Annotated in this window: 104 protein-coding genes, 2 pseudogenes and 2 riboswitches (1 of these 108 only partly in view); of the genes and pseudogenes, 43 read left to right on the forward strand and 63 right to left on the reverse strand. The window is 75.0% G+C overall.

Translation table 11 applies throughout. The annotated features are described in order from the left end of the window. The 3 genes from ACI79D_RS09165 to ACI79D_RS09175 form a co-directional block, all read right to left on the reverse strand. On the reverse strand, positions 1 to 850 hold the 5' portion of the coding sequence (locus ACI79D_RS09165; protein ID WP_456918058.1) for an MFS transporter. Its footprint begins 632 nt before the window's first position; the window shows 850 of its 1482 coding nt (coding positions 1-850); its start codon is at positions 848 to 850; its stop codon lies off the left edge, out of view. A 109-nt stretch (positions 851 to 959) separates the two neighbouring features. After that, positions 960 to 2393 carry an ATP-binding protein gene (locus ACI79D_RS09170; protein ID WP_456918059.1) on the reverse strand — a complete coding sequence of 478 codons (1434 nt, stop codon included), beginning with the start codon at positions 2391 to 2393 and terminating at the stop codon, positions 960 to 962. After that, complete coding sequence (locus tag ACI79D_RS09175; protein ID WP_456918060.1) at positions 2390 to 4048, reverse strand: FAD-dependent oxidoreductase; 1659 nt, start codon at positions 4046 to 4048, stop codon at positions 2390 to 2392. The genes ACI79D_RS09170 and ACI79D_RS09175 overlap by 4 nt, the downstream gene beginning before the upstream one ends. Before the next feature lie 198 nt (positions 4049 to 4246). Here ACI79D_RS09175 and ACI79D_RS09180 point away from each other — a divergent pair, with 198 nt between their 5' ends. Together ACI79D_RS09180 and ACI79D_RS09185 are read left to right on the forward strand one after the other, a co-directional pair. Next, positions 4247 to 4588 (forward strand): UBP-type zinc finger domain-containing protein, encoded by a 342-nt coding sequence (locus ACI79D_RS09180; protein ID WP_456918061.1) that lies wholly within the window; start codon positions 4247 to 4249, stop codon positions 4586 to 4588. A gap of 136 nt (positions 4589 to 4724) precedes the next feature. Further along, the gene (locus tag ACI79D_RS09185; RefSeq protein WP_456918062.1) at positions 4725 to 5507 is read left to right on the forward strand and encodes a hypothetical protein; all 783 of its coding nucleotides are present in this window, start codon (positions 4725 to 4727) and stop codon (positions 5505 to 5507) included. Between the two features lie 11 nt (positions 5508 to 5518). Here ACI79D_RS09185 and ACI79D_RS09190 read toward each other — a convergent pair whose 3' ends face one another. The 3 genes from ACI79D_RS09190 to ACI79D_RS09200 all read right to left on the reverse strand — a co-directional run bounded on the left by ACI79D_RS09190 (position 5519) and on the right by ACI79D_RS09200 (position 9344). After that, a complete protein-coding gene (locus ACI79D_RS09190) occupies positions 5519 to 6967 on the reverse strand; it encodes a carboxylesterase family protein (protein ID WP_456918063.1) in 1449 nt (482 codons plus the stop codon). 66 nt (positions 6968 to 7033) lie between these two features. Continuing rightward, a complete protein-coding gene (locus ACI79D_RS09195; protein ID WP_456918064.1) occupies positions 7034 to 8386 on the reverse strand; it encodes an MFS transporter in 1353 nt (450 codons plus the stop codon). A gap of 283 nt (positions 8387 to 8669) precedes the next feature. Beyond that, positions 8670 to 9344 carry a TetR/AcrR family transcriptional regulator gene (locus tag ACI79D_RS09200; RefSeq protein ID WP_456918065.1) on the reverse strand — a complete coding sequence of 225 codons (675 nt, stop codon included), beginning with the start codon at positions 9342 to 9344 and terminating at the stop codon, positions 8670 to 8672. 199 nt (positions 9345 to 9543) lie between these two features. Between ACI79D_RS09200 and ACI79D_RS09205 the strand changes: the two genes are divergently transcribed. Next, positions 9544 to 10428 carry a shikimate dehydrogenase gene (locus ACI79D_RS09205; RefSeq protein WP_456918066.1) on the forward strand — a complete coding sequence of 295 codons (885 nt, stop codon included), beginning with the start codon at positions 9544 to 9546 and terminating at the stop codon, positions 10426 to 10428. Further along, entirely contained in the window at positions 10412 to 12277 is a 1866-nt protein-coding gene (locus ACI79D_RS09210) for a bifunctional sugar phosphate isomerase/epimerase/4-hydroxyphenylpyruvate dioxygenase family protein (protein WP_456918067.1), read from the forward strand. Before ACI79D_RS09205 ends, ACI79D_RS09210 begins: the two co-directional genes overlap by 17 nt. 16 nt (positions 12278 to 12293) lie before the next feature. Here the strand turns inward: ACI79D_RS09210 and ngg are convergent, their stop codons facing one another. Further along, complete coding sequence (gene ngg, locus ACI79D_RS09215) at positions 12294 to 14045, reverse strand: N-acetylglutaminylglutamine synthetase (protein WP_456918068.1); 1752 nt, start codon at positions 14043 to 14045, stop codon at positions 12294 to 12296. A gap of 379 nt (positions 14046 to 14424) precedes the next feature. Between ngg and ctaD the strand changes: the two genes are divergently transcribed. Both ctaD and ACI79D_RS09225 read left to right on the forward strand, forming a co-directional pair. Beyond that, a complete protein-coding gene (gene ctaD, locus ACI79D_RS09220) occupies positions 14425 to 16185 on the forward strand; it encodes an aa3-type cytochrome oxidase subunit I (RefSeq protein ID WP_456918069.1) in 1761 nt (586 codons plus the stop codon). A 60-nt stretch (positions 16186 to 16245) separates the two neighbouring features. Next, positions 16246 to 16668, forward strand: coding sequence for a DUF3040 domain-containing protein (locus ACI79D_RS09225; RefSeq protein ID WP_456918070.1), 423 nt, complete (start codon positions 16246 to 16248; stop codon positions 16666 to 16668). On the opposite strand, the gene ACI79D_RS09230 is transcribed toward ACI79D_RS09225, so the two are convergent. After that, complete coding sequence (locus tag ACI79D_RS09230) at positions 16596 to 17303, reverse strand: dienelactone hydrolase family protein (RefSeq protein ID WP_456918071.1); 708 nt, start codon at positions 17301 to 17303, stop codon at positions 16596 to 16598. The genes ACI79D_RS09225 and ACI79D_RS09230 overlap by 73 nt on opposite strands. 73 nt (positions 17304 to 17376) lie before the next feature. On the opposite strand from ACI79D_RS09230, the gene ACI79D_RS09235 reads away from it, so the two are divergent. Continuing rightward, positions 17377 to 17553, forward strand: a complete 177-nt coding sequence (locus tag ACI79D_RS09235; RefSeq protein ID WP_456918072.1) for a hypothetical protein — start codon at positions 17377 to 17379, stop codon at positions 17551 to 17553. A gap of 83 nt (positions 17554 to 17636) precedes the next feature. Then, entirely contained in the window at positions 17637 to 19058 is a 1422-nt protein-coding gene (locus ACI79D_RS09240) for a selenium-binding family protein (RefSeq protein ID WP_456918073.1), read from the forward strand. 37 nt (positions 19059 to 19095) lie between these two features. Here the strand turns inward: ACI79D_RS09240 and ACI79D_RS09245 are convergent, their stop codons facing one another. The 4 genes from ACI79D_RS09245 to ACI79D_RS09260 all read right to left on the reverse strand — a co-directional run bounded on the left by ACI79D_RS09245 (position 19096) and on the right by ACI79D_RS09260 (position 23355). After that, positions 19096 to 21147: a DUF222 domain-containing protein gene (locus ACI79D_RS09245; protein ID WP_456918074.1), complete on the reverse strand. Its 2052-nt coding sequence runs from the start codon at positions 21145 to 21147 to the stop codon at positions 19096 to 19098. A gap of 102 nt (positions 21148 to 21249) precedes the next feature. Further along, positions 21250 to 22278, reverse strand: coding sequence for an ATP-dependent 6-phosphofructokinase (locus ACI79D_RS09250; protein ID WP_456918075.1), 1029 nt, complete (start codon positions 22276 to 22278; stop codon positions 21250 to 21252). A gap of 249 nt (positions 22279 to 22527) precedes the next feature. Then, positions 22528 to 22743, reverse strand: coding sequence for a hypothetical protein (locus ACI79D_RS09255; RefSeq protein ID WP_456918076.1), 216 nt, complete (start codon positions 22741 to 22743; stop codon positions 22528 to 22530). 87 nt (positions 22744 to 22830) lie between these two features. Next, positions 22831 to 23355, reverse strand: a complete 525-nt coding sequence (locus ACI79D_RS09260; RefSeq protein ID WP_456918077.1) for a gamma carbonic anhydrase family protein — start codon at positions 23353 to 23355, stop codon at positions 22831 to 22833. Between the two features lie 123 nt (positions 23356 to 23478). Here ACI79D_RS09260 and ACI79D_RS09265 point away from each other — a divergent pair, with 123 nt between their 5' ends. After that, complete coding sequence (locus ACI79D_RS09265; RefSeq protein ID WP_456918078.1) at positions 23479 to 23727, forward strand: hypothetical protein; 249 nt, start codon at positions 23479 to 23481, stop codon at positions 23725 to 23727. Between the two features lie 23 nt (positions 23728 to 23750). On the opposite strand, the gene ACI79D_RS09270 is transcribed toward ACI79D_RS09265, so the two are convergent. Together ACI79D_RS09270 and ACI79D_RS09275 are read right to left on the reverse strand one after the other, a co-directional pair. Continuing rightward, a complete protein-coding gene (locus ACI79D_RS09270; RefSeq protein ID WP_456918079.1) occupies positions 23751 to 24095 on the reverse strand; it encodes an STAS domain-containing protein in 345 nt (114 codons plus the stop codon). Positions 24096 to 24214: 119 nt separating this feature from the next. Further along, entirely contained in the window at positions 24215 to 24745 is a 531-nt protein-coding gene (locus ACI79D_RS09275; RefSeq protein WP_456918080.1) for an Lrp/AsnC family transcriptional regulator, read from the reverse strand. Positions 24746 to 24879: 134 nt separating this feature from the next. On the opposite strand from ACI79D_RS09275, the gene hppD reads away from it, so the two are divergent. Beyond that, positions 24880 to 26085, forward strand: a complete 1206-nt coding sequence (gene hppD / locus ACI79D_RS09280) for a 4-hydroxyphenylpyruvate dioxygenase (RefSeq protein ID WP_456918081.1) — start codon at positions 24880 to 24882, stop codon at positions 26083 to 26085. 72 nt (positions 26086 to 26157) lie between these two features. Here hppD and ACI79D_RS09285 read toward each other — a convergent pair whose 3' ends face one another. The 4 genes from ACI79D_RS09285 to ACI79D_RS09300 form a co-directional block, all read right to left on the reverse strand. Continuing rightward, complete coding sequence (locus tag ACI79D_RS09285) at positions 26158 to 27804, reverse strand: thiamine pyrophosphate-binding protein (protein ID WP_456918082.1); 1647 nt, start codon at positions 27802 to 27804, stop codon at positions 26158 to 26160. Beyond that, positions 27801 to 28577, reverse strand: a complete 777-nt coding sequence (locus tag ACI79D_RS09290; RefSeq protein WP_456918083.1) for a cyclase family protein — start codon at positions 28575 to 28577, stop codon at positions 27801 to 27803. Before ACI79D_RS09290 ends, ACI79D_RS09285 begins: the two co-directional genes overlap by 4 nt. Before the next feature lie 59 nt (positions 28578 to 28636). Then, positions 28637 to 30319, reverse strand: coding sequence for a PP2C family protein-serine/threonine phosphatase (locus ACI79D_RS09295; RefSeq protein WP_456918084.1), 1683 nt, complete (start codon positions 30317 to 30319; stop codon positions 28637 to 28639). 106 nt (positions 30320 to 30425) lie between these two features. After that, positions 30426 to 30731: a DUF1905 domain-containing protein gene (locus ACI79D_RS09300; protein ID WP_456918085.1), complete on the reverse strand. Its 306-nt coding sequence runs from the start codon at positions 30729 to 30731 to the stop codon at positions 30426 to 30428. 140 nt (positions 30732 to 30871) lie between these two features. Here ACI79D_RS09300 and ACI79D_RS09305 point away from each other — a divergent pair, with 140 nt between their 5' ends. Next, a complete protein-coding gene (locus ACI79D_RS09305) occupies positions 30872 to 32509 on the forward strand; it encodes a Na+/H+ antiporter (protein WP_456918086.1) in 1638 nt (545 codons plus the stop codon). Between the two features lie 37 nt (positions 32510 to 32546). Here the strand turns inward: ACI79D_RS09305 and ACI79D_RS09310 are convergent, their stop codons facing one another. From ACI79D_RS09310 to ACI79D_RS09335, 6 genes are all read right to left on the reverse strand, one after another. After that, entirely contained in the window at positions 32547 to 33104 is a 558-nt protein-coding gene (locus ACI79D_RS09310) for a dihydrofolate reductase family protein (RefSeq protein ID WP_456918087.1), read from the reverse strand. 142 nt (positions 33105 to 33246) lie between these two features. Then, positions 33247 to 34101, reverse strand: a complete 855-nt coding sequence (locus ACI79D_RS09315; RefSeq protein WP_456918088.1) for an SDR family oxidoreductase — start codon at positions 34099 to 34101, stop codon at positions 33247 to 33249. Between the two features lie 124 nt (positions 34102 to 34225). Beyond that, a complete protein-coding gene (gene chrA / locus ACI79D_RS09320; RefSeq protein ID WP_456918089.1) occupies positions 34226 to 35599 on the reverse strand; it encodes a chromate efflux transporter in 1374 nt (457 codons plus the stop codon). Between the two features lie 21 nt (positions 35600 to 35620). Continuing rightward, positions 35621 to 36052 (reverse strand): chromate resistance protein ChrB domain-containing protein, encoded by a 432-nt coding sequence (locus ACI79D_RS09325; RefSeq protein WP_456918090.1) that lies wholly within the window; start codon positions 36050 to 36052, stop codon positions 35621 to 35623. After that, a complete protein-coding gene (locus ACI79D_RS09330) occupies positions 36049 to 36525 on the reverse strand; it encodes a Chromate resistance protein ChrB (protein ID WP_456918091.1) in 477 nt (158 codons plus the stop codon). The genes ACI79D_RS09325 and ACI79D_RS09330 overlap by 4 nt, the downstream gene beginning before the upstream one ends. 53 nt (positions 36526 to 36578) lie before the next feature. Continuing rightward, positions 36579 to 38498: an FAD/NAD(P)-binding protein gene (locus tag ACI79D_RS09335; RefSeq protein WP_456918092.1), complete on the reverse strand. Its 1920-nt coding sequence runs from the start codon at positions 38496 to 38498 to the stop codon at positions 36579 to 36581. A gap of 208 nt (positions 38499 to 38706) precedes the next feature. Further along, positions 38707 to 38818, forward strand: a riboswitch (SAM riboswitch). A gap of 341 nt (positions 38819 to 39159) precedes the next feature. On the opposite strand from ACI79D_RS09335, the gene ACI79D_RS09340 reads away from it, so the two are divergent. The 5 genes from ACI79D_RS09340 to ACI79D_RS09360 all read left to right on the forward strand — a co-directional run bounded on the left by ACI79D_RS09340 (position 39160) and on the right by ACI79D_RS09360 (position 43592). Then, on the forward strand, positions 39160 to 39693 hold the full coding sequence (locus tag ACI79D_RS09340) for a GNAT family N-acetyltransferase (protein WP_456918093.1): 534 nt from the start codon (positions 39160 to 39162) through the stop codon (positions 39691 to 39693). Beyond that, positions 39690 to 40667, forward strand: a complete 978-nt coding sequence (locus ACI79D_RS09345) for an amino acid ABC transporter permease (RefSeq protein ID WP_456918094.1) — start codon at positions 39690 to 39692, stop codon at positions 40665 to 40667. Before ACI79D_RS09340 ends, ACI79D_RS09345 begins: the two co-directional genes overlap by 4 nt. Then, positions 40664 to 41461, forward strand: a complete 798-nt coding sequence (locus ACI79D_RS09350) for an amino acid ABC transporter ATP-binding protein (RefSeq protein WP_456918095.1) — start codon at positions 40664 to 40666, stop codon at positions 41459 to 41461. Before ACI79D_RS09345 ends, ACI79D_RS09350 begins: the two co-directional genes overlap by 4 nt. A gap of 144 nt (positions 41462 to 41605) precedes the next feature. Next, on the forward strand, positions 41606 to 42583 hold the full coding sequence (locus ACI79D_RS09355; RefSeq protein ID WP_456918096.1) for an ABC transporter substrate-binding protein: 978 nt from the start codon (positions 41606 to 41608) through the stop codon (positions 42581 to 42583). 19 nt (positions 42584 to 42602) lie between these two features. Further along, positions 42603 to 43592, forward strand: coding sequence for an ABC transporter substrate-binding protein (locus tag ACI79D_RS09360; RefSeq protein WP_456918097.1), 990 nt, complete (start codon positions 42603 to 42605; stop codon positions 43590 to 43592). 27 nt (positions 43593 to 43619) lie between these two features. Here ACI79D_RS09360 and ACI79D_RS09365 read toward each other — a convergent pair whose 3' ends face one another. The 5 genes from ACI79D_RS09365 to ACI79D_RS09385 all read right to left on the reverse strand — a co-directional run bounded on the left by ACI79D_RS09365 (position 43620) and on the right by ACI79D_RS09385 (position 48618). After that, positions 43620 to 44537 (reverse strand): alpha/beta fold hydrolase, encoded by a 918-nt coding sequence (locus ACI79D_RS09365; protein WP_456918098.1) that lies wholly within the window; start codon positions 44535 to 44537, stop codon positions 43620 to 43622. 123 nt (positions 44538 to 44660) lie between these two features. After that, positions 44661 to 46010 carry an NtaA/DmoA family FMN-dependent monooxygenase gene (locus tag ACI79D_RS09370; RefSeq protein WP_456918099.1) on the reverse strand — a complete coding sequence of 450 codons (1350 nt, stop codon included), beginning with the start codon at positions 46008 to 46010 and terminating at the stop codon, positions 44661 to 44663. 11 nt (positions 46011 to 46021) lie between these two features. Then, positions 46022 to 47215: an LLM class flavin-dependent oxidoreductase gene (locus ACI79D_RS09375; protein ID WP_456918100.1), complete on the reverse strand. Its 1194-nt coding sequence runs from the start codon at positions 47213 to 47215 to the stop codon at positions 46022 to 46024. After that, entirely contained in the window at positions 47212 to 47625 is a 414-nt protein-coding gene (locus ACI79D_RS09380; RefSeq protein ID WP_456918101.1) for a hypothetical protein, read from the reverse strand. Before ACI79D_RS09380 ends, ACI79D_RS09375 begins: the two co-directional genes overlap by 4 nt. A gap of 18 nt (positions 47626 to 47643) precedes the next feature. Next, positions 47644 to 48618: a sulfotransferase gene (locus ACI79D_RS09385; RefSeq protein ID WP_456918102.1), complete on the reverse strand. Its 975-nt coding sequence runs from the start codon at positions 48616 to 48618 to the stop codon at positions 47644 to 47646. Between the two features lie 68 nt (positions 48619 to 48686). Between ACI79D_RS09385 and ACI79D_RS09390 the strand changes: the two genes are divergently transcribed. Beyond that, positions 48687 to 49598, forward strand: coding sequence for a hypothetical protein (locus ACI79D_RS09390; RefSeq protein WP_456918103.1), 912 nt, complete (start codon positions 48687 to 48689; stop codon positions 49596 to 49598). 5 nt (positions 49599 to 49603) lie between these two features. Here the strand turns inward: ACI79D_RS09390 and ACI79D_RS09395 are convergent, their stop codons facing one another. Then, complete coding sequence (locus tag ACI79D_RS09395) at positions 49604 to 50986, reverse strand: aminotransferase class V-fold PLP-dependent enzyme (RefSeq protein WP_456918104.1); 1383 nt, start codon at positions 50984 to 50986, stop codon at positions 49604 to 49606. 31 nt (positions 50987 to 51017) lie between these two features. Beyond that, positions 51018 to 51131: riboswitch (SAM riboswitch) on the reverse strand. Between the two features lie 229 nt (positions 51132 to 51360). Here ACI79D_RS09395 and ACI79D_RS09400 point away from each other — a divergent pair. From ACI79D_RS09400 to ACI79D_RS09415, 4 genes are read left to right on the forward strand one after another with little or no spacing between them, the layout of a single operon-like run. Then, complete coding sequence (locus tag ACI79D_RS09400) at positions 51361 to 52482, forward strand: LLM class flavin-dependent oxidoreductase (RefSeq protein WP_456918105.1); 1122 nt, start codon at positions 51361 to 51363, stop codon at positions 52480 to 52482. Further along, complete coding sequence (locus ACI79D_RS09405) at positions 52479 to 52979, forward strand: NADPH-dependent FMN reductase (protein ID WP_456918106.1); 501 nt, start codon at positions 52479 to 52481, stop codon at positions 52977 to 52979. The genes ACI79D_RS09400 and ACI79D_RS09405 overlap by 4 nt, the downstream gene beginning before the upstream one ends. A gap of 1 nt (position 52980) precedes the next feature. Further along, positions 52981 to 53064: a putative leader peptide gene (locus ACI79D_RS09410; protein ID WP_456918162.1), complete on the forward strand. Its 84-nt coding sequence runs from the start codon at positions 52981 to 52983 to the stop codon at positions 53062 to 53064. A 40-nt stretch (positions 53065 to 53104) separates the two neighbouring features. Further along, entirely contained in the window at positions 53105 to 53632 is a 528-nt protein-coding gene (locus ACI79D_RS09415; RefSeq protein ID WP_456918107.1) for a cysteine dioxygenase, read from the forward strand. 121 nt (positions 53633 to 53753) lie between these two features. Here ACI79D_RS09415 and ACI79D_RS09420 read toward each other — a convergent pair whose 3' ends face one another. The 11 genes and pseudogenes from ACI79D_RS09420 to mdlC form a co-directional block, all read right to left on the reverse strand. After that, complete coding sequence (locus tag ACI79D_RS09420) at positions 53754 to 54611, reverse strand: class III extradiol dioxygenase subunit beta (protein WP_456918108.1); 858 nt, start codon at positions 54609 to 54611, stop codon at positions 53754 to 53756. Beyond that, positions 54604 to 54969, reverse strand: a complete 366-nt coding sequence (ligA, locus tag ACI79D_RS09425) for a protocatechuate 4,5-dioxygenase subunit alpha (RefSeq protein ID WP_456918109.1) — start codon at positions 54967 to 54969, stop codon at positions 54604 to 54606. The genes ACI79D_RS09420 and ligA overlap by 8 nt, the downstream gene beginning before the upstream one ends. After that, the gene (locus ACI79D_RS09430; RefSeq protein ID WP_456918110.1) at positions 54959 to 55153 is read right to left on the reverse strand and encodes a hypothetical protein; all 195 of its coding nucleotides are present in this window, start codon (positions 55151 to 55153) and stop codon (positions 54959 to 54961) included. The genes ligA and ACI79D_RS09430 overlap by 11 nt, the downstream gene beginning before the upstream one ends. Continuing rightward, positions 55150 to 55428 carry a muconolactone Delta-isomerase family protein gene (locus ACI79D_RS09435; RefSeq protein ID WP_456918111.1) on the reverse strand — a complete coding sequence of 93 codons (279 nt, stop codon included), beginning with the start codon at positions 55426 to 55428 and terminating at the stop codon, positions 55150 to 55152. The genes ACI79D_RS09430 and ACI79D_RS09435 overlap by 4 nt, the downstream gene beginning before the upstream one ends. A 41-nt stretch (positions 55429 to 55469) precedes the next feature. Beyond that, positions 55470 to 56174, reverse strand: coding sequence for an alpha/beta hydrolase (locus tag ACI79D_RS09440; RefSeq protein WP_456918112.1), 705 nt, complete (start codon positions 56172 to 56174; stop codon positions 55470 to 55472). 11 nt (positions 56175 to 56185) lie between these two features. Beyond that, the gene (locus ACI79D_RS09445; protein ID WP_456918113.1) at positions 56186 to 57277 is read right to left on the reverse strand and encodes a Rieske 2Fe-2S domain-containing protein; all 1092 of its coding nucleotides are present in this window, start codon (positions 57275 to 57277) and stop codon (positions 56186 to 56188) included. Between the two features lie 50 nt (positions 57278 to 57327). Further along, a pseudogene (locus tag ACI79D_RS09450) lies at positions 57328 to 58320 on the reverse strand (PDR/VanB family oxidoreductase); the annotation flags it as partial. Positions 58321 to 58486: 166 nt separating this feature from the next. Then, positions 58487 to 59179 (reverse strand): response regulator, encoded by a 693-nt coding sequence (locus tag ACI79D_RS09455; protein ID WP_456918114.1) that lies wholly within the window; start codon positions 59177 to 59179, stop codon positions 58487 to 58489. Continuing rightward, positions 59176 to 60723 carry a histidine kinase gene (locus tag ACI79D_RS09460; RefSeq protein ID WP_456918115.1) on the reverse strand — a complete coding sequence of 516 codons (1548 nt, stop codon included), beginning with the start codon at positions 60721 to 60723 and terminating at the stop codon, positions 59176 to 59178. Before ACI79D_RS09460 ends, ACI79D_RS09455 begins: the two co-directional genes overlap by 4 nt. Positions 60724 to 61081: 358 nt before the next feature. Then, positions 61082 to 62416, reverse strand: coding sequence for an MFS transporter (locus ACI79D_RS09465; RefSeq protein WP_456918116.1), 1335 nt, complete (start codon positions 62414 to 62416; stop codon positions 61082 to 61084). A gap of 250 nt (positions 62417 to 62666) precedes the next feature. Further along, complete coding sequence (gene mdlC, locus ACI79D_RS09470; protein WP_456918117.1) at positions 62667 to 64268, reverse strand: benzoylformate decarboxylase; 1602 nt, start codon at positions 64266 to 64268, stop codon at positions 62667 to 62669. A gap of 213 nt (positions 64269 to 64481) precedes the next feature. Between mdlC and ACI79D_RS09475 the strand changes: the two genes are divergently transcribed. From ACI79D_RS09475 to ACI79D_RS09485, 3 genes are all read left to right on the forward strand, one after another. Continuing rightward, positions 64482 to 65945 carry an aldehyde dehydrogenase family protein gene (locus ACI79D_RS09475; RefSeq protein ID WP_456918118.1) on the forward strand — a complete coding sequence of 488 codons (1464 nt, stop codon included), beginning with the start codon at positions 64482 to 64484 and terminating at the stop codon, positions 65943 to 65945. 117 nt (positions 65946 to 66062) lie between these two features. Further along, positions 66063 to 67289: a formaldehyde dehydrogenase, glutathione-independent gene (gene fdhA / locus ACI79D_RS09480; protein ID WP_456918119.1), complete on the forward strand. Its 1227-nt coding sequence runs from the start codon at positions 66063 to 66065 to the stop codon at positions 67287 to 67289. Positions 67290 to 67330: 41 nt separating this feature from the next. Next, positions 67331 to 68803 (forward strand): MFS transporter, encoded by a 1473-nt coding sequence (locus tag ACI79D_RS09485; protein ID WP_456918120.1) that lies wholly within the window; start codon positions 67331 to 67333, stop codon positions 68801 to 68803. Here ACI79D_RS09485 and ilvD (ACI79D_RS09490) read toward each other — a convergent pair. The 3 genes from ilvD (ACI79D_RS09490) to ACI79D_RS09500 are packed head-to-tail and all read right to left on the reverse strand — an operon-like array spanning position 68752 to position 72899. Next, entirely contained in the window at positions 68752 to 70422 is a 1671-nt protein-coding gene (gene ilvD / locus ACI79D_RS09490) for a dihydroxy-acid dehydratase (RefSeq protein WP_456918121.1), read from the reverse strand. The two genes, ACI79D_RS09485 and ilvD (ACI79D_RS09490), sit on opposite strands and share 52 nt — an antisense overlap. Continuing rightward, positions 70423 to 71763 (reverse strand): FAD-dependent oxidoreductase, encoded by a 1341-nt coding sequence (locus ACI79D_RS09495; RefSeq protein WP_456918122.1) that lies wholly within the window; start codon positions 71761 to 71763, stop codon positions 70423 to 70425. It lies immediately after the preceding gene. Next, positions 71760 to 72899, reverse strand: a complete 1140-nt coding sequence (locus ACI79D_RS09500; RefSeq protein ID WP_456918123.1) for a hypothetical protein — start codon at positions 72897 to 72899, stop codon at positions 71760 to 71762. The genes ACI79D_RS09495 and ACI79D_RS09500 overlap by 4 nt, the downstream gene beginning before the upstream one ends. Before the next feature lie 267 nt (positions 72900 to 73166). Here ACI79D_RS09500 and ilvD (ACI79D_RS09505) point away from each other — a divergent pair, with 267 nt between their 5' ends. Genes ilvD (ACI79D_RS09505) through ACI79D_RS09525 form a run of 5 tightly spaced genes read left to right on the forward strand, consistent with a single transcriptional unit; the run spans position 73167 to position 78911 of the window. Continuing rightward, positions 73167 to 74915, forward strand: a complete 1749-nt coding sequence (gene ilvD, locus ACI79D_RS09505; protein WP_456918124.1) for a dihydroxy-acid dehydratase — start codon at positions 73167 to 73169, stop codon at positions 74913 to 74915. Beyond that, complete coding sequence (locus ACI79D_RS09510) at positions 74912 to 76252, forward strand: FAD-dependent oxidoreductase (protein WP_456918125.1); 1341 nt, start codon at positions 74912 to 74914, stop codon at positions 76250 to 76252. Before ilvD (ACI79D_RS09505) ends, ACI79D_RS09510 begins: the two co-directional genes overlap by 4 nt. Next, positions 76249 to 77529, forward strand: a complete 1281-nt coding sequence (locus ACI79D_RS09515; protein ID WP_456918126.1) for an aconitase X — start codon at positions 76249 to 76251, stop codon at positions 77527 to 77529. Before ACI79D_RS09510 ends, ACI79D_RS09515 begins: the two co-directional genes overlap by 4 nt. Beyond that, positions 77526 to 77966 (forward strand): aconitase X swivel domain-containing protein, encoded by a 441-nt coding sequence (locus ACI79D_RS09520; protein ID WP_456918127.1) that lies wholly within the window; start codon positions 77526 to 77528, stop codon positions 77964 to 77966. Before ACI79D_RS09515 ends, ACI79D_RS09520 begins: the two co-directional genes overlap by 4 nt. Positions 77967 to 78011: 45 nt before the next feature. Further along, complete coding sequence (locus ACI79D_RS09525) at positions 78012 to 78911, forward strand: IclR family transcriptional regulator domain-containing protein (RefSeq protein WP_456918128.1); 900 nt, start codon at positions 78012 to 78014, stop codon at positions 78909 to 78911. Here ACI79D_RS09525 and ACI79D_RS09530 read toward each other — a convergent pair. The 4 genes and pseudogenes from ACI79D_RS09530 to ACI79D_RS09545 all read right to left on the reverse strand — a co-directional run bounded on the left by ACI79D_RS09530 (position 78908) and on the right by ACI79D_RS09545 (position 81177). After that, positions 78908 to 79303: an AMP-binding enzyme gene (locus ACI79D_RS09530; protein ID WP_456918129.1), complete on the reverse strand. Its 396-nt coding sequence runs from the start codon at positions 79301 to 79303 to the stop codon at positions 78908 to 78910. The genes ACI79D_RS09525 and ACI79D_RS09530 overlap by 4 nt on opposite strands. 24 nt (positions 79304 to 79327) lie before the next feature. Then, entirely contained in the window at positions 79328 to 79525 is a 198-nt protein-coding gene (locus tag ACI79D_RS09535; RefSeq protein WP_456918130.1) for a hypothetical protein, read from the reverse strand. 34 nt (positions 79526 to 79559) lie between these two features. Continuing rightward, on the reverse strand, positions 79560 to 80612 hold the full coding sequence (locus ACI79D_RS09540) for a hypothetical protein (RefSeq protein WP_456918131.1): 1053 nt from the start codon (positions 80610 to 80612) through the stop codon (positions 79560 to 79562). Positions 80613 to 80640: 28 nt separating this feature from the next. Next, positions 80641 to 81177: pseudogene (locus tag ACI79D_RS09545) on the reverse strand (UGSC family (seleno)protein). A gap of 188 nt (positions 81178 to 81365) precedes the next feature. On the opposite strand from ACI79D_RS09545, the gene ACI79D_RS09550 reads away from it, so the two are divergent. Both ACI79D_RS09550 and ACI79D_RS09555 read left to right on the forward strand, forming a co-directional pair. After that, positions 81366 to 82250, forward strand: a complete 885-nt coding sequence (locus ACI79D_RS09550) for an alpha/beta fold hydrolase (protein WP_456918132.1) — start codon at positions 81366 to 81368, stop codon at positions 82248 to 82250. Positions 82251 to 82277: 27 nt separating this feature from the next. Further along, positions 82278 to 83801, forward strand: coding sequence for an acetyl-CoA hydrolase/transferase family protein (locus ACI79D_RS09555; RefSeq protein WP_456918133.1), 1524 nt, complete (start codon positions 82278 to 82280; stop codon positions 83799 to 83801). Positions 83802 to 83837: 36 nt separating this feature from the next. Here ACI79D_RS09555 and ACI79D_RS09560 read toward each other — a convergent pair whose 3' ends face one another. The 6 genes from ACI79D_RS09560 to ACI79D_RS09585 form a co-directional block, all read right to left on the reverse strand. Then, positions 83838 to 84119 (reverse strand): hypothetical protein, encoded by a 282-nt coding sequence (locus ACI79D_RS09560; protein ID WP_456918134.1) that lies wholly within the window; start codon positions 84117 to 84119, stop codon positions 83838 to 83840. A gap of 74 nt (positions 84120 to 84193) precedes the next feature. After that, positions 84194 to 84793: a YceI family protein gene (locus ACI79D_RS09565; RefSeq protein ID WP_456918135.1), complete on the reverse strand. Its 600-nt coding sequence runs from the start codon at positions 84791 to 84793 to the stop codon at positions 84194 to 84196. An 82-nt stretch (positions 84794 to 84875) separates the two neighbouring features. Beyond that, complete coding sequence (locus tag ACI79D_RS09570; RefSeq protein WP_456918136.1) at positions 84876 to 85595, reverse strand: hypothetical protein; 720 nt, start codon at positions 85593 to 85595, stop codon at positions 84876 to 84878. Between the two features lie 242 nt (positions 85596 to 85837). Next, positions 85838 to 86284 carry a hypothetical protein gene (locus tag ACI79D_RS09575; RefSeq protein ID WP_456918137.1) on the reverse strand — a complete coding sequence of 149 codons (447 nt, stop codon included), beginning with the start codon at positions 86282 to 86284 and terminating at the stop codon, positions 85838 to 85840. Positions 86285 to 86302: 18 nt separating this feature from the next. Further along, entirely contained in the window at positions 86303 to 87163 is an 861-nt protein-coding gene (locus ACI79D_RS09580) for an amidohydrolase family protein (protein WP_456918138.1), read from the reverse strand. A 1-nt stretch (position 87164) separates the two neighbouring features. After that, on the reverse strand, positions 87165 to 88013 hold the full coding sequence (locus tag ACI79D_RS09585) for a PaaX family transcriptional regulator (RefSeq protein WP_456918139.1): 849 nt from the start codon (positions 88011 to 88013) through the stop codon (positions 87165 to 87167). Between the two features lie 112 nt (positions 88014 to 88125). On the opposite strand from ACI79D_RS09585, the gene boxC reads away from it, so the two are divergent. The 6 genes from boxC (at position 88126) to ACI79D_RS09615 (ending at position 95838) form a co-directional block, all read left to right on the forward strand. Beyond that, entirely contained in the window at positions 88126 to 89847 is a 1722-nt protein-coding gene (gene boxC, locus ACI79D_RS09590) for a 2,3-epoxybenzoyl-CoA dihydrolase (RefSeq protein WP_456918140.1), read from the forward strand. 2 nt (positions 89848 to 89849) lie between these two features. Then, positions 89850 to 91331 (forward strand): benzoyl-CoA 2,3-epoxidase subunit BoxB, encoded by a 1482-nt coding sequence (gene boxB / locus ACI79D_RS09595; RefSeq protein ID WP_456918141.1) that lies wholly within the window; start codon positions 89850 to 89852, stop codon positions 91329 to 91331. Between the two features lie 96 nt (positions 91332 to 91427). Continuing rightward, positions 91428 to 93119 carry a benzoate-CoA ligase family protein gene (locus ACI79D_RS09600; RefSeq protein ID WP_456918142.1) on the forward strand — a complete coding sequence of 564 codons (1692 nt, stop codon included), beginning with the start codon at positions 91428 to 91430 and terminating at the stop codon, positions 93117 to 93119. A gap of 3 nt (positions 93120 to 93122) precedes the next feature. Next, entirely contained in the window at positions 93123 to 94046 is a 924-nt protein-coding gene (locus tag ACI79D_RS09605) for an LLM class flavin-dependent oxidoreductase (RefSeq protein WP_456918143.1), read from the forward strand. A gap of 47 nt (positions 94047 to 94093) precedes the next feature. After that, complete coding sequence (locus tag ACI79D_RS09610) at positions 94094 to 94525, forward strand: hypothetical protein (RefSeq protein WP_456918144.1); 432 nt, start codon at positions 94094 to 94096, stop codon at positions 94523 to 94525. Positions 94526 to 94539: 14 nt separating this feature from the next. Continuing rightward, a complete protein-coding gene (locus ACI79D_RS09615) occupies positions 94540 to 95838 on the forward strand; it encodes an ANTAR domain-containing protein (RefSeq protein ID WP_456918145.1) in 1299 nt (432 codons plus the stop codon). 10 nt (positions 95839 to 95848) lie between these two features. Here ACI79D_RS09615 and ACI79D_RS09620 read toward each other — a convergent pair whose 3' ends face one another. Beyond that, positions 95849 to 97849, reverse strand: a complete 2001-nt coding sequence (locus tag ACI79D_RS09620; protein WP_456918146.1) for a CheR family methyltransferase — start codon at positions 97847 to 97849, stop codon at positions 95849 to 95851. A gap of 4 nt (positions 97850 to 97853) precedes the next feature. After that, positions 97854 to 98885, reverse strand: coding sequence for a chemotaxis protein CheB (locus ACI79D_RS09625; RefSeq protein WP_456918147.1), 1032 nt, complete (start codon positions 98883 to 98885; stop codon positions 97854 to 97856). A gap of 229 nt (positions 98886 to 99114) precedes the next feature. Between ACI79D_RS09625 and ACI79D_RS09630 the strand changes: the two genes are divergently transcribed. Beyond that, entirely contained in the window at positions 99115 to 99942 is an 828-nt protein-coding gene (locus ACI79D_RS09630; protein WP_456918148.1) for an IclR family transcriptional regulator domain-containing protein, read from the forward strand. A gap of 9 nt (positions 99943 to 99951) precedes the next feature. Here the strand turns inward: ACI79D_RS09630 and ACI79D_RS09635 are convergent, their stop codons facing one another. The 6 genes from ACI79D_RS09635 to ACI79D_RS09660 form a co-directional block, all read right to left on the reverse strand. Next, positions 99952 to 101199, reverse strand: coding sequence for a bifunctional 3,4-dihydroxy-2-butanone-4-phosphate synthase/GTP cyclohydrolase II (locus ACI79D_RS09635; RefSeq protein ID WP_456918149.1), 1248 nt, complete (start codon positions 101197 to 101199; stop codon positions 99952 to 99954). Beyond that, a complete protein-coding gene (locus tag ACI79D_RS09640) occupies positions 101196 to 101741 on the reverse strand; it encodes a flavin reductase family protein (RefSeq protein ID WP_456918150.1) in 546 nt (181 codons plus the stop codon). Before ACI79D_RS09640 ends, ACI79D_RS09635 begins: the two co-directional genes overlap by 4 nt. Further along, positions 101741 to 102313: a VOC family protein gene (locus ACI79D_RS09645; RefSeq protein WP_456918151.1), complete on the reverse strand. Its 573-nt coding sequence runs from the start codon at positions 102311 to 102313 to the stop codon at positions 101741 to 101743. Before ACI79D_RS09645 ends, ACI79D_RS09640 begins: the two co-directional genes overlap by 1 nt. Before the next feature lie 55 nt (positions 102314 to 102368). Continuing rightward, complete coding sequence (locus ACI79D_RS09650) at positions 102369 to 103376, reverse strand: ABC transporter permease (protein WP_456918152.1); 1008 nt, start codon at positions 103374 to 103376, stop codon at positions 102369 to 102371. Next, positions 103373 to 104998, reverse strand: coding sequence for a sugar ABC transporter ATP-binding protein (locus tag ACI79D_RS09655; protein ID WP_456918153.1), 1626 nt, complete (start codon positions 104996 to 104998; stop codon positions 103373 to 103375). The genes ACI79D_RS09650 and ACI79D_RS09655 overlap by 4 nt, the downstream gene beginning before the upstream one ends. Before the next feature lie 82 nt (positions 104999 to 105080). Then, positions 105081 to 106265: a sugar ABC transporter substrate-binding protein gene (locus ACI79D_RS09660; RefSeq protein ID WP_456918154.1), complete on the reverse strand. Its 1185-nt coding sequence runs from the start codon at positions 106263 to 106265 to the stop codon at positions 105081 to 105083. Positions 106266 to 106595: 330 nt separating this feature from the next. On the opposite strand from ACI79D_RS09660, the gene ACI79D_RS09665 reads away from it, so the two are divergent. From ACI79D_RS09665 to ACI79D_RS09675, 3 genes are read left to right on the forward strand one after another with little or no spacing between them, the layout of a single operon-like run. Then, the gene (locus tag ACI79D_RS09665) at positions 106596 to 107399 is read left to right on the forward strand and encodes an alpha/beta fold hydrolase (protein ID WP_456918155.1); all 804 of its coding nucleotides are present in this window, start codon (positions 106596 to 106598) and stop codon (positions 107397 to 107399) included. Beyond that, positions 107396 to 108454: a zinc-binding dehydrogenase gene (locus ACI79D_RS09670; RefSeq protein ID WP_456918156.1), complete on the forward strand. Its 1059-nt coding sequence runs from the start codon at positions 107396 to 107398 to the stop codon at positions 108452 to 108454. The genes ACI79D_RS09665 and ACI79D_RS09670 overlap by 4 nt, the downstream gene beginning before the upstream one ends. Beyond that, entirely contained in the window at positions 108451 to 109272 is an 822-nt protein-coding gene (locus tag ACI79D_RS09675) for an SDR family NAD(P)-dependent oxidoreductase (protein ID WP_456918157.1), read from the forward strand. Before ACI79D_RS09670 ends, ACI79D_RS09675 begins: the two co-directional genes overlap by 4 nt. 139 nt (positions 109273 to 109411) lie before the next feature. On the opposite strand, the gene ACI79D_RS09680 is transcribed toward ACI79D_RS09675, so the two are convergent. Beyond that, on the reverse strand, positions 109412 to 110590 hold the full coding sequence (locus ACI79D_RS09680) for an acyl-CoA dehydrogenase family protein (protein ID WP_456918158.1): 1179 nt from the start codon (positions 110588 to 110590) through the stop codon (positions 109412 to 109414). A 266-nt stretch (positions 110591 to 110856) separates the two neighbouring features. Between ACI79D_RS09680 and larA the strand changes: the two genes are divergently transcribed. Continuing rightward, positions 110857 to 112146, forward strand: coding sequence for a nickel-dependent lactate racemase (gene larA, locus ACI79D_RS09685; protein ID WP_456918159.1), 1290 nt, complete (start codon positions 110857 to 110859; stop codon positions 112144 to 112146). Positions 112147 to 112153: 7 nt separating this feature from the next. Continuing rightward, positions 112154 to 113293, forward strand: a complete 1140-nt coding sequence (locus ACI79D_RS09690) for a glycerate kinase (protein WP_456918160.1) — start codon at positions 112154 to 112156, stop codon at positions 113291 to 113293. Positions 113294 to 113378 lie beyond the last annotated feature (85 nt).

A 113378-nucleotide genomic window follows, 5' to 3' on the forward strand; every position in this document is an offset into this window, starting at 1 on the left:
GCGTGACCAGCCGCGGGTCGAACACCGGCTCCCCGTCGTGGGCGACCACCCGCCGCTCCCAGGCGACGAAGCCGGCCAGCACCGCCGCGCCGAGCGGGAACAGCCACCACAGCCGGCCCAGCCCGCCCGACTCCGCCTGCACCAGCGGCAGCAGCAGCGCCAGCGCCCCGACGCCGAGCAGCGCGACCCCGCCGGCGTCGATGCCCCCGCGCCGCCCGTTCCCGCCACGGGGCAGCAGCCGCCAGGCGAGCACGAACGCGACCACGCCGATCGGCACGTTCACGTAGAAGATCCACCGCCAGCCACCCGGGCCGGAGGCCAGCGCCAGGATCAGTCCGCCGACGACCGGACCGACCGCCGTCGAGATGCCCACCGTGGCGCCGAACAGGCCGAACGCGCGCCCGCGCTCGACGCCGCGGAACAGCTGCTGGATCAGCCCGGAGTTCTGCGGGGCCAGGCATCCGGCGGCCAAACCCTGGGCGAGGCGGGCGGCGACCAGGAGCTCGACCGTGGGCGCCGCCCCCGCCGCGGCGCTGCACAGCACGAACAGCGACAGGCCGACGAGGAACAGCCGCCGCCGGCCCAGCGCGTCCCCGAGCCGCCCGGCCGGGACCAGTGCCAGCGCGAAGGTCAGCGCGTACCCCGAGACGACCCACTGCACGGTCGCCGGCGACGCGGCGAGGTCGCGCTGCAGCGACGGCAGGGCGACCGACACGATGCTGACGTCGAGCAGGCTCATGAAGCCCACCACGAGGGTCACCCACAGGGCCAGCCAGCGTCGAGGGTCCGGCGTCGGGTCGTCGGCGTCGGCTGCGGGGGCCGGGGAGTGGACGTCGGGCTGGTGGGTCACGCAGGCGCCTCCGGGCAACGGCGGAGGCGGGCCGGTCGCTCGCCCTCCGCCGTCCATGCTGCGCCTCGCCCGCCCCCATCCGCCGTGGGGCGACGGCAGCGGCCCGGCCTCAGCCGCGCGGGGCCTCCGCGAGCGGCAGCAGCACCTGGAAGCGGGTGTCCCCGGGCCGGGACTGCACCCGCAGGTCGCCGCCGTGCCGGGTGACCACGATGCGGTAGGAGACGTCCAGGCCCAGGCCGGTGCCCTGGCCCACCGGCTTGGTCGTGAAGAACGGCTCGAACACCCGGCGGCGCAGGTCCTCGGGGATTCCCGGGCCGGTGTCGGCGACCTCGACCAGGGCGCAGTCGCCGTCCCGACCGGTGCGGAGGGTGAGCGTGCCCTCCCCCGCCATCGCGTCGAGGGCGTTGACGACCAGGTTGGTCCACACCTGGTTGAGCTCGCCGGCGTAGGCGGGCACCTGCGGCAGCGACCGGTCGTAGTCCTTCACGACGGTCACCCCGGGCGGGATCTTGGCGCTGAGCATCACCAGCGTGGCGTCCAGGCCCGCGTGCAGGTCGGTGGGCTGGTGCGGCGCGCGGTCCAGCTGGGAGTACTGCCGCGCCGCGTCCACCAGGGCGGAGATGCGGCCGGTGCTGTCGGTGATCTCGCCGATCAGCGTCTCGGTCTCCACCGTGTAGGCCAGCCAGCGCACCGCCGACTCCAGCGCGGCGGGCTCGACGGCGGCGGCCACCCGGTCGAGGTCCGCGGGCCCCAGCCCGGCCGGCACGAAGACGCCGGCCAGCTCCCAGGCCCCGCCGATCCCGTGCTCGTCGAACCAGTCGCCGAGCTCGTCCTCCCGGTCGGCGCGCTCCAGGGCGCCGAGCTCGGCGGCGCTGCCGACCCGCGCGACCAGCTCCTCCTGCAGGTCGGTCAGCGCGCGCAGCACCGCGGCGTCGAGCTTGCCGGTGGACAGCAGCGCCAGCTTGTGCCGCATGCCGGCGAAGCGCTCCCGCAGCGAGGCGGCCGCCCGCGACGCCGCCGCGGCCGGGTTGTTCAGCTCGTGGGTGAGGCCGGCGCTGAGCTTGCCGAGGGCGAGCAGCCGCTCGCGCTGGCTGACCAGCTCGGCGATGTTGCGCTGGCCGAAGAACAGCCCCTCCAGCAGGTGCACCGCCATCGGGTACCAGCGCCGGAAGACCGCCTCGAACTCGGCGGCCGGCAGCGCGAGGAACCGGCAGTCGGTCACCGCCCGGACCGTCCCCGGGTAGGTCTGCGCGATCCGCTCCCCGATGTAGAACTGCACCGCGCCGGAGTACACGCCGCGCTGCGACGTCCGGATGGTCTCGACCTCGCTGCCGCCGACGAACCGGACCATGGTCATCTCGCCGTCCAGCAGGACGTAGAAGCACGTCGCCGGCTCCCCCTCGACCGACACCTCGGAGCCGGCCGGGCACTCCACCACGTCGCCGTGCTCGGCCACCCAGGCCAACTGCTCGTCGTCGAGGTCGGCGAAGAGGAACAGCTCGCGCAGCTCCGCCGGGCCCAACCGGCTCGCCGCGGTGGTCACTGGTCCCCCAGGTACCGGTGCACCAGGGTCACGGCCAGCGCGCCCTCCCCCACCGCCGAGGCGACCCGCTTGACCGAGTCGGCCCGCACGTCGCCGGCGACGAACACCCCCGGGAGGCTGGACTCCAGCAGGTACGGGTCGCGGTCGAGCGACCAGCCCGGCGGCCGGTGGCCGTCCTCCAGCAGCGCCGGCCCGGTCGGGATGAACCCGCGGTCGTCCCGGTGGACGACGCCGTCGAGCCAGCCGGTGCGCGGCGCGCCGCCGATGAACACGAACAGGTGGCTGGCCGGCAGCGTCTCGGTCCCGCCGCCGCGGGCGTCCCGGACGGTGATCGCCTCCAGGTGCCCGTCGCCGTGCGCGGCGGCGACGGTCGTGCAGGTCCGCACCGAGATCCCCGGGATCCCCGCCACCTGCTCGATGAGGTAGGCCGACATCGACGCCTCCAGCGACGGCCCGCGCACCAGCAGGCACACCGACTTCGCGTACCGGGAGAAGAACACCGCGGCCTGGCCGGCGGAGTTCGCGCCGCCGACGACGAACACGTCCCGGTCGGCGCACTCGGCGGCCTCGGTCATCGCCGACCCGTAGTAGACGCCCCGGCCGGTGAGGTCGTCGACGCCGGCCACGCCGAGGCTGCGGTAGGAGACGCCGGTGGCCAGGACGACGGCGTGCGCGGCCACGGCGCGGCCGTCGTCGAGCCGCAGCACCCGCTTGGGGCCGTGCGCCTCCAGCGAGACCACGTCGCGGGCCAGCAGCAGCTCGGCGCCGAACTTCACCGCCTGCCGGCGCGCCCGGTCGGCCAGCTGACCGCCGGAGACGCCGTCGGGGAAGCCCAGGTAGTTCTCGATCCGGCTGCTCTGCCCGGCCTGCCCGCCGGTCGCCTCCCGCTCGACCAGGACCGTGCGCAGCCCCTCGGAGGCGCCGTACACCGCCGCGCCGAGACCGGCCGGCCCGCCGCCGACGACGATCAGGTCGTAGAAGTCCTCGCGCGGCTCGGTGTCCAGGCCGGCGACGCCGGCCAGCTCGGCCTCGCTGGGATGCCGCAGCACCCGCGCGTCGGGGGTCACCACCACCGGGACGTCGTCCGCCCCGGCCCCGGCGGCGGACAGGATCCGCTGCCCCTCGGGCTCGTCGGCGCTGTACCAGCGGTAGGGCACCGCGTTGCGGGCCAGGAAGTCCCGCGCCCGGAAGGACGGCGCCGACCAGCGATGGCCGACCAGCTTGACGCCCTCGAAGCCGGCGTCGGGAGCGGCCCGCCAGGCGTCGATCATGCCGTCGACCACCGGGTAGAGCTTCTCCTCGGGCGGGTCCCACGGCTTGAGCAGGTAGGCGTCGACGTCGACGAGGTTGATCGCGGAGATCGCGGCGTCGGTGTCGGCGTAGGCGGTGAGCAGGGCCCGGCGGGCGCGGGGGAACAGGTCCATGGCCCGCTCGAGGAACTCGATGCCGTTCATGCCGGGCATCCGGTAGTCGGCCAGCAGCACCGCCACCGGGTCGCCGCGCAGCTTCAGCTCGCGCAGCGCCTCCAGGGCCTCGTCGCCCGAGCCCGCACGGAGCACCCGGTACTCCTCGCCGTACCGGCGTCTCAGGTCGCGGGCGACGGCGCGGGAGACCCCCGGGTCGTCGTCCACGCTGAGCAGGACCGGTCTGGCCATGACGCCCTCCTGTCCGTCGCTCCCCGGCGCACACGGGGGTCGAGTGGGGAGCGGGTGCGGTTCGGCGCCGGCGAGACGACGTCGGTCGCCGGAGCTGCCGCGGGCCACGCTAGTCCGCACCCGCGCCCTCGGGACACCCGTTTCGGGCGCGGGGCGTCCTACGGTGGACGCCCGCCGCCGGACGAGGAGGACGCCGCCATGACCGCAGGGATCGACCCGTCGGTGCCGCCCAGCGGCACCGGCTGCGTGGAGTGCGACGCCACCGGCGGCTGGTGGTTCCACCTGCGCCGGTGCGCGCAGTGCGGTCACGTCGGCTGCTGCGACTCCTCGCCGTCCCGCCACGCCCGGGAGCACGCGGCCACCACCGGGCACCCGGTCGTGCGCAGCTTCGAGCCCGGCGAGGGCTGGTTCTGGGACTTCCCCTCCGAGCGGCAGGTGACCGGCCCGGAGCTGGCCCCGCCCCTCGCCCACCCCGCCGACCAGCCCGCGCCCGGGCCGCGCGGCCGGGTGCCCGCGGACTGGCGGTCCCGCCTGCACTAGGAGCCACCCGGCGGGTCGCCCGCGACGCGCCGGGGTTCCGCTCGTTCCCGTTCCGCGCACGGCCGTCCCGCGCGCCCCCCGGTCCTACCCTCGAGGTGTCGGGCGTCTCCCCGCGCCCACGTCGTCGGAGGCACCGGTGACCGAGCCCCAGCAGCTGTCCTCCCGCTCCGCCGCGCCCACACCGCGCAGCCGGGACCCGCTCCCCCCGCCCACCGTCACGCACGACGGGACGACCCGGCCACTGTCGGTGCCCGAGGACGCCGGCGTCCCGGGCGCGGCCGACACCGAGCCGACCGTCCTCGGCTTCCCCGTCGAGCCGCCGGAGGACGCCGACCCCGAGACCCCCGGCGCCGGGACCGCCGGCACCGGGACCGCCGACGCCGGGACGGCGGCCGGCGAGTCGTCCGGAGCCGCGGTCGCCGAACACCCCGCGGGGGCCACCGTCGCCGAGCACCGGGTGGTCGTGCTGCGCCGCGCCGACCGGGTCGCCGGGGCCGCGCTGGTGCTGGCCGGTGTCGCCGCGGGCCTGAGCATCTGGCTGCCCTGGGGGCAGGACGTGGGGACCGCCGGCCTGGTGCGGGTCGTCGAGGGCGTGCGCACGCTCGGCTCCGGCCTGGCCGAACTGGCCGGCAGCGACGCGTGGCCGGCGCTGGTGGTGGCGGTGGGCGGCGGCGTCCTGTTCCTGCTGGGCCTGGTCCTGTTCCGCCGCGCGCGCACCCACCGGCTGGTGGGCGTGCTGGCCCTGCTCGTCGCGGAGGCCGTGACCGTCGCCGTCCTCGTGGCGCTGGCCGGCGCCGGGTGGGACCCCGCCCGGCTGGGCGCGGGCGCCTGGTGCGCCCTCGCCGTCGTGGTGCTGGGCCTGTTCGGCGCGCTCAAGGCGACGCTGACCGCGCCGAGCGTGACGGTCTCCCCCGGCTGACCCGCCGGCCCTCAGCCGCCGACGGCCTCCCAGGCGCGGCGGCGCTCGCCGTCGGGGTCGGCGACCACCCGCGGGACCGCGTCGAACAGCGCCGCGCAGCGGGCAGCCGGCTCGTACGGCGGCCACTGCTCGAGGACGCCGGCAGCCGGCGTCCCGCCGCGCACGACCGACAGCACCGAGTCGTGCAGCGCCGCGGTGACCGCGCGGTCGGCCGGGCTCATGTCCCCGGCCGGGCGGGCCAGCAGCGGCCGCTCGACGAACCGCGGCGGGTGCGCCCACAGACAGGCGTTGTCCGCGCCGTGCGTGGGGCCGAGCCGGTCGAACAGCGGCAGGGACGGCGCGGCGTCGAAGCGGCTCAGCCAGGCGCGGCCGCCGGCCGCCGCCTGGGCCTGCGCCAGCCGCACCGCCGGACGCACCCACATCTCGTCGGTGAGCAGCGCCTGCAGCGGGTCCTCCCCCGGCCGCGCCGTCCGCCGGTACACGTCCAGCAGGGTGTCGAACGAGGGGTCGCCGACGTGCGAGCGCGCCACCGCGGCGGCGTCGTCCGAGCCGCCCTGGAGCATCACGGTCATCTCGTCGCGGCAGGAGGCCAGCCACAGCGGGGCCCCCCGCAGGTCGCCGCGGGCGACGACGTCCAGCGGGCTCTCCGGCAGGACGACGCCGTCGCGGACGGGGCCGAAGAACACACCGCCGAGGTACTCCCGCCGGCTGCCCGCGACCGCCTCCCGGGCCGCCGACAGCACCGCCTCGACCGGCAGGTCGCGCAGCCGCGCGCGGTCGGTGCGGGCCACCCCGAGCCGCTCCAGCACCCGGCCGGCGACGGCAGCGCTCTCGGCCGGCTCCTGGGGGAACCCGCCGATGGAGAAGGCGATCGCGGCGCGGGCGCGGCGCCCGGCCGGCGTGGCGAGCAGCGCGCACACCAGGCTCGCCCCGGCCGACTGCCCCACGAGCGTGAGCCGCTCGGGGTCCCCGCCGAAGGCCGCCACCTCCCGCTGCACCCAGTCCAGGGCGGCGAGCAGGTCGGTCATCGCCGGGCTGGGCTCGGGGTCGTCGGCGGTGCCCAGCTGCAGGAAGCCGAGCGGGCCGAGCCGGTAGGAGACCGCGACGACGACCGCCGGCCCGGCCGCGGCCAGCACCGACCCGTCGTAGTCGGCGGCGGCGCCGGTCTGGAAGGCGCCGCCGTGCACCCAGAACAGCACCGGCAGCGGGCCGTCGGCGCCGTCGGGTGCGTACACGTCGAGGGTCAGGCACTCCTCGACGCCGACGAGCGTCCCGTCGGGCAGGTACTGGACGCCGACCGGGCCGGGCGCCGTGGCGTCCCGGGGCGCGGGCCACGGCAGGACCGGGGCGGCCGGGCCGAATCGCTCAGCGCGGGCGTACGGGACGCCCCGCCAGCTGCGGACGCCGTCGGCCGACCGCCCGGCGACGGGCCCGGTCGTGGTCTCGACGGGGACGGACATGCAGACCTCCGGGGAACGAGGCTGCGGGCCCCGGCCGGAAGCCGGGGCCCGCAGCGGGGTCCTTCGTCAGGCGCCGACGAGGGCGCGCTCGCGCGGGGTGGCGTCCTTGGAGCCGAGCTGCTCCAGCGGCACGTGCGCGCTCTCCCGGGCGGTGAGGGCGCACAGGCCGGCGACGACGGCGGCAGCGGCGGTCAGCAGGGCCACCGGCACCCAGCCGTTCGGGCCGTCACCGACGATCGCGGCCGCGATGAGCGGCGAGAAGCCGCCGAGGGCGAAGCCGATCTGCGTGCCGATCGCCGTGCCGGAGTACCGGACGCGGGTGTCGAACATCTCGCCGTAGAAGGAGGGCCAGATGCCGTTGGCCGCCGAGTAGGTGACGCCGGAGATGAGGATGCCGAACACGAAGACCAGGGCGACGTTCCCGTTCTGCACCGCCCACAGGAAGGGAAAGATCGCCACGGCCGAGCCCAGGGCGCCGAAGACGAACACCGGACGGCGGCCGATCCGGTCCGACAGCCGGGCCCACAGCACCAGCGTGCCCAGCGCGATGGCGTTGGCCACGACGATCATCCACAGCAGGGTCGACCGCTCCATGCCGATGGCGTCGCTGGTGCCCTGCGCCAGCGCCCAGGTGCCCACGATCGTGCTGACCACCGAGACCAGCGCGCACAGCACGACCCGCAGCACCGAGGCCCAGTGGTCGCGGAACAGGACGGCGACGGGCAGCTTGGCGACCTCGTGCTCCTCGCTGGCCCGCTCGAACTCGGGCGTCTCGGGCAGCGACCGGCGCACCCAGTAGCCGACGGCGACGACGGCCGCGGACAGGAAGAACGGGATCCGCCAGCCCCAGCTGAGGAACTGGTCCTCGGGCAGCAGCGCGAAGGGGATGAAGACCAGGTTGGCCAGGATCAGGCCGGCCTGCGTGCCGACGAGGGTGAAGCTGGTGAAGAACCCGCGCTTGCCCTCAGGCGAGTGCTCCAGCGTCATCGAGTTGGCGCCGGCCTGCTCACCGGCGGCCGACAGCCCCTGCAGGATCCGCATCAGGACCAGCAGGATCGGGGCGGCCACGCCGATCGCGCCGTACGAGGGCAGCGCGCCGATGAGGAAGGTCGAGGCGCCCATCAGCAGCAGGGTCAGCACGAGCATCTTCTTGCGGCCGACCTTGTCGCCGAAGTGGCCGATGACGACGGCGCCCAGCGGCCGGGCGACGTAGGCGACGCCGAAGGTGGCCAGCGACAGCAGGATCCCGGTGCTCGGGTTGCTCTCGGGGAAGAACACCTGCGGGAAGACCAGCCCGGCGGCCGCCCCGTAGATGAAGAAGTCGTAGTACTCGAGCATGCTGCCGACGAAGCTGGCGACGGCGGCCTTGCGGGGCGTGTGCTCGTGCGTGGTCCCACCGGGTGGTGTGGTCGTGCTCATGTCGGTCTCCTGAGGAGGCGCGGCGGCAGCGATCTCGTCGTGCCGGGGGGCGTCCGGGACGTACCCGGGATGGTCGGCGGTGCGGCGGTGCGGCGGTGCGGTGCTGCGGGCGGCGGCCGGGATCCCCGGCTCCCCGTGCCGCCCTGGGCCCTGGGTGCGGGGCCGGTGCGGTGCTCCCAGCGGCTTATGTACCAACTGGTTACGTACCAGATGGTGAGGTGACCGCCGTCACCGTGTCAAGCCGCCGGGGCCAGTTCGTCCGGCGGGGACGGGGAGGCGCAGGTCAGCGGCCGGTCAGCCAGTCCACGACGAGGTCGCCGAGCACCCGGCGCTGGTGGTCGCGGCGGGCCGGGTCGAGCATGTCGCGGCCGAAGATGGCGCCGAAGGTGTGCCGGTTGGCGGTGCGGAAGACGCAGTAGGCACTGATCACCTGGTGCACGTCGAGCGCGTCGACGTCGTCCCGGAACAGCCCGGCGTCCCAGCCCCGCTCGAGGATCCGGCCGAGGACGTCGAGGGCGGGGTTGGCCAGCGTGGAGAGCACCTCGGAGCGGGCGATGTGCTCGGCCCGGTGGATGTTCTCGATGCTCACCAGCCGGATGAAGTCCGGGTGCGCCTCGTGGTGGTCGAAGGTCAGGCCGGCGAGCTCCCGGATGGCCTCGACCGGGTCGAGGTGCTCCACGTCGAGCTGCTGCTCCACGCCGCGGATGCGGCTGTAGGCCTGCTCGAGGACGGCGACGTAGAGCTGCTCCTTGCCGCCGAAGTAGTAGTAGATCATCCGCTTGGTGGTGCTCAGCTTGTCGGCGATCTCGTTGATGCGGGCGCCGGCGTAGCCGCGGTCGGCGAACTCGGCCGTGGCGACGGCGAGGATCTCCGCCCGGGTCCGGTCGGCGTCCCGCGTGCGCTCGGGTGCGCTCCCCGGGCCGGGGAGGGGCTCGTCCTCCGAGTACTGCGCAGCCACTTCGGACCCCTCCCGCTCCGACGACCCGTCCCGTTCCCGGGAAGCGTAGAAGGACCCCCCTGCCCCCCACCGCTCGCAGGCTCGCGGCGGGACCCTGCAGGGGGGCCGTGGTGTGGATCACGGCGGGGGCTGGCGGGCGGCCGCCGGATGTGGTCCCCTGTAACAACTCACCAGTTGGTACATAGGCAGGAGACGGTCCATGACCTCCGGCGCGCGAAGCTTCCTGGTCGGTCTGGTCGGCAGCGGCATCGGCCCCTCGCTGACCCCTCCGCTGCACGAGCGGGAGGCCGACGAGCTCGGCATCCGCTACCTCTACCGGCGGCTGGACCTCGACGTCCTGCAGCGGCCGGCCACCGCCATCGGCGAGATCCTGGCCGCCGCCCGGCTGGCCGGCTACGACGGCCTCAACGTGACCCACCCCTGCAAGCAGCTGGTGCTGCCGCACCTCGACGAGCTCTCCCCCGACGCCGAGGCGCTGGGCGCGGTCAACACCGTCGTCCTCCGCGACGGCCGGGCGGTCGGGCACAACACCGACTGGTCCGGCTTCGCCCGCGCCTTCGACCGCGGGCTGCCCGAAGCCGCGCTGGACCGCGTGGTCCTGCTGGGCGCCGGCGGGGCGGGGGCGGCGGTCGCGCACGCCCTGCTCACCCTGGGCACCCGCCGGCTGACCGTGGTCGACGTCGACCCGCAGCGGGCCGTGGAGCTGGCCGGCGCCCTGCGCGAGCGGTTCGGCGACGCCCGCGCCACCGGCGGCAGCCTCGCCGGCCTCGAGGGAGCGCTGCGCGACGCGGACGGGCTGGTGCACGCCACCCCGACCGGCATGGCTGCCCACCCGGGCCTGCCGGTGGACGCCGGCCTGCTGCGCCACGAGCTGTGGGTGGCCGACATCGTCTACCGCCCGCTGGAGACCCAGCTGGTGCGCACCGCCCGGGACCTCGGCTGCCGGGTGCTCGACGGCGGCGGCATGGCCGTCTTCCAGGCCGTCGACGCGTTCCGGCTGTTCACCGGCGTCGAGCCCGACGCCGAGCGGATGCTCGCCCACTTCACCTCGCTGGTCTCCGGGCCCGATGTCCGCATCCCCTGAGCGCCCGCGGCGGGCCATCGCGACCGTCTGCCTCTCCGGCACGCTGGAGGACAAGCTCTCGGCGGCCGCGGCCGCGGGGTTCGACGGCGTCGAGGTCTTCGAGCCCGACCTGGTCGCCTCGCCGTGGTCGCCCGCGGAGCTGGCCGCGCGCTGCGCCGACCTGGGCCTGTCGATCGACCTGTACCAGCCCTTCCGGGACCTGGACTCCACCGACCCCGACCGCTTCGCCCGCAACCTGCGGCGGCTGGACCGCAAGCTCGACGTCATGACCGCGCTCGGCGTGGACACCGTGCTGGTCTGCTCCTCGGTCGCCCCGGACGCCGTCGCCGACCCCGACGTGCTCGCCGGGCAGCTGGCCGCCGCCGCTGCGCGCGCCGGCGAGCGCGGCGCGCGCATCGCCTACGAGGCCCTGGCCTGGGGCAGGCACGTGTCGACGTGGGAGGCGTCGTGGGACGCCGTCCGCCGGGCCGACTCCCCCGCCCTCGGGCTGTGCCTGGACAGCTTCCACGTCCTCTCCCGCGGCGGGGACCCGGCCGGCTTCCTCGACGTGCCCGGCGAGAAGCTGTTCTTCCTCCAGCTCGCCGACGCACCGCAGCTGCGGATGGACGTCCTGCAGTGGAGCCGCCACCACCGGCTCTTCCCCGGTCAGGGCGCGTTCGACCTGCCGGAGTTCCTCGGCTGCGTGCTCGCTGCCGGCTACACCGGGCCGCTGTCACTGGAGGTCTTCAACGACGTCTACCGGCAGGCCGACCCGGGCCGGACTGCGGTCGACGCCATGCGCTCGCTGCAGTGGCTGGAGGAGGCGCTCGCGCTGCGCTCCCCCGATGCCGGGCTGCCCTCCCCGCCGCCGGCGCCGGCGCTGTCGGGCTGGTCGTTCACCGAGCTCGCCGTCGACGGCGTCTCCGGGCCGCAGGTGGCGGCGGTGCTCGGCACGCTCGGGTTCACCCACACCGGGCAGCACCGCTCCAAGCCGGTCCAGCTGTGGGAGCAGGGGCAGGCGCGGGTGCTGCTCAACGCCTCCGTCGTCCGCCCGTCGGCCACCGGCGTCGCCTCCGTCGCGGCGCTCGGCCTGGAGAGCGCCGACCCCGGCCGCTCCGCGGCGCGGGCCGAGGCGATGAGCGCGCCGGTGCTGCCCCGCACGCGGGGGGCGGCGGAGGCCGAGCTGTCCGCGGTCGCCGCGCCCGACGGCACGCAGGTGTTCTTCACCCGCACCGGACCCGACGGCTGGCCGGCCGACTTCCTGCCCACCGGCGCGACCGCCGGCCCCGGCGCCGGCCTGACCCGCGTCGACCACGTCGGGCTCACCCAGCCCTTCGACGCGTTCGACGAGGCCGGGCTGTTCTACCGGGCGGTGCTCGGGCTGGAGCCGCAGGAGGTGACCGAGTTGGCCGCGCCCTTCGGCCTGGTGCGCACCCGGGCGGTCACCGGGCCGGACCGGGCGGTGCGGCTGGCGCTGTCGGTCTCGGCGCTGCGGCGCGGCGGGTGGGCGCCCGGCGTCCCGGAGCCGCAGTACGTCGCCTTCGCCACCGACGACATCGTCGCCACCGCGCGGGCGCTGCGGGCGGCCGGCGCGCCGCTGCTGCCGGTGCCGGCCAACTACGCCGACGACCTCGAGGCGCGGCTCGACCTGCCCGGCGACCTGCTGGAGCCGGTCCGCGAGCACGGCCTGTTCTACGAGGAGGACGCGCACGGCGGGTACCTGCACCTGGCCACCCAGGTCCTCGGCGACCGGGTGTTCGTCGAGGTGGTGCAGCGGCTGGGCGGCTACGACGGCTACGGCAGCGCCGACGCGCCGGTCCGGATGGCGGCGCACCGCCGGCTGCGGCAGGCCGCCGTCCTCCCTCGGTAGCGGGCGCGGCACCCCACTACCGGCGGCGGGTCTCCGGGAACAGCAGGTCGACGAAGCGCTGCCCGGTCGGCTGCGGCTCGTGGTTGGCCAGCCCGGGGCGCTCGTTGGCCTCGATGAACACGTGCTCGGGCCCGTCGAGGTCCGGCACCATGAAGTCCAGGCCCGTGACCGGGATGCCGATGGCCCGGCTGGCCCGGACGGCGGCCTGCGCGATCTCCGGGTGCAGCCGCGCGGTCACGTCCTCGATCGTCCCGCCGGTGTGCAGGTTCGCCGTCCGGCGCACGCGGATCCGCTCCCCCGCGGGCGGGACGTCGTCCATCGCGTACCCGGCGGCGGCCACCACCTCGGCGGTGACCTCGTCGAGCGGGATCCGCGACTCGCCCCCGGTGGCCCGCTCCCGCCGGCGACTGGTCTCGCGGACGAGCGTGGTGACGTCGTGCCGCCCGTCCCCCACGACCTCGGCCGGACGGCGGACGGCGGCGGCCACCACCTCGTGGTCGATGACGACCACCCGCAGGTCCTCCCCCGGCACGCACTCCTCGACGAGCACGTCGGGGCAGTGCCGCAGGGCCAGGTCGACCGCCCGCTGCAGCCCCGCCCGGTCGGTGACCCCGACGGTGATGCCCTTGCCCTGCTCGCCGCGCGCCGGTTTGACGACCACGTCGCCGACCTCGCCGAGCAGCGCGAGCGCGGTGGTCAGGTCCCCTCCGGTCACCTCGGCGCCGCGGGGCACCCGGACGCCGGCGCCCTGCAGGATCCGGCGGGTCACCCGCTTGTCGTCGCAGCGGCTCATCGCCACCGCCGTCGTCAGCTCCGACAGGGACTCGCGGGTCAGCAGGCTGCGCCCCCCGAGGGACAGCCGAATCTCGCCGAAGGCGGCGTCGGTGACCTCCACGCGGATGCCGCGGCGCAGTGCCTCGTCGGCCACGATGCGGGCGTAGGGGTTGAGGTCGTCGAGGCCGGGCGGACCGGCCACGAACAGCGGCGCGTTGATCGAGTTCTTCCGCTTGACGGCGACCGCCGACACCTGCCGGAACCCGAGCTTGCGGTAGAGCGCGATGGCCCCGTCGTTGTCGTGCAGGACCGACAGGTCCAGGTAGGCCCGGCCGCGGGCGAGGTGGCGCTCGGCGAGCACCCGCACCAGCGCCTCACCCGTCCCCGGTGGCGCGTTGCGCGGGTCCACCGCCAGGCACCACAGGCTGCTGCCGCCCTCCGGGTCGCCGAAGGCCAGGACGTGGTCCACCCCCGTCACCGTCCCGATCACCTGCCCGGTCCGGCGGTCCTCGGCGACCAGGTGGGTGATCGTGCGGCCGTGCAGGTTCCGCCACGTCGTCGCCCGGTCGCCGGTGACCATGCCGGCGGTGCGGTGGATCCGCTCCATCTCGGTGACGTCGCCGGGGCAGGTCACCGTGCGGACGAACACCGCGTCGATGAGGTCACGGCGGGGGCGGTAGCGGTGCAGGTCCAGCCGGAGCGTGTAGCTCGGGTCCACGAACAGCTCGTCCGGGGCCAGCCCGACGAGCACCTGCGGGTCCCGCGGGTAGAGGCAGATGTCCCGGCGACCGGGGCTCTCGTGCCGCAGCACGTCGACGATGCCGTGCAGGTCGGCGAACGTCTGGCCGAACACCAGCCGCCCCCAGCCCAGGTCGAGGGCGACGCCCGGGTGCATGCCGCGCAGCTGGTGTTCCGACGGCGGTCGCCAGGGGTGGCCGGTGAGTGGCGCCTGGGCCACGCCGGACGGACGGCGGCGCACCTCGGAGCGCGTCACCACGGGACACGCCCGGGGGCCGGGAGGGGCAGGTCGGGGACCCGCGTGCTGACGCGCATGGGGAGCCATCCCTGGGGAGACGGGTCCGCACCCTCGGGACGCGGACCGCCGGATGCGCCGCGCGGCGTTCCCGCGCGAGCAGTCCTCCGGGTCCACGGCGAGTTTCTGCACCGGGCCGGGCCGAGGTGGCCTGCCCCGGCCGGCCTCCTCCGAAACGCGCCCGTAACAGAAGGGGCCCCGCCCGGGTGTCGCCGACGCCGGGGTGGGGCCATGATGGGGGCGCCCGCAGCCCGCTGGGCTCATCGCCGCGGCCGGCGGCCTCCTGCAGGGACGCATCCATGAGCTCTCGCCCTCGCACCTCCCCTCCGGGATCGACCCCGTGACCGCCATCGCGCCGCGGCCGATCGTCAGCCGCCCGAGCGCCATGCCGCAGGCGGCCAGGGGCTCCCGGCTGTCGAACCTGCTGCGCACCACCGACCACAAGACGATCGGCCTGATGTACCTGGTCACCGCGTTCGTGTGGTTCTTCATCGGCGGGCTGATGGCCATGCTCATGCGCGCAGAGCTGGGCCGGCCGGGGCTGCAGTTCCTCTCGCCCGAGCAGTACAACCAGCTGCTCACCATGCACGGCACGGTGATGCTGCTGTTCTTCGCGACGCCGCTGTTCTTCGCCTTCGGCAACCTGATCATGCCGCTGCAGATCGGCGCGCCCGACGTCGCGTTCCCGCGGCTGAACGCCTTCTCCTACTGGCTGTTCCTCTTCGGCAGCACGATCGCCGTCGCAGGCTTCGGCACCCCGGGTGGGGCCGCCGACTTCGGGTGGTACGCGTACACGCCGCTGTCCGACGTCGCCCACTCGCCCGGCGCCGGGGCGAACCTGTGGATCGCCGGCCTGGCCGTCTCCGGCCTGGGCACCATCCTCGGTGGCGTCAACTTCATGACGACGATCGTGTGCCTGCGGGCACCGGGCATGACGCTGTTCAGGATGCCGATCTTCACCTGGAACACGCTGGTGACGAGCATCCTCGTGATCTTCGCCTTCCCCATCCTCACCGCGGCCCTGTTCGCCCTGCTGGCCGACCGGCAGCTCGGCGCGCTGGTGTACTCGGAGGAGAACGGGGGGCCGATGCTGTGGCAGCACCTGTTCTGGTTCTTCGGGCACCCCGAGGTCTACATCATCGCGCTGCCGTTCTTCGGCATCGTCACCGAGATCATCCCGGTGTTCTCCCGCAAGCCGCTGTTCGGCTACAAGGGCATGGTCTTCGCGACGCTGGCCATCGGTGGCCTGTCACTGACGGTGTGGGCGCACCACATGTACGCCACCGGCGCGGTGCTGCTGCCCTTCTTCGCCTTCCTGACCTACCTGATCGCCGTGCCGACCGGCATCAAGTTCTTCAACTGGATCGGCACCATGTGGCGCGGCCAACTGACCTTCGAGACGCCGATGCTGTGGTCGATCGGCTTCCTGGTCACCTTCCTGCTCGGTGGGCTGACCGGCGTGCTGCTGGCCTCCCCGCCGCTGGACTGGCACCTCAACGACAGCTACTTCGTCGTCGCCCACTTCCACTACGTCGTGTTCGGCACCGTGGTCTTCGCCGCCAACGCCGGCGTCGCCTTCTGGTTCCCCAAGATGTGCGGCCGGATGCTCGACGAGCGCCTCGGGAAGCTGCAGTTCTGGATGACCTTCATCGGCTTCCACGGCACCTTCCTCGTCCAGCACTGGCTGGGCAACGAGGGCATGCCGCGCCGGTACGTCAACTACCTGCCCACCGACGGGTTCACCACGCTGAACACGGTCTCCACGATCTTCTCGTTCGTCCTCGGCGCCTCGGTCATCCCGTTCGTCTACAACGTGGTGAAGTCGTGGCGGCACGGGCCGCTGGCGTTGCGCGACGACCCCTGGGGCCACGGCAACTCCCTGGAGTGGGCGACCTCCTCGCCCCCGCCGCGACACAACTTCACCGAGATCCCGAGGATCCGCTCCGAACGGCCGGCGTTCGAGGCGCACTACCCGCACCTGGTCGACCGCCTGGAGCGGGAGAAGCACGTCGGCGGCCGGCACGAGCCCTACGCCGGTGTCAGCGACGTCGGCCTCACCGCCGGCGAGCGCCAGGGTTCCCGCGACCCCGACCCGACCTGAGCCGGCGCCGTGGCCTCGGCACGGAGGGCGGGGCGTCCCGCATCCGGACCGGCTCCCCCCGTGTCCGGGGCGGGGTTCCGCGCGTGCGGGGCTGGGTTCCCCTCGTCCGGGGCGGACCGCCCCCGGACGGAGCGGGAGGCCCTGGCCGACATCAACGACGCGCTGGAGCGCGACGCCCCGGACCTCGCCCGGTCCTTCGGCACCCTCGCCACGCCGCGCCCCGGACGGTGGCTCGCCGGGCTGGCGGTCTGCGCCGTGGTGGCGGGTGCGGCGTTCGCGGTCCTCGGCGTCCGGGCCGTCGGGGTGGTGGCGCTGCTCCTCGTGCTCGGCGGCCCGGTCGTCGTGTGCCTGGGGCTCCCCGACGGCGGGGAGCCGACAGCCGGGCCGCGCGGCGGAACCGACCGGGGCCGTCAGCCCCGCAGGTGGGTGTCGAGGAAGCGCAGCATGCGGGCCCAGGCGTCCTCGGCCGACGGATGGTGGTAGCCGAAACCCGCGATCCGCTCGAGGACGGCGAACGGGCCCACGTTGTGCCGGTTGAGGAACGAGTGCCCGGCGTCGGGGTACTCGTGGACGTCGTGCGGGACGCCGTGCCGGGTGAGGACCCCCTCGAGTCGCTCGGCCGCCCCGCGCAGCGCCCGGTCACGCCGGCCGAAGCTGGCCACGACCGGGCAGGCACCGCCGAGCACCTCCTCGGCGTCCTTCGGCAGCAGCCCGTAGTTGGGTGCTGAGACGTCGAAGCCGCGGGTGGCGGCCAGCAGCGCGAACCCGCCGCCCATGCAGAAGCCGACGATCCCCACCCGGTCGGTGCAGTCGGGCCGGTCGGCCAGCCACCGGCGGGTCGTCTCCAGGTCGCCGAAGGCCGGGCCGTCCTGCCGGAGCAGGTCGCCGAACGTGCGCTTGAGACAGCGCAGCCCGCCGGCGGTGAACAGGTCCGGGGCGACGGCGAGGTACCCGGCGGCGGCGAGCCGGTCGGTGTGCGCCCGGACGTCGTCGGTGAGCCCGAACGCCTCGTGCACGACCACGACCCCGGGCCACGGAGCGTCCCCGACCGGCGGCACGGCCAGGTGGGCGCGCAGGTGCGGGGCGCTGACCGCGCCGGGGATCGTCGTCTCGGGCACCCTGGATCTCCCTCCGCCGGGGAACGGACGCTACCGACCCGACCGGGTCCCGGCAGGTCGCAGAGGAGGACCCGTGCGCACGGTCCGATCCCGTCCGTGGACGCGCGCGGCGACCCTGGCCACCCGGGCGCTCCGGCTCGTCCCGGTGCTGGTCGGGGCGCGGCAGCGCGAGTACCGGCGGCTGCTGGCCCAGGCCCGCCACCGGCCAGGATGGTGGAACCGCAGGCTGCAACCGCGCGCCGGGTGCTGAGCCGCGGGCGCGCGCGGGGGGCTTCCCTCGGCTGGCCGACGGCGGGAAGGTCGGGTTCCCGCGCCGCCACCGGAGGACCGACCATGAGCTCAGCGACGGGCACCACCGACCCCACCTTCTACCGCAGCGCGGCCGAGGCCATCGCCGCGCCGACCGAACAGCTCGCGTACGTGGTCGCCTTCGACCGGGCCGGCCAGAAGCCGGACGCACTCACCGTCGTCGACACCGACGCGGACTCCCCCACCTACGGGCAGATCGTCGGCTGGGCCGACCTGCCCACCGTGGGCGACGAGCTGCACCACTTCGGCTGGAACGCCTGCTCCAGCGCGCTCAAGCACGAGGGCCACGACATGGGCCACGACGGGCTGCAGCGGCGCTACCTGCTGCTGCCGGGGCTGCGCAGCTCGAACATCCACGTCTTCGACACCCGGCCCGACCCGCGCCGGCCCACGCTGCACAAGACGATCGAGGCCAAGGAGCTGGCGGATAAGGCCGGCTACTCCCGGCCGCACACGCTGCACTGCGGGCCGGACGGCGTCTTCCTCACCTGCCTGGGCGGCGCGAGCGACGGCGACGGGCCGGGGGGCATCGCCCTGCTGGACCACTCGACCTTCGACGTCCTGCGGGCGTGGGAGACCGATCGCGGGCCGCAGTACCTGGCCTACGACGCCTGGTGGCACCTCAACCAGAACACGCTGGTCTCCAGCGAGTGGGGCACGCCGAACATGGTCGAGGACGGGCTGGTGCCCGAGCTGCTGCTGGGCGGCAAGTACGGGCACCAGCTGCACTTCTGGGACCTCGCCGAGGGCCGGCACGTGCAGACGGTCGACCTCGGCGCCGAGCAGCAGATGGTGCTGGAGCTGCGGCCCTCGCACGACCCCGAGGCGACCTGGGGGTTCGTCGGCGTCGTCGTGTCGACGGCGGACCTGTCGGCGTCGGTGTGGCGCTGGTTCCGCGACGGCGACGAGTGGAAGGCCGAGAAGGTCATCACCATCCCGGCCGAGCCGGCCGACCCCGAGGACCTGCCGCCGGCGCTCAAGCCGTTCTCCGCGGTGCCGCCGCTGGTCACCGACATCGACCTGTCGGTCGACGACCGGATGCTGTACGTCTCGTGCTGGGGCACCGGGGAGCTCAAGCAGTACGACGTCTCCGACCCGGCCGCGCCCCGCGAGGTCGGCTCCATCCACCTCGGGGGCGTCGTCCGCAAGACGCCGCACCCGGCCGCACCGGAGAAGGCGCTGGCCGGTGGCCCGCAGATGGTGGAGATCAGCCGCGACGGCCGGCGGATCTACCTCACCAACTCCCTCTACGGCGCCTGGGACGACCAGTTCTTCCCGGCCGGCGTCGGGTCGTGGATGGCGAAGATCGACGCCGACCCGCAGTCGGGTGGGATGACCCTCGACGAGCGGTTCTTCCCGCACGGCGAGGACTGGCGGGGTCTGCGGCCGCACCAGGTGAGGCTGCAGGGGGGCGACGCCTCCTCCGACTCCTACTGCTACCGCTGACCCACCGGACGGCCACCGCCCTGCTGCTGCCGCCGGTTCAGTAGGGCGGTGGTGTGGTGACCGCGGTCAGGCCGGTGGGGGTGGTGACGGTGAGCGTGCCGTCGGGGGCGAGGGTGTGTCGCCAGCCGGGGGCCTGGTGTTTGCCGCGGTGGTCGGGGGTGCAGTAGCCGGCGAGGTTGGCCGCGGACGTCGGTCCGTCCGGATGGGGCCGGTTGTGGTCGAGTTCGCCGCCGGCCGGCACCCGGCGGCGACAGCCGGGAAAGCGGCAGCGGCGGTCGCGGGCGCGGACGAAGCGGTCGAGCGCGGCGTCGGGCCGGTAGCCGGCGGCGGGACCGGGCGCACCGAGGCCGGGCCGGGCGGTGAGGTCGTGGTCGCAGCGGTCGGGCCGGCGGCGGCAGGCGGGGCGGCCGCAGTGCGCGGCGCGGCGCAGCCCGGGCAGGTCGGTGAGCGCGGTCAGGGCGCCGGTGAGCGCGTCGGTCAGAGCCAGGCGGGGCCGGTCGGCCAGCCCGCCGCCGGCGGTGGCGGCCAGCAGCGCGGCCAGCTCCTCACGCTGGGCGTCGCTCGCGGCGGCGAGTGCGGCCAGGCTGTCGGGCGCGGCGGTGAGCCGGCCGGCCGGGCTGGTGTGCCAGACGGCCTCGTCGGCGGCGTCGGCCGCTTCGGCGGTGCGCAGCAGCCGCCGGGCGTGGCCCAGCGCGAGCGTGGCGGCGTGCACGGCCGCGGCGGCGTCATCGACCGCCCGGTCCGCGCCCGCCCACCAGCCGCTGGGCGGTGGCGGCTGGTCGCGGTCGGCCGGCGGATCGGGATCGGCCAGCGCCTCTGCGTCGAGACCGGAGTCGGCGCTGTCGAGGTCACCCGGATCGGCGCCGGGCCGGCCCTCGGGTGGGGCGGAGTCGGCGCTGTCGAGGTCGCCCGGGCCGGTGACGGGCCGGCCCGCGGGCCGGGCCTCGGGCAGGTCGGTGGACCAGGCATCCGGTGGGCGTTCGGGTTCGCCGTCGAGCTCGCCGGCGAGCACCCGGCGTTCCATCTCCGCCCACCAGCGCGCCAGCTCGGCCTGCTCGACCTCCTCCCACGGCCGGTCGTCGGCAGCGGACGCGGCGGGCTCCGGGGTGGCCGCCGTCGGCGGTTGCCCGTCGACGGCCGCGAGATCGTGGCCGGTGAGGCCGCGCAGCAGGTGGCGGACCATCTCGGCCGGCACCACGTGCCCGTCGACCTCGCCGGGCGCGTCCCCGCCGAGCAGCGTGGCCACGGAGGCCACCACGGTCAGCAGCACCTGCACCGGCGGCAGATCGCCCTCGCCGGGGCGCAGCACCAGATCCAGCAGGCAGTCGACCATCTTCTGCCCGCGGGTGCGCTCATCCCCGGGTTCGGCGCCCAGGGCGTCGGCGCAGGCCCCCAGCGCCCGGTGCAGCGCCTGCGCCTCGGGCATGGTGCACACCACGGTCAGCGCGGCCATGCCCACGGTCCGCTCCGGGCTCAGGCTGATGCCCCGCTGCCGCAGCGCGCGGGCGAGGTCCTGGGCGGCGTCGCGGGCGTTGTGCCGGGCGACCACGCGGCGCACCCGATCCCCCAGCTGCGCGGGGGTGGTGACCCGGTGCCGGGTGTGCACCCAGGCAATCAGCTCGTCCAGGATGCGGGCGCGCAGCGCCGCGTCGCTGATCGGCGCGACGTGCTCGAGCAGGCACCACAGGTGCCCGACGTGCAGCACACCCGCCTCCAGTGCGGCCAGCGCCTCCGGCAGCCGGTGCACCAGGGTCAACGAGCGCTCCAGCTCGGCCTCGGCCTTCGGGGCGCTGAGGTTCAACGCGATCGCCAGCTCCGGCGCCGCCCACTCACTGACCGCCCGCAGCACCTCGGACCGCGCCGCCCACCGCTCGGCGCTCATCGCCCCTGGCTCGCCCTGCGCCCGGTCGACCGAGGAGGGCCGGGTCGCGGCGAACGCCGCCACCGCCCGCGCCCGCAGCGCGGTCTGCCGGGCGATCTCCCGATCCGCGGCCTGCACCGCACCCAGCGGCCCCGACGCCCAGCCCACCGCCGGCGGCGCAGCGGAGAGCGGCGGGTGTTCCGCCTCCGCTGTCGTCTCCACCGTCACGCATTCGATCATATGTTCGAATGGACAGTCGGCGCAAGGGCTGTGGACGGCGAAAGGCCAGGTCAAACTGCTGACCACGTCCGGACGCCCGAGCCCCCGTGCTCAGCCGGTGAAGGCGCCGGTCTCGGCCAGCCGCGCCGGGGTCACCGTCTTGAGGCGCGCCACGGCGTCGGCCAGCGGGACCAGCTCGATCTCGGTGCCGCGCAGCGCCACCATCTGACCGTGCCGGCCCTCGTGCGCGGCGATCGTCGCGTGCAGGCCGAAGCGCGTGGCCAGCACCCGGTCGAACGACGTCGGGGTGCCCCCGCGCTGCACGTGGCCGAGCACGGTCGTGCGCACCTCCTTGCCGGTGCGCCGCTCGAGCTCGTCGCCGAGCTGCTGGGCCACGCCGGTGAACCGCCTGTGGCCGTACTCGTCGACGCCGCCGTCCCGGACCAGCATCGTGCCGGGGATCGGCGAGGCGCCCTCCGCGACGACCCCGATGACGTGCGTGTCGCCGCGGGCGAACCGGTCCTCGACGATCTTGGCCACCTCGGCGACGTCGAAGGGCTCCTCGGGCACCAGCGTGACGTGCGCACCCGACGCCAGCCCCGCGTGCAGCGCGATCCAGCCGGCGTGCCGCCCCATGACCTCGACCAGCAGCACCCGCTGGTGGGACTCGGCGGTGGTGTGCAGCCGGTCGATGAGGTCGGTGGCGATGCTGACCGCGGTGTCGAACCCGAAGGTCAGGTCGGTGCAGTCGATGTCGTTGTCGATCGTCTTCGGGATGCCGACGACCGGGACTCCCGCCTGCGAGAGCAGGTGTGCCGCGGTGAGGGTCCCCTCGCCGCCGATCGGGATGAGCACGTCGACCCCGTGCGCGGCCAGCACGGCCTTCATCTGCGGCAGGCCGGAGTGCAGCTTCTCCGGGGCGACGCGCGCCGAGCCCAGCGTCGTCCCGCCGCGGGTGAGCAGGCCGTCGACGGCGGCGACGTCCAGCGGCGTCGTCCGGTCCTCCAGCAGCCCGCGCCAGCCGTCGCGGAACCCGACCACCTCGCTGTCGTAGTGGGCCGTCGCCGTGCGGACGACGGAGCGGATGACGGCGTTCAGGCCGGGGCAGTCGCCCCCGCCGGTCAGGATCCCGATGCGCACCGGCGAGCTCCTCGTGTCGTGGGCCGGGTCGTCGCCGACGATACGTCATGACGACATGACGACACGCCGACACGTGTCAATTCTGTGTGTCGATCGGCGTGCTGCTCCCGCCCGCCCACACGTCCAGCCCCGCGCGCCCCGGCTGTCTGCCCAGCCACAGCAGGACCGCCGCCTGGGCACGGACGGCGACGTCGGTACAGGCGCGGCTCCTTCCGAGGGCCACCGGCACCGGCGGCGCCTCGGCGAGGCTCACGCCGGGAGGCCGACGGTCCCGGGCGGCTGGGGCAGCTCGGCGGTCGACGCCGGGTCCGGCGCACCGGCCGCACCGGCCGCACCGGCCGCACCGGCCGCAGGCTGCGGGGACGGCGGCGCTGCCTCGGCGGGCGCCGGCGCGGACTGCCCGGCGGGCGGGGTGGGGGCCGGCTCCCAGCGGGAACCGCTCTGGGCGTGGTCGGGGTGGGTCACGGTCTCCTCCGGTGTCGGGATGAGTGCCCACCGTGACCGGCTCGCCTGTTCCGAGCCCGTGCGGGTCCTGCGTGTTCGCTGGACGGCTCAGCCGACCTCGGTGACCCCCGCGGCGTGCCGGCGGGCCAGTTCGCGGTAGATCCCGGGGTTGCCGTCGACCCAGCGCGCGGCGCTGGCCGACAGCGGTCCCCGCACCAGGGCCGGCGCACCGAGGGCCACGACCTCGTCGGGGACCTCCATCCCGGGCGGCACCAGGCTATGCGCGCCGACGAGGGCCCGGCGGCCGATCCGCGCGCCGTCCTGGACCGTCGCGCCGTTGCCGATCAGCGCCTCGGCCCCGATCACGGCGCCGTGGACGACGCACATGTGGCCGACCGTGGCGCCGGGACCGACCTCGGTCTCCGGGTCGGTGCCCCCGTGCAGCACCGAGTTGTCCTGCACGTTGGCCCCGGCCCGGACCACGATCCGGCCGAAGTCGGCGCGCAGCACGACGCCGTACCAGACCGACGCCCCGGCCTCGACCACGACGTCGCCGACCAGCGTCGCGGTCGGCGCGACCCACGCCTCCGGGTGGACCTGCGGGCTGCGGCCTTCGAAGGAGAACAGCGGCACGCGGGGCAGCCTAGGCCGGGCACCTCCGGGCCGCTGACCAGGCTCGTTGCGATCGGATGACGCTCCGAACCACACGCGGCCGGGTGTGGCCCGGCCCCGGCGCGGGACGGCAGGGTCGCGGGCGTGACGTCGTGGGTGTGGGTCCAGTCCGTGCACAACCTCCACTGCCCCCGCTGCGGGACGCGGCTGGTGCAGCGGGCCGGGCGGTACGACCTGCCGCACCGGACGGCGCCGGTCTACGTCGGCGACGTGGAGACCCTCACCTGCCGGTCGGGGCACGCGCTGCCGGACCGGAGGGTCCTCTACGCGTACCGGGAGCGCCGCGGGCTGCCGCGGCAGACGCGGGTCCGGGAGGTCGCCCCGCCGCAGTGAGGCCGCCGGTCAGGCGCGCCCCGTCACGAACCCCAGGGGTCCTCGAGCACGAACATCGGCGTCAGGCCGGTCAGCTCCAGCACCTGGCAGAACCGCGGCCTGGCGCAGCGGAGGACTGCCGGCCGCCCCGCGCCGGCCGCCTGCCGGGCCCAGCGCACCAGCATCGCCAGGCCGGAGGAGTCGATGTAGCCGAGTCGGTCGACGCAGACCGCCACGACCTCCCCGATCCGGACGCCGTCGGCGTGCATCTGCGACACCAGCGGTGCGTCGACGTCGCCGCACAGGTACAGGACGGGGCCGCCGTCCTCGTGCACCACCTCGAAGGAGCCGCTGGGCGGCTCGTGCGCATCCCCCCGCAGGACTCCCACGCCGCACACTGTGGCGTCCCGCCGGTTCCCGGGCAAGGCCTTGAGAACTGCAGCGTTCCGCAAGCAGTCCGGCGGTGCCCCGGGCGCCGTCCGCAACGCCGGCGGAGGGGTGCGGCCGGTCACGGCGGGGCCGTGCCGCGGTAGCCGGGCGCGCGGCCGGCGGGGCGGGGCTCCCCGGCCGACAGCAGCGGCAGCACCCGCCGAGGCACCAGTTCGGACAGGGCGACGACGCTGGTCGAGCGCACCACCGACGGCGAGCGCCCCAGCCGCACCAGGGTGTCCTGCAGTGCGCCGTGCGACTCGGCGGCGACCCGGCACAGCACGTCGCCGGAGCCGGTGGTGGCGTGCGCCTCCAGCACGCCGGGGATCGCGCGCAGGTCGGCGGTGACCTCCTCCAGCGCTCCCTGGGCGATCTCCAGCGTCACGAACGCCTGGACGCCGTAGCCGGCGGCGGCCAGGTCGACGTCCGGGCCGTAGCCGGTGACCACCCCCGACTCCTCCAGCCGGCGCAGCCGCGCCTGCACCGTCGCCCGCGCCACGCCCAGCCGGCGGGACAGCTCCAGCACCCCGGCGCGGGGTTGCTCGGTGAGGGCGGTCAGCACCGCCAGGTCGAGCGCGTCGAGCCGCTGCTCCACCGCCACCTCCCGCATGAGCAGAACGGACAGCTCATCGCCCGTCCTGGCCGCCGAGCTGGCCGGATCGACCAGTCCGATCGAGACATCTTGCCCACTCCGGGGCGCGGAGGTGAGCTGGACCACCACCGGAGGAGCCACGGGAGCGCGCCATGAGCCTCGAGCACACGCTGACCGACGACGAGAAGCTCGCGAGCCTGACCCTGGAGGAGCTGCGCCAGCTGGTCGGGCTGGTCGAGCACGACCCGGCCACCGACCCGTTCCCGGTCAGCGGCTGGGACGCACTGGTCTGGGTCGTCGGCAACGCCACCCAGACCGCGCACTTCTTCCAGTCCGCGTTCGGCATGGACCTGGTGGCCTACTCCGGGCCGGAGACCGGCAACCGGGAGTCGCGCAGCTACGTGCTGACCTCGGGCGCCGCCCGGTTCGTCGTCCAGGGGGCCTACGACCCGACCAGCCCGCTGGCCGACCACCACCGCCGCCACGGCGACGGCATCGTCGACATCGCCCTCGCCGTCCCGGACGTCGACCGGTGCGTCGCACACGCCGCCGCCCAGGGCGCCACCGTGCTGGAGCCGCCGCATGACGTCACCGACGAGCACGGCACGGTCCGGCTGGCCGCGATCGCCGCGTACGGCGACACCCGGCACACCCTGGTCGACCGCTCGCGCTACGCCGGCCCGTACCTCCCCGGCCACGTCGCCCGGACGTCGTCGTTCGTCCGGCGGCCGGGCGCCCCGAAGCGGCTGTTCCAGGCGATCGACCACGTGGTGGGCAACGTGGAGCTCGGCGCCATGGACCGCTGGGTGGACTTCTACAACCGGGTGATGGGCTTCACCAACATGGCCGAGTTCGTCGGCGAGGACATCGCCACGGACTACTCCGCGCTGATGAGCAAGGTCGTCGCCAACGGCAACCACCGGGTGAAGTTCCCGCTCAACGAGCCCGCCCCGGGCAAGAAGCGCTCGCAGATCGACGAGTACCTGGACTACTACGGCGGCCCGGGCGCGCAGCACGTGGCGCTGGCGACCAACGACATCCTGGCCACCGTCGACGCCATGGCCGCCGAGGGCGTGGAGTTCCTCGCCACCCCGGACTCCTACTACGAGGACCCCGAGCTGCGCGCCCGTATCGGCGAGGTGCGGGTGCCGGTCGAGGAGCTGCAGCGGCGCGGGGTCCTGGTCGACCGCGACGAGGACGGCTACCTGCTGCAGATCTTCACGAAACCGACCGGCGACCGGCCCACGGTCTTCTTCGAGCTGATCGAGCGGCACGGCTCGCTGGGCTTCGGCAAGGGCAACTTCAAGGCGCTGTTCGAGGCGATCGAGCGCGAGCAGGCCCGCCGCGGCAACTTCTGACGCCTCCATCGGACCGCCCCGCCCCACCGCGCCGGATCATGGGGTTGTCGCGGGAGGCGTGGGAGGGATGGCTCAGTGGCCGCGGAAGGCCTCCTCGAGCCACCACGACGGCTCGTCGGCCAGCACCTTCGCGTCGAGGAACAGCGGCGCGGTCCGCGGCCCCGCCAGCCACCGGGCCACCGCGGCGAGGTCCTCGACGGCGCGCACGGTGACCGCCTCGAAGCCGTGCCCGCGGGCGATCGCGGCCAGGTCGGCGTCGGGGAAGCGCACCGTGTCCAGCGGGTGCCCCTCCGGCCCGAAGTGGTGCACCTCCGCGCCGTAGGCCGCGTCGTCGTAGACCACGACCACCATGGGCAGCCCCAGCCGCACGACGGTCTCCAGCTCCGCGGCGCCCATCAGCGCGCCGCCGTCGCCCAGCGCGGCCACCGGCAGCCGGTCGGGGCGGGCCAGCGCTGCGCCGATCGCCGTCGCCAGCCCCAGCCCGACGGACTGGAACGCCTGGGTGAAGCAGGAGCCGAACTCGTCGGGGACGTCGAGGAACATGCTCGGGTACCCCATGAAGTTGCCCGAGTCGACGGCGACCACCCGCTCGGCGGGCAGCAGGTCGTCCAGGGCGATCGTGAGGGTCCGCGGGTCGATCCGGCCCGACCGCTCCCCCGGGGTGAACGGGACGTCCCGCCAGCGGACCCGCTCGGCGATCGCCGCCCGCACCGCGGGCGTGCGGTAACCGGTCGCCGCGCCGGCGCCGAGTGCGGCCACCGCCGCCTCCGCCGTCGCCCGCACGTCGCCGGCCACGCCGAAGGTGAGGTCCCGGTGGACGCCGAGCGCCGCCGGGTCGTCGTCCACCTGGACCACCACGGCGTCGTCGGCGATCAGCCGGCCGTGCCGCATCGTCCACATGTTGAGCGCGCAGCCCCAGCCGACGACCAGGTCGGCACCGGTGATCAGCTCGGCGGCCAGCGGCGAGGCGAAGCCGCCCGAGACGTCCAGCGACCACGGGTCGCCGCGGAAGAGCCCCTTGGCGACGGCGGAGGTGGCCAGCAGTGCCCCGGACCGCTCGGCCAGCGCCTGCAGCGCCGCCCGGCAGCCGGGGCCGCGCGCGCCGCGGCCGGCCACGAACACCGGCCGCCGGGCGTGCTCGAGGGCGTGCACCAGCCGCTCCACGTGCTCCGGCGTCACCAGCGGTGCCGGCGCGGGCGGCAGCGGTGGCGGCCCGGCTGGCACGGGCAGGACGTCGACCTGCACGTCCAGCGGCAGGTTGAGCAGCACCGTCCGCCGGCCGTGCACCGCGGTGCCGACCGCGGCGGCGACCTGGTCGAGCGCGTCGCCGGCCGAGGTGACCCGCATCGGCACCGCGCCCACCGCCGTGGCCAGGGCGACCTGGTCGACGGCGAAGTTCGACCGCGGCGAGGTCGCCTCGGCGGCCAGGACCACCAGCGGCGTCCGGCTCTTGGCCGCCTCGGTGATCCCGGTCAGGGCGTTGGTGAGCCCGCAGCCCTGGTGCACGCTGAGCGCCGCCGGCCGGCCGGTCATCCGGGCGTGCGCGTCGGCCATCGTCGCCGCGCCGCCCTCGTGCCGGGCGGCGACGTAGCGGGCGCCGGCGGCGACCATGGCGTTGGTGACGGCGAAGTTGCCCGAGCCGACGACGCCGAACACCGCGTCGACCCCGCAGCCGACCAGCGCGGCGCCGACGGCCTCGGCGACCGTGGTGCGGGTCATCCCCGCTCGACCAGGGCGACCACCCGGGCCGGCGAGCCGGAGCCGGACACGATCGGCAGCGGCGCCGCCACGAGCACCGCGCCGGTGGGCGGCAGGGCGGCCAGGTTCTGCAGCTGGGTGAGCCCGTACTTGCCGCTGCCCATCAGGGCGGCGTGGCACGGGAAGGGCGGGTCGAAGGAGTGCGCGGCGCCCGCGTCGGTGCCCACCGTCTCCACGCCGACGCCGATCACCGGCGCCTCCTCGGCCAGCCACCGGGCGCAGGACGGGGCGATGCCGGGCGTGTGCGCCCCGGTGTCGTCGGCGTTGAGGAACTCGTCCTGGGAGCCGCTGCGGACGTCCCAGCCGGTGCGGTAGAGCAGCCACCCGCCCTCGGGCAGCGGCCCGTGCTCGGCCTCCCAGGCGCGGACGTGGTCGACCTCGAGCAGGAAGTCCGGGTCGGCGGCGGCCTCGGCGGAGAAGTCCAGGACGGCGGCCGGGCCGATCAGCCGCCGCGCCGGCACCGACGCGACGTCCTCGCCGTCCTTCCCGGTCACCCAGTGGTTGGGCGCGTCGAAGTGCGTCCCGGTGTGCTCGCCGGTGCGGAAGTTGTTCCAGTACCAGGCCGGGCCGCGGTCGTCGTACCGGGACAGCTCCTCCAGCTCGAACCGCGCGGTCTGGGCGAACTCCGGCGGCAGCGCGATCACCGGCGTCTCGGCCGACAGCGGGGCGGTGAGGTCGACGACCTCGATGCTCCCGTCGGCCAGGGCGGCGGCGAACGCGGGCAGGATCGACATGGCGGTTCCTCCGGCTGGGAGTGGGGGCGCTGGTCCGCCGAGCATGCCGCACGTGCAGGTCAGGCCGGTGCGGCGCCGTCCCCGGCTGCGAAGCGGACCGCCACGATCGCGACGTCGTCGTCGGGACGGGAGCCGACGATGCGCGCGAGGAGCGCGTCGCACAGCGCGTCCACGGTCGTCGCGCCGACCTCCCGGACGACATCGACCAGCCGGGCGGTGCCCTCGTCGATGCCGGTCCGTCCCTGCTCCACCAGCCCGTCGGAGTAGAACAGCAGCGTGTCCCCGGGGCCGGTCTCGGCCACCGAGTCGGTGCGCGGGCGGGTCGACTCCGCGCCGAGCAGCGTCTCGGGGGTGGAGCCGAGCACCCGGACGCTGCCGTCGGCGCACAGCAGCACCGGCGGCAGGTGCCCGGCCGAGGACCAGCGCAGCGTGCGCCGCCCGTCCCCCGCCTGCTCCGGGCTCTGCTCGATGCGGGCGATGAGCGCCGTGGCCAGCGTGCCGATGCGCAGCCCGGTGAGGACGCCGTCGACGCGGGTGAGGATCCGCGCCGGCTCCTCCTGCCGGTCGTAGGCGATGCCGCGCAGCATGCTGCGCACCTGCCCCATGGCGGCCGCGGCGTCGACGTTGTGGCCGACGACGTCCCCGATGACCAGCAGCGTGGCCCCGTCGGGCTGCTGGAAGGCGTCGTACCAGTCGCCGCCGACGTGCATCGTGCTCGACGCCGGCACGTAGCGGACGGCGATCTCCAGGCCGTCCGGCTGCGGCGGCGGGGTGAGCAGGCTGCGTTGCAGGGTCTCGGCGACCTTCAGCTGGCGGCCGTAGAGCCGGGCGTTGTCGATGGCCAGCGAGGCGCGGCGGGCCACCTCGACCGCGGTGGCGATCTCCATCTCGCCGTGCGGAGGGCGCTCGCCGGTGTTGACCAGGCCGAGGGCGCCGAAGGTCTCCGAGCGGGCACGCAGCGGCACGATGGTCAGCGACCGCGCGTCCAGCCGCGCCCAGGCCTGGCGGACCCCGTCGTCGGGCAGCGTCGGCTCCACCAGGTCGGGGTCGATGGAGGTCATCTGGACGGGTTCGCCGGTCAGCAGGGCCGCGGTCATGGGGTCGTTCTCGGCGCCGGAGGCCGGCACCCGCCCCTCGAGGTAGTGGTCGAGGTCGGCGAGGACGGCGGGGTCGCGGTGCGCGCGGGCCTCGGAGACCGAGCCGTCGTCCTGCAGGACGCTGACCACGGCCCAGTCGCACAGCCGGGGGACGACGAGGTCGACCAGCTTGCCGATCGACTCCCCCGCGTCCAGCGTGCTGATCATCGCCTCGCTGACCTCGGCCAGGAAGCGCAGCCGGTCGTCCTCGGCCGCGGCGGCCGCGGCCTCGTCCGCGCCGGCCGCGGGCAGCCCCTCCGGCAGCGGGCCGGAGCTCTCCCGCAGGTTCAGGTGCAGCAGGTCGTCCACCCGGACGGCGGTGGCGTCGAGCCAGCGGCCCGCCGGCGGGTAGAAGCCCCGCCAGGTCACCCGCTCCCCCACGCTGCGCGCGTGCAGCAGGAAGCTGTGGAAGATCGTGCCGGCGAGCTCGGGCAGGGCGATCCAGATGTTGCGGGCGACCAGCTCCTCGCGGTGCCGGCCCAGCAGGTCGGCGGTGGCCTGGTCGACCGAGACCAGCGTCCAGTCGGCGTCGAAGACGGCCCGTGCCCGCGGGTCGGAGCCCCCCGCCCCGGCGACGCGCGCCGAGCCCCCGACCGCATCGCTCACGACGTCCCCATCAACTCGGCCGGCGGGATCCCCCGGTGCATGTCGGACGCACAGTACGCCAGTCGGCGGGAGGTCCCGGGCGGGCGACGAGCGGTGGGACGGTGCGTCAGCCCAGCCGCTCCTCCAGGTGCACGGTGACCGGGTCCCCGACCTCCTTGCCGATGGCGGTCCGGACCTCGGCGGTCACCGGCAGCTTGTGCGTGCCGTCGCCGAGGGCCATGAACGAGCTGCGGAACGGGTGGCCGTCGACGGTGCCGCGGACCTTGACCAGGCCGCGGGTGCCGAAGAACTCCGCGGACCCGGGCATCTGCACGTAGGTCCAGCCACCCTGCGAGGGGCTGCGGACCAGCGGCGCGGTGAACTCGACGTCCAGCGGGGCCGGCCCGCCTCCGGTGGGGGACTTCCTGCTCATGGTCGCCGTCCTCTCGAGGGGGGTGGTCCACCGGCTTGGACGGCGGACGGCGGACGAACTCATCGCGCGGCGCACCCCGCCCGACCCGACCTGCCCGCCCGCCGGGCACCCGGAAGACTGCGGAGGTGCACGCGGAGACGATGGTGGTGTTGGTCCTGGCCGCGGTGGCGGTGATCGTGGCGGTCCGCTGGCTCGGCGACCGGACGGGGTTGCCCTCCGCCGCGCTGCTGACCCTGGCCGGCATCGCCTACGCCTACCTGCCGGGCCCCAACCTCACCCTGGACCCGGAGGTGGTGCTCACCCTGGTGCTGCCGCCGCTGCTCTACAGCGCGGCGCTGGACTCCTCGCTCACGGCGATCCGCCGCAACCTGCGCACCGTGGTGAGCCTCTCGGTGCTGCTCGTGCTGGTCACCGCGGTCGCGATCGGGGTCGGCTTCGCGCTGTTCGTGGCCGGCGCGACGCTGGCCGCCGGCATGGCCCTGGGCGCCGCGGTCGCGCCGCCGGACCCGGTGGCCGCGCTCGCCGTCGGCCGGAAGGTGGGGCTGCCGCCGCGGCTGATCACCCTCATCCAGGGCGAGGGGCTGCTCAACGACGCGACGGCGCTGACCCTGCTCAGCGTGGCGGTCGCCGCCGCGGTGGGCGACGGCTTCTCCACGCCCGCGGCCGTGGGGCAGTTCGTGGTCTCCGCGGCGGGGGGCGTCGCGGCCGGGGTGGTGGTGGCCTACGGGGTGCGGCCGCTGCGGCGGATCCGGCGCGACCCGCTGGCGTCCAACGCCGTCTCGCTGGCCACGCCGTTCGTCGCCTACCTGCTGGCCGAGAGCGTGCACGTCTCCGGCGTCCTGGCCGTCGTGGTGGCCGGGCTGATCATCGGCCACAACAACCCCGCCTGGGCGTCGGGCGCCTCCCGCCTGCAGACCGAGGCGGTGTGGCGGCTGGTCGACTTCCTGCTGGAGGGCGTGGTCTTCCTGCTCATCGGCCAGCAGCTGCCCGCCGTCCTCGCGGGGCTGGGCGAGTACGACACCAGCACGATCGTGACCGCGTCGCTGATCACCGTCGGTGTGGTGCTGCTGCTCCGGCCGCTGTTCCTGTGGCTGACCGAGCACCTGCCGCAGTCGCTGCACACCCGCCTCGGCGGTGAGGACCTGGCCGGGGACGACGGCGACCCGGCCACCACCCGCACCCGGCTGTCCGGCCGGGAGATCGTCGTCCTGAGCTGGGCCGGCACCCGCGGGGTGATCAGCCTCGCGGCGATCTTCACGCTGCCGCTGACCACCGACTCCGGCGCGCCGTTCCCGGACCGGGACCTGCTGCTGTTCTGCGCCTTCCTCGCCGTCCTGGTGACGCTGGTGGGACAGGGGCTGACCTTCGCGCCGCTGGTGCGGGCGCTGGGCCTGCGGGCCGACGAGGCCGACCAGGCCCGGCTGCGCAACGAGGCGCGGGCCGCGTCGGTGGAGGCCGGGCTGCGGCGGCTGGAGGAGCTGGCCGCCGAGCAGCACGACCACGTGGACGACGAGGCGATCGAGGGCATCCGCACCCAGCTGGAGGCGCGGCTGGACCGCTACCGGCGGCGGCTGGACGTCCTGCAGGGCGCCGAGGGCGGTGAGGTCCCGCTGTCACCCGAGTACGAGGCGGCGGTGCGGGCGCGCCGGGCCGTGCTGGCCGCGCAGCGCGAGGAGCTGCTGCACTGGCGCGACGTCGGCCGGTTGCCCGACGAGGGCCTGCGCCGGCTGGAGCGGGAGCTCGACCACGAGGAGGGCCGGCTGCCGGCCCGCCGCTGAGCGGGCTGCCGGCCGCAGGGCCGCCGGCCGGTGCGGCTCAGCGGGTCCGGTAGTGCGCGTAGAGCAGTCCGGAGTCGAAGGCACGCTGCTCGACCAGGTCGAGGTCGAGGCGCACGCCGTCGGGGAAGAACCGCTTGCCGCCGCCGACCACGCTGGTCGTGACGAAGAGGTGGTACTCGTCCACCAGGCCGGCCGCGATCGCCTGGGCGGCGAGGTTCGGGCCGTCGACGGTGAGGTCGGAGTCGGCCTCGGCCTTGAGCCGGCGGACGGCATCCGGGTCGAAGGTGCGCTCGATCCTGGTCCGCTCGCTCGACACCGACTCCAGCGTCGTGGAGTAGACGACCTTCTCGGCGGCCTGCCAGTCGCGGGCGTACTGCACGATGTGCGGCGGCGCGTCGGGCAGGGTGTGCGCGGTCTCCCAGAAGACCATCGTCTCGTACATGCGTCGGCCGTAGAGGAACGTGCCGACGGGGCGGAAGGCGTCGCCGATGAAGGTGTGCACCTCCTCGTCCTCGGCGCCGGCGCCGAGGTCGCCGTCGGCTGCCTCGGCGTAGCCGTCCAACGAGGTGATCATCGAGTAGATGAGCTTGGCCATGTCGCCTCCGGGCACGAGCGCGTCAGTTCCTGGGTGGTCCTGGCGGCTGTGACCTGCGCGGGGCCCGCAACTCATCGCTCGGCCCGGCGGCCCGTCGGCTCCCGGCTGCCGGCCCGCCGCTGAGGGGCGGGCCGGCCGGGCCTCACACGAACGGGCGCAGGCCCTCGAGCAGCGGGGTGGTGGGCCGCCCGGCCAGCCGGGAGAGGTCGCCCGGGGTCGCGGCCAGCGCGCCGGCCCGGATGCCGCCGTCGAGGGCGACGACGAAGCCCGCCGTCCCCTCGTCGAGACCGGCCGCGACCAGCGCGGCCCGGTGCTCGTCCGGGCCGAGCCGCTGGTAGGTGACCTCGCGGCCGAGCAGCTCGGCGTAGGCGGCGGCCAGGTCGTCGAAGCTCCACGCGGTGTCGCCGGAGAGCTCGTAGACCGCGTTCTCGTGGCCCTCCGTGCTGAGCGCGGCGGCGGTCGCGGCGGCGTAGTCGGCGCGGGTGGCGCTGGCCACCCGGCCGTCGCCCGCGCTACCGGCGACCACGCCGGTCAGCTTGGCCTGCGCCAGCCCCTGGCCGTAGTTCTCGGTGTACCAGCCGTTGCGCAGCAACGTGAACGGCAGCCCGCTGTCCCGGACCATCTGCTCGGTGGCCAGGTGGTCGGGCGCCAGCACGAGCGGGGTGTCGTCGGCGCCCAGGATGCTGGTGTAGGCGATGCGGGCCACCCCGGCGCGCACCGCGGCGTCCACCACGGCCCGGTGCTGCTCGACGCGGACGCCGGGGACGCTGCCGGAGACCAGCAGCAGCGTGTCGCCGGCGGAGAGGACGGCGTCGAGGGTCGCGGGGTCGTCGTAGTCGATCCGCGCGGTCCGCACGCCCCGGTCGGCCAGGTCGGCCAGCCGCTCGACCGCGCGGCCGCCGGCGACGACGTCACCCGGGGCGACCCCGCGGGCGAGCAACTCCTCGACGACCAGCCGGCCGAGGGAACCGGTGGCACCGGTGACGACGATGGACATGCGGGGACCTCCAGGCAGTGGGGCGGCGCGGGCGCGCCGTGCTCCGTGCCCGAACCCGCGGGACGGCAGCCCTGTTCCCGCCCGGCGGGAGAGCCGCCCAGGTCGAGGGAACGGGCAGCCGCGGCTAGGTGATCGGCAGCCCCGCGAGCCCGGCCGCCAGACCCACCAGCGCACAGACGCCCAGCGTGCGGAGCACCGACCACTTCACGCGGAACAGCAGCACCGCGGCCACCAGCGCGACGACCAGGGGTACCGGCCGCAGCGTGCCGGGGTCGGGGAGCTCCAGGGAGAGGACGCCCCGGTCGACGGCGACGGTCCCCGAGAACAGCGTGTGGACGGCGAAGTAGACGCCCAGGTTGGCGATCACCCCGACGACCGCGGCGGTGATGCCGCTCAGCGCCGCCGACAGCGACCGGTTGCCGCGCAGCCGTTCCATGTACGGGGCGCCGAGCAGGACGAACAGGAAGCTGGGCACGAAGGTCACCCAGGTGACCAGCAGCGAGGCCAGGACGGCGGCGACCCACGGGTCGAGCTCCCCCGGCGCCCGGTAGGCCCCCAGGAAGGCGACGAACTGCACCACCATGATCAGCGGCCCGGGCGTGGTCTCGGCCAGCGCCAGCCCGCGGACCATCTCCCGGGGACCCAGCCACCCGTAGACCTGCACCGCCTGCTGCGCGACGTAGGCCAGGACCGCGTAGGCGCCGCCGAAGGTCACCACCGCCGCGCCGGAGAAGAACAGGCCCTGCTGGGTGAGGGCGCTGCCCGCGCCGGTGAGCAGCGCGACGGCGGCCACCGGCACGCCCCACACCAGCAGCCCGACGAGCAGCACCCGCAGCGTGCGACGGGTGCTGGGCGCCTCGTGGTGCAGCACGTCGTCGGGGACCACCGGCGGCGGGCCGGCGTCGGGGCCCTCGGCCGCCTTCGGGTGGGGCAGCGCGGACGGCCGCCAGCGGCCGAGCGCCCAGCCGGCCACCCCGGCGAGCGCGACCACGACCGGGAAGGGGACGCCGAACAACGCCAGCGCCAGGAAGGCCGCGACCGCGACGACGACCAGGGCGCGGCTGTCCAGGGCCCGCCTGGCCACCCGGACGACGGCCTGCGCGACGATCGCCAGCACGGCGGCGGCGAGCCCGACGAACACCGCGGTGACCACCGTCGTCGTGCCGAAGGCGACGTAGACGGCGGAGAGCGCCAGCAGCGCCACCACGCCGGGCAGCACGAACAGGCCGCCGGCGACCAGCCCGCCGCGGGTGCCGTGCAGCAGCCAGCCGACGTAGGTGGCCAGCTGCTGCGCCTCCGGGCCGGGTAGCAGCGTGCAGTAGTTCAGCGCGTGCAGGAACCGGCGCTGGCCGATCCAGCGCTTCTCGTCGACCAGCGCACGCTGCATGACCGCGATCTGCCCGGCCGGGCCGCCGAAGGTCTGCAGCGAGATGAGGAACCAGGCGCGGACCGCCGTCCGGAACGGGACGGCGGTCCGGGGCTGTGCGTCGGGGTGCATGTCCGTCCGTTCTCGAGCGGGTCAGGCCGGCTCGCGGCCGAGCAGCAGGCGGCGGCGGTGGTACTCGTAGAGCCCGTCGAACAGCGGGCCGGAGACGGCGAGGGTGTGCTCGTCGGTGCCGGTCATCGACAGGCCCCGCAGGAGGACGTCGAGCCCCGGCGCCTCGGGCGCGTCGAACCGCCCGTCGTCGAGGTCGGCCTCGTGGACGGCCTCCGCGATCCGCCACAGCACCGGGTCGGTGAGGTCGTGGCGGCGCAGGACGGTCTCGAACGAGCAGTCGCCGCCGTGGTGGCCGAGGTCGACCCCGCGCATGTCGAACGGGGTCGCGTCGGCCGGCACCTCGGCGGGGTCGGCGACGAACACGAACTCGGCGGCGGGGTCGATGAAGCGCCGGATCAGCCAGGCGCAGGCGGCGCGGTCGATGTGCACCCCGGCGCGGGTCGCCCACCTCACGGCGCGACCTCCACGGTGCCGGCCGCCGCGAGCTCGCGGAGCGCGACGGCCGCCTCCTCCCGTTCGGGCGGGGGGAAGAAGTCCCGCCGGCCGATCGCGCGGAACTCGGTGCGCAGCCGGCGCAGGGCGCGGGCACGGTCGGTCGCATCGCCCACGGCGGCGGCCCGGCACTCCGCGGACAGCGCCCGGTACTCCTCCGAGCGGGCCGCGCTCATGCGGGTCGCCAGCTCCCGCTCCTGCGCGACCGACGCCGGCCGGGCCGTCCACAGCCCGGCCGTGCCACCCGCTGCCAGCACGTCGTCGGCCAGCCACTCCAGCTGCTCCCGGGTGCGCGCGTCGGCCGGCAGCGCGACCAGCCCGTCGGCGAGCTGGGCCACGCCGAGCCGGCGCAGCCGCCGCCACAGCGTCGTCCGCGGGCCGGAGGGCTCCCGCGGCAGCCGGTAGGACAGCAGCACCCACTCCCCGGGCGTCATGCGGTCATGCAACCATGGTTGCAGCGGCCCGTCCAGAGGTCAGCCGGTGGGCGTCACGCGGCCCCGGCGGTGGTGAGGAGGGCACCGGCGGCCAGCCGGCGCCACAGGTCGCGGGCCAGGGCGTCGTTCTGGCGGAAGAAGGGGGCGTTGGTCCGCGGCCGGGCGAAGGCGGCGACCTGCGCGCCGGCGGTCCAGAACCCGACGGCCGACACCCGCTCGCTCGGGGTGCCGTCCGCGGTGACCACCCGGCCGGACGGGTCGACGTCCAGCCGGCCGGTGCGCCGGACGCCGGCGGACGCGGACGGGTCGGCCAGCACCCGCTCCCGCCCCTCGCCGCGCCGCAGCAGGCCGGCGACCACCTCGTCGGGGGTGGCGGCGACGTCCGGCGCGGGCAACCGGGCCTCCACCAGGGTCCGCGCCTCCACCACGCCGGGGACGCTGGACGAGCGGGCCCGGAAGACGCCGGCGTCCTCGTCGAGCACGACCTCGACGTCGGCACCGAGGAACCGCAGCACCCCCGCCTCCGACAGGGCGAGCAACTCCTCCAGGCGCGGGCCGGGCGGGCCGCTGGCCAGGTAGCTGAACAGGTTCATCCACCACCCGGTGAGGTCCTCGGCCTCCGACCGGGGCGTCAGCCGCCCCGCGGCGGTCAGGCCGGCGATCGTGCCGTGGCACTGGAGCAGGGCGGTGAAGACGGCGGCGTCGCTGCTGTGCGCCGGGTCAGCGGACCGGCGCAGGTCCGCCCGCACGTGCCGGCGCACCGTCTCCTGCAGGGCCTCGGGGTCGGCGAAGTGCTGCCCGGCGAGGGGCCGGTCCAGCGCGGCGAGGTCGAACCGGTCGGCCGGGTCGGGGACCGCCCGCTCCACGAGCGCCCGCTCGGCGCGGGGAGCGGCGGCGGCCCAGGCCTCGGCGAACTCCTCCCACGGCATCGCCGTCCGCTGCGGGTGGGCGCGGAACAGTTCGGTGTAGTGCGCCCAGCCGAGCTCCCGCTCGATCAGCGGCGCGAGGTCGGTGCGCAGGTCCAGCGACGCGGCGGGCCCGAAGGCGGCGTCGACGGCGGCCGGCGTGAAGAAGCGCAGCGGCACCGGCGGCCCGCCCCAGGGGTAGGCCAGCTTCGACCGGTACGGCACGCCGCGGCGTGAGCCGACGTGCAGCACCGGCTCCCGCCCGGAGGGCAGGTAGACCAGCCGGCCGTCGCCGTCGCGCTCGAACCGCCCGCCGCGCCCGCTGGTGAGCAGCACCGCGAGGTCGACGAAGGCCAGGCCGGCGCCGCGGACCAGCACGTCCTCCCCCGGCGCGAGCACCGAGAGGTTGAGGTCGGCGGTGTAGCCGGTGGGCAGGTAGGTCAGTCCGTGCCGGGCGGCGACCGCCGCGGTGGCCCGCTCCCCCCGGGTCGGCCGCGCGTCCAGGTGGCCCTGCGCGAGCAGGACGGCGTCGGCGGCGAGCACGGTGCCGTCGGCCAGCCGCACCCGCGCGCCGCCGGGAACGTCGGCCACGTCGACGGCGCGGGTCGCGTGCAGGTGGACGTCGAGCCACGGCGCGGCGTCGGCCACCACGGACTCCAGGACCCAGCCGAGGTAGGCGTTGACCAGCGGCCGGGAGGGGAAGGACGCCGGGCCGAGCCGGCGCGCCTCGCGGCCGACCGGGTCCCCCTCGGGCCGCGAGCGGGCGACGTCGCGGACCCACTCCCACAGCGTCGTCCCCCGCCCCACCGGCCCGTCGGCGACGACGGAGGGGTCGGGCAGCACGGTGACGTCGGCGACCAGGGAGTTGGCCCACAGCAGGTCGGGCTGCTCGGCGCGCCAGACGCGGCCGCCGCCCGGGGGGAAGGGGTCGACGAGGTGGACCTGCAGCCGGGCGCCGGCCGACAGCTCGGGAGCGGAGGCGACGAGCCGCTCGAGGACGCCGATGCCGGTGGGGCCGGCACCCACGACGACGAGGGTGGGCGGGGAGGCGGGGTCGGGCAGGGACATGCGGGAGTGCTCCAGTGCCGAGGGGGGACGGGGGTCGGTCAGCCCTCCGGACACAGCGCGCTGCAGGTGCGGAGCAGGTCGACGTGCCGTCGCTGCGCCAGTTCCGGCCTGGTCACGTCGCCTCCCCTCCTGTCGTCCACTGCCCGCAATGTCTACCAAACCGATCGGGTTTGACGTGATTGTTCCTCGGGATCTATCGTCCCGGCCAGGTCCTGAGTGCCAGCTCCCAGCCCCGGCTCGCTGGCTGGCAACCCTCCGCTGCGACGGGGTGCCCCGGGTGACGACCTGGCGGACGCCTGCCGCGCCCGCAAGTCCGCAGCCCTCCGGGGCCTCGAACGAGGAGCGCCGACCGTGAGCACCGCGAGCACCCGGACCCTCTCCGCCGACCTGGTCGGCCGGCTGACGGTCGACCTGCTCCGCACCGACAGCGCGCTCTGTCGCTGACGCATTCCCTCCCCCGGCCGGCTCCGGCCGGTCCCCCGCGGCCCCGCCCGCTGCTGCCCATCGCGCCCGCGCGGTGCCGGCGGCGCGCCCGCGCACCCCCACCCGCTCGTCCTCCTGGGAGCACCCGCATGTCCCGCACCCCCCTGCTCGGCGTCGAGCTGTCCGACGCCGGGGCCTCCCCCGCCGCCTGGCGGCTGCCCGCCGCCGAGCCGTCCCGGTGACCGCCGCACCCGGGCTCGCCGTCGTCGCGGTCCACCCCGACGACCCGCTCGCCGCACCGCTGTTCGCCGAGCTCCTGCACGAGTACGACAGCCGCTACGGCGACCTCTACGGCGGCGCCGCCGCCGAGCTCACCCGGTACCCGGCCGCGGAGTTCCTCCCCCCGGACGGCGAGCTGATCCTGCTGGTCGAGGACGGCGCCCCGGTCGCCGGCGGCGCCTACCGCCGGCACGCCGACCCTGGCACCGCCGAGGTGAAGCGGATGTGGACCGCCGCGGCGCACCGGCGCCGCGGCCTGGCCCGCCGGGTGCTCGCGGAGCTCGAGGCCCGCGCCGCCGCCCGCGGCTACACCCGCATGTACCTGACCACCGGCCCGCGCCAGCCCGAGGCCAAGGCGCTCTATCTGGCCGCCGGCTGGACACCGCTGTTCGACCCCGCCGTCCCCCGCCCCACCGACCTGGCCACCCTCCGCACCCTGCCCCCCGGCCGGCTCGGGTACGCCTTCGAGAAGTCCCTGGGAGACCCCGCATGACCACGCTCGTGCCGCGGCCCACCGCGGAGACCGCCGCCCCCCCGCCGTCCGGGACGCCCTACGACCAGCTCGAGGTCGTCCCGGCGCGGCACCCCGGCCGCTGGGTGGCCACCGCCGTCGTCGCCGTCCTGCTCGCGATGGTGGTCAACTCGCTGGTCACCAACCCGCGGTGGGAGTGGGACGTCGTCGCCGCCTACCTCACCGAGGAGTCGATCGTCCGGGGCGTCTGGACGACGATCCAGCTGACGCTGATCACCGCCGTCCTCGGCTTCGCCCTCGGCACCGTGCTGGCGCTCATGCGGCTGTCCCGCTCCCCGCTGCTGCAGGCGGTCAGCTGGGGCTACACCTGGGTGTTCCGCTCGGTGCCGCTGATCCTGCAGCTGCTGCTCTGGTACAACCTCGCCTACCTGTACCAGTCGCTGGACTTCGGCATCCCGTTCGGCCCGTCGTTCGCCAGCGTGGAGACGCTCTCGCTGATCGACAAGTTCGGCGCCGCGATCCTCGGCCTGGGCCTGCACCAGGCGGCGTACTCCGCCGAGATCGTCCGGGCCGGCATCCTCTCGGTCGACCAGGGCCAGCTGGAGGCGGCCGCCTCCCTCGGCATCCCGCGGCGCCGGCAGACCACCCGGATCGTGCTGCCGCAGGCGATGCGGTCGATCGTGCCGACGGCGGTCAACGAGGTGATCGGCCTGTTCAAGGGCACCTCGATCGTCTACGTGCTGGCCCTGGGCGAGCTCTTCTACACGGTGAGCGTCATCTACGGCCGCACGCAGCGGGTGCTGCCGATGCTCATCGTGGCGGCGGTCTGGTACGTCGTCCTGACCACGGTGGTCACCGTCGTCCAGTACCACGTCGAGCGCTACTACGCCCGCGGCGCCGTCCGCACCCTCCCGCCGACGCCGCTGCAGCGGCTGCGCGCCAACCTGACCGCGGGGCTGGCCCGGGTCCGTCCCAGCTCCGAGGTGACCCGGTGACCGCCGCCCCCCTGACCACCCGTCCCGGTCGCGTCGAGGTGCACGGCGTGCACAAGTCCTTCGGCGCGGTCGAGGTGCTGCACGGGGTCGACCTGGTCGTCGAGCCGGGCACCGTCACCGTCGTCCTCGGGCCGTCGGGGTCGGGCAAGTCGACGCTGCTGCGCAGCATCAACCACCTGGAGAAGGTCGACCGCGGCTTCGTCGCGCTCGACGGCGAGCTGGTCGGCTACCGCCGCCGCGCGCACCGGGACGGCGACCGGTTGCACGAGCTGCAGGAGAAGGACCTGTTGCGCCAGCGCACCCGGTTCGGCTTCGTGTTCCAGAACTTCAACCTGTTCCCGCACCTGACCGCGCTGGAGAACGTGGTGGAGGCGCCGGTGTCGGCGCAGGGTCGCCGGCGCGCTGAGGTCGAGACGGAGGCGCGCGAGCTGCTCGCCCGCGTGGGCCTGGCCGACCGGGCCGGCGCCTACCCCCGGCAGCTGTCCGGCGGGCAGCAGCAGCGGGTGGCCATCGCCCGCGCGCTGGCCATGCGGCCGGCCGTGCTGCTGTTCGACGAGCCCACCTCGGCACTGGACCCGGAGCTGGTCGGCGAGGTGCTCGGCGTCATCGAGGACCTCGCCCGCGACGGCACCACCATGGTCGTCGTCACCCACGAGATCGGCTTCGCCCGCAAGGCCGCCGACCAGGTGGTCTTCATGGACGACGGCCGCATCCTCGAGGCCGGTCCACCCGAGCAGGTGCTCGACGACCCGCAGCACGAACGGACCCGCGCCTTCCTCGCCAAGGTCCTCTGAAGGACCCCGGTGCGCCCCGCGCCTCGCACGCTCGGCGCGGGCCCCTGCACCGGGGCCGTTCCACCCGATCCCCCGGGCTCCGCATCCCGCGCCGTCCGTCGGTGGCGCGCGCCCGCGCGCCCTCCCCCAGGAAGAGAGAGACCCGTGACCGCCCGTACCCGACGAGCCCGCCTCGTCCCCGTCCTCGCCGCCGTGTCGCTACTGGCGCTCGGGGCCTGCAGCAGCTCCGCGGAGATCGAGGAGCAGGCCCGCGCCGACGAGGGCGGGGAGCGCACCGCACTGTCGGTCGACACCGGCCCCGAGCAGGACCGCATCCACACCACGCCCAGCGAGGAGGCGATCGCCCTGCTGCCCGAGGGCGCCTTCCCCGACGGCGTCCTGCGGGTCTCGGTGACCCAGGGCGCGGTCCCGCTGGCCTTCTTCGCCGACGACAACTCCACCGTGATCGGCAGCGAGACCGACATCGCCACCCTGGTCGCCGACGCGCTCGACCTCGACCTGGAGCTGGTCGTCAACGACTGGTCCAACTGGCCGCTGGCCACCCGGTCCGGCGAGGTCGACGCCACAATCTCCAACGTCACGGTGACCGAGGAGCGCAAGCAGCTGTTCGACTTCTCGTCCTACCGGGTCGACCAGCTCGGCTGGCTGGTCCGGGCCGACAGCGACCTGCAGGTCGACGAGGCCGCCGACATCGCCGGGGTCACCGTCGGCGTGGGCTCGGGCACCAACCAGGAGCAGATCCTGCTCGCCTGGGACCAGCAGAACCGGGACGCCGGGCTGGAGCCGGTGACCATCGACTACTACGAGTCCTACAACGACGCCGTCCTCGCGCTGCAGTCCGGCCGGCTGGACAGCTACTTCGGCCCCAACGCCATCGCTGCCTACAGCGCCGCGGTCTCCCCGGACGACGTCGCCGTGGCCGGCACGGTGAACGGCGGCTGGCCCGACACCGCCAACATCGCCGTCGCCACGGCCAAGGGCAACGGCCTGGCCGAGGCCTTCACCGCCGCGCTCAACTCCGCCATCGAGGACGGCACCTACCAGCAGGTCCTCGACCGCTGGGGCCTGGGTGCCGAGGCGATCGAGCGGTCCGAGACCAACCCGCCCGGCCTGAGCGCCTGAACCCCGCGAGGAGACCACCATGACCCGAACCCGAACCCGGACGGCCGCCGCGCTGGCCGTGTCGTCCGCCGTGTTCTTCTCCGCCTGCACCAGCTCAGCGGAGATCGAGGCCGACCAGCGCGCCGACACCGCCGCGGCCGCGTCCGAGGCCGGCGAGACCGCGCCGGCGCTGGAGGTGGACACCAGCCCCGAGCAGGCCGGCCGGGTCGCCACCGACGAGGACCCCGACGCCGCCGCGCTCGTGCCGGCCGACATCGCCGCGGACGGCACGCTCACCGTCGGCGTCGTCGGCACCGGCGAGCCGCCGCTGGGCTTCCTCGCCGACGACAACGCGACCGTCGTCGGCAGCGAGGTCGACATCGCCTCGCTGGTCGCGGACTCCCTCGGCCTCGAGCTCGAGGTGGTCAACGTGGCCTGGGAGCAGTGGCCGCTGGGCGTGCAGAGCGGGGACCTCGAGGCGGTGTTCAGCAACGTCGGCGTCAACAACGAGCGGCTGCAGCTGTTCGACTTCGCCACCTACCGCCAGGGCGTGATGGCGTTCACCGCGAAGCCCGGCAGCGGGCTGTCGATCACCGGCGCCGAGGACATCGCCGGCCTGACCGTGGCGGTCGGCTCGGGCACCAACCAGGAGCGGATCCTGCTGGACTGGAACGCCCGGAACGAGGCCGCCGGCCTGGAGCCCGCGCAGCTGGAGTACTACGCCAACGCCGCCGACGCGCTGCTGGCGCTGCAGTCGGGCCGCATCGACACCTACATCGGGCCGAACCCGAACGCCGTCTACCAGCAGTCCGTCGGGGACGTCGAGATCGTCGGCACGGTCAACGCCGGGTGGCCCGACACCACCTACGTCGCGGCCACCTCGCTCAAGGGCAACGGCCTGGTCGCCGCGTTCGAGGCGGCGCTGCAGCACGTGTTCGAGGACGGCACCTACGCGCAGACCCTCGAGCGGTGGGGCCTGTCCGACGAGGCCGTCGACGAGCCGGTGGTCAACCCGGCGGTCGGCTCCTGACCTCGGGCCGGTGCCGGCCGTGCGGCGTCAGCCGGGCGGCCGGCACCGGTCGAGGAACCCCAGGATCGCGTCGCTGACCAACTCGGCGCGGTCCTCGTGCAGGAGGTGCGACGCGCCGGGCACCTGCAGCTGCTCGACCCGCGGGAGCAGCGTCGCCAGCCACCGGCTGAGTGCCCGCACGACGGTGGGGCTCCGGGCGCCGGTGAGCAGCAGGGTGGGCGCGCGGACCCCGCGGACGGCCGACTCGGGCAGCGGCGGGAAGCCGGCCCGCAGGGCGGCCGACAGCGTGCTCGCGTTGTCCCGCATCTGCTGCCGGCGGTCCTCCGTCAGCCTGCCGAACGCCTCCCGGCCCAGCACGCCCCGCGCGAAGGCCTGCCACGCGCGCTCGGGATCGCCCCGCCGCCGGGCCCAGGCCATCGGAGCGAAGGTGCGCAGGCCGAAGGCGAGGACCGCGAGCGTGGCGCCCGGGTGCCGGAGCAGGCTGCGCGCGAGCACCCTGGGGTCCGGGCGGGAGCCGGCGCCGAGCACCAGAGGCAGCAGCGGCGGTTCCTCGAGGACCAGGCTGCGGACGGCGTCCGGGTGCTCGATCGCGGTGAGCAGGCAGATGAACGCGCCCCAGGAGTTGCCGACCAGGTGGGCCGGCGCCGCGTCGAGCTCGCGGAGGAGGGCGACCAGGTCGTCGACGTGGACCGGCATCGGATCGGCGGCTCCCGGCGGGACGTCGGAGTTGGGCCGGGCGAACCGGCGGCTGTAGGCGATCGCCCGGTACCGCGCGGCGACCGGTCCCAGCTGCCCGGACCAGGTCCGCAGGTCGCTGATCCCGCCGTGCACGAAGACGACCGGCTCGCCCTCCCCGCGCTGCCGGTAGGCCAGCGGCACCCCGTCGACCACCACGCGCTCGACCTCGGGGAAGCCCGGGCCGTCGTCCGTCCCGGTGGTCGCCATCGCGCGCTCCGCTCGTCCGGTCGGTGGTCAGCGCGGGTGCTCTGCGGGTGTTCCTCGTGCACTGCCGGTCCTGCCGGACCGGCAGTGCACGAGTTCGACCGGCAACGCCGGCAGTGACCGGCCTCAGCGGGCCCGCGGGGGCACCGGCGGGAGGCCCAGGTGGTCGCGCAGCGTCGTCCCGGTGTAGTCCGCGCGGAAGACGCCGCGCTCCTGCAGCAGCGGCACCACCCGGTCGACGAACGGGTCCAGCCCGCCCGGCGTGATGTGCGGGACGAGGATGTAGCCGTCCGCGGCGTCGGACTGCACCAGGTCGTCGATCGCCGCGGCCACCGTGGCGGGCGAACCGATGAAGGACTGGCGGCTCTGCACCTCGATCATCAGCTCGCGGATGGAGTAGCCCTTCTCGGCGGCGAGCTCCCGCCACTGCCGCGCGGTGGCCAGCGGGTCGCGGTGCATGCGCACCTGCGCGCGCCCCTGGGCGACGTGCGACTCGCCCACCACCGGATCCACCTCGGGCAGCGGTCCGTCGGGGTCGTAGGCGGACAGGTCGCGGTTCCACACCTGCTCGAGGAACCGGATCGCCGTCTGCCCGGACACCTGCTGCCGGCGCACCTCGTGCGCGAGCTCCGCGGCCTCGGCGTCGGTGTCCCCGATGGCGAAGGTGGCCGCCGGCAGGATGAGCAGCTCCTCGCGGCTGCGGCCGTAGCGCGCCAGCCGGCCCTTGACGTCGGCGTAGAAGGCCTGCCCCGCCTCCTTGGTGGCGTGCCGGCTGAAGATCGCGTCCGCGCTGGACGCGGCGAACTCCCGGCCCTCCTCGGAGTCGCCGGCCTGGAAGACCACCGGCCGGCCCTGCGGGCTGCGCGGCACGTCGAAGCGCCCGGCGATGTCGAAGTGCGCGTCCCGGTGGGCGAACCGGCCGGCCTGCGGGTCGCCCAGGAAGACCCCGCGCTCCTTGTCGGCGACCACCTCGTCGCCCCGCCAGGTGTCGGCCAGCTCCAGCACCGTCTGCAGGAACGTGCGGGCCCGCTCGTAGCGCTGGTCCTGCGGCAGGAACCCGCCGCGCCGGAAGTTCTCGCCGGTGAAGGCGTCCCAGGAGGTGACCACGTTCCACGCGGCCCGGCCGCCGGAGAGGTGGTCGAGGGTGGCGAACTGGCGGGCCACCTCGTAGGGCTCGTTGAACGTCGAGTTGATCGTCCCGGTGAGCCCCAGCCGGTCGGTCACCGCGGCGAGGGCCGCCAGCACGGTGAAGGTGTCCGGCCGGCCGACGACGTCGAGGTCGTAGATCAACCCGTTCTGCTCCCGCAGCCGCAGGCCCTCGGCGAGGAACAGGAAGTCGAACCTCCCCCGCTCGGCGGCCAGCGCGAACCGCACGAACGACGAGAACTCGATGTGGCTGCCGGCCTCCGGGTCGCTCCAGACGGTGGTGTTGTTGACCCCCGGGAAGTGTGCCGCCAGGTGGATCTGCTTGGTCATCGTGGATCTCCTCAGACCGGGGCGTAGCGGTTGGCGGGCCGGGGCAGGCCCAGCAGGCCGCGCAGCGTGGTCGCCTCGTACGCGGTCCGGAACAGGCCGCGCCGCTGCAGCTCCGGCACCAGGCCCTCGGTGACCTGCACCAGGTCGTGCGGCAGGGCGGCCGGGCGGAGCCGGAAGCCGGTCAGGCCGGCCTGGGACCACTCGGTGAGCAGGTCGGCCAGCTGGGCCGGCGTCCCGGCGAACACCCGCGCGTCGCTGACGTACTCGCTGCCCGCGGCCTCGTCCAGCCGCCGCCGGCGCGCGGCCGCGGCCTCCGGTGTCGCGTCGAGGAACGCCACGAGGTCGCCGAAGACGTGCACGGTCTCCTCGGCCCGGCCGGCCAGCGCCTGCGCGGCGCGGATCTCTCCGACGATCGCCGCGGCGTCCACGGCGTCCCCCGGGGTCACGTACCCGACGTCGGCGCTGCGGGCCACGAGCTCGTACGGGATCGTCTGGTGGGCCAGGGCCGAGACGATCGGCTGGCCCTGCGGCGGCCGCGGCGTGATCGAGGGGCCCTTCACCGAGAACCACCGGCCGGTGAAGTCGATGTAGTGCAGCTTGTCCCGGTCGACGAAGCGGCCGGTGGCGGCGTCCCGGATCTCGGCGTGGTCCTCCCAGCTGTCCCACAGCCGGCGGACCACCTCGATCCAGTCGGCGGCCTCGTCGAACAGCTCCCGCAGCGCCGCCTGGACGGCGGGGTCGTGCCGGTCGACGCTGCGCAGCTCGGGCAGGGTGCGCCGGCCGAAGTGCGCCGCCTCGGCCGGGCTGGTGGAGACCCGCACCCGGACCCCGGCCCGGCCGGTGCTCACGTGGTCGAGGGTGGCGATCGCCTTGGAGAGGTGGAAGGGCTCGGTGTGCGTGACGACGGCGGTGGGCACCAGGCCGATCGCCGCGGTGACGGGGGCGACCCGCGCGGCGACCTGCACGGCGTCCAGCCGGCCGCGCACCTGGTCGGTGCGGTCGTCGGGCCCCTCCCGGTCGGTCGACTGCAGCGACAGCGCGTCCTCGAAGGTGACCAGGTCCAGCAGCCCGCGCTGGGCCTCCTGCACGAGGTCGACCCAGTAGCCGGCCGTGAACAGCTCGGCCGGGCGGGCGTCCGGCTCGCGCCACGCGGCGGGGTGCCAGCCGGCGCCGTCCAGCGCGACGGCCAGGTGCAGGTGGGTCACGACCGGCGCTCCAGGGAGACCTGCTCGCCGGCCTCGACCGCCACGGGCAGGGTGCGCAGGGGCTGGTCGGGGTGCCGCGGCCGGACGGCGGTGGTCATGGTCAGTGCACCTCCGAGAGCTTGCCGGTGGCCACGTCGAAGACGAAGCCACGGACGCTGTCCTCCACCGGGATGAAACGGGCTGTCGAGGATCCGCTGCCGCTGGGTCCGGACGTCCTCCGCCAGCTCGGCGAACGCCTCGGCGTGCCAGTGCGGCCGGGTGCCCACCTCCTGCTCGATCGACACGCGGAAGTCCTCGTCGGTGAAGGTCAGCATCCCGCAGTCGGTGTGGTGGACGAGCACGATCTCCCGCGTACCCAGCAGCCGCCGGCTGATCGCCGGCGAGCGGATCTCGTCGTCGGTGACGGTCATCGGGGTTCCCCTCCTGGGTCAGGTCCGGGACGAACCGGCCGAGCGGGACCGGAAGTCGCCGCGGCCGGTGTCGCCCTTCCAGTCGGCGAAGGACTCGCCGGTGAGCTCCTCGAGCAGGGCGATGTCGTCGAGCAGCGGGCCGAGCACCTCGCGGCGGACCTCGACCGGCATGTCCGGCCGCGGCGCCCGCCCCGCGTGCAGCGCCGCGATCAGCGGGCGGCTGACCTGCCGCCACACCTGCGGCGGGGCGTAGGCGCCCAGCGCCGCCCCGACCCGCGCGACCCGGGCCAGCGCCCGGTACCGCGGGGTGTCGGCGACGTAGGGCTTGACGTTCTCGGGGGCCACGGTGTGGGCGATCCCCGGCTCCACGCCGAGGAAGGTGCTGACCCGGTCCAGCGTCTCCCGCGGGGTGTCGACCAGCTGCCGGTAGCGCAGCAGGAACACCTGCTCGCGCGGCACCGAGCGGTACAGGTCGCGCAGCTGCTCGCCGTAGCGGCCCAGCCCGCGGTAGTGCCAGAACGGCGCCCAGCCGTCGGCGACCCGCTGCTCCTCGGCCCGGACGGCGGTGAGGAAGTCGGCCACCGGCTCCAGCCCGTCGGCCCGCAGGTGCACCCAGTTCGACCAGGCGCGGTCCACCGGGTCGCGGACGACCACCACGACCTTGACGTCGGGGACGTCCGCGGCGAGCCGTTCCTGCGCGCCCCGGTCGTAGAGGTAGAACGGCGTGCTCTCCCCGCGGACGGCGTCCTCCGGGGCGGCGGCGAACAGCGCCAGGTAGTCCTCCCGGCGCCAGATCCACTCCCGGGCGCTGTGCGCGTCCCCGGGACCGCGCTGCCCGCTGCGCGGCGGGGGCCGGCCGTCGGTCAGGTAGTACTTCGGCTCCTTGACCGGGGACAGGTACAGCCCCGGGTGCGTGGCCAGCGCGGCGTGCAGGGCCGTCGTCCCCGCCTTGGGCGCGCCGGCGATGACGAACTGCGGCAGTCGGCCGCTCATGCGGATCCCCTCCTGGATCGGTGTGCACACTGGGCGGCGTCCCCACCGCCCGAGACCGGAGCCGCCGCGTGCCCGAGAACCCCTCCCGCCACCCCGACCCGCAGCGGTTCTGGGCCGACGCCGAGGTGGCGGTGGCTCCCGAGGACGCCCGCCCGGGCTCGTCGGCCGGCGGCCCGTCGGCGCAGCTGGTCGACGGGACGTGGTGGCTGGCCTACCGGCTGCGGCGGCCGCTCGGCGAGGGCCGGGGCTTCGCCAACGTCGTCGCCCGCTCCGACGACGGCGTGCGGTTCACCCCCGTGGTGGGGATCGGCAAGGACGCGTTCGGCGCCGAGTCGCTCGAGCGCCCTGCCCTGGTGCACACGCCCGACGGCCGCTGGCGGCTCTACGTCAGCTGCGCGACCCCGGGCACCAAGCACTGGCGGGTCGACCTGCTGGAGGCCGGCACCGTCGAGGACCTGGGGACGGCGACCCCGCGCACGGTGCTGCCGGGCAGCGACGCCGAGGCGGTCAAGGACCCGGTGGTCCGGCACGACGGGCGGCGGTGGCACCTGTGGGCCAGCGTCCACCCGCTCGACGACCCGCTGGCCACCGATCGCATGACCACCGAGCACGCGACCAGCGACGACGGCGTCGCCTGGACCTGGCAGGGCACCGCCCTGGCCGGCACGCCGGGCAGCTGGGACGCCCGCGGCGTGCGGTTCACCGCCGTCGCCCTGGACGGCGCCGGGACCTGGGCGCTCTACGACGGACGGGCCACGGCGGAGGAGAACTGGGAGGAGCGCACCGGGCTCGCGGTGGCCGACGGGGACGGCCGCTTCACCGCCGTCCCCGGTGGCCCGCTGCTGCAGAGCCCGCACCCGCCGGGCGGGCTGCGCTACGCCGACGCGGTGGCCGTCCCCGGCGGCGGCGTCCGCTGGTTCTACGAGGCGACCCGCGCCGACGGCGCCCACGAGCTGCGCACGGTGCTGCTGCCGGGCTGACACGGTCAGTGCCCCGCCGGCCCGCAGCCGGCGCCGCGCGTGACCGCCCGGAGGTCGGCGCCGGCCGGCCCGGGCAGCGGGCGCGGGTCGTCGGCCGGCTGCCAGCGGCCGTCCCGGACGACGTACTCGGCCGCCGGCCCGTCGGCGAGGAACGCGGCCAGGCCGTCGAGCAGCCGGTCGACGTCGGCCGCCGTGGTGGCCACGCCGACGCTGGCCCGCAACGCCCCCTCGGGCACGCCGAGCCGGGCGAGCAGCGGGTGGGCGCAGAACCGGCCGTCCCGGACGCCGACGCCGTGCTCGGCCGACAGGACGGCCGCCACCAGCCCGGGGTCGGCGCCCTCGACGGTGAAGCCCACCACGCCGGTGGGCGTGACCGAGTCGGGCCAGATCCGCAGCCGGCGCACGCCGGGCAGCGCGTCCAGGCCGGCCTCCAGCCGGGCTCGCAGCGCCCGCTCGTGGGCCTCGAGCGCCTCCTCCGGCAGCGCGGCGAGGGCGTCGCACGCCGCCGCCAGCGCCACCGCGCCGAGCACGTTGGGGGAGCCGCCCTCGTGCCGGTGCGGCGCCGCGGCCCAGGTCGCCGCCTCCACGGTCACCGTGTGCACCGCTCCCCCGCCGGCGAGGTGCGCGGGGGCGGCGTCCAGCCAGTCGCGGCGACCCACGAGCGCCCCGGTTCCGTACGGCGCGTAGAGCTTGTGCCCCGAGAACGCGACGTAGTCGGCGCCGGTGGCGGTCAGGGAGAAGCGGCGGTGCGGCACCAGCTGGGCGCCGTCGACGGCCACCCGGGCCCCGGCCGCGTGCGCCAGCTCCACGACGTCGGCCACCGGGAGCGCCTCCCCGGTGACGTTGGAGGCGCCGGTGACCGCGACCAGGGCGTACCGCCGCGCGGCGAGCTCACCGGCCAGCGCCCGCAGGGTCGCCGTGACCGTCGCGCCGGTGGGCAGGACGGTCGTGGTCGTGCGGCGCTGCCACGGCAGCAGGTCAGCGTGGTGCTCGCAGTCGAGCACCAGCACCCGCTCCCCCGTCGGCACGCAGCCGGCGAGCAGGTTCAGCGCGTCGGTGGTGTTCCGCGTCAGCACGCAGACGTCGTCGGGCCGGGCGCCGACGAAGGCGGCCACCGTGTCCCGCGCCGACTCGTAGAGCGCCGTCGACACCTGGGACAGGTAGCCCGCGCCCCGGTGCACGCTCGCGTACAGCGGCAGCGCCTCGGCCACCCGGTCGGCCACGGCGACCAGCGCCGGCGTGCTCGCCGCGGTGTCGAGGTCGGCGTAGCGCAGCCGGCCGGACGGCACGAGCGGCACCTCGGTGTCCGCGCCGACGACCGGCAGCAGCGGCCGCTCCGGGGCCGCGGGGACGTCGACGACGGGACGGGACAGGACGGCGCCGGTCACGCAGGCCTCCTCGGTTCGGGGACCCGCCTCGGGTCCGCGCTTGCGGGCGCCGGTCAGCACCCGCCTGGTCGTCACCCGGGGCACCCCATCGCGGAGGAAGGGTTGCCGGCCAGCGAGCCGGGGCTTGTCGCTGGCGCTCTTGACCTGACCGGGAGCGTGGCACGCCGGCCGCATTGTCGTCAAACCCGATCGGGATGGTAGAGATATGACCGTGCCCGTCCTCCCCGTCCCGACCGCCGCCGCGCCGCGGCTGGTCCGTCGGGTGCACGTGGACCTGGGCCGCGTCTGGTCGGCCCGCTGTCGCTGACGGCGCCCCCGTCCGATCCCCCTCCGGCCGCCGTCCCGCGCGGCCGCTCATCCCTGCGAGGACCCCCGTGCCGATCGAGTTCCTGGGCATCGCCGCCACCAACGACGGATCCGAGACCACCCCGCGCTCCGGGCCGAGCTTCGACAAGCAGTTCACCCTGCGACTCGGCCGCGCGCACGAGGACTGGGGCTGGGACCGCGTGCTGTTCGCCTACGGCTCCGGTGCTCCGGAGCCCTCGGCCGCCGCTGCCTACCTGCTCTCCCACACCGAGCGGCTGCAGGTGCTGCTGGCCCACCGGCCCAACGTCAGCTACCCGACCTTCGCCGCGAAGACCTTCGCCACCCTCGACCAGATCGGCGACGGCCGGCTGACCGTGCACTTCATCACCGGCGGCACCGACCGGGAGCAGCAGCGCGAGGGCGACTACCTGACCAAGGACCAGCGCTACGGCCGCACCCGCGAGTACATCCAGATCGTCAAGAAGGCCTGGACCTCGCGCGAGCCGTTCGACTGGGACGGCGAGCACTACCGGTTCGCCGACTTCGTCAGCGACACCTTCCCGGTGCAGCAGCCCCGGCCCGACGTCTCCTTCGGCGGCTCCTCGGCGGCCGCCTACGCCGCCGGGGGCGCCGAGGCCGACGTCTACGCGCTGTGGGGCGAGCCGCTGGCGGAGACCGCGGCCCAGATCGAGCGGGTGCACGCCGCCGCCCGGGCCGCCGGGCGCACCACGCTGCCGCGCATCCAGGTCGCCTTCCGGCCGATCATCGCCCCCACCGAGGAACTGGCCTGGGAGAAGGCGTACCGCACCGTCGACCGGATCACCGCCCGCACCGGCGGGGGGCTGCAGCCGCTGTCGCGGCGCCACCCGCTCACCGGCCCGGAGAACACCGGCTCCCAGCGACTGCTGGAGATCGCCGAGCGCGGCGAGCGGTTCGACCGCGCGCTGTGGACGCCGACGGCGCGGGCCACCGGCGGCGCGGGCAACTCCAACGCGCTGGTCGGCACCCCGGAGACGGTGGCGCAGGCGCTGCTGGACTACGTCGACCTCGGCGTCGACATCATCTCGATGCGCGGCTACGACCTGCTCGGCGACGCCATCGACGTCGGCCGGTACGTGCTGCCGATCGTGCGCGAGGAGGTCGCCAAGCGCGACGCGGCCCGGGCGACCCCGGCGACGGGAGCCCGGTGAGCACCGTCGCGGTCGTCGGCAACCCCAAGCCGCACTCCCGCACCCGCGCCGCGGCCGAGCTCGTCGTCGAGCGGCTGACCGGCGCCCCGGCCGACCGGGTGGTCGACGTCGTCGAGCTCGGCGCCGGGCTGCTCGGCTGGGGCGACCCGGCCGTCGAGGAGGCGGTCGCCGCGGTGCGGACGGCTGAGGTCGCCGTCGTCGCCAGCCCCACCTACAAGGCCACCTACACCGGCCTGCTCAAGCTGTTCCTCGACCAGATCGGCACCGGCGACCTCGCTGGGGTGGTGGCGGTGCCGCTCATGCTGGGCGGCGGGCCGGCGCACGCGCTCGCGCCCGAGCTGCTGCTCAAACCGGTGCTCGTCGAGCTCGGCGCCACCGCGCCCACCCGCGGGCTGTACCTGCTGGACAAGACGTGGGACGACCCCGCGCCGCTGGACGCCTGGCTGACCGCCGCGCGGCCGCAGGTGGACGCCGCCCGCACCGCCCGGCGCGGCTGACGTGGCGGTCTCCCGGCCCGGGCTCACCCGTCGCGTCGCCGTGGACCTGCTGCGGGTGGCCAGCGCGCGATGTCGGCGCCGCTGACGACCGCCCACTCTCCCCGCAGACCCCGAAGGACCTCGTCATGACCCGTTCCCTGCTGTCCTCTGCCCTGTCCGCCGACCCCACCGTCCGCCGCACCGGCGCGGCCGGGCTCGCCGCGGCCCTCGCCGCGGTCGAGCACCGGTGGTCCCCGCTGGTCGAGTTCCGCGCCGAGCACCGCTGGACGCACCTGCTCGACCCCGGCTTCGCCGCCGACGCCCTCGACCCCGCCCTGCACGCCGACCTCGCCGAGGCCCAGGTGTGGCTGCTGTCCTGGCTGCCCGGCCAGGGCACCGACCTGCACGACCACGGCGGCTCCTCCGGGGCCTTCGCGGTCGTCCGCGGCACGCTGGCGGAGGAGGTCGGAGCGCTGCCGGAGGCCCGGCAGCTCGCGCCCGGCCGGGTGCGCCCGTTCGGGCCGCACCACGTGCACCGGGTGGCCAACCGCGCGCCGGAACCGGCGGTGAGCGTGCACGTCTACAGCCCGCGGCTGACCGTCATGAACACCTACCGGGCCGACCGGGGCGGGCTGATCCGCACCGGCACCGAGCGGGCCGGCGTCGACTGGTGACCGCACCCGGAGACGCCGACGGGCCGTGCCCCCCGGAAGGGGAGCACGGCCCGTCGTTCGTGTGGCCCCGTCCGGGAGCCCGCCCTGAGCTCGCGAAGGGTGGGCAGGGCGGGGTCCTCCTCTACGCCGGCTGCGGCACCCGGTTGTCGAACAGCGCGATCGCCGCGGCGGTGTTGGACGCCGGCACGAAGTAGTGCGAGTGCACCTTCTTCACCTGGGCGTTCATCGCACCGCGCATGATCAGCCACATGATCATCTCGATGCCCTCGGACCCGGCCTCGCGGATGTAGTCCTCGCGGGAGAGCGCGGTCAGCTTCTCCGGGTCCTTCTCGATGGCCTCGAGGAACATGTGGTCGAACTCGGGGTTGATGTAGCCCGCCCGCGACCCGGCCAGCTGGTGGGACATCCCGCCGGTGCCCAGGATCGCGACCTTGACGTCCTCGGGGTAGCTGCGGATGGCCCGGCCGAGCGCCTGCCCCAGCGCGTAGCAGCGGGCCGCCGTGGGCTGCGGGTACTGGATGACGTTGACCAGCAGCGGGATCACCGGGCAGGGCCAGGCCTCGCCCGGGTCCGGCGTCCACACCGACAGCGGCACGGTGAACCCGTGGTCGACATCGAGCTCCTGGAACACGGTGAGGTCGAAGCCGTCGTCCACCAGGCTCTCGAGCAGGTGCAGCGACAGCTCCGGGTCGCCCACGACGTCGGGCACCGGGCGCTTGCCGAAGCCCTCGTCGGCCACCTCGTACCGCTCGGCGGTGCCGATCCCGAAGGTCGGCACGATGTCGAGGTCGACGCCGTTGGCGTGGTCGTTGTAGACGACGATCGCCACGTCGGGCTTGTGCTCGGCGAGCCACTCCCGCGCCGGGGCGTAGCCGTCGAACAGGCCCTTCCAGTTCGGGTCCTCGGTCTTGCCGCGGTCCATCGCGGCCCCGATGGAGGGGACGTGCGAGGTCGCCAGACCCCAGATCACCTCAGCCACGTCGTCCTCCTGCCCGCATCGCCGCCACGAACTCCTCCTCGGTCATGCCGCTGAAGACGCCACCGAGGTACTGCATCGACCGGCCGTCCATCATGGCCAGCTTGTAGACGTAGAAGATGCTGCCGCCCAGGTCGATCATCCGCTGCCAGTCCCGGTCGAGGACGGCCTGCTTCTGCTCCGGGGTCAGCGTGAACTCGTCGCAGTAGGCGGCCTCGTCGGCCAGGAACCGCTCCCGTGCCTCGGCCGAGCGCAGGCTCATGAACAGCTTGTTCATGCGGAAACCGCGCCGGCTGGTCTGTCCGTCGAAGACCGGCGTCCCCGGCAGGTCGAACCTGCCGATCGGGGTGTCAGTGCTCATCGCTGCCCTTCCGTTCCTCGCCGGTGAGGTGCTCGTGGTCGTCCAGCCACTCCCACAGCGGTCGCGGATGCGGGCTGGTCCTGGTGCGGCCGCACCAGCACGTCCCGAGCATCTCACCGTCGTACTGGCGGAAGGTGATGCGCAGCTGGCGGGTGGGCGGGCTCTGACCGGTGGCGGTGGTCATGCCTTCTCCTGCGGGTGCTGAGCCAGCGCCTCGACGTGCACGTCGAGCCACGGGGACATGGGCAGGGACACCAGGGCATCGTGCAGCGCCGCGGCGTCGGGCGCCTCGTACAGCCCGATGGTGGCGTTGCGCCCGGGCACCCGCCACAGCCGCTTGAGGGTGCCCGCGGCGCGCAGCTCCATGGCGCGAGCCCGCTCGGCGGTCCGCAGCTCCTCCCGCCGCTCGGCCGGCGTCTCGGCGGGCAGGCGGTTCTCGGAGCGGACGAGGAACTCCACGGTGGTCTCCTGGGGGTGGGTCGGGTGGGTGGGGACCGCGATCAGCGGGCGAGCTCGAGCAGGACGTCGGCCAGCGCCTTGGGGGCGGTGACCATCGCCTCGTGGCCGGTGTCGAGCTCGTGCACCGGCCAGCCGCGCTCGCGCGCCCGCTCGCCCTGGGCCTGGAAGACCCGCATCCAGGTCACGCACTCGACGAACGCGGCGGGCACAGTGTCCACGGCGCCGGTGAGGTCGAGCCGGTCGAGGTAGGTCTTCCACGGGTGCGGCGTCAGCTTCGGGGTCAGCCAGTCGACGTCGGCCTGCTCGGTGACGCCGAGGACCGAGAGCTTGCGCACCGGCACCAGCCAGCCGAAGCCCTGCTCGGCCGCCGACTCGGCCCAGTGGTGCTCCACCTGCTCGGGCAGCAGGTCCCGCGCGGCCTCGCCGTCGTCGCCGACGAAGGCGTCGAGGTAGACCCGCTTGGCGATCGCCTCGGGCCGCCGGTCGGCGACCGCGGTGACGATCTGCCCGGCGTAGCTGTGCCCGACCAGCACGACGTCGCGCAGGGCGAAGGTGTCGATCAGCCGGACGACGTCCTCCACGTGGGTGTCCAACCCCACCAGCGGGGACAGCAGGTGCGCGCGCTCGGACAGCCCGGTCAGCGTGGGGGCGTGGACCTCGTGGCCGGCGCCGCGGAGCAGCGGGGCCACCCGGTCCCAGCACCAGCCGCCGTGCCAGGCCCCGTGGACGAGGACGAAGGTCGCCATCGTGCCGGCCCTCAGGCCTGACCGGCCGGCTGCGGCGCGGCGGCGGCGGGGCGGACGGGGCGCGCCGGGCGGGCCGGGGCCTCGCCGCGGGCGGCCGCCTCGGCCTTGGCCATCTTCTCCAGCAGGCGGCGGCCGCGGATGCCGGCGACGTCGGAGCGGATCGAGGACTCGATCATGCCCGGGTCGGTGGCGACCATCTTCTCCTGGATCTCGAGGGCGTCGACGTCCTCCTTCATGACCGCCAACTGCTGCTTGAGCTGGAAGTCCGACAGCTCCTGGTCGTCGATCTTGTAGTCGCGGCCCAGGGCGAAGAAGTCGTGCGTGGTGGTCTCGGTCTCCGGCGTCATGCCGTAGATGACCTTCATGTGGAAGCCCTCGGGCTCCTCGGTGCCGGTCGGCGCGATCCGGATGTTGAGGATGAAGATGCCCGGCGCGTAGAAGTCGCCGTCCTGCCAGCGGTCGATGTTGGTCGTCACGCCCATCGAGGACCGGTAGAAGGGCGGGGCCTCGATGTCGATCATGTGCCGGACGAAGGAGACCTTGTTGCCCTCGCCGATCACGTCGATCGGGGTGGCGGCGACCGCGGCGTTGCCGATCGAGGTCGGGTGCAGGAACGTCTCGTGGGTCAGGTCGAGCAGGTTCTCCACGAGCAGCACCTGGCGGCCCTTGAGCCCGACCGAGCCCTGCACGTGGGTCCAGTTCGGGTCCTCGAGCCAGGAGACGTCCGGGATGTCGTCGGGGTCGGCCTTGTCCGCGTCACCCGGCCAGATCCAGACGATGCCGTAGCGCTCCACGACCGGGAACCGGTGCACCGTGGCGCCCTTGGGCATGTCCGGCTGCTCGGCGACCCCGACGCACTGGCCCGATCCGTCGATCTTGTAGCCGTGGTAGTTGCAGGTGATGACGTCGTCGTCCAGCTGCCCCAGCGACAGCGGGTAGCGGCGGTGCGGGCAGCGGTCCTCGATCGCGTTGGCGGTGCCGTCCGACAGCCGGTAGAAGCACACCGGCCGGCCGCAGATCCAGCGCTGCATGAGCGTGCGGCCGACCTCGTCGGACCAGGCGCCGATGTACCAGCCGTTCAGGACGATGGGGTTGGCTGCCACGGGTACTCCTCGGTGGGTGTTCGGTTCGGGTTCAGGCCGGGCGGGAGGGATCAGAGGTCGAGCACGAGGCGCGGCCCCCGGCACCGCGACACACAGATCATCATCACGTCGCCCGCGGCGCGCTCGTCGTCGTCGAGCAGGGAGTCACGGTGGTCGGGCTCGCCCTCGAGGACGGCGGTCTCGCAGGTGCCGCAGATGCCCTCGGCGCACGAGGACAGGACCGGGACGCCGGCGTTCTCGACGGCCTCCAGGACGGTGAGCTCCGGCGGCACCTCGACGGTGATGCCCGAGCGCTGCAGGACCACCTCGAAGGCGGTGTCCTCGCCGTCGGCGACGACGGGGGCGGCGGTGAACCGCTCGACGTGCAGGGCGCCGGGGCCCCACGGGCGGCAGGCGGCCTCGACCGCTTCGAGCAGCGGTGCGGGGCCGCAGCAGTAGACGAGGGTGTCGGCGGCCGGCGTCCCGAGGACGGTGGCCAGCGGCAGCAGCCCGACCTCGTCCTGCGGGTGCAGGGTGACCCGGTCGCCGTGCGCGGCCAGCTCGGCGAGGAAGGCCATGGAGGCGCGGGTGCGGCCGCCGTAGTGCAGCTCCCAGTCGGCGCCGGCCGCCTCGGCCGCGCGGATCATCGGCAGCAGCGGGGTGATGCCGATGCCGCCGGCCACGAAGACGTAGCGGGCCGCGGGCAGCAGCGGGAAGTTGTTGCGCGGGCCGCGCACCCGCAGCGTGTCGCCGACGGCGAGCTCGTCGGCGATCCAGCGCGAGCCGCCGCGGCTCTCCGGCTCCCGCAGGACGCCGATCCGCCAGGTGCCGGTCTCCGCCGGGTCGCCGCACAGCGAGTACTGGCGGGTCAGGCCGCCCGGCAGCTCCACGTCGATGTGCGCCCCGGGCGCCCAGGCGGGCAGCTGCTCCCCCGCCGGCAGGGCGAGGTCGAGACCCACGACCCCGTCGGCCTCGTCGCGGCGGGCCGCGACGACGACCTCGGCGGTCCAGTCCGACGACGTCCGGGTGGCTGCGCTCCGGTCGAGGACGGACGTCACGGGTGGGCCTCCAGCGGGCTCTCGCGGCACGGCGCAGCCGGGTGACCACGCTCACGCCCACCGTAAGGAGCGCCCCGACCTGCGGGGATCGGCGCTAGGTCGGCTCTGGAACGGCCGTGACAGCGCCCCCCGGCTACGTCATCCGTCCTACGGACCCCGGGCGGGGCGTCGCTCAGGCCGGTGGCGGGATGAGCCCCTCGCGGATCGCCAGCAGCGCGGCCTGGGTGCGGCTGGACAGCTGCAGCTTGCTCAGCACGTTGCTGACGTGGGTGCGGGCGGTGCGCTCGCTGATCACCAGCCGGTCGGCGATGTCCCGGTTGGAGTGCCCCTGTGCCACCAGGGTGAGGATCTCCCGCTCGCGCGTGGTGAGCGAGGTCAGGCCGGTCTGCGGCGCGGCCATCCGGCGGGCCAGCTGCCGGGCGACGGCCGAGTCCAGGTGCACCTCGCCGGCCGCGGCGGCGGTGATCGCGGTGGCCACCTCCGCGGGGTCGGCGTCCTTGAGCACGTAGCCGGCGGCACCGGCCGCCAGCGCGGCGTGCACCCGCTCGACCTCCCCGAAGCTGGTGAGGACGACGACCTTCACCTGCGGGTGCGCCCGCACGATCGCGGCGGTGGCCGCGACGCCGTCCATGCGCGGCATCTGCAGGTCCATGAGGACGACGTCGGGCAGCGGCTGCCCGGTGGTGTGCCACTGGTGCAGCAGCTCGACGGCCTGCTGGCCGTCACCGGCCTCCCCCAGCACCTGCAGCGTCGGGATGCCGGCCACGTAGGCCTGCACGCCCCGGCGGACGATCGCATGATCGTCGACGAGCAGGACGCCGATGACCCCGGCCGCCGGCGCGGCGTCGGTCGGTCCGGTGCTCATCGGCTCCTCCCCTCGCCGCCCGGCGCGGGCAGCGTCACCTCCACGCGCCAGCCGCCGAACGGGCGGGGCCCGGCGGCCAGCCGCCCGCCCCAGCGCTCGGCGCGCTCGCGCATCGACACCAGCCCCAGCCTCCCCGACCCCGGCGCCGGCTCCCCCGGCTCCCCGTCGGGCAGCGCGCCGCAGCCGTTGTCGGTGACCTCGACGACCAGCCCGCCGCCGGTGGCCGGCCGCCGGATGCGCACGCCGGCCTCGGTGGCGTGCGCGTGCTTCACGACGTTGTGCAGCGCCTCCTGCACGATCCGGTAGAGGTCCTCCTGCACCTCCACGTCGACGTCGAGGTCGAGGTCGCCGGGCGCCTCGACGTCGACCAGCAGCCCGGTGCGGGCCTCGACGCCGGCGGCGTGCGCGCAGACCGCCTCGACCAGGCCGTTCTCCGCGAGGTCCAGCGGCCGCAGCTCGAAGACCAGCCCGCGCAGGTCGGCCAGCGCTCTGGCCGACAGCGCCGCGAGCTCCTCGGCGCCGCTGCGCACGACCGCCGGGTCGGCGCCGGCCTGGTCGAGGTGGGTACGCAGCGCCTCGGCCTGCATGCGCATCGAGAACACCTGCTGGACGACGGAGTCGTGCAGGTCCCGCGCCAGCCGGCGGCGCTCGTCGGACTGCGCCCGCGACCGGGTCTGGGCGAGCAGCGCGGCGGTGTCGATGGCCACCGCCGCGGAGTCGGCCATCGCCTCGAGGAAGGCCAGCGAACTGGCCCCGGGGTCCTCCCCCGGCTCGTAGTAGGCGTTGATGATGCCCAGCGCCCGGCCGCGCACGACCATCGGCATCGAGACGAAGCTGTCCCAGTCCGGGCGGCCCATGATCTCGTGCAGCGGCCCCCACGTCGGGTCGGCCATGATCACCGGCTTGCGGTGCAGGCTGACGATCGGCTCCCGGCGCTGCAACGCCTCCATGAACAGCACCCGGGCGCCCAGGGCACGGGCGGCGGCGAGCTTCTCCGCGAAGTCCTCGGCGTCGCCGAAGCCGGCCATGCCCAGCAGCCGCAGCTCGTCGCGGGGGTCGTCGAGGGCGAGGATCTGGACGGCGGCGATGGTCGCGGTCATGGCGATCTCGCGGGCCACGGCGTCGAGGGTGGCGCGCAGGGAGTAGGCGTCGGCGACGCTGGACGCCGCCCGGGTGATCGCGGTCAGCCGCTCCTGCTGGCGCACGCGGTCGGTGACGTCGCTGAACCACACCGCCCAGCGGGAGGGCCCCACCGGCAGCACCCGGTACTCGAGCTCCCGGCGGCTGCCGCCCGGCGCGGCCCAGCTGGTCCGCCGCAGGTCCGCGGCGTCGGGGTCCCCGGCCGGCGGCTCGAAGGGCACGGTGGCGCCGACCAGCTCGGCGGCCGGCGAGCCGAGGACCGCGGCGGCGGCGGCGTTGAGGCCGAGCAGCCGGCCGGCGTCGTCCACCAGGGCCAGGCCGTCGGCGGAGACGCCCACCAGGGCGCGCAGCACCGGGTCCTCGCCGATGCCGGGGGGCCACACCGCACCGGCCGCGGCATCCACCTGACTGCGCACTCCCGCCCCGTCCCGCCCGTCGTCCCCGGCGCCCTCGCCCCGGGTCGACGTGCGTCCGCACGCTACTCCCGGGCGCACCGCGGCCGCGGAGCCGATCTCCCCCGCCCACCGCCCCGGACGACGGCGCGCCGGCCGGGAACCGCGGAGGTCCCGGCCGGCGGCCCCGTCCCGGGTCCCGCCCGAGCTTGCGAGGGGTGGGGAGGACGGGGTCGGCCGTGGCACCTGGCCCCGTCCCGAGTCCCGCGCCGAGCTTGCGAGGGGTGGGGAGGACGGGGTCGGCCGTGGCACCTGGCCCCGTCCCGGGTCCCGCCCGAGCTTGCGAGGGGTGGGGAGGACGGGGTCCTTCTCAGGCGGAGGTGGCCACCGACGTCCCCAGCCGGTCGGCGTCGGCCTGCCGGCTCCGGGGAACCACCCGGATGCCGAGCACGGCGACCAGGCTGACCAGCGACAGGACCGCGACGTAGAGCGCGATCGGCGTGGAGGACTCGTAGGCGCCGTACAGGGCGGTGGCCGCGATCGGGGTGACCGCACCACCGATCATGCCGCCGAGCTGGTAGGCGATGGAGATGCCGCTGTAGCGGGTCTTCACCTCGAAGATCTCGGTGAACAGACCGCCCTGGGCGCCGGCCATGATGCCCTGCACGATGGCGGCGACGACGAACGCGAGCAGCGCCGCGGCCGCGTTGCCGGTGTTGACCAGCGCGAACATCGGCAGCGGCCAGATGACCGCGGTGAGCGCGCCGAGGGCGAAGACCGGCTTCGAGCCGAACCGGTCGGACAGCACGGCGGCCACGACGATGGTGGCGATCCAGACCAGCGTCGAGGCGAGGATCAGCCACAGCAGCGTGGAGCGCTCGAAGCCGACGACGGTCGTGCCGTAGGTGAGCATGTAGACGATGACGGTGTAGCCGACGGCCGGCGGCGCGATCGAGGCGAGGCTGCCCAGGACCAGCGTGCGCGGCTGGCGCTTGACCAGCTCGGCCACCGGGATCTTGCTGACCTGCTTCTGCTCCTTGACCTGCTGGAACTCCGGCGCGTCCTCGAGCTTGCTGCGGACCAGGAAGCCCACGACGACCAGCACGATGCTGACGAGGAACGGGATCCGCCAGCCCCAGCTGAGGAAGGCGTCGTCATCGAGGCCGGAGACGGCGAGGAAGGCGAGGTTCGAGGTGAGCACGCCCATCGGGACGCCGAACTGGGCGAAGCTGCCGTAGACCGCCCGCTTGCGGGGGCTGGCGTGCTCGGTGGCGATGAGCACCGCGCCGCCCCACTCGCCGCCGACGCCGAAGCCCTGGATCAGCCGCAGCACGACGAGCAGCAGCGGCGCGCCGATGCCGATCGCGTCGTAGGTCGGCAGCAGGCCGATGAGGAAGGTCGACCCGCCGGTGAGCAGCAGGGTGAGCACCAGCATCGACTTGCGGCCGATCCGGTCACCGAAGTGGCCGATCACCGCGGCACCGAGCGGCCGGGCGACGAAGCCGACGGCGAAGGTGGCGAACGCGGCCAGGGTGCCGGCGACCGACGAGGCCCCGAAGAAGGCAGTGCCGAACACCAGCGCGGCGGCGGTGCCGAAGATGTAGTAGTCGTACCACTCGATCGACGTGCCGACGAAGCTGGCCGCGAAGATGCTCTTCTTCGACGGGCCGGCCTTCGCGGGCGCTGGGGTGGTGTGGGTTGCCACGGGGGGAGTTCTCCTCTGGACGCCTCTGCCTGGGGTGGCGCACCGGTCGTGATGCCGGTTACACCGTCCCGTCGATGGAAACCGGTCTTGACACCGAAGTCGTGAGCCGCCCGACCCGCTCGCACCGGGTCGCCTCGGCGACAACGCCTACGTCATCCGTCCCGGTCGTGCCGCTCAGCAGCGCCGACGCCGTGCACGGCCGCCCTGACGCGGGCCGTGATGCGCGTCACGGTGACCCCGGCGGGACGGCTCAGCCCAGGGTGCGCGTCTCGGCGGCGATCGGCACCTCGACGACCCGCGGGCCCTCCGCCTTGCCGGCGGCGGCCAGCTCCTCGGCCAGCTCCTCCCCCGTCGTGACCGTGCGGCCGGGCAGCCCGTAGCCCTGCCCGATGGTGGCCGCGTCCAGGCCGGGCAGGTCCAGCCCCGGGACGCCGGCCACGCCCAGCTGCCCCAGGAACGAGCTCAGCGCCCCGTAGGTGTTGTTGCGCAGCACCAGGAAGGTCACCGGCAGCCGGCGCTGCACCGCCGTCCAGACGCCCTGGACGCCGTACTGGAACGCGCCGTCACCGAGGACCGCCACCACCGGCCGGGCCGGGTCGGCCAGCGCGACGCCGACCGCGGCCGGCAGACCGAAGCCCAGGCCGCCGGCGGCCGGGAAGAACAGGCTGCGCGGCCGGTCGACGTCCAGGTGCGACCAGAACTGCGCGGTGTTGGACGTCGACTCGTTGACGAACCGCACGCCGGCCGGCAGCAGCCGGTTGGCCAGGGCGAAGACGCCGTCGGCGGTGAACGGGGCGGCGTCGGGGTCCTGCGCGGAGACCCGCTGCGGCGCCGGCCGCGGCGGGCGCGGCGGCAGTCCCTCCAGGGCAGCGAGCAGCTGCCGGGCGGCCGTGGCGACGTCGGCGACCACCGCGTCGCCGAACGCGGCGCGCGCCGCGGTGCCGGGGTCGCTGCCGACGCTCACCAGCTCGGCGCCCTCGGGCAGCCAGGGGCCGGGCCGGTAGGCGTGGTAGCGGAACACCGGCGCGCCGAGCACGAGCACCAGGTCCGCGCCGGCCAGGTGCTCGGAGACGCCGGCGATGCTCGGGGGCAGGCAGCCCTGCCAGAGCGGGTGGCGGGTCGGGAAGGGGGCGCGCGGCGGCGTCGGCGCGTTCCAGACCGGGGCCTGCAGCGCCTCGGCGAGGGCGACGACGAGGGGGAACGCGCGCTCGTCGTCCACCTCGGGGCCGACGACGAGCACCGGGTTCCGGGCGGCGGTCAGCCGGTCGGCCAGCTCGCCCAGGACGTCGTCGGGCAGGGCGCCGGCCGCCCGCACCCGGCGGCGGGCCAGGAAGGCGACCTCGTCGTCGTCCACCGGCCGGCGCCAGTCGTCCAGCGGCAGGGAGACGAACACCGGGCCGGTGGGCGGCAGGGTGGCGAGGTGGAAGGCCTCCGAGAGCGCGCGGGGGACGTCCTGCGCGCGGGCCGGCTCGAACGCCCACTTCACCTGCGGCTCGGGCACCCGGGTCATGCCCGGCTCGGCGAGCACCGAGCCCAGCCCCACCATCGCGCGGGCCTGCTGCCCGGCGGTGACCACCAGGGGCGTGCCGATGGCCCGGGCGTTGGCGAGGTTGCCCATCGCGTTGCCCAGGCCCGCCGCGGAGTGCAGGTTGACCAGCGCCGGCCGGCCGGTGGCCTGGGCGTACCCGTCGGCCATCGCCAGCACCGCGCCCTCGTGCAGGCCGAGGACGTAGCGGAAGTCGTCGGGGAACCCGTCGAGGAAGGGCAGCTCGTTGGAGCCGGGGTTGCCGAAGACCGTGGTGAGCCCCCAGGCGCGGAGCAGGTCGTAGGTGGTCTCGCGGACGGTGGGCACGGCGTCCTCCTGTTGCTGCCGTCGCTGCACGTGGTGGCGCAGGCTAGTCCCCGGCCGGAGGTGCCCCGTCGCCTACGTCGGATGTCTCGCCCGGCCCCTCCGGAGCGGCCGGTGCCGGTCCGGTCGGATGCCCGGGGCCGCCCGGGACCACTGGGCCTAGCGTGACGCTGGGCACGTCCGCCCGAGACCCGACACTCGAGGAAGCAGACCCGCATGGTGTCACTGGACCAACTGCCGGAGATCCGGACAGAGCTCTTCATCGACGGCGAGATCCGCAGCACCGACGACCACCTGCAGGTGGTCGACCCCGCCGACGGCCGCTCGGTCGTCGGCTACGCGGCCGCGGCCAGCGCCAAGCAGGCCGAGGAGGCCGTCGCCGCGGCGCACCGGGCCTTCCCGGCCTGGGCCGCGCGCACCCCGCAGGAGCGGGCCGAGCTGGTCACCGCGGCGCTGGCGCCGCTGGAGGCCGACCGGCACGCGACCGCCGAGATCCTCACGCGGGAGAACGGCAAGATCCGGATGGAGTCCTTCGTCGACTCCCTGGTGTTCGCCCACCGGGGCGGCCTGGCCACCGGCCTGGCCGAGCAGGTCGGGCTCACGACCGAGCTCCCCGCCCCGCCGTACCGGACGACGGTCTCCTACCTGCCGCTGGGCGTCGTCACGATCATCGTGCCGTTCAACTGGCCGCTGGCCATCCTGGGCGCCTCGCTCCCCTACGCCCTGGTCGCCGGCAACACCGTCGTGGTGAAGCCGCCGCCCAGCACACCGCTGGCCACGACCCGCACCGTGCAGCAGGTCGCCGCGCTGTTGCCGCCGGGCGTGCTCAACGTGGTCACCGGTGCCGACGCCGAGATCGGCTCGGCGCTGATCTCCGACGACCGCGTGAAGAAGGTGTGCTTCACCGGCAGCGTCGGCGGCGGACAGCGGATCATGGCGATGGCGTCGCAGTCGCTGACCCGCGTCGCCCTGGAGCTCGGGGGCAACGACCCGGCGCTGGTCCTGGCCGACGCCGACCTCTCCGGCGACGCGATGCAGCGGATGTTCGGCGGCACGTTCGACTCCACCGGCCAGATCTGCATGGCCACCAAGCGGCTCTACGTGCACCGCTCCCGGTACGAGGAGGTCGTCGAGGGCCTCTCGGGCATCCTCGCCGCCCAGCGGCTGGGCCACGGCCTCGACGAGGGCGTGACCATGGGCCCGCTGCACCAGGCCCGGCAGAAGGAGTACGTGCTCGAGCTGCTGGCGCAGGCGCGCGAGTCCGGCGCCGAGGTCCGCGAGTTCGGCGAGGCCGCCGAGGGCGCCGACATCTCCGCCGGCAACTTCCTCCGGCCGAGCCTGGTGCTCGACCCGGCCGACGACGCCCGCGTGGTGGTCGAGGAGCAGTTCGGCCCGACCCTGCCGATCCTGCCGTTCGACGACGAGGACGACGCCGTGGCCCGGGCCAACGACACCTGGTCGGGCCTGTGCTCGTCGGTGTGGACCGCCGACCTCGACCGCGCCGCCGCGGTCGCGGCCCGGCTGCGCACCGGGTACACCTTCGTCAACGCCCACGGCGCCGCGCACCTCGACGAGCGCGCCCCGTTCGGCGGGTTCAACCACAGCGGCATGGGCCGGGAGATGGGCATCGAGGGTCTCCGCGAGTTCATGGACACCCACGCGGTGGGCTTCCCCGCCTGAGCACCAGCCGGGGGGCGGGAGGACGTGGTCCTCCCGCCTCCGGGAGAGCAGTTGACCGAACCGGCCGGCAGCTTGCGAGGGTGCTGGCGTCCACTCGACGACGAGGAGAAGGACCCCATGGCGAACAACCGCGGCGTGACCTACCAGGGCCCGGGCAAGGTCGAGGTCACCGACCTGGACTACCCGGAGCTCGTGCTCAAGGACGGCCCCGGCGTCCACCCGGACAACGTCGGGCGGCAGGTGCCGCACGGCGCGATCCTCAAGGTGCTCACCACCAACATCTGCGGCAGCGACCAGCACATGGTCCGCGGCCGCACCACCGCCCCGCACGGCCTGGTGCTCGGTCACGAGATCCTCGGCGAGGTCGTGGAGACCGGCCCGGGCGTGGAGTTCATCAAGGTCGGCGACGTCTGCTCGGTGCCGTTCAACATCTCCTGCGGGCGCTGCCGCAACTGCAAGGAGGGCAAGACCGGCATCTGCCTCAACGTCAACCCCGACCGCCCCGGCTCGGCGTACGGCTACGTCGACATGGGCGGCTGGCAGGGCGGCCAGGCCGAGTACGTGATGGTCCCCTACGCGGACTGGAACCTGCTGGCCTTCCCCGACCGCGACCAGGCCCTGGAGAAGGTCCTGGACCTGACCATGCTGTCGGACATCTTCCCGACCGGGTACCACGGCGCCTACACCGCCGGGGTCACCACCGGGTCGACCGTCTACGTCGCCGGCGCCGGCCCGGTCGGCCTGGCCGCCGCGGTCTCCGCCCAGCTCCTGGGCGCGGCCGTCGTCATCGTCGGCGACCTCAACGAGGACCGGCTGGCCGCCGCCCGCGCCTTCGGCTGCGAGACCGTCGACGTGTCGAAGGGCGACCCCAAGGACCAGATCGAGCAGATCCTCGGCGTCCCCGAGGTCGACTGCGGCGTCGACGCGGTGGGCTTCGAGGCCCGCGGGCACGGGTCGGGCGCGCAGAAGGAGGCGCCGGCGACGGTGCTCAACTCGCTCATGGAGGTCACCGCGGCCGGTGGCTCGCTCGGCATCCCGGGCCTGTACGTGACCGGGGACCCGGGCGGCATCGACGAGGCGGCCAAGGTGGGCGCGCTGTCGATCTCGCTGGGCACCGGCTGGGCCAAGTCGCTGTCGTTCACCACCGGCCAGTGCCCGGTGATGCGCTACAACCGGCAGCTGATGATGGCGATCCTGCACGACAAGGTGCAGATCGCGAAGGCGGTCAACGCCACCGTCATCAGCCTGGACGACGCCCCGCGGGGCTACGCCGAGTTCGACTCCGGCGTGGCGAAGAAGTACGTCATCGACCCGCACAACGTGACCGGGAAGGCCGCGGCCTGACCAGCAACCGCCCCGACGCCGTCGAGGACCCGACCACCGGCGTGGTCGGGTCCTCGACGGCCGTCCGGCACCGCCGCGACGGCCGCCGGACGGGGCTGCGCTCCCCCGGCGTGCTCGTCCCCGTCCTGGTGCTCCTGGCCACCGTCGTCGCGGTGACCAGCAGCGTGGGCGCGCCGCTCATCCCGGCCGTCGCCGACCTGCACGACGTCCCGCTGCACGTGGCGCAGTGGTCGCTGACGATGCCGCTGCTGGTGGGGGCGGTCGCCACGCCGGTCCTGGGCCGGCTCGGCGACGGGTCGCACCGCCGGACCGTGGCCCTGTCCGCCCTGGTCCTGGTCGTGCTGGGCGGCGTGCTCACCGCGCTGCCGCTGTCGCTGGGCTGGTTCCTCGCCGGGCGGGGGCTGCAGGGCTTCGGGCTCGGCCTGATGCCGCTGCTCATCGCGACAGCCCGGGAGGCGCTGCCCTCCGCGCGCTCGCGCCGCGCGATCGCCGCGCTGTCGATCACCGTGGTCTCCGGCGTCGGCCTGGGCTACCCGATCGCCGGGGCGATCGCCACGTACGCGGGGGTGACCGCTGCGTTCTGGGCGGCGGCCGCGGTGTGCGCCGGTGCGCTCGCCGCCGCGGCGCTCGTGCTGCCGCCGGCCGCCCCGGTCCCGCCGCGCCGGTTCGACCTCTGGGGTGCGCTGCTGCTCGGTGCCGGCCTGGCCGGTGCGCTGCTCACCCTCAGCGAGGGCGAGACCTGGGGCTGGACGTCGCTCCGGGTCCTGCTGGTCAGCGCGGCCTCGCTGCTGCTGCTCGCCGCCTGGGTGCTCGTCGCGCTGCGGGTCCGCGCCCCGCTGATCGACCTGCGGCTGGCCCGCGGGCGGCTGCCGGCCGCGGGCCACGCCTCGATCCTGCTGGTCAGCCTGGCCAACTACCTCATGATGGGCTCGGTGCCGATCCTGGCCCAGACGTCCGCGGACAGCGGCTACGGCTTCGGCGCCTCCGGGCTGGTCGCCGGCCTGCTGCTCCTGCCGTTCTCGCTGGCCGGCATGCTCGCCGGCCCGCTCTCCCGGCGGCTCGGCGAGCGGGTCCGCCCGCGGGCGGTGCTGGCGGTCGGCGCGCTGCTGATGGCCGGCGCGCAGGCGCTGTTCGCCCTCTACCGCGGCGACCTGTGGGCCCTGGTCGTGGTGACCACGGTCGCCGGGCTCGGCGTCAGCACGGTGTTCGCCGCGGCCGCGGGGCTGGTCGTCTCCGCCGTCCCGCCCCGGGAGACCGGCAGCGCGATGGCCCTCAACCAGGTGCTGCGCTACGCCGGCTTCTCCGTGGGCAGCGCCCTGACCGCCACGGTGCTGTCCGTGGCGACGCCGGCCGGCGAGGGGCTGCCGGCCGGCGGCGCGTACACGGTCATCGGGTCGATCGCCTGCGTCGCCTGCCTGCTGGCCGCGCTCGTGGCCTGGGTCCTCGCCGGCCGGACCGCCGCTCAGCCGCCGAGCGTCGCGCCCCGGGAGAGCGGCGTCACCGAGCGGGCGTAGACCGACAGCCAGCCGCACCCGGCCGCCCGCGGCAGCGGCGCCATCTCCGCCCGGCGCTCGGCGAGCACCTCCTCGGGCACCTCCAGCTCGAGGCTGCGCGCGTCGACGTCGACGGAGATGACGTCGCCGTCGCGGACCAGCCCGAGCGGGCCGCCCACCGCGCCCTCGGGGCTGACCTCGGCGACGACCAGACCCTTGTTGACCAGGCCCGACATCTGGCCGTCGGTGACCACGACCACCTGGTCGCCCAGCCCGGCGCCGTCGAGGGCGAAGACGAACGCCGAGGTCAGCGCCATCCCCGGTGAGCCGCGCAGGCCCAGCCCGCTGAGGACGACGACCTCGCCGGGCTGCACCTCGCCTCCGCGGATGCCGGCCAGCCCTTCCTCGCGCGAGGAGTAGACCCGGGCCGGCCCGCGGAAGCGGTGCAGCCCGTCGTCGGCGACGGTGCGCTTGACCACCGCGCCCTCGGGCGCCAGGGAGCCCCGGACGACGGTGATGCCCGGGTGGGTGGCGAGCGGGGCGTCGACCGGCCGGATCACGTCGGCGTCGGCCACGGTGACGCCACCGAGGACCTCGCCGAGGGTCCGCCCGTCGACGGTCGGCCGGTCGAGGTCGAGCAGGTCGCGCAGCTGGTACAGCAGCGCCTGGGCGCCGCCGGCGGCCTCGAACTCGTCGATCCGGCGCTCGCCGTTGGGCTTGACGCCGGTGAGCAGCGGCACCCGCGGGGCCAGCTCCTCGAACAGCGCCAGGACGTCGACGTCGCAGCCGGCCTCCACCGCGATCGCCTGCAGGTGCTTGACGCAGTTGACCGAGCCGCTGATGGCCAGCACGGCGGTCACCGCGTTGCGGAACGCGCCGGGGGTCAGGACCTGCCGCGGGCGCAGGTCCTCCTCGACCAGCTCGACGATCCGGCGGCCGGCCCGCGCCACGTCGGCGAACATCCTGGGGCTGTTGGCCAGCACCGGGGTGCTGCCGGGCAGCGCCATGCCGAGCGCCTCGGTGGCGATGTGCATCGAGTTGGCGGTGCCCATGCCGGCGCACACGCCCGGGCCGCTGACCGCGACGGTCGCCATCTCGGCGAGCTCCTCGACGGTCATCGCGCCGGTGGCCACGTGCCCGGCGTAGAGGAAGACGTCCTCGCAGTCGACGTGCTCGCCGCGGTAGACGCCCGAGGGCTGGTAGCCGCAGCCCACGACGATGGTCGGGATGTCCAGCCGGCCGGCCGCCATCAGCTGCCCGGGCGTGGTCTTGTCGCAGGAGGCGAGGGTGACCATGCCGTCGAGCTGGGCGCCCTCGACGGCGACCTCGATGTCGCTGGCCAGCAGGTCGCGGGAGGGCAGGATGTAGCGGCCCTGCGCCCCGGCGCTGGTGATCGCGTCACTCGGGGCGGCGGTGCGCACCTCGAACGGGACGCCGCCGGCGGCGCGGATGGCGTCCATCAGCGGCGGGACGACGCCGTCGAGGTGGCTGAAGCAGCTGGCCAGCCCCGAGGAGCTGTTGACGACGGCGATCTTGGGCTTCTCCATGTCCTCCGGGGACAGGCCCAGCGCCGTCCACTGCGCCCGGCGCATCGCCCAGGGGGTGCCGCCGACCGGGAAGTTGCTGCGCAGCGTGGTCACTCACATCTCCTCGCGTCCCAGGAAGGCGCCGCCGGCCTCGAGGCGGCGCTGCAGCTCGGCGACCGGCACGTCCCGGACCGCCAGGTCCCCGGCGATGGCCAGGTCGGCGGCCACGCCGACGGCCTCGCCCATCACGAAGCACGGGCCGGTGACCCGGGCCGACGACTGGCCGCCCTGCGTCATCGACGCGCACCGGCCGGCGACGAAGAGGTTGTCCACCGCCTGCGGCACCACCATCCGGTAGGGCAGCTGGTTGAAGCCGCGGGGCGCGCGCTGCCAGCGGAACTCGACGGTGCCCGCGACGTGCGCCTCCACCGGCCAGCCGTTGACCCCGATGGCGTCGTCGAAGTCGGCGCAGTCCAGGACGTCGTCCTCGGTGAGCCGGTACTCGCCGAACACCCGGCGGGTCTCGCGGATGCCGATCTGCGGGGCGATGTCGACGATGTAGGAGTCGCCGAAGCCCGGTGTCCGGTTCTTGATGAAGTCGAACGCCTCGAACGACTGGCGGCGGCCCTGCAGCTCGCCGCGGGTCAGCTGGTCGACGTCGGTTCCGTCGACGGCGGTGCCGTCGGGGTTGGACAGCTGGGTGAGGTTGGCCCGCCACTCCAGCGGGTTGCGCTGCTGCCGGACGATCGGCTTCTTCCGCGGGAACCGGTGCGTGCCGGCGGCCTCGGCCTCGTCCATCAGCCGCTCGACGGTGCGCCACGGCGCGGGGCCGGCCGCGGCGACGTCGACGCCGTTGATCCGGAACATCAGCGACGGGTAGAGCAGGTGCGGCGCCTTCTCGAACGGCACGCCCGCCCAGGCGGCGACGTCGGCGTCCCCGGAGGCGTCGACGAAGACCCGGCCCCGGACGGCGGCCCGGCCGGACTTGGACTCGATCAGGACCGCGTCGATCGTCGCGCCGTCGTCGGCCATCACCACGCCGACCGCGGTGGCGTGGAACAGCAGCCGGGCGCCGGCGGAGGTGACCAGCTCGTCGGCGGCCAGCTTGTAGGCGGAGATGTCGAACGCCTGGGCGAGGATGCCGTCGTTGATGGTCAGGTGCGGCTCGTTGAGGCCGTCGAGCTTGACCAGCCGCTCCAGCAGCTCGTCGGCCAGGCCGTGGATGACCTGCCGGTGCTCGCCGTGCACCTTCGCGTGCAGCCCGCAGAAGGTGGACAACCCGCCCATGGTGCCCGCGCCGCCGAGGAAGCCGTAGCGCTCCAGCAGGATCGTGGAGCGGCCGGCGCGGGCGGCGGCGGCCGCGGCCATCAGCCCGGCCGGGCCGCCACCGATGACGACGACGTCGAACTCGCCGTACACCGGCGTCTCGCGGGCCGGCTCGTGGACGGTGGTCATCGCGGGCTCCCGGCGGTCGGGGTGGAGGGGACGCGGGCGATCGCCGGGGAGCCGCCGCGCGGGCCGAAGGTCTCGGCGACCGCCGACACCCCGGCGTTGTGCGCGCCGGCCACGACGACCAGCAGCGCCTCGGGCGAGTTGAGCACCGGGACGACGTCCTGCCCGGCCTCGGCGGCGGTGTCGGGGACCGCGTCCGGATGGCCGGCCGGCAGCCGCCAGCGGGTCTCCCGCGACACGGCGTCCTTGCCGACCTCGGCCAGCCGCTCCCGGGTGTTGACCGCGTGCTCGTACACGAACTGGCGGACGTCGAGCTTGGACCACCCGGCCGCGGCGAACACGTGCGCGTGCTCCGGGCCGAGGACCAGGCAGCCGCTGATCGTCTCGTGCACCAGCGCGCCGGTGCGGGCCAGCGTGCCGGCCAGGTCGCGGCCGAGCTGCTCGGGGTCGGTGGTGTGCCGGGCCTCGAGGTGGATGACCGAGCGGACGAGCATCGAGGTCACCGTGCTGTCCCCCGCAGCGAAGCCGTGGTCGGTGGGGAACGGCGCCCAGGGGCTGTCCTCCTCGTTCTCGGCGATGCAGCAGGTGTACTTCGCCGGCGTGCCCTGGGTGGCCTGGTCGAGCTGGTGCGGGTGCAGGCCGAAGGCGTTGATGGCGGTCAGCCGGATCGCCCGCCCGATGGTGGCGTTGGCGCGGAACCCCGAGCCGAAGACGTTGCCGCGGGAGTTGAGCCCGATGCGCTCCCGGACGGGACCGTTGACCAGGAGCAGCGGCGCGGTGCCGGTGGTGCTCTGCCAGATGCCCTTGCCGGCGTACCCCTCGGCGGTCAGCGCGTCCCACGCGGCGAGCACGACCGGGAAGTACTCGGGCAGGCAGCCGGCCATCGCCGCGTTGATCGCCGCCGAGCGCACCGTGCAGGACCGGTCCAAGTGCGGCATGCGGAAGACGACCTCGCCGGGGTCGCGCGCGGTCTGCGCGAGGAACTCGGCCAGGTAGGACTCGGTCACGGGCATCACCGGGAGCCCGTCGGTCCACTCCTGGGCGGCGTAGAACTCCTGCACGCGGCGCAGGGTCGCGACGTCCACCTGCGGCAGGGCGTCCTCCGCCCCGGGCGCGCGCGTCTCCAGCGAACTGCTCACCGGCTCCTCCTCAGGCAGCGACAGGTGTGCGGAATCCGCACAGCCGCTCTCTCTGCGCCCACGACCGTATCGGCGGGCCACGGCGCGTCAAGCACGGCGACGCGCGGGCGGGCGACCCCGGCCGCGGCGTTGACATCGCGGGAATGCCCGCCCTAGCGTGCGTTCTGAGCACGAGTGATCGCATGCCGCACACAGCCCGGGCGGCTCACGGCGCCCGCCGCCCTCTCCCCCGCCTGAAGATCCCGCCGTCGAGCCCCAGGAGAGCCCATGACCAGTCATCCCGGGGCGCGACTGGGTCGCGGGCGGGAGCCGGTGGGCCTGCGCAGCGACCTCGCGGAGGGCAGCTCCCGCTGGGCGGTGCGCCGCGCGCAGTGGAAGGCGCTGGGCATCCCCGACGAGGACATGGCCAAGCCCAAGATCGCGATCGTCAACTCCTCGTCGGACCTGGCGATCTGCTTCAGCCACCTCGACGGCGTCGTCGGGCCGTTGAAGGAGGCGATCCGGGCGGCCGGCGGGCTGCCGTTCGAGGTCCGGACGGCGGCCCCGGCCGACTTCATCACCTCGGCCGGCCGCGACGGGCGCTACATCCTGCCCAGCCGCGACCTGATCGTGAACGACGTCGAGGTGGCCGTCGACGGCGCCCAGCTCGACGGCATGGTCACCCTCGCCTCCTGCGACAAGACCGCGCCGGCGCACCTCATGGCGGCCGGGCGGCTGGACATCCCCACCATCGTCGTCGGCTGCGGCTACCAGCCCAGCGGCGAGTACCGCGGGGAGCACGTCGACATCGAGGAGGTCTTCCTCGCCGCCGGCCACGTCGCCGCCGGCGCGATGACCTTCGAGACGCTGTGCGGGATGAGCGACAACGCCATCCGCGGGCCGGGCGTCTGCGCCGGCCTCGGGACCGCGAACACCATGCACATGGCCTGCGAGGCGCTGGGCATGACGCTGTCGGGCACCACCCCGGTGCAGGCGAACAGCCCCGCGATGTGGGACGCCGTCGCCCGCGCCGGGTCGCGCATCGTCGAGCTGGTCGCCGAGGGCCTCACCCCGCGCCGGGTCCTTACCCCCGGTGCATTCCGCAACGCGGTCACCGTGATGCTGGCGATCAGCGGGTCGGTCAACTCGATCAAGCACCTGCAGGCGGTGGCGCACGAGGCCGCGGTGGACGTCGACGTCCCCGGGCTGTTCGCCGAGCTGGCCGACCGGGTGCCGCTGCTGTGCGCCGTGCGCCCCAACGGGCCGGCGTTCATCGAGGACCTGGAGCGGGCCGGCGGCACCCGCGCGGTGCTCGCCCGGCTCCGCGACCTGCTCGGCCTCGACGTCCCGACGGTGGACGGCGGCACCCTGGGCGAGGTGCTCGCCGAGGCGACCGTGGCCGACGAGGAGGTCGTGCGCCCCGCCGACCGGCCGTTCGGCACCCGGCCGACGATCGTCGTGGTGCGCGGGTCGCTGGCGCCCGGCGGCGCGGTGGTGAAGCGGCCGGTCGACGACCGCGGGAACCGCCGGTTCGAGGGGACGGCGCTGTGCTACCCCACCCGGGACGCGGCGCTGGCCGGCCTGGCCCGCGGCGAGGTCACCCCGGGCACCGTGCTGGTGGTCCGCGGCCTGGGCGTGGTCGGCGGCCCGGGGATGGCGCTGGGCTCGGCGGTGGTGTTCGCGCTCGAGGGCGCGGGCCTGGGCGAGAGCGTCGCCGTGGTCACCGACGGGCAGATGTCCGGCCTGGTCAACGTGGGCACCGTCGTCGGCGAGGTCACCCCGGAGGCGGCGCTGGGCGGGCCGCTGGCCCTGGTGGAGGACGGCGACCGGATCGTCATCGACGTCGACCGGCGCACCGTCGACCTGGAGGTCCCCGAGGACGTGCTGGCCGAGCGGCGCGCGCGGCTCGGCGACGCCGAGCCGGGCCCCGACCACGGCTGGCTGGCGGCCTACCGCCGGCTGGTCTCCCCGGTCGAGGAGGGCGCGGTGCTCACCCCGCCGTCCCCCGGCCGTACCCGCGAGGAGGGCACCCTGTGAGCTGGGTCGAGGAACCGGGCCGGCGCACGCCGGTGCTCGGCGAGTACGACGTCGTGGTGCTCGGGGGCGGGCCGGCCGGGGTCATGGCGGCCGCCGCCGCCGCCCGCGCCGGCCGCTCGACGATCCTGGTCGAGCGCAACGGCTACACCGGCGGGGCGGGCAGCGCGGGCGGGCTGTCGACCTTCTGCGGCCTGCACGCGCGGGTGCACGGCGAGGACCGGCAGGTGGTCCACGGCCTGGCCGACGAGCTGCTCGAGCGGATCGACGCCCTCGGCGGGCTCAACCCCCCGCACCTGAGCTTCGCCAACCGGATCCTCGCCCAGGCCTACGACATCAGCGCCTACAAGATCGCCCTGGACGACCTGCTGGTCGAGTCCGGCGTCACGCTGCTGTTCCACGCGCTGGCCGTGGGCGCGGTCATGGCCGACGCGAGCACCGTGGACGCGCTGCTGGTGGAGTCCAAGTCCGGCCGCGGGGCGATCCGCGGCCGGGTGTTCGTCGACGGCTCCGGCGACGGCGACCTCGCCGCGTGGGCTGGGGCGCCGTACGAGAAGACCGACCCGGCGCACGGGATGCTCTACCCGTCGCTGATGTTCCGCATCAACGGTGTCGACGCGGCCACGGCGAGCGACACCTACGACCGGCTGCCGGCGCTGATGGACGACGCCGAGGCCGCGGGGCGCTACTCCTTCCCGCGCAAGCGGCCGATCGTGCGCCCGCAGCGCGACCCGCTGGAGTGGCGGGCCAACATCACCCAGCTGCGCAACCCCGACGGCAGCGCGATCGACGGCACCGACGTCTGGCAGCTGACCCTCGGCGAGCTGCAGGGCCGCCGCCAGGTCCGCGACGTCTTCCCCTTCTACAAGGAGGAGGTGCCCGGCTTCGCCGCCAGCTACGTCGTCGACATCGCGCCGGACATCGGCGTCCGCGAGACCCGCCGGATCGTCGGCGCCCACCAGCTCAGCGAGGACGACATCCTCGACTGCGCCGACTTCCCCGACGCGATCGGCGTCAACGGCTGGCCGGTGGAGGCGCACGTCGCGGGCGACGTGGAGATCCGCTGGCAGCGGCGGCCGCGGGGCTACAACCAGCTGCCCTTCCGCATGGTCGTGCCGCAGCGGCTGACCAACACCTACGTGGTCGGCCGGTGCGCCTCGATGACCCACGAGGGGCAGTCCAGCGCCCGGGTGACCGGGCCGTGCTTCGCGATGGGGCAGGCCGCCGGCACCGCCGCCGACCTGGTCCTGGACGCCGGGGTCGCGGTCGGCGAGGTGGACGTCGGCAAGCTGCAGGCGCGCCTGCAGGAGGACGGCGCCTGGCTGGGGGACGACCGGTGAGGCTGGCCGACGACGAGCAGGCGATGCTCGACGGCGCCCGGGGCGAGGCGGTCGCCGCCGCGATGGACCTGCTCGTCCGCTACGGCGAGGTGCTCGGCGCCGAGCGGCTGGTCGACACCGACAACGTGTGCGGCGCGAACCTCTTCGGCTCCCGGCACAGCCTCGTCTGCGGCTCCCCCACCCCGGACGCGGCGTTCTCCGAGCACAGCCTGGACGCGCCGACCGTGCTGCCGATCCCGCCGGTGCGCGCGCAGAGCTACCAGCTCATCGGCCCGATGGACACCAAGCACTGGCAGGTCCAGGGGCTGCCGCAGGCCGAGCACGACGAGATCGTGGCCAGCGAGCGGTACAACGCCGAGCACGGCATCCACCTGCTCAACACCTGCACGCCGTACCAGGTCGGCAACGTGCCGCTCAAGGGCGAGCACTGCGCCTGGATGGAGAGCTCGGCGGTCGTCTACGTCAACTCGGTGCTCGGCGCCCGGACCAACGTGGAGGGCCGGGAGAGCACCGGCGCGGCCATGCTCACCGGCAAGATCCCCTACTGGGGCCTGCACCTGGACGAGAACCGGCACGGCAGCCACCTGGTCGAGGTCACCACCCCGGTCGAGAGCAACCGGGACTGGGGCCTGCTCGGCTACTGGCTCGGCGAGCAGGTGCCGGAGGAGGCCATCCCGGTCGTCGACGGCATCGCCACCACCCCCGACCTGGTCCGGCTCAAGCACTTCGGCGCGGCCGCGGCCTCCTCGGGCGGCGTGGAGCTCTACCACGTCCCGGGGGTCACCGCGGAGGCGCGCACGGTCGAGGAGGCCCTCGCCGGGCGGGCGCCGGTGGAGCGGCTCACCTACGGGCCGGCGCAGCGCCGGGAGGCCTACGAGCACCTCAACGCCACGACCCGCGACACCGCCGTGGACCTCGTGATGATCGGCTGCCCGCACGCGACCCTGGGCCAGATCCGCGACGTCGTCCGGCTGCTCGAGGGGCGCCGGGTGCACCCGGAGACCGAGCTGTGGGTGTTCACCCCCCGCGCGCTGCGGCACGTCGCCGAGCGCAACGGCTACGACCGGGCACTCGCCGACGCCGGCGCGCTGCTGATGAGCGACACCTGCCCGGCGATCGGCCAGTTCGTGCCGGAGGGCACCCGGGTGATCGCGACCGACTCGGCCAAGCAGGTCCACTACCTGCCGGCGATCATGGGCGTGCAGGGCTGGTTCGGCACGCTCGCCGAGTGCGTGGACGCCGCGGTCACCGGCACCTGGCGGGGGGATGCACCGTGACGGACCCGGCGCGCGGACGGGAGCAGGTCGTGCTGCGCGGCCGGGGGCTGGTCGGCGGGGTGGCCGAGGGCGAGGCGCTGGTCACCCGCGAGGCCATCTCCGGCTGGGGCGGGGTGGAGCCGCGGCAGGGCCGGGTGATCGAGTCCCGGCACGAGCTGGTCGGGCAGTCCTTCGCCGGCAAGGTGCTGGTCTTCCCCACCGCCAAGGGCTCCTCGGGCTGGTCGGGCATGTTCCACATGGCCCGCCTCATGGGGTCGGCGCCGGCGGCGATGGTGTTCACGACGATGAACACCAAGATCGCCCTCGGCGTGGTGGTCAGCCACGTGCCCGCGGTGACCGACCTCGACGGCGACCCGTTCACCGCCATCCGGACCGGGGACCGGGTGCGGGTGGACGCCGACCGCGGGGAGGTCGTCGTCACCCCGAGGGGCAGGTAGCGTCGTCCGGCCCTGTCCCCCGGCGGGGGGCCCGGACGAGGATCGATGCCGGAGACGGACGCCGCGGCACCGCGCCGCGCCCGCGCAGGAGGAGCAGGAGCACTGACCGGACCCGAGGCCGTACCCGACGACGGGGACACCGGCGCACCCCGCGAGCGCGGCGACTACTTCGTGCAGTCGCTGGAGCGCGGGCTGGCCGTGATCAAGGCCTTCACCGTCGAGCAGCCCGAGCTGACCCTCAGCGAGATCGCCCGGCGCACCGGGATGACCCGCGCCGCGGCCCGCCGCTTCGTGCTCACCCTGGTCGACCTGGACTACGTGGGCACCGCCGACCGCCGGTTCCACCTGCGGCCCACGGTGCTGGAGCTGGGCCACACCTACCTGTCGGTGATGTCGGTGCCGCAGGTGATGACCCCGCACATGACCGCGCTGTCCGACCGGCTCAACGAGACGGTCAGCTCCGCGGTCCTCGACGGCGACGACGTCGTCTACGTCGCCTGGGTCGGGCCCCGCCGCGTGCGGGCCGGCGGCATCACCATCGGCACCCGCCTGCCGGCCTTCGTCACCTCGCACGGCCGGGTGCAGCTGGCCGCGCTGCCCGACGAGCAGCTCGACGCCTTCCTCGCCCGCGGCCCGTTCGAGCCGCGGACCTCCCGGACGACCACCGACCCCGAGCAGCTGCGGGCCAAGCTCATGGAGGTCCGCGCCCAGGGCTACGCGCTGGTCGACCAGGAGCTGGAGGAGGGGGTCACCTCCATCGCCGTCCCGGTGCACGACGCGCGGGGCGCGGTCGTCGGCTCGATCAACGTGGGCACCCACTCGCGGCGGCTGTCGCCGACGGCGCTGCGCCGTGCGGCGCTGGAGCCCCTGCGGGAGACCGCGCGGCTGGTCGAGCGGGACATCTCGCTGCTCGGGCTGCGGCCCTCGCCCCCCGGGCACCTCTAGCGCGCCTCGGCGCCCCGCCGGGCCTGCTCGGCGGCCCACCGGCGGTCGACCTTGCCCGAGACGGTCCGCTCCACGGCCGGCACGACCGTGACCAGCCGCGGCCGCTCGTAGCCGGCCAGCCGCTCCCCCACCGCGTCGGCCAGCGCCGCCTCGTCCAGCCGCGCGCCGGGCTCGGGCACCACGAGCGCGGCCACCCGGCTGCCCCACCGCTCGTCGGGGACGCCGACGACGACCGCCTCGGCCAAACCGGGGCAGTCGACCAGGGCCTGCTCGACCTCCTCGGCGAACACCTTCTCCCCGCCGGTGTTGACCACCCCGGAGCCGCGGCCCAGCAGGGTGAGCGTGCCGTCGGCCTCGACCGTGGCGGCGTCGCCCGGGACGGCGTAGCGCACGCCGTCGATGGTGACGATCGCCAGCTAGGTCACCCGGTGCCGCTGCACCACCGTCCACAGGGCCGCCGGGTCCAGCGAGCGCTGCGGCAGGGTGACCACGCGGCCGCCGCGCAGCAGGTCGCCGAGGCTGAAGAAGAAGCCGGTGCCGTGCATCAGCGGCGACGCCGGCAGCATGACCGGCGCGCTGCCCTCGCGGGCGGCGGCCAGCGCGTCGGCGACCACCCCGGCCGCGTCGCCAGGTTGGCGCGGAAGCCGATCACGCGATCCGGGTGACCGCCGGCCGGCCGCCGCGCGGGCCGAACGTCTCCACCACGGCCGACACCCCGGAGTTGGCCGCCCCGGCGACGACCACGAGGACGGCGTCGGGCGAGGTCATCGCGTGGACGCCGTCCCGCGCCGGGTCGGGGCCGGAGTCGACGACGGCGTCGGGGTGGTCGCGGGCGACCCGCCAGTGGCTCTTGGCCGACACCGCCCCCTTGCCGGCCCGGTCCAGCTCCGCCCGGGACACGAACGACTGCTCGTACAGGTACTCCGAGACCTGCCGCTTGCTCCAGCCGGCGCCGGCCAGCAGGTGCGCGTGCTCGGGGCCCAGCACGACCAGCGCGCTGACGCTCTGGTGCAGCAGCGCGCCGGTGCGCCGCAGGCTGCCGGCGACGTCGTCGAGCAGCTGCTCGGGGACGCCGGTGTGCCGGGCCTCGATGTGCAGCGTCGAGCGCATCGTGAACGCGGTGACTGCGCTGTCCTCGGGGGCCAGGCCGCAGTCGACGGACAGCGGCGCCCAGGGCGACTGCTCCTCGTTCTCCCCGATGCAGCAGGTGTACTTGGCCGGCGTCCCCTGGGTGGCCTGGTCGAGCTCGTGCGGCCGCAGGCCCAGGGCGTTGATCGCAGCCAGCCGGACCGCCCGGCCGATGGTCGCGTTGGCCCGGAAGCCCGGGCCGAACAGGTTCCCGGCGCTGTTGACGCCGAGCTCCTGGCGCACCGGGCCGTTGACCAGCAGCAGGGTGCCCGTGCCGGTGGTGCTCTGCCAGATGCCCTTGCGCGGGTAGCCCTCCTCGCGCAGCGAGTCCCAGGCGGCCACGACCACCGGGAAGTACTCGGGCAGGCAGCCGGCCATCACCGCGTTGATCGCGGCCAGCCGCACGGTGACCGCGCGGTTGAGCTGTGGCATCTCCAGCAGGACCTCGCCCGGGTCGCGGTCGACCCGGGCGAGGAGCGCGTCGAGCGCCTCGGCGTCGCAGGGGACGACCGGGAGCCCGTCGGTCCAGCCCTGCGCGTAGACGTGCTCGACGGCCCGCTGGGTGGCGTTCACGCGCCGCCCCCGGTCCCGCGCCCCCCGGTCACTCCTCGACCCCGAGGATCTCCAGGACGCGGGGCAGCATCTCCTCCACGCGGCGGCGGATGCCCTCGGCGTCCAGGCTGGCCACCGGGTGCGGGATGGAGACGTAGTGGAAGCCCGGGAACCCGTAGGTGCGGGCCATCGCCTGCGCGGTGATCGCGAAGGGGTCGGTGCAGATGGAGACGGCCGGCACGCCCTGCCGCTCCAGGAGGATCCCGTCGGCCAGACTGGCCGCGCTGCAGGAGCCCTAGTCGCCGATCGCGGTGATCGCGAAGTCGCACTCCTCGAAGATCCGCTGCGTCTGCGTCGGCTCCACCGGCGTCCCGAAGTACGGCTTGCTGTACATCAGGACCTCCTTCACGCCGTAGCGGGCCGTGAGCACCGAGCCGAGCTCGGAGAGCAGGGCGGCGCCGTTGGGCTTGGTGTTGTCCAGCAGGCCCAGCGTCCGCCCGCGCAGCGTGGTCAGCCGCGGGGCCAGCGAGGTGTCGGCGGTGGTGTCGGACGCGCCGGTGGGGTCCAGTATCGACTCCAGCTCCATGGGGCTCCTCGTCGTCGATTGTGCGGCATCCGCACAGTGGTGCCCTTGCCGCACGGCGACCCTAGCCAGCCCGGGGGAGGGGGTCAACGTCCGACCGGCGGCGCGCCCGGCCCCCGCGCCGAGGGGTGCGTAACGTCCGGGGACGGTCCCGGGGGCTCCGGGCCCCTGCGACGCCGCGAGGAGTGCCCGTGTCCCCCACCGCCGTCCCGGACGCCGCCGAGGAGGCGCCGGCCTGGTTCACCCGCGCGGTCGCCGTCGCGCCCGAGCACCGGGACGTGACGGTCGACGGCGCGCGCGTGCACTACCGGGCCTGGGGCGAGCCGGGCCGCCCGGGGCTGATGCTGGTCCACGGCGGGGCGGCGCACTCGGGCTGGTGGGACCACGTCGCGCCGCTGCTCGACACCCACCGGGTGGTCGCCCCCGACCTGAGCGGGCACGGGGACAGCGACCGCCGCGTCGACTACGGCATGGCGCAGTGGGCGCGCGAGGTGCTCGCCGTCGCGGCCGCCGAGCAGCTGACCCGACCGGTCGTGCTCGGGCACAGCATGGGCGGCTGGGTGGCGCTGACCACCGGCGTCGAGCACGGGGACGCCGTCGCCGGGGTCGCGGTCATCGACTCGCCGCTGGACCGCCAGCCGCCGGAGGAGCAGACCCTGCGCGAGCAGCCCCGGCGGCACAGGGTCCACCCCGACCTCGCCGCCGGCGTCGACCGCTTCCGCACGCTGCCGCCCCAGGAGGCCTGCCTGCCGTCGGTCCGGGAGCACGTGGCCCGCGGCTCGCTGCGGCCGGTCGAGGGCGGGTGGACGGGGAAGTTCGACCCCGCGTTCTTCGGCACCCGGCCCCTCGTGCGCCAGCTCCTCCCGCGGCTGGCCGCGCCCGCGGCGCTGTTCCGCTGCCAGTACGGCCTGGTGTCGCCGGAGATGGCCGCCGAGATGGTGGCGCTGGTGCCCGGCGGACTACCGGTGGTCGACCTGCCCGAGGCGGGGCACCACCCGATGCTCGACCAGCCGCTGGCGCTGGTGACCGCCGTCCGCACCCTGCTTGCCGTCTGGCCGCCGGTTCGGGCTGCGTGACCGCGGGGGCCGCGTAGCCTCGGGCTCATGGCGCAGTCGGGCCGCATCCGGCACGCGGGCCTGGCCCGCAAGGTCGTCCCGGCGGAGGTCGCCGCCACCCACATCCGGCACGGTGACACCGTCGGGATGAGCGGCTTCACCGGAGCCGGCTACCCGAAGGCCGTCCCCCAGGCGCTGGCGCGGGAGATCCACGACGCGCACGCCGCGGGTGACCCCTTCCGGGTCAACGTCTGGACCGGCGCCTCCACCGCCCCGGAGCTGGACGGTGCGCTGGCCGCCGCCGACGGCATCGAGCTGCGGCTGCCCTACCAGTCCGACCCGGTGAGCCGCGAGAAGATCAACGCCGGGGTCATGGAGTACATCGACGTGCACCTGTCGCACGTCGCCCAGATGGCGTGGGAGGGCTTCCTCGGCCCGCTCGACGTCGCCGTCGTCGAGGTCAGCGGCATCACCGCCGACGGCGACCTGGTGCCCTCCTCGTCGGTGGGCAACAACAAGACCTGGCTGGACCGGGCCGACCGCGTCGTCCTCGAGGTCAACTCCTGGCAGAGCGCGGCGCTCGACGGGATGCACGACGTCTACTACGGCACCGCGCTACCGCCGGCCCGCCGGCCCATCCAGCTGGTGCGCCCGGACGACCGGATCGGCGTCCCGTACCTGCGCTGCCCGGAGGACAAGGTCGTCGCCGTCGTCGAGACCGACGCCCCCGACCGCAACAGCCCCTTCACCCCGCCGGACGCCGCCTCGCGGGCCATCGCCGGGCACATCGTCGAGTTCCTCGAGCACGAGGTGGCCCGCGGCCGGGTCCCCCGCGAGCTGCTGCCGCTGCAGTCGGGCGTGGGCAACGTCGCCAACGCGGTGATGGCGGGGCTCGGGACGTCGTCGTTCGAGGGCCTGTCCGCTTACACCGAGGTGATCCAGGACGGCATGCTCGAGCTGCTGTGCTCGGGCCGCATGGTGTCGGCGTCGGCCACGGCGTTCTCGCTGAGCCCGGAGGGGACGGCGCGGTTCGACGCCGAGGCGGCGACGCTGCGTGAGCGGATCGTGCTGCGGCCGCAGGAGATCAGCAACCACCCGGAGATCGTCCGGCGGCTCGGCGTCCTGGCCATGAACGGGCTGATCGAGGCCGACATCTACGGCAACGTCAACTCGACCCACGTGATGGGCAGCCGCATCCAGAACGGCATCGGGGGCTCGGGCGACTTCGCCCGCAACGCCTACATCTCCTTCTTCATGACCCCCTCCACGGCCAAGGCCGGCGCGATCTCGGCGATCGTGCCGATGGTCAGCCACGTCGACCACACCGAGCACGACGTGCACGTGATCGTCACCGAGCAGGGGCTGGCCGACCTGCGCGGGCTTGCCCCGCGGCGGCGCGCCGAGCTGGTCATCGAGCGGTGCGCCCACCCCGACTACCGGCCGCTGCTACGCGACTACTTCGAGCGCGCGGTGCGCGACGCCCCGGGCCGGCACACCCCGCACCTGCTCGCCGAGGCGCTGAGCTGGCACACCCGGTTCCTCACCGAGGGCACGATGGCGCCGCCCCGCTGAGGCCCCCCGGCCCGCCGCCGCGCGGACCGGCGCCGGTCACACGGCCGGGAAGCCGTTCGCCGGCAGGCAGGTCACCGACGCGCCGGGCCAGGCGACCCCCGCCGCCCGCAGCCCCCGGCACAGCCGGCCGAGCCCGCGCTCGGCGGCGGCGCGGTCGGCCCAGATCTCGGTGAGGACCAGCGCGCAGCCCTCCCGGGTCAGCCGCCGGCAGTGGCAGCCGTCGGGGTACCAGCTGCCAGGGCGCACCAGGGTCCGCAGCCGCTCCTCCTCACCGTCGGACAGGGACCCCCACCGCAGGCGCACGACCATCACCGACATGCGTTCCCCCTCGCACCGGCTGCGGGGGACGTTACGGATCCGGAACGGTGCCGTCCCGGGGCGGAGGTCCCGGCTCAGGCGCTGCGGACGGCGGAGACGTCGAACTCGATCTGGATGCGGTCGCTGACCAGCACGCCCCCGGTGTCGAGCGGGGTGTTCCAGGTCAGGCCCCAGTCGCTGCGCTTGATGGCCAGTGCGCCCTCGAAGCCGACGCGGGTGTTGCCGAACGGGTCCTTGGCCGAGCCGGTCAGCGTGAAGTCGACCGTCACCGGCCGGGTGACGTCGCGGATGGTGAGGTCGCCGGTGACCGAGTAGGTCTCCTCGTCGACCTGCTCGACGTCGGTGGAGACGAAGACGATCTCCGGGTAGGTCTCGACGTCGAGGAAGTCCGCCGACCGCAGGTGGCCGTCGCGGTCGGCCTGGCCGGTGTCGACGCTGGCGGTCCGGATGCGCAGCGTCACCGAACTGGCCGGCGGGTTGGCCACGTCCAGGTGCGCGGTCCCGGAGAAGTCGGTGAACGAGCCGCGCACCGTCGTCACCATGGCGTGGCGGGCGCGGATGCCGATGCGCGTGTGTGCCGCGTCGACCTCGTAGTCGCCGCTGACGTCGACGAGGGCGCTGGTCGCCGCGTCGAAGTCGGTGGGGTCTGCGTCAGGTGCCCGGTGCTTGCCCACGGCCGACCTCTCCTTCCCCCGAGTGCATCCGCTCCATCCTGACGGATGCTCGGAGCGGGAACACGCCAGGGGTCGCTCCCGGTCAGTAGCGGGTCTCCCGATCCACCTCGGACTGCTCCCGATCGGCTTCGGCCGCGGCCCGGTCGCGCGCGGCGGCCTCGCGGTCGTCGCGGGCAGCGTCGCGGTCGAGACGGGCGGCGTCGCGGTCCCGGGCCGCCTGGAGCTGCTCCCGCTGGGCGCTGCCGGGGCCGGCGTCGTCGCCCGTGCGGTCGTCCGCGGCCCGCCGTGCCGCGCCCTCGGCGCGCTCCGCGGCCCGCTGGTCGCGCTCCACCGCGGCCTCGTCCCGCCGCAGGGCGGCCTCGTCGCGGCGGAAGGCGGCCTCGTCGCGGCGGAGGGCGGCCTCCTCCCGTCGCCGGGTCGCCTCGTCCAGGGCGCGGCGCACCGCGCGGGCGCGCTGCTCAGCACGGACCTGATCGGGCTCGCCGGAGGGCGGACCGGGCGGCCCCTGCTGGGCGCGCCTGCGCTGCAGTTCGGCACCGAACAGCGCCTTGTCGGCCTCGGTCTCCAGCCGCCGCGCGTCCTCGAGGCGGCCCTTCCCTCGCGCCTGTTCGGCCATCGCCCGGAACGTGGCAGCGACGTGGCTCTCCGTCGCGGCCACCTCTCCGGCGATCTCGCGCAACCGCTCCTGGTGGTGCCGCACGTCCTCCCGGAGTCGTTGGGTGATGCACGTCGGCTCGGCCCGCACGCGCTCGGGCCCGGCGCCCTGCGCGTCCTCGTGGGCGGCCGGCCCATCGGACTCCATGCGCCGAGGGTCCCGCGGCGCGGTACCGCCGACAAGGGTCGCCGCGCCTCCGCCGGCGCCCGCCGCACGGCGCTCCGGTGGCGCACCGCCCTGCCGGGTGGGCGTGCGCGCGCCTACCCTCCAGGGGTGGCCGGCCCGGACGACGCCGACGAGGTGACGCTCCGCTCGAGCAGAGCAGGTGCACCCGGCGGACGACGGCGACTGAGCTGCTCCCGTCGGCGCCTCCCGGGGCTACGAGCGGTTCAGGAGCCCGGGAGGAGGCGGGGATCCGGCTGGCGGGAGCCGGTCGGCAGCCGTTCGGCGGCCCGGTTGCTCAGCTCCTGCAGCTCCTCGTTGAGCGCTCGCAGCTCGCGCATGGTGGCGGCCAGCTCGCGCTCGCTCTCGGTGAGGGCGCCCTGGAGCGACCGGACCTCCTGGGTGCGGACCTCCAGTTGCTCGAGCGTCCAGGCCAGGTCGTCCTCCAGCTCCGCCAGCGACCGGTCGGGGTCGGCCGGTCCGCTGTCGACCGCCCCGGACCCCGGCCGGGACGGTGTCCTGGTGGCCAGCAGCTCCCGCAGCTGCTGGACCCTCTGGTCGGACAGCGCGATCTGCTGCCGAGCGGCCGCCAGCCGGGCGGAGGTGGCCGCCTCACGCTCGTGCGGAGGGCGACGCCGCTCGACGTCGACCCGGAGGGGGTGAGGTTCGACCACGACGCGATGGTAGGCGGCTCAGGCCGGGGCGAGCCCCGAGTAGACGCCCAGCGCGTTGCCGCCCAGCACCAGCGGGACGACCTCCTCGGGCAGCCCCAGCGAGGCCACGGCGCGGGCGTTCGCCGCCGGGCCGGGGACGCCGGGCCAGTCGGTGCCGTAGATCCACCTCCTCGCCAGTCGGGCCAGGTCGAAGCGGGCGTAGTACTCCGGCAGCCGCTTGGGGGGCAGCCCCGACAGCTCGATCCAGACGTTGGGCCGGGACACCGCCAGGAACGCCGCGGCGTCGTACCACCAGCCCCGGCCGCCGTGGGCGAGCACGACCTGCAGGTCGGGGAAGTCGCGCAGGACGGCGTCGAGCAGCTGCGGGTCGGCGTAGGCGTTCGTCGAGCCCGGGAAGCTGCTGGTGCCGCAGTGCACGACCAGCGGGACCCCGCGCTCCACCAGGACCGCGTAGGCTGGGTACATCGCCGCGTCGTCGGCCCGGAACCCGCCGTGCACGGGGTGGATCTTCAGCGCGGCCGCGCCGAGGTCGAGCTGGCGGGTGAGCTCCCGGGCGATCGGGAAGTGCAGGTGCGGGTTGACGTTGGCCACCGGCCGGAACCGTCGCGGGTCGTGCTCGACCAGCGGCAGCAGGTCGTCGAAGAGCTGGTAGCCGGTCGCCTTGGGGCTGTACTCGCAGAACAGCAGCGCGATGTCGACCCCCTCCTCGGCGAACAGCCGGCCCAGCGCGGCCGGGTCCGGGCTGCCGTCAGGCCGCCACACCTCCTCGAGGACCCCGGGCCGGCCGAACTGCCGGGCCCAGTCGATCCAGGCCGGCGCCAGCGTGGACAGGTGCGGGACGTGGACGTGCGCGTCCACGAGGAGGTGTCCGTCGAGCACGTCAGCGATCCTGCCCCGCCAGCTCACGCCAGGCCGCCCGCGCGCGCGGGGCCCACACGGCGTGCCGCTCGCGGAACACCTCGGCCGCCCGGTTGCCGCTCCACCGCGGCGGCAGCAGCTCCCGCGGCAGCCCCGGGTCCAGCAGCGGGAACCGCCGCCACTCCTGGACCAGCCGGACCTGCGCGACCAGCGCCTGCCGGTCGGTGCGCGGCCGCCGGCGGCCCACCAGCTCCAGGAAGTCCTCGTAGCGGCGCTCGATGGCGTCGAGGTCCCAGGCGGTGCGCGCCAGCGAGCGCTCGTCGCCGACCTGCCCGGCGGCCGCCAGCCACGACCAGCTGCCCTCGAGCAGGCCGAGCTCGTCGAGGACGCCCCGCACCTCCGCCTCCCGGTCCACCCGCGGGGTCACCCAGGTGGTCGCGTTGACCGCGCCCAGGCCGGCCCACCCCAGCCGGGTGCGCAGCCGCTGCCGCAGGGGGCGGTTGTTCTCCGGGACGGCGACGCTGACCACCAGCCACCGCCCGTCCCAGGGCCGCTCATCGGCGGCGAAGCCGTAGATCCGCTCGGTGCCCTCGCGCAGCAGCCGGACACCGGCCTCGGTGAGGCTCCAGCGGGTCTCCCGGCCCACCCGGCCGGCCTCGATCCAGCCGCTGTCGGCGGTGCGCATGATCGCCTGCCGGGCCGCCTTCTCGGCGACGTCGAGGTCGGCGAGCAGGTCGATGAGGGTCGCCGTCCACACCGGAGCCGGGGCCGGCAGCAGGAACTCGCCCAGCACGGTGAGCAGCAGGCTGCGCGCGCTGGCCGCGCCCAGCTCCTGGCGCCGGGTGACGACCGGCCCCTCGACGACCTCCACGCCCTCATCGTGGCACCGGCGCGAGCTACAGCCCAGGTGCTCCTTGCCACGGATCGTGTAGCACGTCAGGATGAGTGACGCGCGCCACACCGAACCGATCCCTGGAGGACGCGTGACGACCCTCGACGAACGCCCGGCCACCGGCGCCGGAGGGGACCCCGAGCCCGCCGCGACGACCGAGGTCTCGTTCGACACCTCGCCCGAGCAGTACCGGCACTGGACGCTCGCGGTCGACGGCGAGGTCGCCACGCTCACCCTCGACGTCGCCGAGGACGGCGGGATCGTGCCGGGCTACGAGCTGAAGATGAACAGCTACGACCTCGGCGTGGACATCGAGCTGCACGACGCGGTGCAGCGGATCCGCTTCGAGCACCCCGAGGTCAAGGCGGTCGTGGTCACCAGCGCCAAGGAGCGGATGTTCTGCGCCGGGGCCAACATCAAGATGCTGGCCGCCTCGTCGCACGGCTGGAAGGTGAACTTCTGCAAGTTCACCAACGAGACCCGCAACGGCATCGAGGACGCCTCGGCCTCCTCCGGCCTGCCGTTCCTCGCCGCGGTCAACGGGGCCGCGGCCGGCGGCGGCTACGAGCTGGCGCTGGCCTGCGACCAGATCCTGCTGGTCGACGACAACTCCTCGGCGGTGTCCCTGCCCGAGGTCCCGCTGCTCGGCGTCCTGCCCGGCACCGGCGGGCTGACCCGGGTGGTCGACAAGCGGGGCGTGCGGCGCGACCTGGCCGACGTCTTCGCCACCACCGCCGAGGGTGTCCGCGGTGAGCGGGCGGTGCGGTGGCGCCTGGTCGACGCCGTCGCCAAGGCCCGCGACTTCCCCGCGGAGGTCGCCCGGCGCGCCGCGGAGCTCGCCGCCACCTCGACCCGCCCGGGCGCGGGGGCTGCCGGCGTCGCGCTGACCCCGCTGCGCCGGGAGGTCGACGGCGACACCACCCGCTACGGGCACGTCCGCGTGGTGCTCGACCGGGGTGCCGGCACCGCCGCGATCACCGTGCTCGGCCCGGACGCCGTCCCCGGCAGCGTCGAGGAGCTGCACGCGCAGGGCGACGCCGCCTGGCTGCTGGCGGTGTGCCGCGAGCTCGACGACGTCGTCCTGCGGCTGCGGACCAACGAGCCGGCGATCGGCACCTGGCTGCTGCGCACCGAGGGCGACCCGGCCGCGGTGGCCGACCACGACGCGTTCCTCCTCGCGCACCGCGACGACTGGCTGGTCAACGAGACGGTCGCCTTCGCCCGGCGGGTGCTCAAGCGGCTGGACACCACCTCGCGCAGCCTGTTCGCGCTGGTCGAGCCCGGCTCCTGCTTCGTCGGGGTGCTGGCGGAGGTCGCGCTGGCCGCCGACCGGCAGTACATGCTCGAGGGGCGGTTCGAGGACGACGAGGAGCCCGAGCCCCCCGCGGTGGTCCGGCTCGACGCGTTCAACACCGGGCTGCTGCCGATGGGCAACGGCCTGACCCGGCTGCAGGTGCGGTTCCTCGGGAGCGCCGACGAGCTGGCCGCCGCGGAGGCCGCCGTCGGCCGGGACCTGCTCGCCGCCGACGCCGCGGAGCTGGGCCTGGTCACCAGCACGCCCGACGACATCGACTGGGACGACGAGATCCGGCTGGCCGTCGAGGAGCGGGCCAGCTTCTCCCCCGACGCGCTCACCGGCATGGAGGCCAACCTGCGCTTCGCCGGCCGGGAGACCCCCGAGACGAAGGTCTTCGGCCGGCTCACCGCCTGGCAGAACTGGATCTTCCAGCGGCCCAACGCCGCTGGCCCCGAGGGAGCCCTGCGCCGCTACGGCACCGGCGAGCGGGCCGACTACGACAGGAAGCGGGTCTGACGATGACCGCCACCGAATCGACGCCGTCGACCGGCACCGTCACCGGCGACGCCCCCGCCCCCACCGGGCCGCTGTCGACGATCGACTACAGCGAGCGCATCCCCAACAACGTGGACCTGGCCGGTGACCGCAAGCTGCAGCGGGCGCTGGAGGGCTGGCAGCCCAAGTTCCTCGACTGGTGGAAGACCCTCGGGCCCGCCATCCCCACGCACGACGTCTACCTGCGGACGGCGATCGCGGTCGGCCGGGACGGCTGGGCGCACTTCGACCGGGTGCCCATGGAGCAGTACCGCTGGGGCATCTTCCTCGCCGAGCGCGACCCCGACCGGACGATCGGCTTCGGCCGGCACAAGGGCGAGCCGGCCTGGCAGGAGGTCCCCGGCGAGTACCGGGCGGACCTGCGCCGGCTCATCGTGATCCAGGGCGACACCGAGCCGGCGTCGGTCGAGCAGCAGCGCCACCTGGGCATGACCGCGCCGTCGCTGTACGACATGCGCAACCTGTTCCAGGTCAACGTCGAGGAGGGCCGCCACCTCTGGGCGATGGTCTACCTGCTGCACGCCTACTTCGGCCGGGACGGCCGCGAGGAGGCCGAGCAGCTGCTGCAGCGCAACTCCGGTGACTACGACTCGCCGCGGATCCTCAGCACGTTCAACGAGGAGACCACCGACTGGCTGTCGTTCTTCATGTTCACCTACTTCACCGACCGGGACGGGAAGTACCAGCTCGGCACGCTCAAGGAGAGCGGCTTCGACCCGCTGGCGCGCACCTGCACCTTCATGCTGAAGGAGGAGGCGCACCACATGTTCGTCGGGACGACGGGCGTGCAGCGCACCGTCCAGCAGACCGCCGAGCTGATGCGGGAGCACGGCACCGACGACGTGTGGGAGCACGGCGGCATCCCGCTGTCGGTCATCCAGAAGTACCTCAACCTGCACTACTCGCTGTCGCTGGACCTGTTCGGCTCGGAGGTCTCCTCCAACGCGGCGTCCTACTTCACCGCCGGGCTCAAGGGCCGGTGGATGGAGTCCCGCCGCAAGGACGACCACGTGCTGACCGACCTCACGATGGACGTCCCGGTCATCGAGGACGGCGTCATGACGACGCGGACCGTCCCGATGCTCACCGCGCTCAACCTCGACCTGCGCAACGAGTACGCCGACGACTGCCGCGCGGGCGTCAAGCGATGGAACGGCGAGCTGGAGAAGGCGGGCCTGGAGCCCACGCTGTACCTGCCGCACCAGGGCTTCTCCCGCAAGGTGGGCGCCTTCGCCGGCCACTGGGTCACCCCGTCCGGCGAGATCGTGGACGAGGCCACCTGGACCGCGCAGGCCGACGAGTGGCTGCCGACGGCGGAGGACCGCGCGCGGGTCGCCGAGCTGATGGTGCCCTGCCACGAGGCCGGGGAGTTCGCGAGCTGGATCGCGCCGCCGTCGGTGGGCATCAACCAGCTGCCGGTCGAGTACGACTACGTGCGGTTCTGAAGAAGCCTTGCCCACCCCTCCCCCGGCGATCATGAAGTGCGGGGAGCGACACGCGAGGCCGGGCCAGCGTGTCGCTTCCCGGGCATCATGATCGCCGTGCCCCGAGCAGAGAGGGCCGATCCCGTGGCCGTCCTCGACACCCCGCCGCTGCCCGACCTCGCCCCGGCCGGGCCCGAGCCGTTCAACGCCGCCGAGTGGCTGGTCACCCGGCACGCGCGGGCCACCCCGCACAAGCGGGCGATCACCGCGATCGACCTCGACGGCAGCGTCCGCACGGTCACCTACGGCGAGCTCGACGAGGCGGTCACCGCGTTCGCCGCGGCGCTGATCGCCGCCGGCGTCCGCCCCGAGGAGCGGCTGCTGCTGTGCATGGCCGACACCCCCGAGCTGGTCACCGCGTTCCTCGCCGGGCTGCGGATCGGCGCGGTCCCGGTGCCGGTGAGCACGATGCTCACCGCCAAGGACATCGCCGTCCTCGTCCGGGACAGCCGCGCCCGGCTGGTCGCGCTCAGCGCGGAGTTCGCCGGCCTGGCCCCGGCCGTGGGCGGCGCCCGCGACCTCGCCGACGTCGTCGTCCTGACCGGGGACCCGCTCCCGGAGGTGGCCGGCACCCGGGTGCGCACCTGGGCGGAGTTCCTCGCCGCGGGCGCGCAGGCCCGGGAGCAGGGCGTCGAGCCCTATCCCACGGTCGCCGACTCCCCCGCGTTCTGGCTGTACACCTCGGGCACCACCGGCACGCCGAAGGGCGCGATGCACCGGCACGGCTCGCTGCGCGACACCGCCGAGACCTACGCCCGCGACGTGCTGGCCATCGGCCCGGACGACGTCACCTTCTCGGCGGCCAAGATCTTCTTCGCCTACGGCCTGGGCAACAGCCTGACCTTCCCGTTCGCGGTGGGGGCGAGCACCGTCCTGGACCGCGGGCGGCCCAACCCGGCCGGCACGCTGCGGGTGCTGCGGGAGCACCGGCCGACGCTGTTCTTCGGCGGGCCGACCTACTACGCCGCGCTGCTGGCCGCGGGCCTGCCCGCCGACGCCTTCGCGTCGGTCCGGGCCTGTGTCTCGGCCGGGGAGGCGTTCCCGGCCGCGCTGTTCGAGCGGTTCACCGGCACGTTCGGTGTGGAGATGCTCGACGGCATCGGCTCGACGGAGATGCTGCACATCTTCATCAGCGGCCGGCCCGGCCGAACCCGCGCCGGCGCGACCGGTGAGATCGTCGCCGGCTACGAGGCGAAGATCGTCGACGACGACGGCGTCCCGGTCGCCGACGGCACCCCGGGCCACCTCTACGTCCGGGGCAGCTCGGCGGCCACCGGCTACTGGCAGCGCACCGAGGTGACCCGGCGGGTGTTCCAGGGCCCGTGGGTGCGCACCGGGGACACCTACGTGCGCAGCGCCGACGGCTACTACTCCTCCCTCGGCCGCACCGACGACATCATCAAGGCCGGCGGGATCTGGGTCTCCCCCACCGAGGTCGAGGAGCGACTGCGCCAGCACCCCGACGTCAACCAGGCCGTGGTCGTGTCCATCCCGGACGCCGACGGGCTGGACAAGCCGGTCGCCTGCGTCGTGCTGCTGCCCGGCACGGCGACGACCGCCGACGACCTGGTCGCCTTCTGCCGGGAGGGGCTGGCCGCGTTCAAGCGCCCGCGGCACGTGCTGGTCTTCGCGGAGCTGCCGACCACCGCCACCGGCAAGCTGCAGCGCTTCCGCATCCGCGAGCTCGCCCTCGGCGTGCTCAGCGGGGCCGCCCGCTCGGACGACCTCACCTCCCGCGGTCCGGCCTGAGCCGTGCGCGTCGTCCTGTCCCTGAGCAGTGACCAGACCGCCGTCGCCACCGAGGCCCGGGCCGCCGAGGACGCCGGGTACGACGGCGTGGCCAGCGGGGAGCACCTGTTCTTCCACAGTGCGCACCCCAACGGCTTCGTCGCCCTGGCCGCGGCGGCCGGCGCCACCAGCCGCATCCGGCTGCTCAGCGCACTGACCGTCGTGCCGCTCTACCCGGCGGCACTGGCGGCCAAGCTGGCCACCACCCTGGACCGGGTCAGCGGCGGCCGGTTCGACCTGGGCATCGGCGTGGGCGGCGAGTACCCGCCGGAGTTCACCGCGGCCGGGGTGGACGTCGCGCAGCGCGGCGCCCGGGCCGACGAGGCGCTGGAGCTGTTCCGGGCGCTGTGGGCCGGCGGGCCGGTCGACTTCGCCGGCCGGTTCACCCGCGTGCCCGGGCTGACCCTCGACCCCGGTCCGGTCCAGCCCGGCGGGCCCCCGATCTGGCTCGGCGGGCGGCGGCCCGCGGCGATCCGGCGGGCAGGCCGGTTCGGCGACGTGTGGATGCCGTACATGTACACGCCCGAGCAGCTCGCCCGCAGCCTCGCCGAGGTGCGCGAGGCCGCCGAGGCCGCGGGCCGGGACCCGGCGGCGGTCCGCGGGGCGGTCTTCTGCTGGGGCGGGGTGGGTGAGGACCAGGCCCGCTCCCGGCAGCAGGTGGTCGACACCGTCAGCGCCGTCTACCAGCAGGACTTCGACCCGCTCGCCGACCGCTACCTGCTGCACGGCGACCCGGACCGGGTGGCCGCCCGCGTCCGGGAGTACGCCGACGCGGGCGCCGAGACGCTGGTCTTCTCCCCCGTCGGCCGGGGCGCCGAGCGGGCCGCCCTGGTCGACCTGTTCACCGCCGCGGTCCTGCCGGTACTGCGCGGCGACCCGGTCCCGTGACCGCGCCGGACCTGTGCGACCGGGGGTGGCGGGAGGACAATCGAGCGATGGCAGAGGACACCCCCGGCCGCCTGGCGGCGTCGCGGGCCACGGAGGCGGGACTCCGTGCCCGGGAGCTCGCCCAGCGGCTGGCCCGCATCGGGTCCGAGCGCGCGTCCTCGCCGGAGGACGTCGCGTCGGCGCAGCAGCGCGCCGAGCAGGCCGCGGAGCGTGCGCACCAGGCCCACGACCGGGCCGTGTCCGGCCACGAGCGGGCCGCGCGGAGCCACGACGCCGCGGCCGAGGCGCACGAGGAGGCCGCCCGACGCGGGATCGGGGACAGGGACGAGCACCTGCGCCGGGCGGCGGAGCACCGGCGGGAGGCGGTCGCCAACCGCGCCGCCGCGCAGGTCGAGGCCCTCCGCTCCGCCGCCGGGGACCCGGACGGCCCCGCACCGGAGCCCGCCGGTGCCGGGCCGGACGGCGCCGGCACCAGCTGACCGAGGGGAACGACATGGGAACCCACTCCGATCCTGCCGCGCAGTCACACGCTGCGCTGCCCGCGGCGGAGGCGCTGCAGACCCTCGCCGACCTCGAGGTCGCCCACGAGGAGCTGCGGGTCGCCGAGGAGGAGGTCCGTGTCCAGCAGGAGCAGATCGAGCACCTCCTCCGACGCTACGAGTCCGAGCGCCGGTGGCGGAGCCACCTGTCGGGGCTGGCCCCCGTGGCCCTGGGGAGCACGGACGGGGCCGGCCGGCTGCTGGACGCCAACACCGCGCTGGCCACCCTCGTCGAGGTGCCGCTGGTCCGCCTGAGGGGCAAGCCGCTGAGCGTCTACTTCGCGCCCGGCGACGTCCCCGGGTTCCGGTCGGCCGTGGGCGACCTCTCGACGGGCCGGGCGACCGAACGACGGCTGCACGCCACCGTCCGCGGCCGCCGGCGCGGCGAGACCCCCGTCGACCTGTTCGGCTTCGTCGACGTCCCCGACGGTCAGGGCCCCGGTACCCGGCTGCAGTGGGTGCTGCTCCCCGTCGTGCCGGCCGAGGAGACCCGGGCCGGTGAGGACCGGCCGGCCGCGCCGGCGGACCTCTCCCCCTCCGAGTCCCTGGGGCTCGCCGCGGCCCTGGCCGAGCTCTCGACCCTGCCGATCGGCGAGGACGACCGCCAGCGGCTGCTCACCCGGATGGCGGTCCTCGTGCGCAGCGCCGTGCCCGCCGCTGCCTCGGTCAGCATCACCCTCGGGTCTCCCCTGGAGCCACGGGTCCTGGGCAGCGACTCGATCGGCGCGCAGACCTTCGACGGGCTGCAGATGCAGGCCGGCGAGGGACCGTGCTGGGACGCCCACGTCACCGGGACGGCCGTGCTGTCGCCGGACGTGACCGTCGACGAGCGCTGGCCGACCCTGGGCCGCATGGCGTCGGGGGACATCCGCGCCGTCCTGGCGCTCCCCCTGCGCGAGGGGGAACAGCCGGTCGGTGTCGTCAACGTCTACGCCTCGACGGTGGACGCCTTCGGTCCCGACAGCTTCCGCATCGCCGAACTGGTGGCCGCGGCGGTGGGCGGCGTCCTGCAGAGCGTGGCCGAGCGGGAGTCGCTGCGAGAGCTGGCCGCCAACCTGGAGAAGGCGCTGACCTCCCGCGCAGTCATCGACCAGGCCAAGGGGGTCCTCATGGCCCGCCTCGGGATCGGGGCCGACGACGCGTTCGCCCGGCTGGTCGCGTTGAGCAACCGGCTCAACGTCAAGCTGCGCGACCTGGCCCAGCTGGTGGTCGAGGGCCACGCCTCGGAGGTGATCGCCGCCGCGGAGCGGTGACGGCCCCTCCTCAGGCGTCGATCGGGTCCATCAGGACGACGGCCCCGCGGCGCTCGTCCGGTGCCTCGGTGAACGGCGTGACGGTCAGCCGGACGCGCACCGGCCGGCCCCGCCGGTTCACCGCGTCCACCTCCACCGTGTCGTGCCCGTCGCCGTTGTCGGAGACCTGCCGGCGCAGCAGCGGGTGCAGCGGGCCCATCGGCAGGCCCATGTCCAGGTTGAGCAGGTGCCGGCCCTGGACCTCGTCCTGCCGTAGACCCCACAGGTCCTCGGCCGCCGCGTTCCACACCAGCACCCGCAGGTCGGTGTCGACGACGGCCACCCCCGCGCGGAAGCTGCTGAGCACGCCGTTCATGAACCGGTTGACCGCGCCGACCTCGTCGGTGGTCGCGCGCAGTTCCTCGTTAGTGGAGTGGAGCTCGTCGTTCATCGACTGGAGCTCCTCGTTCATCGTCTCCAGCTCCTCGTTGGTCGACTGGAGCTCCTCGTTGGTGGTCTCCAGCTCCTCGACCGTCGACTGGAGCTCCTCGTTGGTGGTCTCCAGCTCCTCGTTGGCCGACTGGAGCTCCTCGTAGGCGGTCTCCAGCTGCCGGTTGGCGAGCTCCAGCTCGCGCTGCAGCTGCCGGAAGCGGGTGACGTCGTCGAAGACGACCGTCGTCCCCAGCAGCTCGCCGTCCTCGCGGTACATCGGGACGATCTGGACGTCGAACAGCGTCGGGTCCTGCCCGGACCGCCGCCGCTCCACCCCCCGCAGCCACAGCGGACGGCGGGTCTGCACCGCCTCGGCGATCGACGAGCGCAGCTCCACCGGCCGGTAGGAGATCTCCAGGTCCTGCAAGGGCCGGCCGATGTCCCGCTGGTCCACGCCGAACACCCGCTCGGCCTGGTGGTTGACCACGGCCAGCCGGCCCTCGGGGTCGATGGCCAGCTGGGCGGCCGGCCCGGAGAGCAGGGCCTCCCGGCGGAGCCGGGACAGGTTCTCGCTGACGGGGTCGGCCACGGCGCGCATCGGGGCGACGGCCGGACGCCGCTCCGGCGGGGCGACGCCGTCCCGCTTCCGGAAGAACCGGCGGGTGAGGTCCACCGGGGAGAACAGCTGGTTGTGCGACAGCAGCATCTCCGCCTTGCCGAGGAAGAGGACGCCGCTGGGGTTGAGCGCGTAGTGCAGCCGCGCCAGGATCCGCGCCTGGGTCTCGGCGGTGAAGTACATGAGCGTGTTGCGGCACAGCAGCAGGTCGATGTGCGAGATCGGCGCGTCCTGCACCAGGTCGTTGCGGCCGAAGATGACCGAGCGCCGCAGGTCCTTGCGGAACGCGTACCGGCCGCCCTCGACGGTGAAGTACTCCCGAGCCTGCTCGGGGGTCAGGCCGGCCATCTCGCGCTCGGTGAACAGCGCCTGCCGCGCGAAGGTGAGCGCGTCCTCGTCGACGTCGGTCGCGTAGATCTTCACCCGCTTGCGGAACTCGTCGGCTCCGAGCGCGTCGGCGAGCAGGATCGCCAGGCTATAGGCCTCCTGTCCGGAGGCGCACCCCGCACTCCAGACCCGGATCGCCGGCCCGCTCGTGGCCAGCAGGTCCGGCAGCAGGTCCTGGCGCAGGTGGTCCCAGGCCGCACGGTCGCGGAAGAAGCTGGTGACGTTGATCAGGATGGTGTTGAACAGCGGGGTGAACTCGTCGGGGTGGACCTCCAGGTGGTCCAGGTAGTCACCGAACGAGTCGACGCCCACCTCCGCCATGCGCCGCCGGACCCGCCGCATGAGGCTCGGGCGCTTGTACCCGGTGAAGTCGAAGCCCCGGCGCTCGCGCAGGAACACCAGGAGCGCCTCGAAGTCCGGGTCCGGTCCCGCCACGGCGTCCGCTGCCCCGGCCTCGACGGCCTCGCTGTCGTCGACCGCGTCGTCCTCCGGGTCGTCGACCGCGGCGGCCCCGGGGTCCGGGCCGTCCAGGGAGGGGGCGTCGACCTCCTCGGCCCCCGGGTGGTCCGCCCGGCGGGTGTCAGTGCGGTGGTCCATCGTCTCAGGCCTCGTTCATCTCATCAGGCAGCCTGCTCCCGCTCAGCTCCCCGCGGTGCAGGAGCCGGCGCAGCAGGGCGGCCGCGTCCTGCACCTCGTCGTGCCGCTGCTGGAAGCGCAGCGCGCTGTGCTGGTGGCCCCGCTCCTGGGCGCGCCGGCCCATCTGCAGGCTGAGCGCGGCCCGTTCCTCGAGCCCGCGCAGCGCCATCCACAGGGCACCCTCGAGTGCCTGGGACTGCTCCTCGGCCAGCGCCTCCGGGGACCACGCGTGCCCGACGCGGCAGCGGTAGCGCTCCATCGCCCCCTCGGTGATGGCGAACAGCGCTCCGTGGCAGGTCGGGCAGCCGAACCCGGAGGGCACCCCCGGCCGGTCCTCGTCGTCGAACGTGTCGCCGTCCAGCTCGGCCATGGCGGTCTCCGTCTCCATCAGGTCGGTCGGCGGCGGGACGTCCTCCACCTCGACCTTCTCCGCGAGCAGCCGGACGAGCAGCGTCCCCATCTCGGCGACGGGCACGGCGTGCTCCGCGCCGCCGACCTCCAGCGCGTGCAGCGGCATGCTGGCGTACATCGCGTCCTCGGGGTCCTGCACCACCCCGACCCCACCCCGGCTCCGGACGGCGACCATCCCCGCGGTGCCGTCGTCGAGGGCGCCGGAGAGCACCACCGCCACGACCCGGGCACCGGCCGCCCGCGCCGCCGAGCGGAACAGGACGTCGATCGCCGGCCGGTGGCCGTTCTCGCGTGGGCCCCGGGTCAGCGAGACCGTGGAGTCCAGGACCATCAGGTGGTGGTCGGGCAGGCAGACGGTGACCGTCCCGGGCTGCAGGGGGGCACCGTCCTCGGCCGCGCGGACGGGGAGTGCGGAGACCCGCGCGAGGATGCGCGGCAGCGAGCTGCGCCCGCTCGACGGCATGTGGAGGACCACGAGGACCGCCGCCGGCAGGTCGGCCGGCAGGCCGGCCAGCAGCTCACGCAGCGCCTCGACCCCGCCCGCGGAAGCGCCGATCACCACGAGATCGCGTTGTGCCGTCGCCACCTGGCCCACCATCCCGTCGTCCCCGTCGACCCCACTGGTCCGTCTGCGGTCGACGGTGTGTGCTGAGAACGGTAGTGCCCCGGCCGCCGCAGGGGCGGGTGACGTCCACGGCCCGCCGGGGCCGGGAGGGTCTCCCCCGTCGGGGTGCTGCCGGCGCCGCGGACGAGGGCGCGCCGCCCCGCCCGCCGATATCGTCGGCCCGTCCAGCGACGACGCGGAGGGGGAGCCGATGGCCGGGCGCGGTACCGGGCCGGACTTCGTGGAGGCCCTCGCACGCGGGCTCGACGTCATCGCCGCGTTCAGCGCCGACCGCCCCACCATGACGCTGACCGAGGTGGCCACCGCCACGGGGCTGGCCCGCCCGACCGCCCGCCGGTTGCTGCTGACCCTCGAGGAGATGGGCTTCGTCCGCACGTCCGGCGGCGCGTTCCAGCTGACGACCCGCGTGCTGAGCCTCGGCATGGCCTACGTCAGCTCGCTGGGTCTGTGGGACATCGCCCGTCCGCACCTCGAGGCGCTGGTCAGCAGGACCGGGGAGTCGTCGTCCATGGCGCAGCTCGACGGCTCCGACATCGTCTACGTGGCCCGCGTGTCCGTGCCCAAGATCATCACGCTGCGGGTCGAGATCGGCACCCGCTTCCCCGCCGTCCGCACCTCGCAGGGCAAGGTGCTGCTCGCCGCCCTCTCCCCCGACGAGCTCGACGCCGTGCTCGCCGAGCCCAGCCGCGCCGGGCTGCCCGCGGCGGCCGGCCCCTCCCCCGAGCAGCTCCGCGACGAGCTGGTGCGGGTCCGGGCCCGCGGCTGGGCGCTGGCCGACGAGGAGCTCGCCCCCGGCATCCGCTCGGTCGCCGTCCCGGTCCGGGACCGCACCGGCGCCGTGCGGGCGGCCATGAACGTCACCGTCCACGCCGCCGAGACCTCCACCGAGCGACTCGTGCAGGAGCACCTGCCCCTGCTGCTGCGCACCGCCGGCGACGTGAGCGCCGAGTGGGCGCTGTGGCAGAGCCGCCCCCACGTGGAGGTCGCCCGCTCCGAGGAGGGCCCGGCGACCGCCTGAGGGCACCGGTCAGCCCAGGCCGGTGGCCGCCGGGCCGAGGGTGTGCCCCATCCGGTCGCGCTTGGTGCGCAGGTACCGGACGTTGTGCGGGGTGACCACCGTCGGCAGCGCGACCCGGCCGACGACGGTCAGCCCGTACCCGTCGAGGCCGCCGTACTTGGCCGGGTTGTTGGTGATCAGCCGCAGCCGGTTGACCCCCAGGTCGCCGAGCACCTGCGCGCCGACGCCGTAGCTGCGCGAGTCCGCCGGCAGGCCCTGGGCGGTGTTGGCGTCGACGGTGTCCAGGCCCTGCTCCTGGAGGGCGTAGGCGCGGATCTTGTGCCCCAGCCCGATGCCCCGCCCCTCGTGCCCGCGCAGGTAGACCACCGCGCCGCAGCCCTCCTCGGCGATCGCGCGCAGCGCCTGCTCCAGCTGCGCACCGCAGTCGCAGCGCAGGGACCCGAGGATGTCGCCGGTCAGGCACTCCGAGTGGACCCGCACCAGCGCGCCGGCCTCGCTGCGCCCGGCGGCGGCGACGTCGCCCATGACCAGGGCCAGGTGCTCGGTGCCGTCCAGGGTGCTGCGGTAGGCCAGCGCCCGGAAGTCGCCGAACTCGGTGGGCATCTGCGCGCTCGCGACCAGCTCCACCAGCTGCTCGGTGGCCCGCCGGTAGCGGACCAGGTCGGCGATCGCCAGCACCGGCAGCCCGTGCTCGGCAGCGAACCGGGCCAGCGAGGCGCCCCGGCGCATCGAGCCGTCCTCGTCGACGATCTCGCCGATGACCCCGACTCCGGAGAGGCCGGCCATCGTGGTCAGGTCGACGGAGGCCTCGGTGTGCCCGGCGCGGACCAGGACGCCGCCGTCCCGCGCCCGCAGCGGGAAGACGTGTCCCGGCCGGCGCAGCCCGCCGGGGGTGGTGGCGGGGTCGGCCAGCGCCCGCAGCGTGGCGGCGCGGTCGGCCGCGGACACCCCGGCGCCGGTGCCGACGGCGTCCACGGTGACGGTGAAGGCGGTGCCGTGCGCGTCGGTGTTGTCCACGACCATCTGCGGGAGCTGCAGCGCGTCGGCCCGCTCCGCGGTCATGGGCGCGCAGACGATGCCGGTGGTGTGCCGGACGAGGAACGCCACCTGCTCCGCCGTCACCAGCTCCGCGGCGACGACGAGGTCGCCCTCGTCCTCCCGGTCGGCGTCGTCGGTGACCACGACCATGCCGCCGGCGGCGAGTGCGGCGACCGCGCGCTGCACCGCCTCGGCGGCCGGCCGGCGGGCGGCGCTCACTCGGTCTCCAGCGCCGCGTGGGTGCCGAACACCCGGCCGTGGTAGGTCAGCGGCCGGCCCTCGGTGGTCTCGGCGGCCACGACCGTGCCCAGCGCCACGACGTGGTCCCCGCCGTCCACCAGGGTGGCGACGTCGCAGGCCAGCCACCCGGGCGCCCCGGGCAGCCGCGGCAGGTCGTCGGCGAACTCCCACCGGACGCCGTTGAACTTCCCGGTGCCGCCCTTCTTCGCGAACGCCAGCGCGAGGTGCGACTGGTGCGCGCCGAGCACGTTCACCCCGAAGCGGCCGGACTCCCGGACGACGGCCAGCAGGTCCGACCCGCGGTCGAGGGAGACCAGGACCATCGGCGGGTCCATCGACAGGGACGCGAACGCGCTCACCGTCGTGCCGTGCGGCAGTCCGCCGGCGGTGCTGGTGATGACCGACACCGGGGTGGGGACGCCGGCCATCACCTCCCGGAAGCGGGCCTGCAGCTCGGGGTCGACCGGCGGCTCGGCCGGCGCGTGCACCGTCTCGACCTGCGGGGTGGTGGGGTGGGTCATCAGGGGGTCCTCCCGGTGTCGTCGTCGGCGGGGGCGGCGAAGGGGCGGACCGGCTCGGTGCCGTCCCAGTCCCGCGACGCCTGCCAGAAGGCGGTGAAGGCGGCGTCCATCCCGGGGCCGTACTCGATGAGCTCGACCATCCCCGGCCGGGTCGGCCCGCCGTCGAGGTAGGCCACCTCCCCGCCGGTGGGCACCCCGGCGCGGAAGGCCAGGGTGTAGCCCTTGGCCTCCAGGTCGGCGATGCCGGCGGCGACGTCGTCGGTCACCACGCCGAAGTGGTGGAAGCCGTGGCCGCGCTGCTCGATCGTCTCCCGGTACACCGAGGGGTGGTCGTCCTTGGGCGCGATCAGCTCGATCTGCACGTGCCCGGCGAAGGCCATCGCGATCGCGACGTCGGCGCGGCTGGGCTCGCCGCGGTAGACGGCGTCCACGCCGGTGAAGGAGTGGAGCAGGAACCACGGCCCGACGCCGAGCTCCGTCGTCCACTGCGCGATGGCCTCGTGGATGTCGGGCACGACGTAGGCCATCTGGATGATGCCGTCGCGCGGCTGGCCGAAGCCCAGTTCGAGCACGTCCCCCTCCGGTGTCAGCTCGGAGCGGGGCCGCCGGGCGGCGGCCCCGCGGTGGTCAGTTGCGGCGCAGGTAGCGGGAGATGGCGACCGCCGCGACCAGCGCGCCGCCGTAGAACAGCTGCTGGGCGAAGTCCTGGGCGCCGAGCAGCTGCAGGCCCGCGGTGCCGGTCGCCAGGAACAGGACGGCGACGCCGGTGCCCAGGGCGTTGAACCGGCCCGGCTGGATCGTGGTGGCGCCGAGGAAGACCGCGGCGTAGGCGGGCAGCAGGAAGGTCTCCACGGAGGTGGGGCCGGCCGAGCCGGTGGTGCCGACGTAGAGGATCCCGGCCAGCGCGGCGATGACCCCGGCGAGGGTGAAGGCGCCGAAGCGGATGCGGTCGGCGTTGATGCCGCTGAGGACGGCGACCTCGCGGGACTGGCCCACGAACAGGTTCCGCACGCCCAGCGGGGTGTGGTTCATGACGTACCAGATGACCAGCATGACCAGCAGGCAGTAGTAGAACTGCACCGGCACCTGGCCGATCTGGCGCAGGTAGGTCCACATCGACAGGTCGCGGTCGACGCCGACGATGGTCGTGGAGTTCGCGATCCAGAACACCAGTCCGCCGAAGAGCGTTCCGGTGCCGAGCGTCATGATGAACGGCTCGGTCTTGAACTTGACGACGAACAGGCCGTTGAACGCCCCGCAGAGCGCGCCGCTGCCGACGGCGATCAGGCAGGCCAGCGGCAGCGACACCCCGTGCTGGACGTTGAGGACCGCGACGAGGATCGCCGACAGGCCGCCGATGCTGCCCAGCGAGAGGTCGAGGTCGCCGGAGCGGGTCGGCAGCAGCGCGGCCAGCGCGAGCATGAACAGGATCGACGTCGACCCGAGGATGTTGGCGATGTTCCCCATCGAGAGGAACGTGTCCGGCGCCAGGATCGCGAAGACGGCGAAGAGCACCACCCACGCGACCGGCAGCGCCGCCTTCTCGCCCCAGCGGCCGCGGACCGACCCGCTGCCCTGGGCGACGCTCGGCGCCGGCTGGCTGTCCCTGGTCTCGACGGCGTCGGTCGTGCTCATCGTGCCACCTGTTCAACGGTCGGGAGGATGGAGGACTCGCTGGTGCTGGCCCCGTAGACGGCCGAGGTGATCGCCTCCGGGGAGATGTCCGCGAGCGGGATCTCGCGGGCGGCGACCCCGCCGCTGACCACGACCACCCGGTCGCAGACGGCGGCCAGCTCGTCGAAGTCGCTGGAGACCCAGACGACGGCCATGCCGGTCTCGGTGGCGCGCTTGATGACCCGGTAGATCTCCGCGCGGGCGGCGATGTCGACGCCCTGGGTGGGCTCGTGCAGCAGCAGCACCTGCGGGCCGATCTCCAGCCACTTGCCGACGACGACCTTCTGGGCGTTGCCGCCGCTGAGCGTGCCCACCGGCAGGTCGGTGCGGCGCGGCCGGACGTCGAGCGCCTCGGCCCGCTGGTCGGCGGTGTCCCGCAGCTGCCCGTTGCGCAGCCGGCCGCCCTTCCGGAAGCGGCGGACCACCAGCAGCATCAAGTTCTCCGCGACCGACACCGCCGGGGCGATCGCGTCGCGGCGGCGGTCGGCCGGGATCAGCGCGAGGCCCATGCCGACGGCCTGCCCCGGGTGCTGCTTGGCGACCGGGACCGTCCGGCCGCCGAGGGTGAGCTCGCCGCCGGTCGCCTGCCTGGCGCCGAACAGCAGGTAGGGCACGTCCTCGGCGCCCGAGCCGAGCAGGCCGGCCAGGCCGACGACCTCGCCGGGCGCGACGTGCAGGTCCAGCCCGCGGGTCTGGCCGCCGCGCAGCCCCTCGACGTGCAGCCCCACGCCGGGCGAGCGGTCGAAGGTCCGCGGCGGCTCGGCCGGCGCCTCGTGGGTGCCGTGGACGTGGCCGTGCCCGAAGGCGTCGAGCTTCGCGATCGCCGGGCCGACGATGAGCTCGACGACCTCGTCGTCGGTCACCTCGCTCATCCGGACGACGGCGGCCAGCTTGCCGTCGCGCAGCACGGTGGCCCGGTCGGAGATCTCCCGGACGGCGGGCAGGTCGTGGGAGATGAACACGACGCTGGCGCCGGAGGCGACGATGGTCCGGACCAGGTCGAAGAGGAACTGCACCTCCTCCTCCGGCAGGAAGACCGTCGGCTCGTCCAGCACCAGCACCGAGGACGTGGCGCCGGTGCGCTCGCGGTACTGCTTGAGCTCCTCGGCCGCGCGGGCGATGGCGACCAGGGCCTGCTGGACCGGCGGGAGGTCGTTGACGACGGCGAGCGGGTCGACGTCCACGCCGTAGCTGCGCAGCATGGCCCGGGCCTTGCGCGCCTCGGCCCGCCACCTGATGCGGAGCCGTGAGCCGCTGCGCTCGGCCACCCCGCCGAGCAGGTTCTCCAGCACGGTCAGCGGCCGGGCGAGGCCCAGGTCCTGGTGCACGAAGCTCAGCCCCAGGTCGCGGGAGGCGCCGGCCACCAGCGGCAGCGGGACCTCCCGGCCGTCGACCAGCATCCGGGCGCCGGGCTCGGGGTCGTACACGCCGGCCATGACCTTGACCAGCGTCGACTTGCCGCAGCCGTTCTCGCCGAGCAGCGCGAGCACCTCGCCCCGCTCGATGGTGATGCTGACGTCCTGCAGCGCCCGGGTGGCGCCGAAGGTCTTGGAGACGTGGTGCAGCTCGAGGGCGGTGGTCATCCGGGGCTCCCCTGGGTGGCGGACGGCGGCGGGGCGGGGAGGTCCCGGGCCACGGCGGGCCCGGGACCTCCCGGCACGGGGCTCAGGCGGCGGGCGCGTCCTGCCACAGGCCGCGGTAGCCCGCGACGAACGAGTCGCCGAAGCCCTCACCCGGGTCGTTGATCTCCTGGGCGTTCTCCGGCGTCCACAGCCGGTACGGCGAGAACGCCTCGTCCGCCGGGATCGGCTGCTGGCCGGCGAGGACCCGGAAGAGCTGGTCGGCACCGGTGTAGGACATCCAGTCGAAGCTCGGCCCCATGTCGGTGCCCATCGGGTTGGCCTCGTCGGTCATCAGCTGGATGAAGGTGCGGTCCGCGCCGAAGGCGTAGGTCTTGGCCGGCACGTTGGACGACTGGATGGCCGGCAGCACGAACGGCGTCTGGGCGTCGAAGACGGTGAAGACCGCCCGGATGTCGGGGTTGGCCACCAGCGCCGAGGAGACCGCGCCGGTCAGCTCGGTGGCGTAGTCGGGGATCGGGATGTTGATCGACTCGACGCCGCAGTCGTCGCCGCACAGCTCGGCGAAGGAGTCCTTGACCGTCTGCTCCATGCCGATCGACGGCGGGTTCTCGTTCGACGTGATGACCAGCGCGTCGATCGGGCGGCCCTCGGCCTCGACCAGCGCCTGCGCCACGCCGAGCTCCATGGCCCGGTTGAACTGGCCGTTCGTCTGCGCGGCGATCAGGTCCGACGGCTCCTCCGAGACGTCGGCCAGGTGCATGTCGACCACCGCGATCCCGGCGGCCTTGGCCGCCTCCATCTGCGGGGCGAGCGCGGCGGGGTCGATGCCGCACACCAGTGCGACGCCGTCGTAGCCCTGGTTGATGGCCAGGTTCATGCCCTGGACCCACGCCTGCGGGCCGCCGTCGTTCTGGAAGTAGGTGCTGTCGGTCATGCCGACGCTCTTGGCGATGTCGACGACCGTGCGGGCCATGCGGTCGCAGCCCTCGAGCTGGCTGCTCACCGGCATCGAGAGGATCTTCTTGCCCGCCAGGGGCGCGACGGAGAAGGGCTCGCCCTGCGCCTCGAACTGCGGCTGCGCCATGGCCTCCTCGACCTGCGCCTGCAGGTCGGCGAGGACGTCCTCCGAGACGACGGCCTCTGCGCCGCTGTCGGAGCCGCCGCCGCTGTCCGTGGCCGTGGGCGCGCAGCCCACGGTGGCCAGGGCCAGGGCCGCCGCAGCGGCCGGCAGGGCGAGCCGCCGCCGGGCGCGCGGCGAACGGATCACGCGATGAGCCATGGTGTCGTCCTCTTCGTCGGGGGGTCGCACAGCTTCGAGGGGGATCGGCCGCGCACGGGGCGCCGGAGGGCCGTCGGAGCGGCCGGGCGTCGTGGTGGTGGCGGAACAGTGACAGCGACCACAGTCGGTGTCAACCGTCAGGCGTACACCTGTCCGTTGTGGCGCGGGAACGGCCGTTGCCGTCCCGCTACACCTGCCACACGCCGGGGAACCGGTCTCCGCGGGACGGACGGGCCGTTGACATCGGGACGTGTCATGCGTCACGGTCGCGGGCGAGACGGACGACTGTCCGTTCCCCTCACACGGCAGGAGTTGAGCGTGACCGTTCCCGCGGCTGGACCCACCCCCACCAGGCTCCGGATGGGGTCCGGCGAGATCAGCCTGTTCCGCCAGGGCTCCGGGCGCCCCGTCCTGTTCCTGCACGCCGCGGGTGGCGCGGGCAACTGGGAGCCCTTCCACGAGCGGATGGCGCAGTCGGTGGACCTCATCGCCCCCGACCACCCCGGGTTCGGCCGCAGCGACGAGCTCCCCGAGGTGGCCACCATGGCCGACCTCGTCCAGCACTACCTCCGGTTCCTCGACGAGCTCGGCATCGACCGCTTCGATCTCGTCGGCGCCTCCTTCGGCGGCTGGACGGCCGCCGAGCTGGCCAGCACCATCCCCGACCGGGTCGAGCACCTGGTGCTCATGGCGCCGGCCGGCCTGGACGTGCCCGAGGCGCCCCCGGCCGACCTGTTCAACATGGCGCCGCCGGACCTCGTGCGCGCCCTCTTCTACGACGACGCGCTGGTCGAGGCCGCCCTCTCCGCGCCGCCCACCCCCGAGCAGATCGCGCAGACCGAGAAGGACATGGCCGCCTTCTCCCGGTTCGCCCGCGATCCGTACCTGCACGACCCCGAGCTGCCGGCCCGGCTGCCGAAGATCACCTGCCCGACGCTGGTGATCGCCGCGGAGATCGACGTCATCATCCCCCGCGAGCACAGCGAGGCCTACGCCCGGCTGATCCCCGGCGCCGAGCTGCGCGACCTGCCGCGCACCCGGCACGGCCTGCACCACGAGCGGCCCGACGAGGTCGCCGCCGAGGTCCTCGGCTTCCTCGGCGAGGACGCCGCCGGCCGATGAGAGCCGCGGTCACGGAGGGCCCGAACTCCATCCGGCTGTCCGACCGGCCGGAACCGGGCCCTCCGGGGCCGGGCCAGACACTGCTGCGGGTCGAGACCGTGGGCATCTGCGGCTCGGACCTGCACCTGTACCGGGCCGACCTCGGCCCCTCCCACGACGGCCTGCTCCCCCGCGTGCAGGGCCACGAGTTCTCCGCCGTCGTCGCCACCGCCGACCCCGCCGGCGGGCCGGCCGTCGGGGAGCGCGTGGCCGTGTGGCCGGTGCTGCCCTGCGGCGAGTGCCGCCCGTGCCGGGACGGCCGGGTCAACGTGTGCAGCCGGCTGCAGCTCATCGGCGTCCACCGGGACGGCGCCCTGCAGGAGCACCTGCTCGCCGACACCGCCTCCCTGGTCGTCACGACCGGCCTGCCGGCCGAGCTGACCGCGCTGGTCGAGCCGGTCTCGATCGCCGTGCACGCCGTCGCCCGCGGCCGGGTCCTCGCCGAGGAGTCCGTCGTCGTCCTCGGGGCGGGGCCGATCGGCGCCGCCTGCGCCCTGGCCGCCCGCGACCGCGGCGCACGGGTGCTCGCCGTCGATCCCGCACCCGCCCGCCGCGAGCTGCTGGCCGGTCTCGGCTTCCCCACCGCCGCCCCCGACTCCCCCGACCTCGCCGAGCTGGTGCTCGCCACGGCCGGCCCCGAGGGCCCGCACGTCGTCGTCGACACCACCGGGGTGCCCGCCGTCCTGGCGACGGCGGTCGACCTCGTCGGCCACGGCGGCCGGGTGGTCGTCGTCGGCATGACCGCGGCGACGGCGCCGTTCGGGCCCGGGCCGCTGCCGATCAAGGAGCTGGACGTGCTCGGTGTCAGCTGCTGCACCTACGAGGAGTTCGCCGCCGCGGCCGACCTGGTGCGGCGCTGCGCCGACGACGCCGGGGCGCTGGTCAGCCACGTGCTGCCGCTGGCCGAGACCGCCGACGCGCTGCAGCTGCTCGAGGACGGCACCGGCTCGGCCGTCAAGGTCCTCGTCGACCTGCGCACCCCGACCGATCACCCCCGAGGAGAGGTCCCCGCATGAGCGCCACGACCCCCGACCCGCGCCCGCTGCCCGACCGGCTGCGACTGGACGGCCGGCACGCCCTGGTGACCGGCGCCGCCAGCGGGCTCGGCCTGGCCATCGCCGAGGGGCTGCTGCAGTGCGGCGCCGCGGTCACCCTGCTCGACGTCGACGGCGAGGAGCTCGAGCGCAGCGCGGCCGCCCTCGCCGAGGCCGGGGGCCCGGTGTCCACCCGGCGCTGCGACGTCTCCGAGCCCGCGGCGGTGGAGGCCGCCGTCGCCGAGGCAGCCGCGGAGCGCGGCGGGCTGCACGCGGTCTTCGCCAACGCCGGCATCGCCGGCGGGCCGTCGGTCCAGGCGCCCGAGGGCCGGCTCTACGACATGGACTGGAAGACCTTCGACGGGGCGCTGGCGGTGAACCTGGTCGGCACGCTGGCCACGATCCGCGCGGCGGCGAAGGTCATGCGCCCGGCCGGCGGGGGCTCGATCGTCGTCACCGTCTCGACGGCGGGGCTGCGGGCCGACGCGATGGTCGGCTACGGCTACAGCGCGTCCAAGGGCGCCCTGGCCAACCTGGTGCGCCAGGCCGCGGTCGACCTCGCTCCGGACGGCATCCGGGTCAACGGCATCGCCCCCGGCCCCTTCTACACCAACATCGGCGGCCGCGGCCCCAAGGACCCGGCCATCGACCAGGCGTGGGCCGACACCGTGCTGCTCCGGCGCATGGGGTCGCCGTCGGAGGTCCAGGGCCTCGCCCTGCTGCTGGCCTCCGACGCGGCCTCGTTCATGACCGGCGCTGTGTACCCCGTCGACGGCGGGACGCTGACCGGCGTCTTCTGACCGGCGCTCCCCGCAGACACGAGGGCGGGGCGGGACCCAGGTCCCGCCCCGCCCTCGCCGCGTCCGCGTCCGTGCCCGCGCAGACGACGGCGGCCGGCCCGGGAGGACTCCCGGACCGGCCGCCGTGGATCGGGACCGCTCAGCCCTTGGGCACGAGGTTCATGTAGAGCCAGGTGTGCTCGGGCGCCAGGCCGGCCAGGTACTTGCCGCAGCCCTCGAGGACGTGCGGCGCCGACGTCACGTGCTGCGTGCCGGCGTGCATGTCCCGGAAGTACTGCTGCAGGGCCCCGGTGCGCAGCGCCGCGGTGCCGGCCGCCTTGTAGACCTCGACGCTGATCGCCTCGGCCGTCCAGGTGGCGTTGTAGAGCGCCAGCCGCAGCCGGGTGCGCTGGTCGACGTCGAGCTCCTCGCCGTTCTGCAGCGTCTCGGTGGCCTCCCGCCACACCTCGTACACGAAGGCACGGGCGGCGTGGTAGCGGGCCTCGAGCTCGCCGTAGGTGGAGTGGAACCGCGGGTTCTCGGCCATGGAGCCGGCGCGGCCGGCCTTGGCGCGGACGGACTCGGCGAGCTCGTCGAGCATGCGGCGGGCGACACCCAGCGCCCAGCCGGAGTGGCCGATGAGCGCGAAGTGCATGATGCCGAGCTTGAAGATCCAGCCGCCGCGCCGGCCCTCCTCGACCGGGCCGAGGTGGGTGAAGGAGTCCCGGACGAAGACGTCGCGGGTCTTGTAGTCGATGCTCCCGGTCGCCTTGAGACCCATGACGTCCCAGGTCTCGATGAGCTCGGCCTGCTCCTTGGGGAGGACGAAGATCCGCGGCTCGCCGGTCTCCTCGATGATGCCGAGGGTGTGGATCCACTGGGCGTGCTTGATGCCCGAGGCGAAGCTCCAGTCGCCGCTGAGCCGGTAGCCGTCGCCGTCGGTCACGGCCTTGCCGGGCCGGGTGCCCTGGCCGGCCACGACCGGCAGGCGCTCCCCGGAGAACATCTCCTTGACGGCCTCGTCGGAGAGGTACGCGCCGCCGGTGCCGGTGGCCAGGGAGGCGGCCATGTGCACCCACGCGGTCGACGGGTCGGCCGCGGCGAGGGTCTGGACGATCTCCAGCGAGGAGATCGGGTCGCACTCGGCGCCACCGAGCTCGCGCGGCGTCCACATCCCGTAGAGGCCGGCCTCGTGCAGGGCGTCGTCGACGGCGTCGACCAGCTTCCCGGCGGCCTCGTTGGCCGGGGCGTTGTCCCGGACCAGCGACTGCAGCGCGCGGGCCGCCGCCACGAGGTCGGCGGGCTCCCGGCCGGCCGTGTCGGGTGCGGTCGTCGTCATGGGGGCTCCTGTTCTGCCGAGTCGGGCTCGGTCGGGTCGGGAGAGAGCGGTGCCAGGGTGTGGTCGCCCGCCCGAGCGGGCATGTGTCCGTCTAACGGACAACCATCCGGGGGCAAGTGTTGGCTGGACCGCGGGCCTGTGTCAAGGGACACATTGCCGAGGCGGAAGACGGGACCCGCCGGGCACACTGAGGCCGGAACACTCGGGGCCGCGGCCGGGAACGTACAGGCCGACGGCATACGGACCCCAGGACGGACGGTTACGCGATGACCCTCACCTCGCCGGCCGGCACGGTGTCCCTGGCCTACGGGCGCGGCACGGTCGAGGTGCCCCTCGCCGAGGGCGCCCTGGTCATCACGCCGCGGGACGATCCCGCCCTGCCCGACCCCGACGCGGCGCTGCGGGCGGCCCTGCGCGCTCCCCGCGGCGCTCCCCCGCTGGCCGCCCTGGTCCGCGACGGCATGTCCATCGCCGTGTCGGTCTGCGACGGCACCCGCGCCCAGCCGCGCGAGCCCGTGCTGCGCGCCCTGCTGGAGGAGATCGACGGCGCGGCCCGGGGCTGCCAGGTCACCGTCCTCGTCGCCACCGGCACGCACCGGGGCAACACCCCCGAGGAGCTCCGGGACATGCTGGGCGACGAGGTCGTCGCCCGCTGCGAGGTCGTCAACCACGACGCTCGCGACCGCGACTCGCTCACCTTCGTGGGCACCGTCGGGGACGGCGTCCCGCTCTGGCTGAACTCGCGGTGGCTCGAGGCCGACCTGCGGATCACCACCGGGTTCGTCGAGCCACACTTCTTCGCCGGCTTCAGCGGCGGCCCCAAGATGGTCGCGCCGGGCCTGGCCGGCCTGGACACGGTGATGGTCCTGCACGACGCCGCCCGCATCGGCAGCCCCCTGGCGACCTGGGGCGTGGTCGAGGACAACCCGGTGCACCGCGACATCCGGGCGTGCGCGGCCGCCGCGCCGCCGGACCTGGCCCTCGACGTGCTGCTCGACCGCGCCAAGCGGATCACCCACGTGGTCTGCGGCGAGCTGTCCACCATGCACGCGCACGCCTGCGAGCTGGCCCGCGCCGCCGCGATGCGCGCGGTCCCCGAGCCGATGGACGTCGTCGTGACGACCAACTCCGGCTTCCCGCTCGACCAGAACCTCTACCAGGCGGTGAAGGGGATGGCCGCCGCCGAGCGGGTGGTCCGTCCCGGCGGGACCGTGGTGGTGGCCGCCGAGTGCGCCGACGGGCTGCCCGCGCACGGCTCCTTCGCCGACGTCCTGGGGTCCGCGCCGGACCCCGCCGGGCTGCTGGAGCTGATCGGCTCCCCCGGCTTCAGCGTGCCCGACCAGTGGCAGGTGCAGGTCCTGGCCCGGATCCTCGCCAAGGCCGACGTGCGGCTGTACTGCTCGGGCCTGCCCGCCGACGAGGTCCGGGCCGCGCACCTGGTGCCGGTGGCCGACCTGGCCGCAGCGATCACCGACGCGGTGGAGCGGCACGGGCCCTCCGCGCGGGTCTGCTACCTCCCCGAGGGGCCGCAGACGATCCCCTACCTCGCCGGCTGAGCGCCCCGTGGCCGTCCGGATCGTCCTGGCCCCCGACAAGTTCAAGGGCTCGCTGACCGCTCCCGAGGTCGCCGCGGCGCTCACCCGTGGCCTGCGGCGGACCCTGCCCGACGCCGAGGTCGTCGAGCAGCCGATCGCCGACGGCGGGGAGGGCACCGTCGAGATGGTGCTCTCCGCCGGGTTCGCCGCGCGCACCTGCGTCGTCCCCGGTCCGCTCGGCGACCCGGTGACCGCGCGGTACGCCGTCCGCGGGGAGACCGCCGTGGTGGAGATGTCCGCCGCCGCGGGGCTGGCGCTGCTGCCGCCGCCGGGCCCCACCGAGCAGACGGCGCTGTCGGCCACCACCCTCGGCGCCGGCCGGATGGTCGCCGACGCCCTCGACGCCGGCGCCCGGCGGGTCGTCATCGGCGTCGGCGGCAGCGCCACCACCGACGGCGGCGCCGGCGCGCTGGTCGGCCTCGGGGCCCGGGTGCTCACCGCGGAGGGGGACGACGTCCCGCCCGGGGGCGCCGGGCTCGCGAGCGCGGCGCTCCTCGACCTCTCCGGCCTGGACCCGCGGCTGGCCGACACCGAGGTCGTGGTGGCCTGCGACGTCGACAACCCGCTCACCGGCCCCTCCGGCGCCGCGGCCGTCTACGGCCCGCAGAAGGGCGCGACGCCCGCCGCGGTGGCCCGGCTGGACGCCGCCCTGGGCCGCTGGGCCGACGTGGTCGCCGCCGCCACCGGCGCCGACCTGCGGGACGGTCCGGGCGCGGGTGCCGCGGGCGGCATCGCGTTCGGGCTGTCGAGCGTGCTGGGGGCGCGGCTGACCCCCGGCGTCGGGCTGCTCATGGAGCTCACCGGGTTCGCCGAGTGCGTCCGCGGCGCCGCGCTGGTCGTCGTCGGCGAGGGGTCGCTGGACGCGCAGAGCCTGCGCGGCAAGGGCCCGATCGGGCTGGCCGCGCTGGCCCGCGAGGCCGGGACGCCGGTGGTCGCGGTGGTGGGCCGCAGCCTGATCAGCCCCGACGAGGCGCGGGCCGCGGGGCTGGGCGCCGTCCACGCGCTCACCGACCTCGAGCCGGACCCGGCGCGTTCGATGACCGACGCCGCCGTCCTGCTGGAGACGGTGGGTCGGCGCATCGGCGAGGAGCTGCGGGCGTCCTCCTGACGGCGGTGGGCGGGGGGGGCGGGGGGGGGGGGGCGGCCGCCGGGGGGGGCGGCGGGCGGGGCGGGGGCGCCGGCGGGGGTGGGGG

This window comes from Geodermatophilus sp. SYSU D00708 (assembly GCF_054050115.1).

Coding starts and splice junctions, on each gene's coding strand:
- ACI79D_RS09175 (WP_456918060.1), bottom strand. CDS start 4,048: ATGGCCAGACCGGTCCTGCTCAGCGTGGACGACGACCCGGGGGTCTCC.
- ACI79D_RS09180 (WP_456918061.1), top strand. CDS start 4,247: ATGACCGCAGGGATCGACCCGTCGGTGCCGCCCAGCGGCACCGGCTGC.
- ACI79D_RS09190 (WP_456918063.1), bottom strand. CDS start 6,967: ATGTCCGTCCCCGTCGAGACCACGACCGGGCCCGTCGCCGGGCGGTCG.
- ACI79D_RS09195 (WP_456918064.1), bottom strand. CDS start 8,386: ATGAGCACGACCACACCACCCGGTGGGACCACGCACGAGCACACGCCC.
- ACI79D_RS09205 (WP_456918066.1), top strand. CDS start 9,544: ATGACCTCCGGCGCGCGAAGCTTCCTGGTCGGTCTGGTCGGCAGCGGC.
- ACI79D_RS09210 (WP_456918067.1), top strand. CDS start 10,412: ATGTCCGCATCCCCTGAGCGCCCGCGGCGGGCCATCGCGACCGTCTGC.
- ACI79D_RS09240 (WP_456918073.1), top strand. CDS start 17,637: ATGAGCTCAGCGACGGGCACCACCGACCCCACCTTCTACCGCAGCGCG.
- ACI79D_RS09275 (WP_456918080.1), bottom strand. CDS start 24,745: ATGCGGGAGGTGGCGGTGGAGCAGCGGCTCGACGCGCTCGACCTGGCG.
- hppD (WP_456918081.1), top strand. CDS start 24,880: ATGAGCCTCGAGCACACGCTGACCGACGACGAGAAGCTCGCGAGCCTG.
- ACI79D_RS09285 (WP_456918082.1), bottom strand. CDS start 27,804: ATGACCCGCACCACGGTCGCCGAGGCCGTCGGCGCCGCGCTGGTCGGC.
- ACI79D_RS09290 (WP_456918083.1), bottom strand. CDS start 28,577: ATGTCGATCCTGCCCGCGTTCGCCGCCGCCCTGGCCGACGGGAGCATC.
- ACI79D_RS09300 (WP_456918085.1), bottom strand. CDS start 30,731: ATGAGCAGGAAGTCCCCCACCGGAGGCGGGCCGGCCCCGCTGGACGTC.
- ACI79D_RS09305 (WP_456918086.1), top strand. CDS start 30,872: ATGGTGGTGTTGGTCCTGGCCGCGGTGGCGGTGATCGTGGCGGTCCGC.
- ACI79D_RS09310 (WP_456918087.1), bottom strand. CDS start 33,104: ATGGCCAAGCTCATCTACTCGATGATCACCTCGTTGGACGGCTACGCC.
- ACI79D_RS09315 (WP_456918088.1), bottom strand. CDS start 34,101: ATGTCCATCGTCGTCACCGGTGCCACCGGTTCCCTCGGCCGGCTGGTC.
- chrA (WP_456918089.1), bottom strand. CDS start 35,599: ATGCACCCCGACGCACAGCCCCGGACCGCCGTCCCGTTCCGGACGGCG.
- ACI79D_RS09330 (WP_456918091.1), bottom strand. CDS start 36,525: ATGACGCCCGGGGAGTGGGTGCTGCTGTCCTACCGGCTGCCGCGGGAG.
- ACI79D_RS09335 (WP_456918092.1), bottom strand. CDS start 38,498: ATGTCCCTGCCCGACCCCGCCTCCCCGCCCACCCTCGTCGTCGTGGGT.
- ACI79D_RS09345 (WP_456918094.1), top strand. CDS start 39,690: ATGACCACGCTCGTGCCGCGGCCCACCGCGGAGACCGCCGCCCCCCCG.
- ACI79D_RS09360 (WP_456918097.1), top strand. CDS start 42,603: ATGACCCGAACCCGAACCCGGACGGCCGCCGCGCTGGCCGTGTCGTCC.
- ACI79D_RS09365 (WP_456918098.1), bottom strand. CDS start 44,537: ATGGCGACCACCGGGACGGACGACGGCCCGGGCTTCCCCGAGGTCGAG.
- ACI79D_RS09370 (WP_456918099.1), bottom strand. CDS start 46,010: ATGACCAAGCAGATCCACCTGGCGGCACACTTCCCGGGGGTCAACAAC.
- ACI79D_RS09380 (WP_456918101.1), bottom strand. CDS start 47,625: ATGACCGTCACCGACGACGAGATCCGCTCGCCGGCGATCAGCCGGCGG.
- ACI79D_RS09385 (WP_456918102.1), bottom strand. CDS start 48,618: ATGAGCGGCCGACTGCCGCAGTTCGTCATCGCCGGCGCGCCCAAGGCG.
- ACI79D_RS09415 (WP_456918107.1), top strand. CDS start 53,105: ATGACCCGTTCCCTGCTGTCCTCTGCCCTGTCCGCCGACCCCACCGTC.
- ligA (WP_456918109.1), bottom strand. CDS start 54,969: ATGAGCACTGACACCCCGATCGGCAGGTTCGACCTGCCGGGGACGCCG.
- ACI79D_RS09430 (WP_456918110.1), bottom strand. CDS start 55,153: ATGACCACCGCCACCGGTCAGAGCCCGCCCACCCGCCAGCTGCGCATC.
- ACI79D_RS09440 (WP_456918112.1), bottom strand. CDS start 56,174: ATGGCGACCTTCGTCCTCGTCCACGGGGCCTGGCACGGCGGCTGGTGC.
- ACI79D_RS09455 (WP_456918114.1), bottom strand. CDS start 59,179: ATGAGCACCGGACCGACCGACGCCGCGCCGGCGGCCGGGGTCATCGGC.
- ACI79D_RS09475 (WP_456918118.1), top strand. CDS start 64,482: ATGGTGTCACTGGACCAACTGCCGGAGATCCGGACAGAGCTCTTCATC.
- fdhA (WP_456918119.1), top strand. CDS start 66,063: ATGGCGAACAACCGCGGCGTGACCTACCAGGGCCCGGGCAAGGTCGAG.
- ACI79D_RS09495 (WP_456918122.1), bottom strand. CDS start 71,763: ATGACCACCGTCCACGAGCCGGCCCGCGAGACGCCGGTGTACGGCGAG.
- ilvD (WP_456918124.1), top strand. CDS start 73,167: ATGACCAGTCATCCCGGGGCGCGACTGGGTCGCGGGCGGGAGCCGGTG.
- ACI79D_RS09525 (WP_456918128.1), top strand. CDS start 78,012: ATGCCGGAGACGGACGCCGCGGCACCGCGCCGCGCCCGCGCAGGAGGA.
- ACI79D_RS09555 (WP_456918133.1), top strand. CDS start 82,278: ATGGCGCAGTCGGGCCGCATCCGGCACGCGGGCCTGGCCCGCAAGGTC.
- ACI79D_RS09560 (WP_456918134.1), bottom strand. CDS start 84,119: ATGTCGGTGATGGTCGTGCGCCTGCGGTGGGGGTCCCTGTCCGACGGT.
- ACI79D_RS09570 (WP_456918136.1), bottom strand. CDS start 85,595: ATGGAGTCCGATGGGCCGGCCGCCCACGAGGACGCGCAGGGCGCCGGG.
- boxB (WP_456918141.1), top strand. CDS start 89,850: ATGACCGCCACCGAATCGACGCCGTCGACCGGCACCGTCACCGGCGAC.
- ACI79D_RS09610 (WP_456918144.1), top strand. CDS start 94,094: ATGGCAGAGGACACCCCCGGCCGCCTGGCGGCGTCGCGGGCCACGGAG.
- ACI79D_RS09615 (WP_456918145.1), top strand. CDS start 94,540: ATGGGAACCCACTCCGATCCTGCCGCGCAGTCACACGCTGCGCTGCCC.
- ACI79D_RS09620 (WP_456918146.1), bottom strand. CDS start 97,849: ATGGACCACCGCACTGACACCCGCCGGGCGGACCACCCGGGGGCCGAG.
- ACI79D_RS09630 (WP_456918148.1), top strand. CDS start 99,115: ATGGCCGGGCGCGGTACCGGGCCGGACTTCGTGGAGGCCCTCGCACGC.
- ACI79D_RS09640 (WP_456918150.1), bottom strand. CDS start 101,741: ATGACCCACCCCACCACCCCGCAGGTCGAGACGGTGCACGCGCCGGCC.
- ACI79D_RS09650 (WP_456918152.1), bottom strand. CDS start 103,376: ATGAGCACGACCGACGCCGTCGAGACCAGGGACAGCCAGCCGGCGCCG.
- ACI79D_RS09655 (WP_456918153.1), bottom strand. CDS start 104,998: ATGACCACCGCCCTCGAGCTGCACCACGTCTCCAAGACCTTCGGCGCC.
- ACI79D_RS09670 (WP_456918156.1), top strand. CDS start 107,396: ATGAGAGCCGCGGTCACGGAGGGCCCGAACTCCATCCGGCTGTCCGAC.
- ACI79D_RS09675 (WP_456918157.1), top strand. CDS start 108,451: ATGAGCGCCACGACCCCCGACCCGCGCCCGCTGCCCGACCGGCTGCGA.
- ACI79D_RS09680 (WP_456918158.1), bottom strand. CDS start 110,590: ATGACGACGACCGCACCCGACACGGCCGGCCGGGAGCCCGCCGACCTC.
- larA (WP_456918159.1), top strand. CDS start 110,857: ATGACCCTCACCTCGCCGGCCGGCACGGTGTCCCTGGCCTACGGGCGC.